Genomic DNA, 115,343 nt, shown 5'->3' with positions numbered 1-115,343 from the left:
TCCCCCACGGCGTCGGCCAGCTCGGCGGTGGCGAGCATGCCGATCTTGGTGGCATCGGGGACGATGTCGTCCAGCAGCGTGTCCAGCTGGAGGCGTACGAAGTCGACGGGCACGACGTGCACGCCCGTCACGCCGCACGTCGACTGGGCGGTCAGAGCCGTGATCACGCTCATCCCGTAGGCGCCGAGCGCGCTCATGGCCTTCAGGTCGGCCTGGATACCGGCACCTCCACTGGGGTCGGAGCCGGCGATCGTCAGGGCGGCGATGGTCGTCGAGCGGGGCCGTGAGTGACTCATCGTCCGTCTCCCCCGTCCCAGGCGGCTCGCAGAGCGGCGGCGGCGCGCCTCGGGTCCTCGGCCGTGCAGATGGCCGAGACGACAGCGGCTCCGTCCAGACCTCCCGCGCGCAGGGCCGGCAGATCGGCGACTGTGACGCCGCCGATGGCCACAGCAGGCAGATCGGTCAGGGCGGACATGCGCACGACGCCGTTGATGCCCAGGCTCTTTGGGGCGTCGGCCTTGGTGGCGGTGTCGCGCACGACGCCGATTCCGACGTAGTCGCAGGCCCCTTGCTCCTGGGCGGCGCACATCTCGCTGCGGGTCGCGGTCGACAGCCCGAGGTAGGCCTCATCCCCGATGAGGCGGCGTGCGACGCCGGCGGGCAGATCCAGCTGGCCGAGGTGGACACCCGCTATCCGCGCCCCCAGGTCGCGCGCCGCCAGGAAGACGTCGACGCGGTCGTTGACGATGACGGGGACCTGGCCGCCCACAGCCTCGGCCACCTCCAGCACCTGGGTCAGGAAGGGGCCGCCGTCGGCGTCCTTGGCGCGCAGCTGGACACAGGTGACTCCCCCGTCAACGGCCGCCTCAACGGTCCGAACGACGTCTCGCCCGCGCGAGCGGCACTGGTCCTCATCGGTGACGAGGTAGAGCGACAGGTCCGGTGCGGCCCTCATGCCGACTCCTCGTCAGTGGCGCCGGTGGTCCTGACGATGACGGACCCCAGGTCCTTCGTCTCCAGGGCGTACAGGGCGTCGAGGAAGGCGGGCTGGAAGGAGCCGGGGCCGGCCGATCGGGCCGCGGCTCGCTCGGCCGCCGCGCTGTAGACGGCGTGCGCGGCCACGACGGCGCTCAGGCTGTCCAGTCCCTCCTTCCGGCCCGCCCCGAGGAAGGCCGCGGTCACTGCCCCCAGGGCGCAGCCGCCTCCGGTCATCCGGGTCAGCAACGCGGATCCGCCCCGGACCCGGACGACGCGCTCACCGTCGGTGACCAGGTCAACGGGACCGGAGACCGCCACGACGCAGCCGTGGCGACGGGCCAGGTCGCAGGCCGGTGCGAGCGCCGCGTCGACGTCGTCGGTGGCCTCGACGCCCCGCCCTCCGCTGCCGGCGCCCACCAGGGCGATGATCTCCGAGGCGTTGCCCCGGACGGCGCTCGGCCCCTGGACGACCAGCTCATGAGCCAGGGCAGTGCGGTGTGCCAGCGTTCCGATGGCTACCGGGTCGAGGACCCACGGCGTACGAGCGTCGTTCGCCGCTGCGACGGCCTCGCGGGCGGCGGCGCGCTGCTCGGGCTGGGGCGTGCCGAGGTTGATGAGCAGCGCGGAGGCGATCTGGGCGAAAGGCCCCGCCTCCCCGGTGATGTCCACCATGGCCGGCACCGCGCCCAGGGCCAGGAGAACGTTGGCGGTGACGTTGGTGACCACCGAGTTGGTGATGCAGGAGACCAGTGGAGCATGGCGGCGCAGCGACTCAAGCGCCGCCGGGGTAGACGTGTCCCAGTGCATGTGACATCCCTTCGTCAGTACTAGCTGGACAGGTTCGACGGGTGTGTTCTCAGCCGTGTGGCACCCCGTGTCACGATTGGGACGATAGCACTGACGGCGTCGGCCCCGGAACCTTCACAGGTCCGGGGCCGACGCCGTCGAGATGAACGAGTCGCTGGCGCTTCCTAGTCAGGCGGTCCGATCAGTCCAGGTAGTCGCGCAGGACCTGGCTGCGCGAGGGGTGGCGCAGCTTGGACATGGTCTTGGACTCGATCTGGCGGATGCGCTCGCGGGTGACCCCGTAGACCTTGCCGATCTCGTCGAGGGTCTTGGGCTGGCCATCGGTCAGGCCGAAGCGCATGGAGACCACACCGGCCTCACGCTCCGAGAGGGTGTCCAGCACGGCGTGCAGCTGCTCCTGGAGGAGGGTGAAGCTCACCGCGTCGGCCGGCACCACGGCCTCGGAGTCCTCAATGAGGTCACCGAACTCGGAGTCCCCGTCCTCTCCCAGGGGCGTGTGCAGGGAGATCGGCTCGCGTCCGTACTTCTGGACCTCGACCACCTTCTCCGGGGTCATGTCCAGCTCGACGGCCAGCTCCTCCGGGGTGGGCTCGCGGCCCAGGTCCTGGAGCATCTGGCGCTGCACACGGGCGAGCTTGTTGATGACCTCGACCATGTGCACCGGGATGCGGATGGTGCGGGCCTGGTCCGCCATGGCGCGGGTGATGGCCTGGCGGATCCACCAGGTGGCGTAGGTGGAGAACTTGAAGCCCTTGGTGTAGTCGAACTTCTCCACCGCACGGATGAGGCCGAGGTTTCCCTCCTGGATGAGGTCCAGGAAGAGCATCCCGCGGCCCGTGTAGCGCTTGGCCAGGGAGACCACGAGTCGCAGGTTGGCCTCCAGCAGGTGGTTCTTGGCCCTCTGGCCGTCCTGGGCCACCCAGTGCAGCTCGCGGCGCAGCTTGGCCGGAAGGTCGTTGCCCTCCTCGGCCAGGCGGTGCTCGGCGTAGAGGCCGGCCTCAATGCGCTTGGCCAGCTCGACCTCCTGCTCGGCGTTCAGCAGCGCGACCTTACCGATCTGCTTGAGGTAGTCCTTGACCGGGTCCGCGGTGGCGCCGGCGGTGACGACCCGCTGGGCGGGCTCGTCGCCCTCGTCGGAGTCGGAGACGGTGAAGGAGCCGTCCTTGTCCTGGGACTTGCCGCGCTTGCCGGACTTCTTGGAGGCGGCCTTCTCCGCCTCCTCCCGGCGCATGCGCTCGAGCTCGCCGGTCAGTGCCGCGATGGAGGGCTGCATCTTGATGCCCTTGATGACCCAGCCGCGGAAGATGTAGCCGTTCTGGGCCAGGTAGTCGCGCGCCACCATCGGGGCGGAGTCGCCGATGACGAACCGGGGCACCGGGCCGTGGCCGTAGGGGGCCAGGGTGATGGGCTCCTCCAGGGTGCCGTGACCGGCGATCTCCAGGTTCTCCACGATCGTGCGCGAGCGCACGAAGAGCGTCGCCCCGGGGGCCAGCCGGACGCCCTTGAGCGATGCGGGGTTGTTGAAGGGGCTGCGCTTGGAGCCGTCGCCGTTCTCCTCCAGGCTCACATCCAGGTAGTAGTCGCGCAGCTCGGGGGCGGGGCCGTCATCATCCTGGACGGTCTGCGCCTCGGAGTCGTCGTCCTCCTGGTCCTCGTCCTCATCGGAGTCCTCGTCGTCGTCCTCGTCGGAGTCGTCGAAGTCCTCATCGTCGTAGTCGGAGTCGTCGGTGTCGTCGTCTCCTTCGTCGTCGAGGTCGAAGTCCTCATCGTCGAGCGTGGTCTCGTCGACGTCGTCAGTGAGCTCGGTGCGGGAGCGCGTCACTGTGGAAGAAGCCACGGAGTTCCTTTCGCGTGGGCGGGCGGACAGCCGGCGACGGGGTATGGGGACCCGACCCGGCACAGCAGACAACCCCAGAATTGTAGCGTTTATTCCCCAGCAACTTCGCACCGGTGACTTAGCATGACCTAACCTTTGCCGCGGTCGGCACCCGGCGGCGCTAAAACGGCTATCGACGCCCCTGGGGAGGCCGCGGCGGCCCTGCTGCGTCTACCCTGGCGGGCATGAGTGCGCTGCCTGCGGCCCTGGGCCGTGTCCGTCCCGCCGTCGAGCACCGCCTGGAGGAGGTCCTGAGCGGCTGTCACCGGCGCTGGGAGGACCTGGGGCAGGCCGCGCCGGAGCTGCTCGAGGCCGCCGCGAGCGTCCTGACCGGGGGCAAGCGCATGCGCGCCGTGCTGGGTGCGGTCGGCTACGCGCTCACCATCGCCCCGGAGCACCGGAGTGAGCGCCTCACCAGCGACGACGCCGTCCGCCTGGGAGCAGCGCTCGAGCTCTACCAGGCCAGCGCGCTGGTCCACGACGACCTCATGGACGGGGCCGACACCCGACGGGGCCTGCCTGCGGCGCACCGTGCCTTCTCCCGGGACCACGGCGCCCGTGGCTGGCTGGGGTGCTCACAGGCCTTCGGGGCCAACGGTGCCATCCTGCTGGGCGACCTCCTGCTGTCGCTGGCCGGAGAGGAGATGAGCGCCCTGGCGCAGGCGCGCGCCGCCTCTGAGGCCGGGCAGCAGGCGCTCCGGCACGCCCGGTCCGCCTTCGACGCCATGACCACCGAGGTGGCCCTGGGCCAGTTCCTCGACGTACGCAGCGAGAACCTGCCACTGCCCTGGGGGCAGGACCCGGTATCTGCGGCCAGACGCATGCACGACGACGCCCTGTCGGTCGTGCGCCACAAGTCGGCCCGGTACTCAGTTCGCCACCCATTGCTCATCGGAGCTCTCCTGGCCGGGGTGGAGCCGGCCGGCCCGACAGCTGAGCACCTGGCGGTCTTCGGTGAGGAGATCGGTATCGCCTTCCAGCTGCGCGACGACGAGCTGGGCGTCTTCGGCTCGCCGCAGGTCACCGGAAAGCCGGCGGGAGACGATCTGCGCGAGGGCAAGCGCACGGTGCTGCTGGCCCTGACCTGGAGCCGCTGCGACGACGTCGGCCGGGAGCTGCTCGGAAGCGTTCTGGCCAATGCCGGGGCCACGGCGGAGCAGATCACCGAGGCGGCGACGCTCATCGAGGACTGCGGCGCACGCGACGCCCACGAGGAGATCATCATCACCCACCGCGATGCCGGGCTCGAGGCGCTGGAGCGACTCCGGGACGAGGGCGTGGTGAGTACCGCATCACTGAAGGACCTGGCCGCCCTGGCAGACCTGCTGACGCACCGAAGCTCCTGACATGGCAGGCGAAACGGGCAGAACCCGCCGGATGGGCAGGACTACCCGTCAGCGGCGGCGAGCGGCTGTCGATGCGCCGCAGGCACCGTAGAATCGCGCTCGTGGTCACGGATCCCCTCATCGGTCGGCTGGTCGACTCTCGCTACGAGATCGTCGACCGCCTCGCGCGTGGTGGCATGGCCACCGTCTACCGCGCCCACGACCGTCGCCTGGACCGGACCGTGGCACTCAAGCTCATGCACGCCCACCTGGCCGACTCCCCCGACTTCGTCTCACGCTTCCGGCGCGAGGCCCGGGCAGCGGCCCGCCTGTCCAACCCGGGCGTAGTGGCCGTCTACGACCAGGGCAGTCTCGACGGGGTGGCCTACCTCGTCATGGAGTACGTGGAGGGCCCCACGCTGCGCGACCTCATCGCGGCGGGGCCGCTGTCGGTCAAGGAGGCCCTGGGGCTGGTGGCTCAGCTGCTGCGCCCGCTCGGAGCCGCCCACCGGGCCGGTCTGGTGCACCGCGACATCAAGCCGGAGAACGTCCTGCTGCCCTCGGACGGCTCGGTGGCCAAGGTGGCCGACTTCGGTCTGGCGCGGGCGGTCACGGAGGTCACGCAGACGACGACGGGCAACGTCCTGGGAACGGTCGCCTACCTGGCGCCCGAGCTCATCACGTCGGGGGACTCCACCTCTCGCGCCGACGTCTTCTCCGCCGGGGTGGTCCTCTACGAGCTCCTCACCGGAGAGCAGCCCTTCACCGCGGACTCCCCCATCCAGATCGCCTTCCGCAACGTCCACGAGGACGTGCCCCTGCCCTCCACGCTGGTCCCCGACATGCCGGCCGACGTCGACGAGCTCGTGGCGATCATGACGCGCCGCGAGCCGCAGGACCGTCCCACCGACGCCGATGAGGCGCTGGCGCTGCTGCGCAACGTCGTCGACGAGCTCACCGACTCGGAGCTGTCCGTGCGCCGCGGGGGCGGAACCGGGTCGATCCGGACCCAGGAGGTCATGACGGCCAATGCCCAGGCCGCCCGCTCCGCCATCGACAACGAGCCCCAGGACGACGAGGACGAGGACTCCGACGAGGACTCCTCCTCCCACGCCGGTATGCGTACCGTCTCCCTGCCCATCGGCTCCATCGGACCGGACACCAAGGGCAGGACCCGAGCGCTGTCGCGCAAGGCCCTGGCGGCCGACGCCCAGAAGACCACCGCCGTACCCACCCGGCGAAGAGGCCTTGGCGGCCTCAACCGTCGCACGGCCGTCATCGTCGGGCTGCTGGCCGTGGCCGGAACCGGGGCGGGCGCCACCTGGTACCTGACGGCGGGTCCGGGGCGGCGGGTCCCCGTCCCCGACATCATCGGCATGTCTCAGGACGAGGCGCAGCTCGCCCTGGAGAGGCAGGGGCTCAACTGGGGCACGCCGGCTCGGGCCTACTCGGACACGGTGCCGGCCGGCAAGGTCATCTCCTGCCAGCCGAAGGTCGGTCAGAGGGTGGGGCTGAGCCATGCCGTCACCGTCGTCATCTCCCGGGGCGTGGAGACCAAGACGGTTCCCGACGTCGTCGGAAAGACCAAGGACCAGGCCAGCTCCGCGATCAAGGCGGCGGGCCTGACCCTGGGGGACGTCACCGAGGAGTACTCCGCCAGCGTCGCCTCGGGCAAGGTGATCTCCTCCGATCCCAAGGCCGGCAAGGTCATCGAGCACACCTCGAGGATCTCGATCGTGGTCTCCAAGGGCAAGGAGCCGGCCACGATCCCCGACGTGACCGGCAAGAGCGAGGACGAGGCCAGGAAGACCCTGGAGGAGGCCGGGCTCAAGAAGGGCAAGGTCACCCAGGACTACTCCGACTCCGTGGCCAAGGGGCAGGTCATCTCCTCCTCCCCCATCGCCGGGGCCTCGGGCTACTACAAGGGCGACTCGGTGGACCTGACCGTCTCCAAGGGGCCGGAGAAGGTGACGGTCCCCGACGTGACCGGCAAGAGCGAGGACGAGGCCAGGAAGACCCTGGAGGGGATCGGGCTCAAGGTGGAGGTCAACAAGCGCCTGGGCGGCCCGTTCGGGACCGTGCGCTCCACCGACCCCGCTCCGGGCTCCAGCGTCAAGCCGGACTCCAAGGTCACCATCAACATCTTCTGACGGCGGTGGCTCTCAGCCCTTGAGCATCTCGGCGATCTCGAAGGCGACCTCGAGGGACTGCTGGTGGTTGAGGCGCGGGTCGACGAGGGTCTCGTAGTGCTCGGCCAGGCCGGCCTCGTCGATGTGCTCGCCCCCGCCGAGGACCTCGGTGACGTCGTCGCCGGTGAGCTCGACGTGGATGCCGCCCGGGACGGTGCCAAGAGCGCGGTGGACCTCGAAGAAGCCGCGGATCTCGTCGAGGATCGTCTCGAAGCGGCGGGTCTTGTAGCCGTTGTCCGAGGTGATGGTGTTGCCGTGCATGGGGTCGGTGATCCAGGTGACGGGGCGCCCGTCGGCGCGCACCGCCTCGACCAGCGGCGGTAGGGCCTGGCGGATGCGGCTCGCGCCCATGCGGGTGATGAGGGACAGGCGCCCGGGCACGCCGTCGGGGTTGAGGCGGTCCATGAGCCGGGTCACGTCGTCGGGGGACGTGGTGGGGCCGACCTTGACGCCCACGGGGTTGTGGACGCCGGCCAGGACGGCCACGTGGGCGCCGTCGGCCTCACGGGTGCGCTCCCCCACCCAGAGCATGTGGGCGGAGGTGTCGTAGAGGCGCCCGGAGCGGGAGTCCTCGCGGATCATGGCGTCCTCGTACTCCAGGAGCAGGGCCTCGTGGGCGGCGTAGAAGTCAACCTGGCGCAGGGCGTCGAAGTCGACGCCGGCGGCCTCCATGAAGCGCATGGCCCGGTCGATCTCGTCGGCGAAGGACTCGAAGCGCTTGTAGGCGGGGTTGGCGGTGAAGCCGCGGTTCCAGGAGTGGACCTCGCGCAGGTCCGCGTAACCGCCCATGGTGAAGGCGCGGATGAGGTTGAGGGTGGTGCCCGAGCGCAGGTAGGCGTCCAGCATGCGCCTGGGGTCGGGGACACGGGCCTCGGGGGTGAACTCGTGGCCGTTGACGGAGTCGCCGCGGAAGGCCGGCAGGGTGACCTCGCCACGGGTCTCGGTGTCCGAGCTGCGGGGCTTGGCGTACTGACCGGCCATGCGGCCGACCTTGACCACGGGCGTGGAGGCGCCGTAGGTCAGGACGGCGGCCATCTGCAGGATGGTCTGGACCTTGAGGCGGATGTTGTCAGCCGTGTTGTGGGTGAAGGACTCGGCGCAGTCCCCGCCCATGAGGACGAAGGCGTCCCCGGTGCTGGCCTGGGCGATGAGGTCGCGCAGGGAGTCGACCTCTCCGGCGAAGACGAGCGGGGGCCGGCGGCGCAGGTCCGTCACCACGTCGGCCAGCACGGCCTCGTCGGGGTAGGCCGGCTGCTGCAGTGCGGGCAGGTGGCGCCAAGCGGGGGCCTGGACGTCCGTGCGGGCGGCGGAGAGCTCGTTCATCACGCCCGTCAGCATAGGACAGCCGGGAGTATCGCCCGGAATCGGCGCCGCATCGCGGAACGAGGCGAAGCCCGGGGCTTGAGGGCGGATTGTGTCACTGCGGGAGACTTTTAAGGCTGCGGCAGCGCATGAGCGCAGTGGCCGTAAGGCTGCGACCTGCGCAAACGTGAAGGTTCGGAGAGCAAGGGGCGCCACAGCGTGGGTGAAAAGTCTCCAGCAGTGACATACGGGGCTGTCTGAGTGCCTTTGCGCTCTCAACACGTGTGGCCGGCGCCGTCAGGTGGACGGCACCGGCCACGGTGCGATGAGGGGTTCAGGCTCAGCCTGAGATCTCTCAGTGCTCGGGAGCGGCCTCGGCGGGCTCGACCTTCTGGCCGAGGTCGGCCATGAGGTCGGTGAACCACTGCTGGGTGATGTCGAAGGGCTTGGCGCCGGCGATGCGCGGGAAGGCGATCGCGGTGAGCTCGTCGTTGTTCTCCTCGTCCTGGCCGATGACACCGGACTCGCCGCGCAGGGCGCAGTCGACGGCCAGGTCGCACATCTTCTTGATGAGGGCCAGGTCCTCGGCGTTGGCGTGTGCGGCGCGCGAGTAGTAGCCGGACTTCTGGACCATGACCTTCTCAGCGCCGATGAGCTCGGCGAACTGCTTGGCGAACCACTGGCCGGGGTTGATGGTGTCGAGCTTGACGTGGCCGAAGGGGTCGCGCTGGACCTCCTGGCCGGCGGCCTCCATCTCGGCGATGATCTCGGGGACGCCGGCGCCCTCGGACAGGAAGATGTTGACGTTGCCCTGCTCGTCCATGATGGCCTTGAGGCGCTCGGCCTCGGCGGCGATGTCGAGCTTCATCTCGGGGACGAAGACGGCGTGGACGTCCCAGCGCTCCTTGGTCAGGCCCAGGGAGGGGGCCCACTGCTTGGTCTGAAGCAGGTCGTGGTAGCGGCGGGCGGTCTCGGCGGTGAGGTAACCGCAGTTGCGGCCCATGCACTCGTGGACGATGAGCATGCGGGGGTTGGAGCGGTGCTCGCCGATGACGTTGAAGGCGAAGCCGGCGCCCTCGTCGGCCGCGGTCCAGGCACCCAGGGACTGGCGGATCGGGACGACGTCGTTGTCGATGGTCTTGGGCAGGCCGACGACGGTGAGCTCGTAGTCGTTCTCGTGGAGGTAGGCGGCCAGGTCCGCAGCGGTGGTGTTGGTGTCGTCACCGCCGATGGTGTGCAGGACGTCGACGCCGTCCTTGCGCAGCTGCTCGGCGGCGAACTCCAGGGGGTTGACGCCCTCAGCGACCAGGCCGCGCTCGACGAGGTTCTTGGCGTTGGTGAGCTTGACGCGGGAGTTGCCGATCGGGGACCCGCCGAAGTCGCGCAGGATGCCGGCGTTCTTGCGGGCCTCGTCGTCGATGACGATGTAGTTGCCGGTGAGCAGGCCGTGGTAGCCGTACTGGTAGGCGATGATCTCGACCTCGGGAGCGACCTGCGTGTAGCGCTCGATGAGGTCGCCGACGGCGGCGGACAGACAGGGGGCGAAACCGCCAGCGGTGAGCAGGGCGACGCGACGAATCGACATCGGGAACCTTTCCTTGGGTACGAGGAGTGACGAGACCATCCTAACGGTACGACCCGGCCTCCCCGCCAGGCCCTTCGAACCCGCAGCCAGGTTCGGTCTCTGGGTCGGTGCCGCCTTCAGGAGCGGCAAGGATCCGCTCGTTGACCAGCCGAACAGCCAGGCCTGGGGCTACACGCATCAGGATGTCGAAATGATCCCAGACCAACGCTCCGTACAACCAGGAATGGGCGAGTGCAGAGCGGGCCAGACCGAGCCACTGCTCACGCATTGTGGATTTTGCGTCCACGTGGTCGGTGGCATCAAGGCATGCCGTTGCGAGTGTGGCGTAGCATTCTGCGGCATCCTGACGTTGTGCAATTCCTCTTGCCCAGGCGAGCTCGACACGCATCGCTTCGGCAGCTTCGTCCGATGATCCTTCGCGTACAAGTGCCTTAGTGAACGCGGATTGCACATAACTTCGGGAATTCGGATCATATATTGCCGCCACAGTTCTCAAGGCATCATCGGCCCGCCCTGCCTGGGCCAGCGCATCAGTAAGCGCTGCCAGCACCCGTGCACGCTTCTCGGAAGCTTTGATCCGCTCGGCCATGGCAAGGGCCTCATCAGTCAGGCCCACCCGAGCCAACGCCCCCGCCACCTCCTCCAGAGCAAGTTCGTGCAGCCAGGGATTCTCGATCCGCTCGGCCATGCTCAGCGCGTCCTCAGCAACCCGCCGAGCCCTTTCAGTCTGACCTGCCTGGGCCAGCGCCTCAGCAACCGCTGCCAGCACCCGTGCACGCTCCCCGGAAGCTTTGATCCGCTTGGCTAAGGCAAGGGCCTCATCAGTCAGGCCCACCCGAGCCAACACCCCCGCCACCTCCTCCAGAACAGGTTCGTGCTCCCAGGGATCCTCAAACCGCTCAGCCACGCTCACCGCGTCCTCAGCAACCCGCCGAGCCCTTTCAGTCTGACCTGCCTGGGCCAGCGCCTCAGCAACCGCTGCCAGCACCCGTGCACGCTCCCCGGAAGCTTTGATCCGCTTGGCTAAGGCAAGGGCCTCATCAGTCAGGCCCACCCGAGCCAACACCCCCGCCACCTCCTCCAGAACAGGTTCGTGCTCCCAGGGATCCTCAAACCGCTCAGTAACGCCCACCGCGTCCTCAGCAACCCGCCGCGCTCCCTCAGCCTCACCTGCCCGAGCCAACGCATCCGCCACTCTCGCCAAGGCCAAGGCACGTAACCCGAGATCTCCGATCCGCGAGGCCGTGACGAAGGCCTCATCGGTCAAGCCCACCCGAGCCAACACCCCCGTAACTCTCGCCAGAGCCAGCTCCTGATGCACAGGGTCCTCAAACCGCTCAGTAACGCCCACCGCATCCTCAGCAACCCGCCGAGCCCTTTCAGTCTGACCTGCCTGGGCCAGCACATCAGTAACCCTAGTAACCACTGCCAGCACCTGTTCAGGCTCCCAGGAAACTTCGATCCGCTCGGCTAAGGCGAGGGCCTCATCAGTCAGGCCCACCCGAGCCATCACCCCCGCCACCTCCTCCAGAACCAGATCGTGCTGCCAGGGATTCTCGATCCGCTCGGCCATGCCCACTGTGTTCTCGGCAACCCACCTCGCCCTCCCAGTCTCACCCACCCGAGCCAGCACACCCGCCAGCTCCGCCAGAGTCCGCGCACGCAACCCGAGATCTCCGATCCGCTCCGCCATATATTCAGCAAGAAGAAGAGGTGCGATCACATAAGCACTATCACTCAAATCGTCGATTTGCTTAAACAACAAGGAGCACACTGGAAGGAAGCATCCTTCCATTTTTGCGGAAACGAGAATCTCTTTGACCCAGCCCTCTAGATTGAAAACTTCATCAACATCGACCTGAGACTCCTTCCTCACGCAGCTAATGGACGCGAGCATATCCACCAATATACACAGAATTTCATCATGCAGATCTCGACAAGAAACCAAGGATTCAAGCACAGCACGAAAGAGCGGCGAGAATGCGTAGCCGCACCCAGATTCCATAGCCGCCTTCATTGTTTCACTAAGAGCGTTCATCCTGCCCTTCGGTTCATCAACAGATAACACCACATCTAATGCATCCTCAGGAGCAGCACTGAAATATGAGACGTAGAGCCTAGGCAATCCGGGAAAATAAATAGATGCCCGCGCGAGCGATTCTCTCAGCTCAGCAACATCAAGAAGGGGTGTCATCACACTCTCAGAAACTTCTCCACGATTTACATCCAATGTTTTGAAGTACTCCAGGTCAATCTTTCGCAGAACCCGAGATCTCCGCCCGAAACGGCGCCGCATCTCGTTGTAGCGACCAGGGTCAAGCACGACCTGAATGTCATGGTTTAGCATGAGATTGAAGCAAGCATTACTCAACATATAATTTGGCGTTGCTCTACCCCACCCCTCACCAGCCCGATCCACCACCCATTTCCGGACGATCTCACGGTACGGCTTTAATGCCTCCTCGCGGTTCTGTGCCCACCAATCCACACCTCCCGCTCCACTATCGTCTCCGAAAAGATCCGGAGCGATCTCACGTACCACAGCCCGCAAAACAGCATCATGTCCAAGAGCGTAAGACACGCCCCCTTGACCACCGAAGCCAACATTGACCCTCATGAGCATTCGACCGGGAGAACGATCCACACATGCTTTTATGTCTCTGCTCGACACATTGTCACGATAACGACACATAGAGACCAACTGACGCAGTTCATCTATGGTCAATGATCCGCCACATGCAGCCAGAAACGCCCCAATATCTGCAGCAAAATCAGACTTGAAGAACGTTTCAATATCCTTCTGATTGATCTTCTTTTGAGCGATAGGAGAAGGTTTAAGTGAGACAATCACCCTCGGAGTATTGCATACTATATCCTCTGGCAACCGAGGGTTCAGCCGAGACGCTGTCGTCACCTTCACACCTTCGGGGAGGTGTCGCGGCAGCAACGATAGAATGGACTTGGCTGCAGCATCATCCGGACGCTCGTAGTAGGAATCCTCGTCCACTCCATCAATGAGAAGAACCAGAGGTCGAGGGTTCTTATCTGATCGCCACGCCGTTGCTGCTTGGCGCAGAAGCTGACGGAACTCGGTGTCCTGGGATGCCGGATCGGACACGCGCTCGGTATACTCATCTCCCAAGATCTCTGATAACTGCGCCCCGGCAACAAAGGAAAAACTCCTCCAGTCGTTCCCGTCGCCACCGATGCGGCGAGCAAAGAAAGACACAACGCATGCGTCATCGGGAGGATTCAACGCGAAAGAGGACATGAGGGCGGTTTTACCGCTAACCATGCTCGCCTCCATGGTGTACCAAGTGTCCTGCGTCCCACGGACAAATGCTTCTAGCTCGGCTAACTCTCGCTCTCGATCCTCCAGGGGATCCGGAGCAAGGTCGCGGACAACTTCGATATGGTCAGCAACAACGGCACGCGTCTGCGAGGCTCCAGCAGGACGGTCGGCAAGTCGTTGAATCCCGGCACGGACCTGCTCGACACTCTCAAGAATGGAGACCAACATCTCCTTTTCAGTGAAGCAGGCAACAATGTGCTGGCACGCCACCTCAAGCACCCAGTCGAAGGATTGCCTCGCCGACTCATCCACCAGATTGCTGCGCAGGTCTGTGCCACCCAGGTCCAGAAGAGCCTGCCTCAGTTTTCTCCAGTCATATTCCGCGACAAGCCGTTTCTTCTCCGAGAGCCGGTCGATGAGGGACGCGACCAACCTCGCCGCCACATGCCAGTCGGCCTCGGAAATCCTCTGATGCTCTCGGAGCAACTGCGTTGCTGCGTCGTCGGCGATCTTTTCTGCGAATGCCGCCCGTTTTCCGCCGATCTCCAGCATTCCACGGAGCCTCGCCAACAGCCCGGCACCTTCACCAACCGCTGCGGCGAGCGTTCCCTGCCCGGAGGCTATGAGGAGCAGTTTTGCAATCGATGCCCCGACGGGAATGAAAGTGTCGCGATCCATGGCAGCCATGAGCGCTCCTCAACGTGTGGTGCGTGTTACAGGAGGATTCCGTAACTTTATCGCAGCACGCAGGCTCTCTGGAACTGACTGGTCAGTCTTTCTGCGGCCCTCGCCCGACCGGCCCGGCGGGCACCCGCCCTCTACTCGGTGCCGGGCTCGGCCTCGTCGTCGGAGGCCCTGTCCTTCTTCTTGTCCTTGCTGTCCTTGCCGCTCTTGTCCTCGGGCGGCTCTGGCACGGAGACCTCGGGGGCGGGGCGACCGCCGGGCGCGGCCACGGGCGCCGCCTGGGGCCGCGCCTGCGCCTGGGCGGCGAGCATCTCGGCGACGACCTCGTCGGCGGTCTTCTTCTCCGCGTCCATGGCCTTCTTGACGTCGGCGGCGTAGAGGTCCACGTACTCCTGGCCGGAGAGCGCCATGAGGGCGTACATGATCTCGTCGGTGATGGAGCGCAGCACGAAGCGGTCGTTCTCCAGGCCCTTGTAGCGGGAGAAGTCCAGCGGCTCACCGATGACGATGCCCACGCGGTGGCGGGTGGAGGGGATGGACTTGCCGATCGGCTGGGCCAGGTTGGAGCCGATCATGGCCACTGGGACCACGGGGGCGCCGGTGGCCAGGGCGATGCGGGCCACGCCGGTCTTGCCGCGGTAGAGGCGCCCGTCGGGGCTGCGGGTGCCCTCGGGGTAGATGCCGAACAGCTCGCCCGAGCGCAGGCGGTCGATGCCGGCCTGGAGCGCCGCCTGGGAGGCCTTGCCGCCGGAGCGGTCCACGGGGATGGTGCCCACGGTCCTCATGAAGTTCTTCACCGCCCAGCCCTTGACGCCCTTGCCGGTGAAGTAGTCGGCCTTGCCGATGAAGGCGACCTCGCGGTCCACCAGGAGCGGCAGGAAGAAGGAGTCGATGACCGCCAGGTGGTTGGAGGCCAGGATCGCCGCGCCCTCGGTGGGAATGTTCTCCTCACCGCGGATCCAGGGCTGATAGAGCATCTCCAGGGCCGGGCCGACTGTTGCCTTGATGGGTCCGTATCCCACGCGGGGCCTCCTGTGATCTGCTGGCTGGGCGGCCACCACGCGGTCCTGCACCATCGGAGACGGACGGCACCGGAGCCGGCGGTGCCGCTCGGGTATGGGGATGATTCTAGGGTGCTTCCCACCGTGCTCGCACCGACTTCCCGACAGGCGAAGACGATGCGTGTCACTGCCGTCCTCTAGCCTGCGACCGTGAGCACCGTCGGGACCCAGGTGTCCTTCGCCGACATGGGCACGCCCCTGGAGGGGGCGACCTTCGTCGTCGTGGACCTGGAGACCACCGGCGGGGCGCCGGGCGCCCGCGCACTCACCGAGATCGGGGCGGTCAAGGTGCGCGGCGGGCGGGTGCTGGCCGAGTTCTCCACCCTGGTCAACCCGGGGGTGGCGATCCCGGCCCAGATCACGATGCTCACGGGCATCACCAACGCGATGGTGGCCGGGGCGCCCGGCGTGCGCGCCTGCGTGGAGGCCTTCCTGTCCTGGGCGGACCTGGTGGCCGACGACGTCGTCCTGGTGGCGCACAACGCCCGCTTCGACGTCGGGCACCTGCGCGGTGCGGCATCGGCCCTCGGCCTGGAGTGGCCCGGACCCCGGATGCTGGACACGCTGGCGCTGGCCCGTAAGGCCTGGACCCGCAGCGAGGTGCCCAACCACAAGCTGGGAACACTGGCGGCCTTCGTGGGATCCGAGACCCGCCCCACGCACCGGGCCCTGGACGACGCACGCGCCACCGTGGACGTGCTGCACGCGGCCCTGGAGGTCATGGCGCCGCTGGGCGTCACGCACCTGGAGGACCTGGCCACGGCCTGCGACCCGGTACCGGCGCGACGGCGTGCCAAGAGCCGTCTCGCCGACGCCCTGCCCAGCGGCCCCGGCGTCTACCAGTTCCGCTCGGCGGCCGACCAGGTGCTCTACGTGGGCAGCGCCGCCGACCTCAGGCGCCGCGTGCGCTCCTACTTCACCGCGGCCGAGAAGCGCCGCAAGGTGGCGCAGATGCTGGACACGACGGTGAGCGTGCGCCACATCGCCACACCGACGCTCATTGAGGCCCGCGTGCGCGAGCTGCGGATGATCGCCGAGCTCGATCCGCCGGTCAACCGCCGCTCGCGGGCACCGCGCCGCCGGCCCTGGCTCCATCTGACGACGGGTCCGGGGCCGAATGCCGGGCCCCGGCTGGCGCTGACGACCGTGCTGCCCACTGCGGAGGTCGACCGCGCGGTCGGCCCCTTCGCCTCGCGCAGCCGGGGGCAGGAGGCCCTGCGTGCCGCCGAGTCGGTGCTGCGCCTGCGCCGCTGGGACGGCCATGACCTTCGCCGGGTCCGCCGCGACGACGCTCCGGCGCAGCCCACGGAGGCCCTGGCCTGCCTGTCGGGCGATGTCGATCTGGTGGCCGCTCCCCTGCTGGAGCGGATCGCCGCCCTGTCGAAGGCCGAGCGCTATGAGGAGGCCGGGACCTGGACGAGCCGTCTGCGCTGCCTGCTGCGCGGCGTGGCGCGCGCCGAGCAGGTGCGGCCCCTCCTGACCTGTCCGCACCTCATGGCGGCCCGGCGGCGCGAGGGCGGTGGCTGGGAGCTGGTGGTGGTGCGCTGGGGCATGCTGGCCGGCTCCATGACGACCGCCCCGGGGGCCGATCCGCGTCCCGCCGTCGAGCTGCTGCGCGCCGGCTCGCGGGTCGTCGAGGAGCCCGAGCGCGTCGGTGACCTGGCGAGCATCGAGGAGACGAGCCTGCTGGCCGACTGGATCCTTGACGCCGGCGCCCGCATCGTGGAGGTCGACGGCGACCCCTCGCTCCTGTCCTGGCCGACCGGCTCGGCCGCCCGCCACCGCAGGGTCCTCGCCTCCGAGGAGTGATCGCCCTCCTCCACCGCAGCGCCACCGACATTGGTGTCAGCCGGCTGGGGCGACGGTGCCGCGGCGGGCGGTGAGGGCCTTGGCCACGCCCTCCTGGAGGCTGAGCGGGTCCAGGGGACGGGGAACGACGACCTCGGCCTTGGCCCAGGCGGCCAGCCAGTCGTCCTGGGGACGTGCCGTCAGCAGGACGACGGCGGGGCGCTCGTCGAGCTCGGTGAACAGCTCGTGGGCCAGGCCCATGCCGCCGAGCTTCTTGGCCTCGGCGTCCAGGACGAGCGCGTCGAAGGGCGGCTGGTCCTTCTTCTCACGGTCCTTGATGGCCATGCGCACGCCCTCGGCGGTGGCCGCCTCGGTCCAGGTCACCAGCGGCAGCCCCTTGGCCGGTCGGCGCCCGACGCCGTCGATGACCTCCTGGCGCACGGTGGCGTCGTCGGAGAAGACGAGGAGCTCGAGGCGGGAGGAAGCAGCCTGGTCGGTCATGGCGGATCCTTCGTGGACGGGTACGGACGGCGGTGTTTCCGCGGTCAGTGTAATCACACAGAGGCTTACTATCCCTCTTCCAGCCCCCACGTCTAGCATGAACCGTGTTCAGGACTTCAGTCCTACGAGCCCTGCTGAGCCGGGACTGGAGCCACTCCACCCACTGAAAGGCAGTCCTTGATGGCCGTGTACACCCTTCCCGAGCTCCCCTACGACTACTCCGCCCTGGAGCCCCACATCTCCGGCAAGATCATGGAGCTCCACCACGACAAGCACCACGCCGCCTACGTCGCCGGCGCCAACGCCGCCCTGGAGGCCCTCGCCGCCGCCCGTGAGGCCGGCGACCTGGGTGCGATCAACCTGTGGGAGAAGAACCTCGCCTTCAACCTGGGCGGCCACACCAACCACTCCATCTTCTGGAAGAACCTCTCCCCCAACGGCGGCGGCCAGCCCGAGGGCGAGCTCGCCGAGGCCATCAAGGACTCCTTCGGCTCCTTCGAGAAGTTCCAGGCGCAGTTCACCGCCACCGCCCTGGGCATCCAGGGCTCGGGCTGGGCCGTGCTCGCCTACGACTCGATCTCCGGCAGGCTCGTCATCTTCCAGCTCTTCGACCAGCAGGCCAACGTGCCCGTGGGCACCATCCCGCTGTTCATGGTGGACATGTGGGAGCACGCCTTCTACCTCGACTACCTCAACGTCAAGGCCGACTATGTCAAGGCCGTCTGGAACATCGCCAACTGGCAGGACGTCTCCGAGCGCCTGGCCGACGCCGCCGCCAAGGCTCAGGGCCTCATCGTCCGCTGACCGTTCACCGGCGCCGTGCCGATAACCCCGGCGGCACACCGACACGGTTGTGGCCCGCACCCATCAAGAGGTGCGGGCCACAGCCCGTATTAGCAGATGACTGCACGGCTCGCGCTAGAGGACCTTCTCGATGTCCATGACATAGGCCGACGCCGGAGACCCCTGCTGCTGGCCCGACGCCTGGACCGGAGGTATGAGGACGACGACCCGGGATCCTTCCGGCACACCGATCAGTCCCGGAAGAGACTGCTTCGCCTGGGCCATGTTGAGTGACTCGGCGGCCTGCTGATCCCAGGTGCTGGTGGGCTGGGAGCCGTCCCAGAAGCTTCCGGCCACATTGATCATGATCGTTGAGCTCTCCGTGACGGCCGGCCCGTTGCCCCGGGCCAGCACGATGACCTCGGACTGCGTCGGCTGGGCGGCGTCGGCGCCGATGGAGAGCGTCGCCGGCTGGCCGAGCTCCCCGTTCACCGTCATGCCGCGCTGGCTGACGGCCTCCTCGCCCTCCGTCGTGGCCGTGGCCGAGGCGCCGGAGACCTTGCTGCTGGAGCCGTCGACGATCTCGACGACGAACACGAGCGTCCCGGCCGGGTTCTGCTGCCTCTGGGCCCCACCGGCCTGGGCGGCCTGAGCGTCCTGGGCCGCCTTGTTGCCGTAGGCGAGCTCCGGCGGGATCGACATGACCAACCGGTCGCCCACGTGGTGCCCGGCCAGACCGCACTTCCATCCCTGGATGACGCCGTCAAGGGGGAAGGCCACCGGGGCGCCGCCCTTGAAGGAGGTGTCGAAGGGGTCCGTACCGTCCCACTGCCAGCCCGTGTAGTTCGCCTTGACCACGCCGCCGACGTCGATCTCGGCTCCCGTCCCCTGCGTCAGCGTCTTGACGGTGAGGTTCTTGGGCGCCTGGGCGCCCTGCTTCCAGGACACGGTGGGTTGCGCACCGGCGTCGCCGCCAATGGTCGGCAGGGACTCGGAGTCGGAGTCGATCGTCAGGGTCGAGCAGTCCACGGGCGCCGTGGCCGCCGGAACTGGGGTCTCAGAGGCGGCTGCCTTGGAGGCCGACGAGGAGGACGACCCCGAGCAGCCGGCCAGCGCGAGGCAGGCGGCCGCGGCCAGGGCGGTCAGGCTGAGGGATGTGCGGCGCACATGAGCTCCTTGGCTTGAGGGAGGGTCTGCGCGGGAGGGATCAGTGGAAGGACTCGCCGCAGGCGCAGCTTCCGGCGGCGTTGGGGTTGTCGATGGTGAAGCCCTGCTTCTCGATGGTGTCGGCGAAGTCGATGGTGGCCCCCGACAGGTAGGGCACGCTCATGCGGTCGACGACGACCTCGACGCTGTCCATCTCTCCGCCCCCGGTGGGGAAAGCGCGCACGGCGTCGCCGTCCAGGAGACGCTCGTCGAAGTAGAGCTGGTAGACCAGACCGGAGCAGCCGCCGGGCTGGACGGCCACGCGCAGGCGCAGGTCGTCGCGGCCCTCCTGGGTCAGGAGGCTGGCGACCTTCGCGGCGGCGGTCTCGGTGAGGATGACCTCGTGCTCGGGGGTCTCGGTGTCGGCGGGGTTGGTCAGGGTGGTCTCTGCCGTGGTCATTTCCTGGTCATCTCCTGGTCATCTCGTGGTCATCTCGTGGTCATGGTGTGTCTGCGGCGCTCGGTACGACGCCGTCGAAGATCCTGCGGCGGCTCCGTTGGGAGGAGCCGGCTGGTTCCACCGGAGGCAACGCTCCAGCCAGAGGCCTTGTTCCTGGTGACAACCCTACGCGGTCCCCACCCGAGAGCCGGAGTGACGGGACTCACTGTGTCTGGTGGCCTCTCCGTCAGTCGGAGACGGGTCCGTCCACCCGAACGGGCGCCTAGTGCACGGCTCCCGTCTCAGGCCAGGGCCACCAGCTCCAGGTACTCCGGCCCCCACAGGTCCTCGTCGCCGTCGGGCAGCAGGAGCACCCGGTCCGGAGCCAGGGCCTCGACGGCGCCCTCGTCGTGGGTGACCAGGACGACCGCACCGGCGAAGGTTCCCAGAGCGCCGAGGATCTCCTCGCGGCTGGCCGGGTCGAGGTTGTTGGTGGGCTCGTCGAGCAGGAGGACGTTGGCGCTGGAGACCACGAGCATCGCCAGGGCGAGGCGGGTCTTCTCCCCGCCGGAGAGGACCCGGGCGGGCTTGTCGGCATCCGAGCCGGAGAAGAGGAAGGAGCCCAGGACGCTGCGAACCCGGGTGTCGTTCATGCCCGGTGCGGCGCGGCGCAGGTTCTCCACGACGGTCGCCTCGGTGTCGATGGTCTCGTGCTCCTGGGCGTAGTAGCCGATCTTGAGGCCGTGGCCGGGGATGACCTCGCCGGAGTCGGGCTCCTCCACACCGCCGAGCAGGCGCAGAAGCGTCGTCTTGCCGGCGCCGTTGAGCCCCAGGACCACGACCCGGCTGCCGCGGTCGATGGCCAGGTCCACGCCCGCGAAGACCTCCAGGGAGCCGTAGGCCTTGGACAGGCCGGCGGCCCGCAGCGGTGTCCTGCCGCAGGGGGCGGGGTCGGGGAAGCGCAGGTGGGCGACCTTCTCCACGGCGGCCTCATCCTCCAGGTCGGCCATGAGGCGTTCGGCGCGCTTGAGCATCTGCTGGGCGGCCACGGCCTTGGTGGCCTTGGCCCGCATCTTCTCCCCCTGGGCCCGCAGGGCGGTGGCCTTCTTCTCGGCGTTGGCCCGCTCACGACGACGCCGGTGCTCGTCGTCGGCGCGCTGCTTGAGGTAGGCGTCCCAGCCCAGGTGGTAGACGTCGAGGACCCCGCGACCGGCGTCGAGGTACATGACCTGGTTGACGGTGTCGCGCAGGAGCTCGACGTCGTGGCTGATGACGATGAAGCCGCCGGAGTAGCTGCGCAGGTGGTCGCGCAGCCACAGGATCGAGTCGTGGTCGAGGTGGTTGGTGGGCTCGTCGAGCAGGAGCGTGTCGGGCTGCTGGAACAGGACTCGGGAGAGCTCGACCCGGCGGCGCTGACCGCCCGAGAGCGTGCCGATGGGCTGATCGAGGACCCGGTCGGGCAGGCCCAGGGCGGCACTGATACGGGCCGCCTCCGAGGCGGCCGCGTAGCCGCCGGCCATGGTGAACTCGTGGTCCAGGCGGGTGTAGCGGTCCAGGGCCTTGGCCTGGGCCTCGCCCTCGGTGACGGCGATGCGCTCCTCGGCCTTGCGGATGCGGGCCAGGAGCGCGTCGATGCCGCGGGCCGACAGGATCCGGTCGCGGGCGATCTCGCTCAAGTCCCCGACCTTGGTGTCCTGAGGCAGGTAGCCCACCGAGCTCGTGCAGGTGATCGTGCCCTCGTGCTCAACGGCCTCCAGGCCGTGGCGCTCATCGGCGTCGTTGACGGCACGACCGGCCCCCTGCTCCACGGAGGCGGCGGCGAGCAGCTTGGTCATGGTCGTCTTGCCGGCGCCGTTGCGGCCCACGAGACCGATGCGCATCCCCTTGTCGACCCGGAAGCCGGCGTGAGCGACGAGCTGACGGGCACCGATACGCATGGTGAGGTCCTGGACGTTGATCACGCGCGCCATGGTACGGGTCCGTCGCTCCTGGCCGCCGCAACGGACCTATCAGTCCCACCACATCCACCAGCCGACCCCGCCGCCCGCCCACTCGGGGCGGGTGCGCACGATGTCGTCCGGGATGCACCGGGCGTCGAGCTCATAGCGCTGCCTGACCCGTTCCCACAGCGCGGAGCACTGGCAGGCCCGGCTGTGCTCGGCGAACACCTCATAGCCCTGCAGATCGGGGTCCGCCACCCACAGGGCCTCGACGCACAGGCGCTCGTCCTCGCGCTGGGGGCCGATCCCGTATCCGGAAAGGCGCACCCGTCCGTCGGCCCGGGCGCAGGCCGTCAGCATCGCCCTCAGGCTCGGGGAGAGGTTCTGGCGGTCGGCCAGTGCCGAGGTCGGCAGGCGTAGGAGCAGGTCAGCGGCCGTGGCGGCGTCCATCCCGCGGAACGGTACGTAGTCGTTGACCGGGGCGCCGACGGCGTCCGTGAGCAACGCCGCCTCGTCCGTCAGCAGGCGCTCGTGCGGCAGGAGGCGCGGGGTGTCGAGCCAGGGCTGGAGCAGGTGCCACAGGCCGATGCGCACCGTCCATCCCGGAGGGCCGTAAAGGCGCTCCGAGTCGGTCACGCCCGTCGCAGGTGAGGAGGGCGGCAGGGTCATTGTGGACGGGCGGACCGCAGTGGTCTGCGCGGTCAGTGGCGACAGGGATGAAGAGGATGACGGGGACGGCAGGGATGCTGTCACGGATGTCTGCGCGCTCATGTCGAGCTCCTTCGCTTGAGGCGGGTCGGGCTCCCAGCGTGTGAAAACCGCTGCGTCGACGCACACGCCGGCCCGGGTGCCTGTGCGCAAAAGGGGCGTCATCTGCACGAACACGGGTCTGTGGATCCCTGAGCATTGCGAGTTCACGGGCGTGGATTGTCTCGGAAGACGTTGGCCGCCAATGCGACGCACTCCTGATCTCGACCGACCGGGTCCGCCCGGAGCCGGCACTCCGCCAGACATCTGCACCAGCCGGACGGACTGTTCCCTTTCAGTTCCGGGCCGTGAGGCAGTAGCCTCTTCCCCAAGCACCTCCGCTGCGTCCGTGCGGCGCAGGAGGTGACAGATCCCCCACCACCGAGAGCGAGCCCACCGAGGACCCGGAGCGCACCGGCGTGCATCCACCGTCGTCGTCCACCTCGCTCAGTAGGAAAGGGCCCGAATGGCAACCACGACCTCAACCCCTGAGGCAATCCTCGACGCCGTCGGCGGCGCCGAGAACATCATCCATTTCACCCACTGCGCCACCCGACTGCGCTTCGAGCTCAAGGACGCCTCCGGCATCGACAAGGCGGCCGTTGAGGCCATCCCGGGCGTCATGGGCGCCGTCCCCCAGTCCGGGGACCGCTACCAGATCGTCATCGGTGGTGCCGTCCAGAGCGTGTACGACGAGATCAACAGCCTTCCGGCCATGAAGAGCCATGGCGGTTCATCCTCGGACTCGGAGCAGTCCGACGCCGACGTCAAGGCCGCCGCCCGTGCCAAGGCCCGCGGCAAGAATGCCTTGGTGGACGCCTTCTTCGAGTACCTCTCGGACTCCTTCCGTCCGCTGCTGCCGGTGCTGCTCGGCGCCTCGCTCATCATCGCCGGCCTTGCGGTGCTGGATTCGCTTGGCGTCATTAATGCCAGTGACCCGAACCTCACGGCCGCGGACAAGCCCGCCGCTCAGGTCTTCGCGGAAGCCATGTACAAGTCGGTGTTCCACTTCCTGCCCATCATGGTGGCCTACAACGCCGCCAAGAAGCTCAACATCGACCCCTGGGTCGGCGCTGCGGTCATGGCGGCGCTTATGACGCCTCAATACCTTGAACTCAACAAGGCAATGGGAGCAACCTGCACCCACAACGCCGCGTTGGACAAGGACCTGTGCGTCGCGCATATCGCGGGCGTTCCCATGCAGCTCAACGACTACAGCGGCCAGGTCTTCGTTCCCCTCATGATGGTGGCCATTCTGGCCCTGGTCTACAAGGGGCTGGCCAGGATCATTCCCGCCAACGTGCAGATGGTCTTCGTTCCCTTCTTCTCCTTCATCATCATGATGCCGGTGACGGCCTTCCTCATCGGTCCAGCAGGCATCTGGGTCGGTACAGGCCTGGGATCCGGACTGGCGTGGCTCAACACGAGCGCACCGATCGTCTTCGCGATCGTCATCCCACTGCTCTACCCGTTCCTGGTGCCGCTGGGTCTGCACTGGCCGCTCAACGCCATCATGCTGGCCAACATCAGCTCGCTGGGCTACGACTTCATCCAGGGCCCCATGGGCTCGTGGAACTTCGCCTGCTTCGGCGCCACCGCCGGTGTGCTGGTCCTGGCCATTCGCGACAAGGACAAGGTCATGCGTCAGACGGCCTCCGGTGCCCTGGCCGCCGGCCTGTTCGGTGGCATCTCCGAGCCGAGCCTCTACGGTATCCACCTGCGGTTCAAGCGCATCTACCCGCGTCTGCTGGCCGGCTGTCTCGTGGGCGGTCTCATCACCGGTATCGGTGGCGGTATCAAGGCCTCCACCTTCGTCTTCAGCTCACTGCTGAGCATCCCGGTCTTCACCCCTATGGCTCTGTACGTCATCGCCATCGCCGCGGCCTTCGCCACCTCCATGTCTCTGATCATCCTGACCGACTACCGCTCCAAGGAGGAGAAGGCCGAGGCCCTGGCGGCTGTCGCCGCCGCCGACGCCGCGACCTCCTCCGCGCCGGTCGAGGCTGATGAGGAGGCCGACGCCGCTGCCGCCACCGACGCCGTCGAGGAGGGCGACCGGACCGCCAAGGCCCCCACGCCCAAGCCGGCCCTGGTTCCCGGCGCGGTTACCGAGATCGCCTCCCCGCTCAAGGCCACGACCATGGACCTGGACAAGGTTCCCGACCCGGTGTTCTCCTCGGGCGCCGTCGGCCAGGGCGTGGGCCTGGAGCCCGAGGGCGACGTCATCGTCACCGCTCCGGCCGACGGCACCGTCGTCGTCGCCCCCTCCTCGGGGCACGCCTTCGGCATCACCCTGGACAACGGCGTGGAGATCCTCATCCACGTGGGTCTGGACACCGTCAACCTGGAGGGCAAGGGCTTCGACGTCAAGGTCTCCCAGGGTGACCGCGTCAGCGAGGGCCAGGAGCTCGTCCGCGTGGACCGCTCCGTCATCGAGCAGGCCGGCTACCCGCTGACCACGCCGGTCCTCATCACCAACACCGCCTCCTTCGCCTCCGTCGAGGTCGTCGGTGGCGACTCGGTGGAGCCCGGTGAGGCGCTCATCAAGGTCATTGCTCCCGAGGCCTGAGCCTCGGTACCGCTGACCTGAGCGGCCGCTGATACAGCGTCGGGGCCGGATCCGTACGGATCCGGCCCCGACGCGTTGCTTCCGGCGTTCACCGGCGGCTGTGGCTCACGGCAGCCGCAGCGCCCAGAAGGCCACGGCCGCCGCCGCGGCCACGTTGAGGGAGTCCACTCCCCCGGCCATCGGGATGCGCACCACCTCGTCGGCGGCCGCGATCGTCCGGTGCGACAGCCCGTCTCCCTCCGTGCCCAGGACGACTGCCACCCGAGAGCCCGCCTCCGTACAGGTCGACGAGCTCGCGAACTCGTCCAGCGCCACCGAGTGCTCGGACAGAGCCAGAGCCGCCACCGTGAAGCCCTGTGCGTGGAGCTCGTCCATGGCGGGCCAGTGCTCGATCCGGGTCCAGGGGACCTGGAAGACGGTGCCCATGGAGACGCGCACGCTGCGCCGGTAGAGCGGGTCGGCGCAGCGCGGGGTGACCAGGACGGCGTCGATCCCCAGGGCTGCGGCGCTGCGGAAGGCGGCGCCCACATTGGTGTGGTCCACCAGGTCCTCCAGGATCGCGACCCGTCTGGCGCCCGCTCCTCCACGCGCGGCCGACAACAGAGCGGGGACGGACGCGAGCTCCGGCCGGTTCATGGCGGCCAGTGCCCCGCGGTGCAGGTGAAAGCCCGTGATGGACTCCAGCACCTCCTCGGGGGCGATGAAGACCGGAACGTCCCCGCCGTCGTCACGTCCCCCGGTGCCGACCGCGGAGGCGATGACCGGGCGCATCTCGTCCAGATGGCGTGGGGCCATGAGGAAGGAGCGCGGGGCGTGCCCGGCGGCCACGGCCCGCGTGATGACCTTGCTGGACTCGGCCATGTACAGGCCTCGCCGCGTCTCCAGCCGGCGGCGGAGCGCCACGTCCGTCAGCCGGGTGTAGTCCGCCAGGTGCTCGTCGGTGCCACTACCGGCCGTGTGCGGAGCGTCAAGGTTATCGAGACGAATGATCACGAGCGCCTGCCCCGGGAGTCGCGGCCGACCTCTGCCAGCAGTGGGTTCGGCTGGACGGCGGGGGCGCCGGGCGAGGCCGGGCCCGAGAACTGGCTCTGGTAGAGGTCGTAGTAGGCGCCGCGGGCGGCGATGAGCTCATCGTGGCTGCCCTGCTCCACGATGTCCCCCTCCTCCATGACCAGGATGACGTCGGCGTCACGGATGGTGGACAGGCGGTGGGCGATGACGAAGCTCGTGCGGTTCCTGCGCAGCTCCACCATGGCCTGCTGGACCAGCAGCTCGGTGCGGGTGTCGACCGAGCTGGTCGCCTCGTCCAGCACGAGGATGTGGCGGTTGGCCAGGAAGGCCCGGGCGATGGTCAGGAGCTGCTTCTCCCCCGCTGAGACTCCCGTGCCGGAGTCATCGATCATCGTGTCGTATCCCTGGGGCAGGGCGTTGATGATGTGGTCGACACTGGCGGCCTCGGCAGCCTCCAGGACGTCGTCGTGGGTGGCGCCGAGTCTGCCGAAAGCGATGTTCTCCTCGATGGTGCCCTCGAAGAGCCAGGTCTCCTGGAGAACCATGCCGATCTGCTCGCGCAGCTCCTCGCGGGTCAGCTCGCTGATGTCCACGCCGTCGATCGAGATCGAGCCGGACTGCGGGTCATAGAAGCGCAGGAGAAGGTTGACCAGGGTCGTCTTGCCCGCACCGGTGGGCCCGACGATGGCGACGGTCTGTCCAGGCTCGACCACCAGGTTGAGGTCGGTGATGAGCTCTGTGTCCGGGGTGTATGAGAATCGCACGTGGTCGAAGACGACGCGCCCCTTCACCTCCTGGGGAAGGTGGGCCGTGCCCGTGTCAGCCTCCTCGGGGGCATCCATGAGATCGAAGAGCCGTTCGGCGCTGGCCGCACCGGATTGGAGCAGGTTCGCCATGGAGGCCAGCTGGGTGATCGGCTGGCTGAAGTTCTGGGAGTACTGGATGAAGGCCTGCACGTCCCCGAGCGTCATGGCGCCCGTGGTGATCCTCAGGCCACCGACGACGGCGATGACCACGAAGTTCAGGTTGGAGATGATCCGCATGACCGGTTGGATGGTCCCGGATATCCACTGCGCCTTGTAGGAGCCCTCGTAGAGCCGATCGTTCTGCTCGTTGAACAGCTTCTCGAAGGTGCTCTCCGAGTTGAACAGGGCCACGACCTCGTGCCCGGTGAAGGCCTCCTCGACAACTCCCGACACCTGACCCGTCGCGTCCCACTGCTCGGTGAAGTGCGGACGCGAGCGCCGGGAGATGAGAGCGGCCGCGACGATGGCCACCGGGATCGTCGCCAGTGCCACAAGAGACAGCTCACCGGAGACCGAGATCATCATGGCAGTCACGCCGATGATGGTGATGAGCGAGTTGAAGGACTGGGAAATGGTCTGCTGGAGGGTCTGGGACACATTGTCGACATCGTTGGTGACTCGCGAGAGGACGTCGCCTCGCGAGCCCTGGTCGATGTAGGACAGAGGGACGCGGGTGAGCTTGTCCTCCACCTCTGAGCGCAGACGCCGCGCAGTACGCTGTACCACTCCAGTCAGTAGGCGTCCCTGGATCCACAGCAGGAGAGCGGCGACGGTGTAGAGAGCGATGACCTGTGCCAGCACTGCGGCGAGGCGTCCGGTGTCCAGACCTGATCCGACTGTGACGTCCATGCTGCCCACCATCGACGCATAGGTGTCCATCCCTCGCTGGTGCAGCATGTCGACGAGCTCGTCCCCACCGGTTCCAGACGGCAGCCCCTCGCGTGCGAGCAGTGTTCCCAGGACGCCCTCGTAGATGATGTTCGTTGCGCGTCCCAGCACCCGGGGTGCCAGGACGTTGAGGATGACCGAGACGGTCGTCAGGACGATCACCAGGAGGATCCGTGGTCCTTCCGGGCGCAGCTCCCGTATCAGACGCATCCAGGCGCCTCTTGCGTCCTCGGCCCTGGTGGTCGGGACTCCCTGGTTGGGCCCGGGTCCCTGACTCATGCGGCCTCCTCGACACTGATCTGTGACAGGACGATCTCCTGGTAGGTGGGGCACTGGTCCATGAGCTCGTCGTGGGTGCCCGTTCCGACCACGCGCCCCTTGTCCAGGACGACGATCTGGTCGGCCTCACGGATGGATGCCACGCGCTGGGCGACGATCACAATGGTGGCCCCTCCCGTGGCCCGGGGCAGTCCCGCTCGGAGGCGGGCGTCAGTGGCATAGTCCAGTGCGGAGAAGGAGTCGTCGAAGACGTACACCCCGGCGGGGCGCAGGAGTGCCCGGGCAATGGCCAGGCGCTGGCGCTGGCCCCCGGAGAAGTTGACGCCCCCGGCATCCACGCCGTGGTCCAGGCCCTTGTCCAGGGACTGGATGAATCCCGCCGCCTGCGCGGCCTCCAGGGCCTTCCATATCTCAGCGTCGCTGGCGTCGGGCTTGCCGTGCTGGAGGGCGGAGCGGACGGTGCCGGAGAAGAGGTAGGCCTTCTGCGGGACAGTGGCAATGGCCCGCCTCAGCTCATGAGGGTCCAGGTCCCGCACGTCGACGCCGTCGACGCTCACGGAGCCGTGGCTGACGTCCAGGAGACGGGACAGCAGCTTGACCAGGGTGGACTTGCCCGATCCGGTGGAACCGATGAAGGCCGTCGTGGTCCCGGGCTCGATGTCCAGGCTGATGCCCCGCAGCGCGCAGCTGTCGGCGCCGGGATAGCGCAGGGCGACGTCGTCCAGGCGGATCCGTCGGCCTCGGCCTGGGCCACCACCGTCCTTGGCGGGGACGTCATCGGCGGAGGTGCTGGAGACGTACTGACGGTCGTCGCGCATGGCACCTGGAGCCGGCGGCAGGTGAGCCGGTTCGTCCGGCGCGGCGATGGAGGGCTCAAGCGCCATGACCTCCTGGAAGCGGCCGGCGGCCACCTGCGCCCGAGGCAGGATGCTGAGGAGCATCACCGCAATCATGACGGACATGAGGATCTGGGCGATGTAGTTGAGGTAGGCGCTCAGGTCACCGATCGACATGTCGCCGCTGTTGATCCTCATGCCTCCGAACCAGACCACCGCGACCGAGGCGAGATTCATGATGAGCTGGACGGCTGGGAACGTCAGGGCCATGAGCCGTCCGATGCTCCAGGAGGTGGCGGTGAGCCGGCTGTTGGCCTCCTCGAAGACGTCTCGCCTCTGCGCGCTTCGCACGAAGGCGCGGATGACGCGCATGCCCTGGATCTGCTCGCGCATGACGAGGTTGACACGGTCGATGCGGGACTGCTGCGTACGGAAGTGGGGCAGGAGCCGGCTCGTGATCAGGCCCAGCACGAGTGCGAGAAGCGGAACGAGCACCATGAGGAGCCCGGAGAGGGGGACATCCACGCGCAGCGCCATGATCGTTCCGCCCACGAGCATGATCGGGGCCATGAGCATCATGGACGACATCATGAAGACCACCGACTGGACCTGCTGGATGTCGTTGGTGGACCGGGTGATGAGCGAGGGCGCACCGAAGCGCGAGATCTCCTCGACGTTGAAGCGCTGGACGTGGGAGAAGATGTCCGAGCGCATGTGGCGTCCCAGTCCCATGGCGGATCTGGCCGCGAAGTAGGTTCCCGCGACCGCGACCACTCCCTGAAGCGCGGTCACGGCGAGCATCAGAGCCCCGAGACGCCAGATGACCTCCGTGTTCCCACTGACGACGCCTCTGTTGATGATGTCGGCGTTGAGGGTGGGCAGCCACAGGGTCGCAGCCGTCTCGAGAGTCTTCAGGAGCAGGACGGCGGTTATCAGCCAGACATAGGGCCGCAGATAACGACGCAGCGTGAGACGTAGCACGGCGGCGAGGGTACATCAGTCCGTAACGGACCGCAGGACTCTCGCCGCCGTCTCCACGCCCAGTGCTCAGGGTCGCGGGTGCCTGTATCAGGCCCCGTAGGGTCCCTGGGGCGCGCCGGGAGGCGTGCCGTAACCGGGCTGGGCCTGGATGCCGTAGCCGCCGCGCGGGGGCACGGTGCCGGGCTGGCCCAGCTGCTCCCCGGGAGCGGCTGCGCGGTTGCCGTGCGCGGCGTGGGCGCCCTCGGCGCTGTCCGTCGTCGGGACGGTCACGGCCGGCCCGCCATCAGAGTCATCGGCGGGCGCTTTCGGAGTGGCGTTCCCCTTGGGGGCGGGTTCCTCACTGGCCTCCTGGGCGGCCGACTCAACCTCGCCACGGGCCTGGGCGAGGGCCTCCTCGGGGGCCTGGAGGCTGGTGCTGGCCAGGTCCGAGGCGATGCCCAGGTCGAGCTCGCTGCCCGACAGGTCGACGCCGGGGCCGGAGTCGGAGTCGTCGTCGGAGCCGCCGGGGCCTCCACCGGGCCCGCCGTCCCTGCCACCGCCGAGGGCGCCGGCGATCCCGTCGAGGGCCGCGGTGAACTCGGTGGGCACGATCCACATCTTGGAGGAGGAGCCGTTGGCGATCTTGGGCAGGGTCTGGAGGTACTGGTAGGCCAGCAGCTTGGGATCGGCGTTACCGCGGTGGATGGCGTCGAAGACCTGAAGGATGGCGCGGGACTCGCCCTGGGCCTTGAGGATCACGGACTGCGCCTGGCCCTCGGCACGCAGGATCGCGGACTGCTTGTCACCCTCGGCCGTGAGGATCTGGGACTGCTTGACGCCCTCGGCCGTCAGAATCGCGGCGCGGCGGTCCCGCTCGGCGCGCATCTGCTGCTCCATCGAGCCCTGGATGGAGGCGGGCGGGTCGATGGACTTCAGCTCGACGCTGTTGACGCGGATGCCCCAACGGCCGGTGGCCTGGTCCAGGACGCCGCGCAACTGACCGTTGATCTGGTCACGGCTGGTCAGCGTCTGCTCCAGGTCCATCGAGCCGACGACGTTGCGCAGCGTGGTGACGGTCAGCTGCTCGATGGCCTGGAGGTAGTTGGAGATCTCGTAGGTCGCGCGCGTCGGGTCGGTGATCTGGTAGTAGACCACCGAGTCGATGCTCACGACGAGGTTGTCGGAGGTGATCACCGGCTGGGGCGGGAAGGAGACGACCTGCTCACGCAGGTCCATGACGTTGCGCACCCGGTCGACGAAGGGAACCAGGAAGTGCATCCCGGCGGTGTAGGCCGCCTGGAAGCGGCCCAGGCGCTCGACGATGATCGCGGTGCTCTGCTTGACGATCCGCACCGCCCGGAAGATGGCGACGATGACCAGTACTGCCAGGAGCAGCAAGATGATGGAGATGACGGGCACGAGTTTCCTCCTGCGGGGTTGAACGGGTGGTCAGGACGGCTGCGGGCCGGCCACGGGAACTAGGAGCGAGGGTACGGGTGAGGACGAGTGGGCGCGATGCCGACGACGCCGATGGACGCCGATACAGGCCAACACGGTGGGACACCGCCGGCCGGGTCGAGACCGCTGTGGCCCTGCCGGGAGGATCCCTGCGTCAGGACGCGGAGGCGTCGGCGGGCGCCGGGGCGACGACGGCCACGGCCCCGTCGATCTCAGTGACGGTGACCCGGGTGCCGGCCTCCAGACGGAGGCCGGCCCCTGGTGCGGCGCTGGCCAGCCGGGCGCTCCACTCCTCGCCACCCAGGCGGACCCGGCCGCCGCCGTCGTCCACCGCGGTGATGGTGGTGGCGGATCTGCCGATGAGGGCGTCGACATTGGTCTTCATCTGCGGGGTGGTGGCCGCCAGGCGCCGCTTGGCCCAAGGGCGCACGGCGAAGAGCAGCAGGGTGGAGATGCAGGCGAAGACCACCACCTGCGCCCACAGGGGCCCGCCGAGGAAGGCTGTCAGACCGCCCCCCAGTGCGCCACCGGCGATCATGAGGAAGGTGAGATCGGCCGTCACCGTCTCGACGACGACGAGGAGCAGTGCCCCTCCGATCCAGAACAGCCATTCCATGAGAACCTCCTGATGAACGCGGTTGGTGAGTTGTGGTCCGGTGCGGGTCGGTACGGCCACCTGAGCCGGAGCCGGTCAGCCCCGGGCCTCGGCGACGCGCCTGCCGTGACCGCCCGGCCTTCCCCTGGCGGTGTAGCGGCCGCGGTCGTGGGTGACCTCCAGCGGGATGTCGAAGGTCGTGCTGATCGTGTCCTCGGTGAGGACCTGCTCCAACGGGCCGGATCCCACGACCCTGCCCTCGCGCAGGGTGAGCGCGTGGGTGAAGCCCTCCGGAATCTCCTCCAGGTGGTGGGTCACCAGGACCATGGAGGGCGAGTCGGGCGAGGAGATGATCTCCGTGAGCGCCGCCAGAAGCTGCTCGCGACTGGCCAGGTCCAGGCCTGAGGCGGGCTCGTCGAGGAAGAGCATCTCCGGGTCCGGCATGAGGGCGCGGGCCAGCTCGACGCGCTTGCGCTCCCCGGATGACAGCGTCCCCCAGAGGCGGTCGACCAGGTGCCCGGCTCCCAGGGCGCCCAGCAGGGCGTGGGCACGCTCGACGTCGAAGTCGTCGTACTCCTCGCGCCAGCGCCCGATGCGCCCGTAGGAGGCCGACAGAACGACGCCGAGAACCTTCTCGCCCCCCTGGACGTTGGCGGCCAGGGCCGAGGACAGCAGACCGATGCGGGGGTGGAGCTCGGAGACGTCCACGCGCCCGAGCCGCTCGGAGAGGACGTCCACCGTCCCGGAGGAGGGGAAGAGCCGGGCCGAGGCGATCCTGGCGATGGTGGTCTTGCCCGCACCGTTGGGTCCCAGCAGCACCCAGTGCTGTCCCTCCTCCACGGTCCAGCTGACGTGGCTGAGGATCTGGTGGCTGCCGCGATGCAGCGAGACGTCGTCAAGGTGCAGGACACTGGTCATGAGCCGATCCTATCGTGCTACCGACATCACACCGGGCAGATGCGGGGCGCTCCCCGCCCTGGTCGAGCATCCCGGTCGAGGTCGTCTGGTCCTTCACTATGGTGGACCCCCATGGATCCCCTCAACCCGCCCGTCAGCATCGTGCTGGCACTGTGGGCACCGACGCCCTCCTCCCACGGCCTGTCGCTGGTCCAGGGACCCGACGGCGTCCATGACGTCATCGGCAGCGTCGTCAACGGCGTCACCGGAGCCTCGAACGGAGATGGTGATGCTCCCGAGCGCACCGGCCTGGAACGGTGGCTCGCCGGTGCCCGCCCACTCACCCGGGTGACGGCGGTCCTGCCCTCGCCCTCCGGCGCCACCGGCACCTGGGGCATCCTGCCCGACGTCGAGGAGGGCGTCGTCATCGAGGGCGGGCCAGGACGGGTTCTGCTGGTGCCCGAGGACTCCGGCACCTCCGTGACCTGGCGCGCCGCGCCGGTGAGCGGGCCACTGCCTCCGCTCGACGCGGCGCACGCCCGTAGACAGGTGCACGCCGCCACCGAGGAGGCCATCGACTCGCTCGTCGAGCTCGACCTGGCCCGCGAGCGCCCGGAGACGGCCGACGCCCTCAATGACCTGCTCACCGCCGTGGTGGACCCGCGCCTCATCCCTCCCTGGCTGCCGAGCCGCAACCGGGAGCTGTTGGAGCGCTCCTTGCGGCTGGCGGGAATCTGCGAGCTGGCCCTGGATGACGAAGGCGCGGCCACGACGGCCCTCCAGGCGCAGCGGCGCTCGAGCGTGCTGCGTCCGCTGCTGGCGGTGGCTCGCCACGGCGCCGCAGCCGCCACCGAGTGGTGGGCCCGGTAACTCGTCGTAACGAGCCGCACCACCCGCCGGCTTTCTGTGAGCCGGCCGGGGCCGGTTCTGAGCCGGCTCAGCGATCATCCCTGGGACAGCACCCAGTTGTAGACGTCCATGGTGCGCTGGGCGATGGCCTCCCAGGCGAAGTGCTCCTCGACGCGGCGTCGGGCGGCCTCACCCATGGCCTTGGCGGCCTCGGCGTCGGTGACCAGGGTGGTCAGGCGCTCGGCCAGGTCGGCCTCGAAGCGAGCCGGGTCGATGGGGGTGCCGGTACCGTCCTGGACCTGCTCGATGGGGACCAGGAGCCCGGTCTCGCCGTCAACGATGACGTCGGGGATGCCGCCGGTGGCCGAGCCGACGACCGGCAGGCCCACGGCCATCGCCTCGAGGTTGACGATACCCAGGGGCTCGTAGACCGAGGGGCACACGAAGACGTCGGAGGCGGCCAGCACGGCGATGAGCTCGGGGCGCGGCAGCATCTCCTCGATCCAGACCACGCCGGTGCGCTTCTCGCGCAGGCGGGCCACGAGGCCCTCGACCTCGGCCTTGATCTCGGGGGTGTCGGGAGCGCCGGCGCACAGGATGACCTGGACGTCGGCGGGCAGCTGCTCGCAGGCGCGCAGCAGGTGGGGCAGGCCCTTCTGGCGGGTGATGCGGCCGACGAACACGACGGTGGGGCGGTCGGGGTCGATACCGAGCCGCTTCAGGGTGGCGGCGGCCGCGGCGTCGGCCTCCTCACCCTGGGGGTGCTTCCAGGCCTGAAGGTCGATGCCGTTGTGGACGACCTTGACGCGCTCGGGGTCGATGGCCGGGTAGGAGCGCAGGATGTCCTCGCGCATGCCGTTGGAGACGGCGATGATGCCGGAGGCGGCCTCGTAGGCGGTCTTCTCCGCCCAGGAGGACAGGGCGTAGCCGCCGCCGAGCTGCTCGGCCTTCCAAGGACGCAGGGGCTCCAGGGAGTGGGCGCTGATGACGTGGGGGACGCCGTGGAGCAGGCCGGAGAGGTGTCCGGCGAGGTTGGCGTACCAGGTGTGGGAGTGGACGAGGTCGGTTCCCTCGGTGCCCTGGGCCATCTCCAGGTCGACGCCGAAGGTGCGCAGGGCGGCGTTGGCGCCGTCGAGCTCGGCGATCTCGGGGTAGCCGGTGACGCCGTCGTCGGCGCCCTCGGTGCCGGGCTCGCGGGGGCCGCCGAAGGCGTGGACGCGGACGTCGGCCAGGGGGCGCAGGACCTTGGCCAGCTCGTTGACGTGGACTCCGGCGCCGCCGTAGATGAAGGGCGGGTACTCCTTGGTCAGCAGGTCTACCCTCATGGGTGTGCCTCTCCTCTGTCTGCTGGATGGACTGACCGCGCCTTCCTCGGCGCAGGACGGGCGTCCGCGGTGGGGCGGGCGCCACATCCGACGGTATACGCACACGCCTTCGAGTGGGACCTTTCGACGCCGGTGGTTTCCACCGACTCACGTGTGCGGGCCCGTGGGCGGCCCGGAGGGAGGCGGATCTAGTTCGAAGGTCCGTGCCGAGTCATGACCGGTTCATAACTGCCTCAAATTGTGATCTGTTTGGCCCCATAAGTCTCTCAGGCAACGTAAGGTGGGCCACATGGCTCAACCTCGCGTTCTCGCAATCGTCCTCGCCGGTGGCGAGGGCAAGCGTCTCATGCCCCTGACCGTCGACCGCGCGAAGCCCGCCGTCCCCTTCGGTGGCATCTACCGGCTCATCGACTTCTCGCTGTCCAACATGATCAACTCCGGCTTCCTCAAGGTCGTGGTGCTCACCCAGTACAAGTCCCACTCGCTGGACCGCCACATCTCCAAGACGTGGCGCATGTCCGACATGCTGGGCAACTACATCGCCCCGGTGCCGGCTCAGCAGCGCGTGGGCAAGCACTGGTTCCTGGGGAGCGCCGACGCGATCTACCAGTCGCTCAACCTGCTCGACGACGAGCGGCCCGACTACGTGGTCATCACCGGTGCGGACAACATCTACCGCATGGACTTCTCCCAGATGCTGGACCACCACATCGCCTCCGGGCTGCCCTGCACCGTGGCGGGCATCCGCCAGCCCCGGTCCCTGGCCGACCAGTTCGGCGTCATCGAGACCGACCCGGCCGACCGCGGCAGGATCAAGGCCTTCGTCGAGAAGCCCAAGGAGACCCCCGGCCTGCCGGACTCCCCCGACGAGGTGCTGGCCTCGATGGGCAACTACATCATGAACGCCGACGCGCTCCTGGAGGCCGTCACGGTGGACGCCGCCGACGAGTCCTCCAAGCACGACATGGGCGGCAGCATCGTGCCCTGGTTCGTGAACCAGGGTGCGGCCGGCGTCTACGACTTCAAGGACAATGACGTTCCCGGTTCCTCCGAGCGCGATCGCGACTACTGGCGTGACGTGGGTACCGTGGACGCCTTCTTCGACGCCCACCAGGACCTCATCTCGGTCACCCCCGTGTTCAACCTGTACAACGACCGCTGGCCGTTGTTCGCCGGGTACCAGGCGGCGATGCCGCCGGCCAAGTTCGTCTACGGTCACCACGAGCGCCTGGGTCACGCGGTCGACTCGATCGTCTCGCCGGGCGTCATCGTCTCCGGCGGTGAGGTGATCTCCTCGGTCCTGTCCCCCGGCGTGCGCGTCAACTCCTGGTCCTCGGTGCGCGAGTCCGTCCTCATGGACGGTGCGGAGGTCGGGCGCAACACCGTGGTCAACCGCGCGATCCTGGACAAGTACGTCCGGGTCGAGGAGGGCGCCATGGTGGGTATCGACCCCGAGCACGACCGCGAGCGGGGCTTCACCGTGACCGAGTCCGGTATCACGGTGGTGGCCAAGGGCCAGCTCGTCACCCGCTGACCCGAGCGGCCCTGACCACTCACCTTTCATCTTCTCCGGCTGCTGCGCCGTCGTCCGGTTCGGCCGGGCGACGGCGCAGCCGCGCGCGGCGATTAGCATGACGCCATGAGTAGTACCTCCCCCGCCCTCACCGGTTCCGTCAGCGGTGTCCTGACCGACGGCCCCCTGGTCACCGAGGGCCCCGGCCTGCTGGTCATGGACGTGGACTCCACCCTCATCGAGCAGGAGGTCATCGAGCTCATCGCCGAGCGTGCCGGGACGCGCGAGCAGGTCGCCGAGGTCACGGCCCGGGCGATGCGCGGGGAGCTGGACTTCGCAGCCTCGCTGCGCGAGCGGGTGGCGACGCTGGCCGGGGTCCCCGAGAGCGTGTTCGCGGACGTGCTCGCCGAGGTTCGTCCCACGGCGGGGGCGGCCGGGCTGATCGAGGCGCTGCACGCGCGCGGTTGCCGGGTGGGGGTCGTCTCGGGCGGCTTCGAGGAGGTCGTGGTGCCCCTGGCCGAGCGACTGGGTATCGACCACGTGGCGGCCAACCGCCTGGAGGTCAGTGGCGGCGTGCTCACCGGCCGGGTGCTGGGGCGGATCGTGGACCGTCAGGAGAAGGTGCGCTGTCTGCGCCGCTGGGCCGAGCAGGACGGTGTGCCCATGGAGCGCACCATCGCCGTCGGGGACGGGGCCAACGACCTGGGGATGCTGGCGACCGCGGGGCTGGGAGTGGCGTTCTGCGCCAAGCCGGTGGTCGTCGAGCAGGCCGACGCCGCCATCCACGTGCGCGACCTGCGGGCCGTCCTGCAGCTGATCGGGGCCCGTTCAGAGGCTGAATAGGAGTCTGATCGGGCTCCTCCGAGGACTCAGTCGCGCTTGCGGGCGGTGAAGATCTCGCGGATGCGGGCGCTCCTGGGCTCCAGCTCCGCCCAGCTGCCGGGGACGTCGATGATGACGGCGGTGGCCGTGGGCACGCCGAAGGAGATCTGGGAGGCCAGGTCGTCGTCGGTGTCGTGGAGGATGTGGGCCAGCACGGAGATCGTGGGCTCGTGGCCGACGACGACCACCGTGCTCGCCTCGCCGCCCTCCTCGGCCAGGACCCGCAGGATGCCGTTGGGGCCCAGGTTGTAGATCTCCTCGCGCACCAGGGTGTCGGCGGGCTCGAGGCGGTCGCGCAGGGGGCGGGCGGTCTCGCGGGCGCGGGCGGCCGGGGAGACCAGGAGCAGGTCGGTGGTCTCCAGGCGCTTGCGCAGCTCCTTGGCCAGCAGACCGGCGAGAGCGGCGCCCTTGGAGGTCAGGGGACGTTCCAGGTCGGTGACGGCGTCGTGCGAGGCCTTGGAGTGGCGGACGAGCACGAGGCGGCGCATGGGATCCGTTGTCACGGCTCTACCCTACGGCACCGCGGCGGCCCCCGATACGGTTCTGACGCAGTTCCGGCGCGGTTCCCCTGCGCCGGTGTGCGCGATCAGCCGACGACGCCGGCCCCGCCGTCGACGTGGATGACCTGTCCGGTGGTGGCGGGCAGCCAGGAGGAGAGCAGGGCGACGGTGCTGCGGGCCACCGCGGTGGCGTCCTGGGTGTCCCAGCCCAGCGGGGCGGCGGCGCCCCAGCGCCCGCTGAGCACCTCGAAGTCGGGGATGGCACTGGCCGCGGTGGTGCTCAGGGGGCCCGAGGAGACGGCGTTGACCCGCACGCCACGCTGGCCCAGCTCGACGGCGAGGGCTCGCACGGAGGCCTCCAGGGCGGCCTTGAGGGGCCCCATCCAGCCGTAGCCGGGCCAAACGCGGGCACTGTCGAAGGTCAGGGTCACGACGCTGCTGCCCGGCCCCAGCAGCGGGCGGGCGGCGTCGACGAGCGCGGGCAGGGACGCCGCGGAGACGGTGAGGGCCCGCTCAAGCTCTCGCATCCGCTCCGCTCGCCCGGCAGTGTCGGCTCCCTCAAGTGGAAGGACGGTGCCCAGCAGGTCGACGTCGGCGCGGGCGATGGAGTGGACCAGGCCGTCCAGGCGGCTCACGCCCAGATCCCTCAGGGCGGGCGCGAGATCGGACAGGGAGTCGGCGTCGGCCACGTCCAGGGTCGTCACCGGATCGGGCAGGCCGAGGCCGCGGGCCACCGAGCCGGTGACCGCCAGGGTCCGGGGGTGGCCGGTCAGCAGGACGCGGGCGCCCTGCCGGACGGCCACCTCGGCGATGGCGCTGGCGATCGAGCTGGGCCGCAGGACACCGGTGACCAGTACCGTGCGCGAGGCCAGCAGACCGGCGGAAGCGTTCATGCTCTCATCGTCCCACGACTGTTACCGTCCCATGCCCATGCCGCCGTCGACGCCGAGGATCGCGCCGGTGACGTAGGAGGCCGCAGGAGAGGCCAGGAACAGGACGGGACCGGCGACGTCGGCGACGTCGGCGAAGCGCCCCAGGGGAATCTGCTCGAGGTAGGCGGTTCGGATGTGATCGGGCAGGGAGGCGGTCATCGCGGTTGTCACGAAGCCGGGAGCGACGGCATTGACGGTGATGCCTCGCGGCGCGAGCTCTCGGGCCAGGGAGCGGGTCAGCCCCTCCACCCCGCCCTTGGCGGCGCCGTAGGCGGACAGGCCCACGCCTCCGCGGGCGGCGATGGCCGAGGAGACCAGGACGATGCGGCCCCTGCGCGCCCGCATCATGGCGGGGGTGACGGCTCGCACGGTGTTGAAGGTGCCCGTCAGGTCCGCGGAGATGACCTCGTCCCACATCTGGGAGGAGGTACGGGCGGCCAGGGACTCCCGGTTGATGCCGGCCGAGGCCACGAGGACCTCGATGGGGCCGTGCGCCTCGGTGGCGGCGGACAGCACCTGGGCCAGGGCGTCGGGATCAGTGACGTCGGCGGCCAGGGCCAGGGCGCCGTCGGGGGCCTCACCGGAGCGGGAGATGCCCGCCACCCGGTCGCCCTGTGCGAGAAACGCCTTCACGACCGCCTCCCCGATCCCTCGGGAGGCTCCGGTCACGACGACGGAACGTGATATCGATGGCTCGGTCTCTTCGTTCATCAGCACAAGCACACAAGGTAACGCGCGAGAGCATTCATCATCAGTAATTCGTCACGTGCCGATCTCGATCCAACCGTGTTATTTACTTCACAGGCTATCTGTGCCGGGCCCTCTCCGGGGTCGCAGCGGCGGGCGGGTCGAGGTCCCTGCGCCTGCCGTGTGTCAGCATGTCAGGGTGACGATGAGCGAGACCTCCCCCCGCACCGGCGGCACCGATGCATCCGGCCGCTTCCCCACTCCCCTGCGCATCGGCCCGCTGGAGGTGGCCACCCCGGTCGAGCTCGCCCCCATGGCCGGGGTCACCAACGCCTCCTTCCGCAGGCTGTGCCGGGAGACGGCCGAGGCCGCTCTGCCCGAGTCCCTGGCCCCCGCCTCCCCCGGCCCGGTCACGACGCCGGGCGGCGGGCTGCTGGCCCCGGCGGGTCTGTACGTCACCGAGATGGTCACGACCCGGGCGCTGGTGGAGCGCAACGAGCGCACGCTGGCGATGGTGCGCACCGACCCCGCCGAGCGGGTGCGCTCCATCCAGCTCTACGGGGTCGACCCGACCACGGTGGGCGCCGCCGTGCGGATCCTGGTCGAGGAGGACCTGGCCGACCACATCGACCTCAACTTCGGCTGCCCGGTGCCCAAGGTGACTCGCAAGGGCGGTGGGGCGGCGCTGCCGTGGAAGCGGGACCTGCTGGCGGCCATCCTCACCGAGGCCGTGCGCGCCAGTGAGACGGCGACCCGCGTCACCGGGCGGGTGCGGGAGGTCCCCGTGACCATGAAGATGCGCCTGGGCATCGACGAGGAGCACGAGACCTTCCTCGACGCCGCCCGGGCCGCTGAGAACGCCGGGATCGCGGCCGTGGCTCTGCACGCCCGCAGCGCGCGCCAGCACTACTCGGGCAAGGCCCGGTGGGAGGAGATCTCCCGGCTCAAGGAGGCCACCGACCTTCCGGTGCTCGGCAACGGGGACATCTGGCTGGGCGACGACGCGGTGCGCATGATGGAGGCCACCGGCTGCGACGGCGTCGTCGTGGGCCGCGGGTGCCAGGGGCGGCCCTGGCTGTTCGCCGACATCGTGGCGGCCATGCACGGCTCCCGGGTGCGCACCCGCCCGGACCTGGACGCCGTCATCGGGGTGATCCGCCGCCACGGGCGCATGCTGGCCGAGGAGATGGGTGAGGATCGGGGTGTGCGCGACCTGCGCAAGCACGTGGGCTGGTACCTCAAGGGCTACCCGGTCGGTGGCGCCGCGCGCGCCGATCTCATGGGGATCAGGAGCCTGGAGGGGCTCGACGCCGGCCTGGAGCGGATGCGCTCGCGCCTGCCGGAGGTGGTCGACTACCCCGGTGACATCGTTGAGGGCCCCCGGGGTCGGGCGGGCAGCCCCAAGACCCCGCGTCTGCCCGACGGCTGGCTGGACTCCCCCGTCCTGGACGAGGCCCACCGCGAGATGCTCAGCCAGGCCGAGTCCGACGTCTCCGGCGGCTGAGCGAGTCTGGCCGCCGTCCTCCGGTCAGTCTCGTCAGTCAGTTATCCGTCAGTTAATCGTCCAAGACCGGGGTGACGCGGCACAGGGCCGCCGCGATCGCCGTCGTCGCCGGGATCGCCAGGACCAGGCCGATGGAGGAGATGAGGGTGCGCACGATCTCCTCGGCGATCTCGCCCGAGAGCATGGTGTCCAGCACCGCCCGGTCCATGAGGGCGGCGGCCAGGATGAGCGGGAGCGCCGTACCGGCGTAGGCGAAGGCCAGGGTGTAGACGGTCGAGGCGATGTGGTCCCGGCCGATCCTCATCCCACCGGTGAACAGACGCGTGCGCGACAGCAGCGGGTTGGCGGCGTGCAGCTCCCACACCGAGGAGGCCTGGGTGATGGTGACGTCGTTGAGGACACCGAGCCCGGCGATGACCATGCCGCAGGTCAGCAGCGTCTGCAGGTCGATGCGCGTACGGGAGGCCAGCAGGCGGGCGGTCTCGTCGACGTCGCCGGTCAGGTGGGCGGCGTCGGTCCCCCACAGGGCAAGCAACACGGTGAGCACGATGCCGGCCACCGTGCCCAGCAGGGCCGTCGTGGTGCGGATGGATATGCCGTGGGCGACGTAGACGGCCGCGAGCATCATCGCCATCGACCCGACCAGCGTCACGGCCAGCGGGTGGGATCCGGACAGGAGCGCCGGGATCATGAAGAAGGCGAGCACGCCGGTGGCCACCAGCAGGCCCAGGACGCTCAGGACGCCCTTGCGTCCGGCCACGGCGACGACGAGCACGAGGTAGACGATCGTTAGGGCGCCGACCGGGAGCTGGCGCTGGTAGTCGATGAAGGAGTAGGGGGAGCCGGACAGGATCGCCTGGGGAGAGTAGAGGACGACGAGGCGGTCCCCGGTGTGGGCGAGCTTGCGGGGCTCGCCCACCAGCTGGACCGGCATGACCAGGCCCTTGCCCTCGCCCTGGGTGATGCGGGCGCACACGTGCCCCTTGGCGAAGTCCTCCTGCTTGACGCCGTTGACCTCCGTCAGGGCGCTCACGGCGCTCTGGCAGCTCGACAGGTCCACGGAGGTGATGGTGGCCCGGCCCACCGAGCCGCCCTCGGCGGTGAAGGATCGTGAGCCGATGAGCGAGCTCTTGCCCGGCCACAGGATGAACAGCCCGATGACGGTGGCCAGCACCAGGGCTCCGACGATGACGCCGAGCACGATCCTCACCCGGCGAGCCTCGCCCGCATCCAGATCGAGGGGACCGGAGTGGAAGTGGCTGTGGCCACTGCGGCTGCCGTCGCTGCCGTGGCTACTGCGATGACCGATCTCCTCGGCCGGGGACTCAGGGAGGTCCTCGGCAGGGAGGGGCTCGTGGCTCGGGGAGGTCGAGTTGGCGCTCACCGTCCCATCATGCCCGCCCCGAGCCTCTGGCGTGGGCCAGGGACACGGGGCGGGATCCGGGCTCAGCAGCCGATGAGGCGCTCAGCCAGGTAGCGCTCCACGCCCTCGAGCGGGATGCGCTCCTGGGTCATCGTGTCGCGCTCGCGCACGGTGACCGCGCCGTCCTCGGGCGAGTCGAAGTCGTAGGTGAGGCAGAAGGGTGTGCCGACCTCGTCCTGGCGGCGGTAGCGGCGGCCCACCGCTCCGGCGTCGTCGTAGTCCACGTTCCAGGAGCGGCGCAGGCGGGCGGCCAGCTCCTTGGCCGGGCCGGTCAGCTCCTCCTTGCGGCTCAGCGGCAGGACGGCGGCCTTGACCGGGGCGATACGCGGGTCGAGCTTCAGCACGATGCGCTTGTCCACCCCGCCCTTGGTGTTGGGGGCCTCGTCCTCGGTGTAGGCCTCGACCAGGAAGGCCATGAGCGAGCGGGTCAGTCCCGCCGCCGGCTCGATGACATAGGGGGTCCAGCGCTCGGAGCGGGTCTGGTCGAAGTAGGACAGGTCCTTGCCGGAGTGCTCGGCGTGGGTGGACAGGTCGAAGTCGGTGCGGTTGGCGATGCCCTCGAGCTCGCCCCACTCCGATCCGGCGAAGCCGAAGCGGTACTCCAGGTCCACGGTGCGCTTGGAGTAGTGGGAGAGCTTCTCCTTCGGGTGCTCGTAGAGGCGCAGGTTGTCCTCGCTGATCCCCAGGTCCATGTACCAGGCCTTGCGGTAGTCGATCCAGTACTGGTGCCACTCCTCGTCCGTGCCCGGCTCGCAGAAGAACTCCATCTCCATCTGCTCGAACTCGCGGGTGCGGAAGATGAAGTTGCCCGGTGTGATCTCGTTGCGGAAGGACTTGCCCACCTGGCCGATGCCGAAGGGCGGCTTCTTGCGGGCCGCGCTCATGACGTTGGCGAAGTTGATGAAGATGCCCTGGGCGGTCTCGGGGCGCAGGTAGTGCAGCCCGGACTCGTCGTCGACCGGACCCAGGTAGGTCTTGAGCAGGCCGGAGAAGGCCTTGGGCTCGGTGAAGCGGCCGCGGGTGCCGCAGCTGGGGCAGGCGATCTGCTCCAGGCTCACCGAGTCGGGATCCTCGATGCCGTGCTTGGCGGCGTAGGCCTCCTGGAGCTCGTCCTCGCGCAGGCGCTTGTGGCAGGACTGACACTCGATGAGAGGGTCGGTGAAGGCATTGACGTGCCCGGAGGCGACCCACACCTCGCGCGGCAGGATGACCGAGGAGTCCAGCCCGACGACGTCGTCGCGCGAGCGGACCATGTACTGCCACCACTGGCGCTTGATGTTCTCCTTGAGCTCGACGCCCAACGGCCCGTAGTCCCAGGCCGAGCGGGTTCCGCCGTAGATCTCGCCGCATGGGAAGACGAACCCGCGACGCTTGGCGAGGTTGATGACGGCGTCAAGGCGTGAAGGGGTGGATGCCAACGGAGTGCTCCTTCAGGAGTGGTCGTGGTCCCGCCTGGTTGGTGGGGACGAGTGGGGACAGTCTAGGCGCAGGGCCGTCATGTGTCGGTGAGGGGCCCGTCGCACCGCAGGCCCGCGAGGACTCCGGGTGATGTCGTGCGGCAGGACCCGCAAACCAGCCCCCAGCAGCGCACATGGGCCCGCCGTGGTTTGACGCATCACGTCAGCAGTATGAGAATGATTCGCATGAGTGTTTCACGGACTCGTTCCCATCATCTCCGTCGCATCGTGGCGCTCGGAGCCACCCTGTTCCTGGCCGCCGGCATGAGCGCGTGCAGCGCTCTGAGAGGCGAGAGCTCGTCGGCCTCCTCCGCCCACACGATCGCCCCGGGCAAGACCCTGACGGTCTCGACGTCCTTCTACCCGATCGCCTACCTGGCCGAGGCGATCGGCGGCCCGCTGGTCAAGGTCTCCACCGTGACCCCGTCCAACGTCGAGCCGCACGACTTCGAGCTCTCCGGCAAGGAGACCGCCGAGCTGGGCAAGGCCGATCTCATCGCCTATGTCCCCGGCTTCCAGCCCTCGCTGGACAAGGCCGTCAAGGAGGTCGGCTCCGGACCCACGGTGGTGGACCTGAGCAAGCCGGCCAACCTCGTCCACCACGAGGGGGTTGAGGAGGAGCACGAGCACGGCGACGAGGCCGCCGGAGGCGACGCCTCGGCCGCCGCGAGCGAGGAGCCCAGCGAGGCGGCCCATGACGAGCACAGCGCTGACGGTGAGCACAGCCACGCCGAGGGCGAGGAGCACGGCAGCGACCTCGACCCGCACTTCTGGCTCGACCCGCAGCGCATGATCGCGGTGGCCGAGGCCATGGAGGCCTCCTTCGCCAAGATCGACCCGGCCAACGCCAACGACTACAAGGCGGGACTCGACAAGCTCAAGACGGCGCTGACCAACCTGGACTCGCAGTACAGCACGGGCCTGTCCACCTGTCAGCACACCACCTTCATCACCTCACACGCCGCCTTCGGCTACCTGGCCGACCGTTACAAGCTGACCCAGGCCTCCATCTCCGGCATCGACCCGGAGACCGAGCCCAGTCCCGCTGAGATGGCCAACATCAAGTCGGTGGTCCAGAACACGGGCGTCCAGACGATCTTCACCGAGGAACTGGTCTCCGACGCGCCCGCCAAGGCGATCGCCGATGAGACCGGGGCGGAGACCAGTGTCCTCAGCCCCCTGGAGTCCAAGCCCGAGCGGGGCGACTACACCGACGCCATGACCACCAACCTGGAGCGACTTAGGGCCGCCCTGACATGCCAGTAGAGTCGGGGCCGGGCGACCGCCTCAGACGGCCGCCCGGCTGACATCCAACCAGATCGGCACGATCACACCGGTATGACCTCATTACCCCCGTCACCATCACCGTCGCCTTCACCATCGACACCATCGTCTCCGACGGCGCCGTCCGGCTCACCCCGGGCGGCGTCGTCCGCGCTCGCCATCAGGGTGCGCGACCTCAGCGTCGTCCTGGGCGCATCCCTCATCCTGGACGACGTGAGCCTGGCGGTGGGCGGCGGCGAGTCCGTGGCGCTGCTGGGCGCCAACGGCTCGGGCAAGTCCACCCTGGTCAAGGCCGTCCTGGGACTGGTGCCGCCGGCCGGCGGCAGCATCGAGGTACTGGACACCCCCATCACGAGGCGCCGCAGAGTCCCCTGGGAGCGCATCGGCTACGTCCCCCAGCGGATCGGTGCGGGCTCCGGCGTGCCGGCCACGGCCCTGGAGGTGGTGCGCTCCGGGCTCCTGGGGCCACGCCACCCCTGGGCGGACCGGGGCCGAGGTGCTAAGAGGCGGGCGATGGCGGCGCTCGACGCCGTCGGCCTGGCCCACCGGGCCGGCGACCACGTCCAGGTCTTCTCCGGCGGCCAGGCCCAGCGGGTCCTCATCGCCCGGGCCCTGGTCCGCTCCCCCGAGCTGCTCATCCTCGATGAGCCCCTGGCGGGGATCGACCGCGCCAGCCGCGAGTCCCTGGCCACGACCCTCCAGGGGCTGCGCGCGCAGGGGCTGACCCTGGTGACGGTTCTGCATGAGATGGGTGAGCTCGCCGACGTCGTCCAGCGGGCGATCCTGCTTCAGGACGGCCGGCTCGTCGCCGACGGGCCGGCCGGAGAGGTCTCTCGCCTGCGCGACACGGTAACCGGCGGCCCCTCCGGTCGTCACCGGCACCACGGCGCCCGCAGCGACGACGGCGACTACGGTGACTCCGGCGACTACGGTGACTCCGGCGACCACAGCGACCACAGCGACCATCACCCGGATGCCGGCGGCCCTCCGGCGCACCACGCCCCCGTCCTCGACCACCGGCTGTCCGGGACGCGGCCCCGCAGCGGCAGGAGAACCCAGCCATGATCGAGTTCGTCTCCGACATGCTCGCCAGCCCTCTCACGCAGCGGGCCTTCATCGTCGCGGTGCTCGTGGGACTGGCCGCCCCGGTGGTGGGCACCTACCTGGTTCAGCGGGGCCTGGCGCTGCTGGGCGACGGGATCGGGCACATCGCCCTGACCGGTATCGCCCTGGGCTGGCTGGCCGGGGCCGCCGCCAACGTCACCCCCCATGACGCCTGGGCCGTGCCCGGGGCGATCGTCATCAGCGTGCTGGGCGCCGTGACGATCGAGGTCATCCGCGCCAACGGCCGCACCCGGGGCGACGTGGCCCTGGCGATCCTGTTCTACGGGGGGATCGCCGGCGGGGTCATCCTCATCCGTCTGGCCGGCGGCACGACGACGAACCTCAACTCCTACCTGTTCGGGTCGATCTCCACGGTCTCGGTCTCCGACGCCTGGTTCACCATCGCCCTGGCCACCCTGGTGCTCCTGGTGGGGCTGGGGCTGCGCGGACCGCTGTTCGCCCTGTGCAACGACGAGGAGTTCGCCCGCGCCTGCGGGCTGCCGACCAGTGCCCTCAACGTCCTGGTGGCGGTGGTGGCGGCCCTGACGGTCTCGGTGTCCATGCGGGTGGTGGGCGCCCTGCTGGTCTCGGCCGTCATGATCGTGCCGGTGGCCATCGCCCAGCTCGTCTCGCACTCGTTCTCGCGCACCATGTACCTGGCGATGGGACTGGGGGTGGTGGCCTGCGTGTCCGGGTTGACGATCACCTACCTGGTTGCGGCCTCCCCCGGCGCCATGATCGTGGTACTCCTGGTAGGGGGGTACGCCATCGTCGCCCTCCTGTCAGGACTGTGGCAGCTCGTCAGCCGCTCCCGACGGCACCGCATCACCTCAGGAGATAGATCATGAGCGCACGCAGCACGGCGCAGCGTCCCCGCGCCACTCGTCAGCGCGCCGCCGTCGCCGACATCCTGGCGCGCACCGATGAGTTCCGCTCCGCCCAGCAGATCCACGCGGCCCTGGAGGCCGAGGGCACCAAGGTGGGGCTGGCCACCGTCTACCGCAACCTGCAGACCCTGGCGGAGGGCGGTGCGGTGGACCAGGTGCGCAGCGCCGAGGGCGAGGTCCTCTACCGGGCCTGTGAGAGGCAGGAGCACCACCACCACATCGTGTGCCGCCGCTGCGGACACACCGTGGAGGTCGCCGGCGGCGAGCTCGAGGAGTGGATCCGCCGGGTCTCGGCCCAGCAGGGCTTCACCCAGATGGAGCACACCGCCGAGTTCTTCGGCCTGTGCGCCGCCTGCTCGGCCCAGGAGTCCTCACACGACGCGCCGCGGGGCTGACGGAGGCTGACGGCAGCCGGCTACTGCTCGCCATCGTCCGGGTCCTCGGTGTCCTCGGTGTCCTCGTCGTCCTGAGGTTCCCCGGCCTCGCCGGGCTCCTGAAGCACCTTGTCCACGGCCCCGCCGTAGCGGCGCTCACGCCCGGCGTAGACCTCGCAGGCCTTCCACAGCTCGGTGCGGTTGAAGTCGGGCCAGGCCAGGGGTGAGAAGTAGAGCTCGGCGTAGGAGGAGGACCACATGAGGAAGTTGGAGGTGCGCTGCTCGTCCCCGGTGCGGATGAACAGGTCCACGTCCCGCATGGTGGGCGAGTACAGGTAGCGCTGGATGGTCTTCTCGTTGATGGAGGAGGCCTTGAGTCGGCCGGCGGCGACGTCCTCGGCGATGGCGCGGGTGGCGTCGGCGATCTCGGCGCGCCCGCCGTAGTTGATGCACAGGTTGAGGACCAGCCCCGTGTTGTGAGCGGTGAGGCGTTCGGCCTCGCGCAGCTCACGCAGCACGGACTTCCACAGGCGCGGGGCGCGCCCGACCCAGCGCACTTTGACGTTCCAGGAGTGGAGGATGTCGCGCTGGGCGCGCAGCACCTTGCGGGCGAAACCCATGATGAAGCGGACCTCGCCGGGCGAGCGCCGCCAGTTCTCGGTGGAGAAGGCGTAGGCGCTCAGCTCGCTCACGCCGATCTCGACGGCTCCGGCGACGACGTCGAGCAGGTTGGCCTCCCCCACCCGGTGGCCCTCGGTGCGGGGCAGGCCGCGGGCGTTGGCCCAGCGCCCGTTGCCGTCCATGACGACGGCCACGTGCCGGGGCAGGGCGGCCGGCGGCAGCGCGGGCGGGGTCAGGCCCGGACGGTGCAGGGGCGGGGCCTCATCAATCGTCATGTCCCGCGTCGCGCCCGCGGCCGGGTCCTTCGTGGCGTCTGCCATGGTCATGCCCTTTCCACCAGTGCGAGGGAGCGCAGGCGCCGCTCCAGATACCAGGTCGTGTAGGCCGAGACGAGCCCGGAGGCCTGCGAACGCTCCCTCTGGCCGGAGGCGTCGGCCACGGCCCAGTCACCGGAGAGCAGGGCGCCCAGGAGCACCATCGTGGCCGGCTCAACCTCGACGGCGCCGGCCGAGCGGCACGACTCGCACACCGCGCCGCCGACCTGCACGTGGAAGGCCCGGTGCGGTCCGGGCGCGCCGCACAGGGCGCAGTCGTAGCACGACGGCGCCCAGCCCCCCAGGGCCAGGGCCCGCAGCAGGTAGGAGTCGAGGATGAGTCCGGGCGCGTGGCGCCGGTGCGCCATGGCGGCCAGGGCCCCGGCCAGCAGCAGGTACTGCTGGGGGCTGGCCTCCGTGCCCAGGTCGCCGTCGTCGGCGCTGAGGCGCTCGGCGGTCTCCACCATGGTCGAGGCGCAGGTGAACATGGCGTAGTCGGCGCAGATGGCGCGGCCGAAGGGGTCGATGATCTCGGCCTGGGTGACGACGTCGAGGTTGCGTCCGGCGTGGAGCTGGACGTCGATCATGGAGAAGGGCTCCAGGCGCGCCCCGAAGCGCGAGCTGGTGCGGCGCACGCCCTTGGCCACGGCGCGCACCTGCCCGTGGTGGCGGGTGAGGAGCACGATGATGCGGTCGGCCTCCCCCAGCTTGTAGGTGCGCAGGACGATCGCCTCGTCCCGGTAGAGCCTGCTCATCACGGACGCAGTCTCTCACGCCCTCTCAGCGCAGGGCGCGGTTGAGGGCGGAGATGACGGCCTTGAAGGAGGAGGTCGTGATGGAGGGGTCGATGCCCACGCCCCACAGGACCTGACCGTCGACCTCGCACTCCACGTAGCTGGCCGCCTGGGCGTCACGCCCCTCGCTCAGGGCGTGCTCGGCGTAGTCGAGGATCCGCACGCTCAGGCCCGTGCTCTCCAGGGCGGTGACGAAGGCGTCCAGGGGCCCGTTTCCGGTGGCGGTCAGGTGCTTCTCCTGGCCGCCGTCGACGAGGGTGATGGTGAGGGTGGAGTCCTCGTCGTCACCGGTGGAGGTCAGGGTGGCCCCGCGCAGCTCGAAGCGGCCCCAGCGGCTGAGCCCGGCCTCGGGGGCGGCGGCGGCCGGCAGGTACTCGTCGGCGAAGATGGACCACAGGCGGGCACCGTCGACCTCGCCGCCGTAGGTGTCGGTGTGGCGCTGGACGATGCGGGAGAACTCGATCTGCAGGCGGCGCGGCAGCTCGAGCTTGCGGGTGGTGCCCAGCAGGTAGGCCACCCCGCCCTTGCCGGACTGGGAGTTGACGCGCACGACGGCCTCGTAGGAGCGGCCCACATCGTGGGGGTCGATGGGCAGGTAGGGCATGGACCAGGGCACGGCGATCTCGGCGTCGGCCTCGGTCAGTCCCTCGGCCTTCTTGGCGTCGACCTGGGTGGCGCGCGCGGCGAAGCCCTTCTTGATGGCGTCCTGGTGGGAGCCGGAGAAGGAGGTGTAGACGAGCTCACCGACGTAGGGGGTGCGCGGGGGCACGTCCATGCCGGTGGCCCGCTCGACGATGCGGCGGACCTCGTCGATGTCGGACAGGTCGAGCATGGGGTCGACGCCCTGGCTGAAGAGGTTGAGGGCCAGGGTCACCAGGTCGACGTTGCCGGTGCGCTCGCCGTGGCCGAACAGGCAGCCCTCGACGCGCTGGGCGCCGGCCATGAGGCCGAGCTCGGCGGCGGCCACGCCCGAGCCGCGGTCGTTGTGGTTGTGCAGGGACAGGCACACGGCGTCGCGGTGGGGCAGGTGGCGGCTCATCCACTCGATCTGGTCGGCGTAGACGTTGGGGGTGGCGCGCTCGACGGTGGCGGGCAGGTTGAGGATGATCTCGCGGTCCCCCTCGGGCTCCCACACGTCCATGACGGCCCGGCAGACCTCGAGGCTGTACTCGAGCTCGGTGTCCACGAAGATCTCCGGGGAGTACTCGAAGCCGAAGACGGTGTCCTCGTCGAGCACCTTCTCGGCGCGGGCCATGATCTGGCGGGTGCCGTCGACGGCGAGCTCGCGGATCTGGTCGCGGTCCATGCGGAAGACGACGTTGCGGAACAGGGGCGACAGGGCGTTGTAGAGGTGGACGGTGGCGCGCGGGATGCCGACGCAGGCGTCCAGGGTGCGGTCGATGAGCTCGCCGCGCGACTGGGTGAGGACCGAGATGGTGACGTCCTCGGGGATCGCGCCGTCCTCGACCAGGGAGCGCACGAAGTCGTAGTCGGTCTGGGAGGCGGCCGGGAAGCCGATCTCGATCTCCTTGAAGCCCATGGACACCAGGAGGTCGAAGATGGCGCGCTTGGCCTGCGGTCCCATGGGCTCGATGAGGGACTGGTTGCCGTCGCGCAGGTCGGTGCTCAGCCAGCGGGGGGCGGTGGTGATATGCGCGTCCGGCCAGGTGCGGTCGGGCAGGTCGATGCTGACGACGTCGAGGAAGGGCCGGTACTTGGCGAAGGGCATGCCGGAGGGCTGCTGGGGGGCGGGGCGGGCGTGGCGCATCGGGGTTCTCCTGGGATCAGGTGCTTCGTGGTTCCGACGGCGGTCCCGGTGGAGGCCTGGAGAGCTCCGGAGATGCGGGAGACGCGGTCGGGAACGTGGCCGAGCAGGACGGGTCAGCCGCGGTCGGGGTGCCGGCCTGTCAGGCCCCGCCGCGGCGACTAAGCAGGAGGCTTACCCGCTGCCAGGCATCAGGCCGTGGAGTCGCTCGCACGGCGTAGACCCTACCCCGATGACGACCCGTCGTCAGGTAAGGCCGCCGGGCGGGACCGCTGGGTGAGACGACCGACGAGGCGGTCAGCCACCGAGCAGCCCCTCCGACTCGACGAATATCAACACCACTATGTAGTATTTCTGCTACATTCAGTCGCGCTTCTACTGAGGAGGGTTTGTGTGATGCCTCCAGTCATCATCACGGAGAACCTCGAGTTCTCCTACGGGGACGTCCCGGTCCTGCGCGGACTCGACCTGTCGGTCCAGGCCGGCGAGGTCGTCTGCCTGCTCGGTCCCAACGGCGTGGGCAAGACAACCCTCGTGGAGAACCTGCTGGGCTCCCTGACCCCGACGAGCGGCAGGGTGCGCGTGCTCGACACCGACCCGCGCCGGGCGGGCGCCGACTTCTGGGCCAGGGTCGGGCTGGTCCAGCAGAGCTGGACCGACCACGCCAAGTGGCGGGTGAGGGACCAGCTGGAGTGGATCCGTTCGGTCCAGCTGACAGCGGCGAGGCGGGTGAGCACTGTCGAGGAGGTGCTCGACGCCGTCGGGCTGGCCGGCAAGGCCGACTCGCGCCTGTCGCGCCTGTCCGGAGGACAGCGACGCACCATCGACTTCGCGGCCGCCCTCCTGGCCGCACCCGAACTCCTCGTGCTGGACGAGCCGACGACCGGCCTGGACCCGGCGTCGAAGGCGCGCTTGCACGATCTCATCCTGGCCCGGGTCGACGACGACGCCACCATCGTCATGACCACCCACGACCTGACCGAGGCCGAGCGCCTGGCCTCACGGGTGCTCATCATGAACGAGGGGCGGATCATCGCCGACGGCACGGTCACCGAGCTTCGTGAGCGCCTCGAGGGCGGCGCCGAGGTCACCTGGGTCCAGGACGGCGCCCATCACGTCCACACCACCCACTGCCCCGAGCGCTTCGTCAAGGAACTCGACCTCGACGCCGTCACCGGGTTGACCATCACCCGTCCCACCCTGGAGGAGACCTACCTCTCCCTTGTCAGCAAGGAGTCCCGAGCATGAGCACCCGCACCGTCCAGGCCGTTCTGCGCGCGGCCTCCCGTCAGGCAGGCTCGGACCTGCGAGCCGGTCTTGTCGGAACAAGCGGCGCGCTGTTGATCGCCGTCACCGGCATCATTGTGGTCGGTAGGCACACCCAGGCCACCGCCGAGGCCCACGCGACCTTCGGCCCGATGTTCATCGCCAGCAGCATCGGCACGATCAGCTGCTTCATCACCTTGCAGATCGCCGGCGAGGCCTACACCGACCGCATCGGCGGCGCTCTGCTGCGGGTGCGCGTCCTGCCCCACGGCCCCCTGACGTGGGCGATCGGCAAGACGATGTCGTCGATCACCCAGACCGTCGTCTTCCAGGGAACCATTCTCCTGGGCGGGGCCCTCTTCGTTGAGGCCCTTCCCCTGAGCGCCTCACAGGTGCTGGCCTGCCTGCCGCTCATCGTGCTGTCCGCCGTCGCGACGGCTCCGCTGGGCTTCCTCCTGGGCGCCTTCGTGCGCGGCGTCTACACCTTCATGATCACCTACCTGCCCGTCTTCGCCCTGATCGGGACGAGCGGCTTCTTCATGCCCATGGACCGGCTCCCCCAGTGGGTTCAGGCGGTTCAGCTGGCACTGCCCACATACTGGTCGGGACACCTGACCCGGTGGGCGCTGGTGGACGACCCCTCGTGGGAGGTGGGCGGCATCTTCTCCCCGGTGCTCGCCGTCGGGGTCCTGGTGGCCTGGACGGTCATCGGCTTCGCGGGGGCGTCGTTCGTCGTACGGCGCAGCTTCCGCAAGGAGACGATCGGTAGCCTGGCCCGCATGCAGTCCACCATCCGTTCCCAGACCGGCCTGTGACCATGTCCGACGACGTCGTCCACAACCGGATCGCGGTGCTGCGCACCGATCGGCGGGTGAGCCGCCGTGAGCTCGCCGAGGCGCTCGGCGTCCACTACCAGACTGTGGGCTACCTCGAGCGCGGCGAGTACGCACCCTCGTTGCACCTGGCCCTGCGCATCGCGGGCTACTTCGAGGTGCCCGTGGAGTCGGTCTTCTCCCTCGAGGAGTTCCCCCGCCTCAGGTGACGCACCAACCCGAAGCAGACGCCGCACACGTCGAACCTGCTTCACAGATCGAGATGCAGCGCGAGAGCCTCATTCACTCGCTTCATCAGACTGCCGGGCAACCAACCGACAACCTCCCCGATTCTCTCCACAGCAATGGAACGGACCTGTTCCGCCTGAGCCTTCGAGTCCCGAGGCAGGCCGGTTGCTTCAGAGGGAAGGAAGACCTGAAAGGGAAGGACTCGAGCGGTTGAGCTCGTCAACGGGACGACGGTCACAACACCACGGCCGAGACGCGCGGCTGCCGCATTAGCGTGGTCGTTACTGACGATAAGCGCAGGGCGTCGCTTGTTCGCCTCACTTCCGACGACAGGTTCGAGATCAACGATGCGGATCTCACCGCGCAGCACGGGAGTCTCCGTCGAGCCCGTCGGCAACAGTCCCGTCCCACAGGGCTGCATCCTCGGAATCAGACCAGGCCCCCCATGCCTCGGCGTAGGCATCCTGGAGGCCGGCCTTGCCGAGCAGCTGGATCGCGTTCTGAACACCAGCCGAACGCGATGTCAGGCCGTCGCGCTTGACGCACTCGTCCAGCAGGGCCAGATCCGCTTCCGACAGACTCACGCTGAGTTTCATACCGTCATGCTACTTCGGTAGCACACATGGTAGCAACGGAGCGAAGCTGACAAGCCATCGCGGGCACTGGAGAAGACATCCAACGCCGACGGGGACATCCTGCACCTACGGGGACAGAAAAACCGTCCCCGTAGGTGCAGGATGTCCCCGTACGTGTGATGGCGGCTGCCGAGCGGGTCGGGCAGGTCCGGGCAGGCGCCGCCCGGCCTACAAAAGGCCCTCGGCCAGGTCGAGCGGCGTGCCGAAGCGGTGGTTGGTGATGGCCACCGCCTGCTCACGCAGGAAGGGCAGCAGCTCGGAGTGCGGGCAGGCCGTCACGGCCCCCGTGTACAGGGCGATGTCGGGACTCCCTCCGGTCACCCGGCTGGCGTGACTCCAACGGGCGGCCGGGGCCTCCTCACGTGGGCCGATGACGCGCACGCGCGCGCCCAGCCCGCCGGAGGCGGCCAGCTCGGCCAGGCGGATGTCCCAGGCGTCCTGGTCCTCAGCCGTCACCTGGACGCCTGCGGCCAGCAGCGCGTTGTGCAGTGGCTGGGGCAGGCGGTCGGCCACCGACAGGCTGATGAAGCCGCCGGCTCGCACACCGGCCGCCATGACACGCACGACGTCGGCCAGGGCGGTTCCCCGTCCGGCGCGCACGACGACGTCGACGGGGCGGTAGCGCAGGATGTTGCGCTCGCAGGCCAGGCCCGTCACATCGCGGTTCGCGCCGTAGCCGGTCCTCCAGGCGGAGGCGTCGGCCACCAGGGCGCGGCGCAGCTCGGCCAGGTCCTCGCTATCCAGCTGGCCGCTCACGGCGTCGCAGAGGCTGGCCACGCGCGGGTCCAGGGCGGCGGTTCCCTGCTCCCCCAGGTCACCGGCCTCCCCCTCGCCCTGGCCGCGAGCGGGCTCGACCTCGCCCAGCCCCAGCAGGTAGGAGGGGCCACCGGCCTTGGTCGTCGAACCGATGGCCGAGCGCTTCCAGCCGCCGAAGGGCTGGCGGCGCACGATGGCCCCGGTGATGCCGCGGTTGACGTAGAGGTTTCCGGCCTGGACGCCCTCGAGCCAGATGGCCAGCTCGGTGGCGTCCAGGGTCTGGAGCCCGGAGGTGAGCCCGTAGTCGACGGCGTTGACCGCCTCGATCGCCTCCTCAAGCGTGTCCACGCGCATGACACCGATGACGGGTGCGAAGTACTCGGTGAGGTGGAACTCGCTGCCGGGCACGACCCCGGCCCGGATGCCGGGTGTCCACAGCCCGTCACCCAGGTAGCGGGGTTTGAGGATCCAGTGCTCGCCGGATCCCAGGGTGGTCAGGCCGCGCACGGCCTTCTCGTCGTCGGGCACGACGACGGGCCCCATCTGGGAGTCCAGGGACAGCGGCAGGCGCACCCGCAGGGAGGCGGTGGCGTCCACGAGCTGGCGGGCGATGCGCTCGGAGGTGCCGGCCGAGGCGACCAGGACCAGCAGGGAGGAGGCCGAGCACTTCTGGCCGGCGTGGGCGAAGGCCGAGTAGACGGCGTCGCGCACGGCGATGTCAGGGTCGGCCGAGGGGGTGACGATGATGGCGTTCTTGCCGCTGGTCTCCCCCAACAGGTGCATGTCCGGCCTCCAGGAGCGGAAGAGGCGGGCGGTGTCGTAGGAGCCGGTGAGGACCACCCGATCGACGTCCTTGTGGGTCACCAGGTGACGTGAGACGTCGCCGTCCTCCAGCGGGGCGAGCACCACGAGGTCGTCGGGGATCCCGGCGTCGTGGAAGGCGCGCACGAGCTCGGCCGCGCAGCGCCGGGCGGGCGGGGCGGGCTTGAGGATGACGGCGCTGCCGGACGCCAGGGCCGCGGCCACGCCCCCGGTGGGGATGGCCAGCGGGAAGTTCCAGGGCGAGGCGACCACGGTGACGTCCACCGGGGCGAAACGCGCCCCGACCATGTAGTCGTCATCGTGCAGGAGCAGGGAGGACTCGGCGTAGTGGTGGCAGAAGTCAATGGCCTCACTGACCTCCGGGTCGGACTGGTCGATGGTCTTGCCGGCCTCGGAGCCGGCGACCTCGATGAGCTCGGCGCGCCGGGCGGCCAGCACGTCCCCGACCCGGTGCAGGGCGGCGGCCCGCTCGGCCGGTTCCATGGATTGCCAGACCTCGGCGGCCTCGGCGGTGGCGGCCACGAGGGCGTCGACCTCTCCGTTCGTGGCCAGGCGGGCGGCCCCTGCCTCCACCTCGGCCATGCCCCGCGTGGAGTCCGGGATGGCGGCGGCGATGTCACGGGCCCACTGGCGATTGGCGGCCAGGGCCGGGTCGGAGTCGGGCTCGGAGACGAATGGACGCCTGGCGCGCTCCTCCAGGGTCCCGGTCTCCTCGGGGATACCGGCCTCCCGCTCGGCCAGGCGGTCCTGGGTGCGGTTGGGGGTCGGCACGGGGGCGTCCGGGTCGAGGTCGGCCAGAGCGGCCAGGAAGCGGTCGCGCTCGCGGTTGAAGACCGCCTCGTCGTCGGCCAGGTCGAAGACGTCGGACATGAAGTTCTCGGGCGCCGCGTTCTCCTCCAGGCGGCGCACCAGGTAGGAGATGGCGACGTCGAACTCGCCGGGGTCGACAACGGGCACGTAGAGCAGCAGGTGCCCGGTCTCGCGGCGCACGACCTCCTGGATGTCTGTGGCCATCCCCGAGAGCATCTCGAACTCGACATCATCCTCGACGCCTCGTGCGGCGCGCAGCTCGTAGGCGAAGGCGATGTCGAACAGGTTCTGGCCGGCCACGCCCAGGCGGATCGCGCGGGTGCGCTCGGGGGTCATCGCCCAGGAGAGCATGCGCTTGTAGTTGGTATCGGTGGCCTGCTTGGTGGGCCAGGTGGTCAGCTCCCAGCCGTGGATCTCGGCGTCGACCTTCTCCATGGACAGGTTGGCGCCCTTGACGATGCGGACCTTGATGCGTGAGCCGCCCGCGTCCACGCGCCGGGAGGCCCACTGCTGGAGGCGCTGCATGGCGCCCAGGGAGTCGGGCAGGTAGGCCTGCAGGACGATGCCGGCCTCGTAGCCGCGCATGTCCTCCTGGTCCAGGATCGCGGTGAAGACGGCGATGGTCAGGTCCAGGTCCTTGTAGTCCTCCATGTCCAGGTTGAGGAAGGTGCCGTGGTCGCGGGCCAGCCGGTAGAGGGGCAGGAGGGCCTGGACGCCGTGGGCGACGACCTCCTCGAAGCCCCAGGGGTTGTGCGGTCCGGTGACGGCGGAGACCTTGACCGAGACGTAGTCGACGTCGTCGCGGGTCACGAGGCGGGAGACCTCGGCCAGGCGACGGGCGGCCTCCTTCTCCCCCAGGACGGCCTCACCCAGGAGGTTGACGTTGAGGCGGTTGCCGCCCTTGCGCAGGCGGGCCAGGGCCGGGCCGAGCCCCTTGTCGGTGGCGTCGACGACGAGGTCGCCGACGATCTCCCGGAAGACCCGCCTGGCGACGGCGGTGACGGTGCGTGGGGCGAGGCGGGAGGCGGCCGAGCCCAGGCCCATGGCCCCGGCCAGGGCGGGCGGCAGGAAGTCGGTGCGGCCAGTGGACAGGCGCTTGAGGGCGTCGCTGGCGACGTCGAGGTCCGTGGGGCGCACGACGTCGTCGACGAAGCGTGTGGTGAAGGTCAGGCCCTCGGGGTCGGCGAGGATCCGGGACAGGAGCTTGGCCGAGCGGGGCGTGGACTCGGAGGCCGACTCGTCAGCCCACCGGCGCGCTCGGGCGACGGCCCGCTCCCCCAGCTCCCACAGGTCGTCGGGGCAGCGGCGGCTCGTGGCGCCGGCGTCGGTGCGTTGGGGCGGGCTGGGAACGGCGGTGTTCGTCATGCGTGGGCCTCCGGGCTCGGGTCGGCATCAGACACTCATAGTGTGCGGTACAACACCCCCAGTGCGCGACCGATCCGGTGAACAGGTCGCCGGCGTTTCGCAAGACACCTAAGTCCTATGTCAGTCCTGACCTTGTCCTATACCGCTTCCTGTACCGCGGCCGCTTCTGGTCCCGGTGCCTGATCGAGTCGGGAAGGCGAGGCCCTAGAAGCCGAGTCGGGCCAGGGCCTTGGGGTCGGACTGCCAGTCCTTGGCGGTGCGCACGTGCAGGTCGAGGTAGACCTTGCGACCCAGCAGCTCCTCGATGCCCTTGCGGGCGTTGACGCCCACCTCCTTGAGTCGCCGGCCTCCCCTGCCGATGATGATGGCCTTCTGGGAGTCCCGCTCGACGACGAGACTCACGCGCACCTGCAGGCGGCCTCCCACCCCCTTGATGCGGCCGACCTCGCGCTCGTCGTCGGGGTCGGCGATCTCGTCGACGACGACGGCCAGGGAGTGGGGCAGCTCGTCGCGCACGCCCTCCAGGGCGGCCTCACGCACGAGCTCGGCGATCATGACCTGCTGGGGCTCGTCGGTGATCTCGCCGGTGGGGTACAGCGGCGGGGACAGCGGCATGTGCTTCAGCAGGACCTCCTCCAGGACGTCGATCTGCTCGTCGCGCTTGGCCGAGACCGGGACGATGTCGGCCCAGTCCCCCAGCTCACCCACGGCCAGGAGCTGGGCGGCCAGGGCCTCGCGGGTAACGGTGTCGGCCTTGGTGACCACGGCGACCACGGGGGTGCGCAGCTCGGCGAGGTCGCGGGTGATGAAGCGGTCGCCCGGGCCGATCTTCTCGTTGGCGGGGATGCAGAAGACGACGACGTCGACGTCGGTGAGGGTCTCGCGCACGAGGTCGTTGAGGCGCTTGCCCAGCAGGGTGCGGGGGCGGTGGAGGCCGGGGGTGTCGACCAGGACGATCTGGGCCTTGTCCTTGTGGATGACGCCGCGCACGTTGTGGCGGGTGGTCTGGGGGCGACCGGAGGTGATGGCGATCTTGGTGCCGACCATGGCGTTGGTGAGGGTGGACTTGCCTGCGTTGGGGCGGCCCACGATGCAGGCGAAGCCGGCACGGAAGTCCTCGGGGAAGTCGGGGACGACGATCTCGACCCGGGCGGAGTCCTCGTCGTCCTCGTCGTCCTCGTCGAGGATCGGGAAGCCGTCGGCGTCCAGCCGGGCCGCGGCGTCGGAACCGTCGGGCTCATCATCGACCGCAGCCTCCTCGGTCTCGTCCTCGTCGTCGACCTCCTCCTCATCGGGATCGGTCAACGGGTTGGGGCCGTCCATGAGCTCGGCGTCGGTGGGGAAGCGGAAGCCGGCCGGGGCCGGCCCGGGAGCGGGCATCTCAAGGGGATCTGAGGAGCTGTCGGTGCTGTCAGTCATCGGTGTCCTTGTCTGGGGCGGGTGTGCGGGAGGCGAGGATGGTGGCGACCTGGCGGCGGCGTCCGGCGGTCTCCTCGGCCTGGAGGTGGACGCCCTGGATGTCGCCGGCGGCGCCGGGCAGGGGGACGCGGCCGATGGCCTTGGTGAGCAGGCCGCCGGCGGTGTCGACGTCGTCGTCGTCGATCTCGAGGTCGAACAGCTCGCCGAGCTCGTCCAGGGCGAGTCGGGCGGGGACCCGGTAGGTGCCGGGGGCGACCTCGACAACCTCGGGCAGCTCGGGGTCGTGCTCGTCGGTGAGCTCGCCGACGACTTCCTCCAGGAGGTCCTCCATGGTGACGAGGCCGGCGGTGCCGCCGTACTCGTCGACGGCCAGGGCCATGTGGAAGCGGCCGGTCTGCATCTCGCGCAGGAGGTCGTCGGCGGGCTTCATCTCGGGGACGTACTCAGCGTCGCGCACGAAGCCGGCCACGGCGAGCCCCTCGTGCTCGGGGTGGGCGGCCAGGCGCCGCAGGACGTCCTTGAGGTAGAGGATGCCGCGCACGTCGTCGGCGTCCTCCCCGATGACGGGCACGCGCGAGTAGCCGGAGCGGATGAACAGGCGCATGGCGGCGGAGGCGGGCTTGTGGGCGTCGATGGTGACCATGTCGGTGCGCGGGACCATGACCTCGCGCACGAGGGTCTGGCCGAGCTCGACCACCGAGCGCATCATCTCGCGGTCCTCGTCCTCGATGGTGTCGGTCTCGCCGATCTCGTCGATCATCTCGCGCAGGTCCTCGTTGACGGCCTCGCGGGTCTCGGCGTCGGTGGGGGCGGCCTCGGCGCGGCGGGTGCGTGACAGGAGGCGGCGCTGCGGGGCGCCCAGGACGTCGACCCAGGTGAGCAGGCGGCCCAGGGTCAGGAGGGTGGCGGCGGGGTTGCGCCGCCCGTAGCTGCGCGGGGAGAAGCCGACGACGACGCCCAGCAGGATGATGTTGGCCAGCAGCGCCAGGGCCAGGACCTGCCACCAGGCGCGCACGAGCCCGGAGGCGGCCAGGGTGATGAGGACGGCGGCGAGCATGTCGACGGCGACGCGGGCGACGCTGAGGGAGGCCAGGACCCGGGTGCGGTGCTCGGCGAGGCGGCGCACGCGGACGGCGCCGCGGCGGCCCTCCTCGATGAGGTCATCGGCGGCGGCGCGGGTGAAGCGCAGCAGGGCGGACTCGCCGGCGGACAGCAGGGCGCCCAGGGCCAGGACGATCACCGCGCAGGCGATGAGCGCGGCGGTGGGGATACCAGTCACGCGGTCCTCACTTGCCGCGCTCGGCGAGGAAGGTCAGCAGGAGGCGGCGCTGGAGGTCGAACATCTCCTTCTTCTCCTCGGGCTCGGCGTGGTCGTAGCCCAGGAGGTGGAGGATGCCGTGGACGGTGAGCAGGAGCATCTCCTCGACGGCCGAGTGGCCGGCGGCCAGGGCCTGCTTGGCGGCGACCTGCGGGCACAGGACGATGTCGCCGAGGGTTCCGGCGGGGGTGGGCGAGTCGGCCGAGCCGGGGCGCAGCTCGTCCATGGGGAAGCTCATGACGTCGGTGGGGCCGGGCAGGTCGAGCCAGCGCACGTGGAGCTCCTCCATGGGCTCGGGGTCGATGAACATGATGTTGAGCTCGGCAGCGGGGCTGACGTGCATGGCAGTCAGGACGTGGTCGGCGAGGTCCGCGAACTCGGCGGCGTCGATGACGGTGGTGGTCTCATTGATGACCTCAGTGGTCATGCGGGTTCCTCTCTGCAAACAAATGATTTATTAAATCACTTCACTTCAGCAGAAAACAAACGACCACCATTGAATGACTGAGAATTTCTTTCAATCCACACTTGCGTACCACGAATCACATCCCCAACGAACCTACGAGATTCGTCGACACGTTCTTCACTAATAGGACGAAAAGAAAACTCTCGCATATCCCAGTCGCCAGCATGGGCAATCTTATTACGGCGCTCATATATCAAATCAAGCTGCATGCGCACACTATTATATTTAGATCGAGCAAGCAGTGCTATGTCGTGCCAAACTGTATCGCCTTGACGACTACCATCAAACCCGAATATATTCAGTATCATTCTATCAATTTTGTCCGGCTTAAGTAAAGTCATCTTATCGACCTCTTGCCTAATCTTTAAGTCAATTCGTTCAGAGCCACGCTCATCCTGAAGGACATCAAATTTAACACCTAGGAAATCAGCAAGACGTCGAAGGTCGCCAATTTCCCCGTAGTTCACCACACGAGTGGAAGCATCATAGGCAAGTTCACCGAAATATGAATCCACACTAGCCACGCAGAATAAGTACGAAGCTCTCAAGCATGCAGATTTTGCATCATCACTCAAGTTAACCAGTAAAGCAGTCTTCTTGAGTTCATCAGCCTGTTCAAGAAGCGCATAGGCGACGGTCGTTGCCACTTCACCTAACGACACAGTAATCACCCATTCAACTTGATGACGCGACTCGCGAATTCCTCAAAGATTCTCGATAGGCTACGAATCTGCTTTTTAGACGCATCTAGTACCACGCCAGCTTGCCTTAACTGCTTATCCGTCAGCTCATAGACAGGCACTCTATATTCCTGAGACTTCGGCAACAAGCTGTTGAACTCTTGAATCCTAGCTAAGACTAGAGAACTAGGCACTCCTGCACGCTTATACTCATCTTCATCGAATAGCATTCCAGCATCCCGGAGACTTGGCACAAAGTTTTCAGAAACTGCTTTCGATACACGCTCAATCCACGCAGCAAATGACCCAGAAGGGGTCCCATACAAGTTATCTTCGGTTGGAGACTTGTATAGCCGATAGCGTTGAATTACCACTCCCGCCAACTTAAGTTTAGGCTCAGGGAACGGGTAAGACGCGCTGCGCAAGATTTCATTCTTACTTGCTCTCTTTGCCCACCTTATCCACCGAGGTAGAATTTGAGCAAGCGACCTCAAAGCCATCACAGAGAAATAGTCTGGCGCTGTTGGAACTATAAGTAAATCACTAATGCATACAAGATTCTGATTAAGAGCGCCTAAACTTGGATTCATGTCAACTATGACATAATCCGCATCAATCGCATCGGCAGTTGTGCGCAGGAGATAATTGGCCGCCCCCGGAACATTCTTAAAAGAAAGAAGACTTGAACTGAGCTCCGAGGCCACACTCAAAGTGACATCATACTCTCCGAGCCTAAGACTTCCAGGAAGAAGAAATAACCCCGAGCAGCCATCGACGGGAATACACTCAACCGGCTCCATAAGTCTTGGCTCAGATTCAAAAGCCGGGCGAAGCGCCTCATAAAGAGATTTATCTTCGATGCCCGCCCATTCGCTCTCAACACGATCCTGAACTTCGGCATACTCTCTTTCCTGGGTATCCGAAACCTCAGCAAATTCACCGTCGGACCAGATAGGGTTCAAGCCTTGAACCACACCAGTGAGATTACATTGGGGATCGGCGTCCACCATAATAACCCGTTTCCCAGATTTAGCTAACCTCCAAGCCAAGTTAAATACTGTGGTGGTTTTACTAACCCCACCTTTATGGTTGAACATTGAGATGATTGTAGTCATCGCCCTCTCCGGTCTCGTTAGATATCAGTTCACGCAATAGATCACACCATCCGCGCGGAACTTCTTAGTTCGTAACTATAGCACAATCCACGTCATGCAAACAGATGATTCGACGTTTTCGTGAGGTATGAATGCTTCGCGCCTCCCAGTCTCAATGATCATGCGGGTTCCTCTCCGAGTGGGGCCGGGCGGGGCGGTTGCTGCTCCCCCGACGGTACTGGCTGTCCCGGCCGTTGCGGTTACCGGAACCGGCGGGTCGGGCGGCGGCCGCCTGCGCGGCGGTCTCGGCGTCGTGGCGGGCGTAGGCCTCGATGATGCGGCCCACGAGGCGGTGCCGGACGACGTCGGCAGAGCCCAGCTCGCAGAAGCTGATGCCCTCGACGCCGGCGAGGATCCTGCGTACGACGATGAGGCCGGACTCGCGTCCGCCGGGCAGGTCGACCTGGGAGATGTCCCCGGTGACGACCATGCGCGAGCCGAAACCGAGGCGGGTGAGGAACATCTTCATCTGCTCGGGGCTGGTGTTCTGGGCCTCGTCGAGGATGACGAAGGCGTCGTTGAGGGTGCGTCCGCGCATGTAGGCCAGGGGCGCGACCTCGATGGTGCCGGCGGCCATGAGGCGGGGCAGGGCCTCGGGCTCGAGCATGTCGTGGAGGGCGTCGTAGAGGGGACGCAGGTAAGGGTCGATCTTGTCGGTGAGGCTGCCGGGCAGGAAGCCGAGGTTCTCGCCGGCCTCGACGGCGGGGCGGGTGAGGATGATGCGCGAGACGCGCTTGCGGGCCAGGGCGTCGACGGCCTTGGCCATGGCCAGGTAGGTCTTGCCGGTGCCGGCGGGCCCGATGCCGAAGGTGATGGTGGATTCCTCGATGGCGTCGGTGTAGGCCTTCTGGCCCAGCGACTTGGGCCGGATGGTGCGGCCGTGGGAGGTGAGGATGTCGTCGGTGAGGACCTCGGTGGGGCGGGCGGCGGTCTCCAGCAGGCCGATGGCTCGCTCGACGGCGTCGGCGGTCAGGGGCGTGCCGGTGCGCGCCACGTCGATGAGCTCGGACAGGAGGACGACGACGGTGTCGACGCGGGCGGCGGGGCCGGAGACGGTGACGGCGGTGCCGCGCACGTGGATATCGACGTCGGTGAAGCCCTTCTCGATGGCGCGCAGCACCTCGTCCCGGGCACCCAAGAGGGTTACGGGGGCGACGTCCTCCGGCAGGGTGAGAGTGCGGACCACCTCGGCGCCGGGGGCAGTGGAGGTGGGCTGGGCGGGGCCGTCGGCAGGCCGGATGGGTGGCGGTGCGGCGGAGGTGGAGCCCTGGCCTACAGGAGGCTCAGCGGGCACGGAGGCGGAAGCGTCTGTCATCGTGCTCCGATGGTACTGCGCAACGTGCATGAGAGCGATCAGACCAACAAGAACACGCGTCGATGTAGTTGCTGTAGTCTATAGCAGCAATACCCCACACCCCACTTAACAATTGAATCGCATATCACGAAAGCCGGAAACGAATGAACGAGCAGACTCAAACAAACAAAAGTCGCATCAGAAACACAATAGAGACTTACGCAGTAGAAGCGATCGTAGCGACAGTATTTTTAACTACATCAACAACAACCCTCTGCTACCTACTGGGAATTGAATTCAGAATCAACAATGAATACAATTACGACTTCAGGGCACTTGTCTTTTCTGTCGGCATCGCTATAACACCATTTATCGCCACGCTTTATTTAAGAAAAAGAAGACTGCCGCTATTTCTTGCGATTACAATCTGGGTGCTTTTCGGGTTAATTGCATATACACTCCTCAGTGCCGTATGGGGTTCAGGCAGCTAGCCTGATCGACTATTTTCAGGATGACATCGTTTAACAGCAGATCCGTTAGACCAAGTCAAGACAACCTTGACCACCATTGGTGGAATAGGAGGAGTCGGCTATCTTGTCATTAAGTACCGAGAGCAGTCTGGTGCGGAAAAGGACCGAGCGCACCTAGAAGAAACTGAAGCCGACAAAAACTTGCTGACGCAGTTCAACAATTGGGCTCCGAATCACCTCAGGTTCGCATCGCAGGTGTCTACGCGTTGGCCGACGTCGCCGATACCTACGGAAGCGAAAAGTACGGGGTTGATTATAACAAACGCGTTGTCGAAATCCTATGCGGCTACCTTCGAACCAATCGCTCCATACCTACACGATTAGACCACGCCATAGAATCAACGATTTGGAATGCAATATCAAACCGCACAGAGAGAGTACCTAGAAAAGGCACAAGCCAATGGAGTTATCTTGATTTAGATCTTCACCGAACTACGCTAGTGGAAGATATTAGCCTAAACCTAGCTCGCATTAGTTCAATCAATCTTCAAGAGACAACTCTGGTTTCAACCTGCAGTTTTACGGGTCTCTCCATTGAAGAAAAAGCCGGCTTTAAAGAAGCAACATTCTTCAAGGCCGCCAACTTTTATAACGCATACTTTGGGAGAGCGGAGTTCGATAACGCTCACTTCAAAAGTACGGTCAACTTTTCGAATTCAGAATTCAAAAATATTTCAGCACTGGAACATCGATTTAAGTTCATTCACTTCGAAAAAGACGTCGCTTTTTGTGGAACAAAGTTTTATGGCGACACAAAATTCACGGGCTCCATATTCGAAAAACAAGTTAGCTTCAGCTGTCCATTATGCTCTCCAGGAGAATGCAAGTCTTCCAGCTACCAACATACAGGGGCACACTTTGTTGGAGCAGCAGACTTCTCTGGCGTGACGTTTAAGGAGGGGGTTAACTTTCGCGGATCTTTATTTAACGTGAACCTTAAAGATGAAGACAAAATTTCTTTCCCTCAAGACCTTGAATTGAATAAAGAAGGACTTCCCGAAGGGGCGAAATGGGTGGAATTTAACGAAGATGGAAATCCTTTATTGTTAAATCAGTAATATAAACTATTTCACCTACGGCGTTCTCAGCATGACGAGGTAACGTCTCCTGACGGCTTCCCGCAGGACGAAGACGGATGAGAGGACAGTGACGAGCACACTCAGTTTGTCGATGGGGACGACCTTGCTGACATTGCCGAGCTGGAGGGCCCGGTAGTAGCAGAGTCAGGAGGCGCACGTCGCAGCCCCGGACGCCAGAACGAAGCCGAGCTCCCCACACGGCACACTGCGAACCTCGTGGAGCTTCCCGGTGACGGCAACCATCACCCAGGCCATCACCAGCACCACCCCGGTACGAATCGCAGTACCAAGGTTCACCCCGCTATCCAGCGACGCAGGTGTTGCCGAAGATCGCGGAGAACGCAGTGAAGAAGGCTGAGCCGTAAGCAAATTAAGTAGACGGTAGACAACAGGATGTTGTCTACCGTCCGGCCTGGGTATGTCGACCAGCGAGGTATTGGTTCGATCGCATGAAGGCAGCGGTATACCCACCCAGGCACGGTTCTGCAGAGATCAGTCAGCGTGTTGAGTCACCAAGTCATCAAGTCGGATCACTAAGTTGAGTCTGTAAGTCGGCTCCACAAGGCACCAAGTCGAAGCACTAAGTTACTAAGTCAGGGCACCAAGACGAGGCACTAAGACACTAAGTGGAGGCACCAAGTACCAAGGTCCCAGCGACCGGTTCTTCCTCACTCCGGCATCGAGGCTCTTGGTTGCAAGGACTCAGAGAACCACCATCGCGAGAGTCCCACCGATGAGCAGGGCTAGCCCAACAAGGTAGCGCTTACCGACAACCTCTCGCAGGACAAGGGCGGAGAAGAGGACGGTCACGAGCACGCTCAGCTTGTCGATGGGGACGACCACGCTGGCGGGGCCGTCCTGGAGAGCCCGGTAGTAGCAGAGCCACGAGGCGCACGTCGCAGCCCCGGAGGCCAGGACGAAGCCGAGCTCCCCGCGCGGCACACTGCGGACCTCGTGGAGCTTCCCGGTGATGGCAACCATCAGCCAGGCCATCACTAGAACCACCCCGGTACGGATCGCGGTGCCGAGGTTCGACTCCACCCCAGTGATACCGGCCTTGCCGAGGATCGCGGTGAGCGCCGCGAAGAAGGCTGAACCGAGCGCGTAGAGCAGCCAGCCCCCGCCGTCGCGAACCGCACGGGGCAGGCCGCGCAGGTCATCGGCGTCGAGCATCAGCAGCGTCCCCACCGTAATGAGCACGACCCCGAGCGCCCCGATAAGGCTCACCCTCTCCCCCAGGAAGATGAGGGCGAGCAGCACCGTCAGCACGGTGCTCAGCTTGTCGATCGGGACGACCTTGCTGACGTTGCCGAGCTGGAGCGCCTTGAAGTAGCACAACCAGGAGGCTCCGGTCGCCAACCCTGAGAGCACCAGCAGTCCGGTGCTACGAGCGTCCAGGTGCGTGAGATCAGCCTGCGATCCGACGATGAACACCATGCCCCAGGCACCGGCCAGCACCACGAAGGTGCGCAGCGCCGTGGCCACGGTCGAGTCCGTGGTGCGGATCCCCTCCTTGGCCAGGACAGCGGTGATGCCGGCAAAAAGTGCTGAGCCGCAGGCGAAGACGATCCACATGAGGCAACCCTAACCCCACCCGGAACCAGGTAGCGGGCACGAGGACCCACAGTCCTCGTGCCCGCCGTTACTGTCCAATCCCTGATCAGCGGGTCCTACGCGGCACGGTGGAGGCCGCGACTCCCAGGATCACCAGGCCGAAGCAGACCAGGTAGGCCAGGTATCGGAAGAAATCGTCGGACGGCTCGCTGGCCGTGGTCAGCTCGGTGACGGCGTCGACCGCCCAGCTCATGGGCAGGGCGTCGCCGATCACCTCCAGGGCGCGCGGTAGCTGGTCGCGACTGACCAGGAGCCCGCACAGGAAGAGCTGAGGCGCGATGACCACGGGCATGAACTGGACGGCCTGGAACTCGGTGCGCGCGAAGGCCGACACCAGCAGCCCCAGGGACACCCCGACGAAGGCGTCGACCAGGGCGGTGAGCACCACCCACCCCCAGGCGGCGGAGATGTCCACGTCCAGCCCCCACGCGGCCACGGCGCACAGGATGAGTGACTGGATGACGGCCGTCAGCGCGAAGGCGGTGGCGTAGCCGAACAGGAGGTCGGCCCGGTGGATCGGTGTGGTCCACAGCCGCTCCAGAGTGCCGCCGACGCGCTCGCGCAGCATGGCGACACTGGTGACCAGGAACATGACGACCATCGGCAGGATGGCCATCATGGAGACGGCGATGCGGTTGAACAACAGATCCGCGCCGGGGTAGTCGCGGTAGACGAAGTACAGCAGAGTCAGCAGCGCCGCGGGCACGATCGCGATGAGGCCGACCGTGCGCCGATCGGCGCGCAGCTGGGTGAGGATGCGGCGGGTGGTGGCCAGGTAGGTGCGCAGGTGCATCAGTGCTGCCCTCCCTTCTGCGCAGGAGCGGCCTCGGAGTCGGCGATGACGGCCAGGAAGGCGGCGTCCACGGTCTCCGCCCCGGTGCTGGCCAGGAGGTCGCCGACGGTGGTGGTGGTGGCCAGGATGCGGCCCTGGCGCATGAGGAGAACCTGGTCGCAGCGGAAGGCCTCATCCATGACGTGGCTGGAGACCAAGAGGGTGGCACCGCGCTCAGCCAGGGCATGGAAGGTGGACCACAGCTCCTCGCGGGTGACGGGGTCCAGGCCGACGGTCGGCTCGTCCATGACGAGCAGGTCGGGGTCAGCCACGAGCGCGCAGGCCAGGCTCACCCGCCCGGCCTCCCCTCCGGAGTAGGTGGCCACGGGCCGGTCGGCCAGGGCGCTCAGCCCGACGACGTCGAGAACCTCGTCCAGGTCGCGGGCCCGACTGCCGGCCAGGGAGGCGAAGTAGCGCAAGTTCTGGCGGGCGGTCAGGTCGGTGTAGACGGCCTGGTCCTGGGTGACGTAGCCGACCCGGCCGCGCACGGCGGAGGCGCCGGGGACGTGCCCGAGGACCTTTACCTGTCCGCGGTAGTGCTGGACGCCGACGAGCGTGCGCATGAAGGTGGTCTTGCCACAGCCCGAGGGGCCGAGCAGGCCGGTGATGGTACCGGGCTCCAAATTCAGGTCCAGGCCGTGGAGGATCTCCTTGCCTCCGCGGGTCACGCGCAGGTCCGTCGTGGTGACGGCCGGCGACGCGGGCCTCGCGGGAGTGCTGGTCTTCCGGGCTGAGTCGTGCGATTGGCTGCCGGCCCCCGACTCTCGGGGCGCGTCTCCTTCATCGCCTTTCATCATATGATGAATATAGGTCTATGACAGGCCTTCTGTCCAGGGGACTGTGCAGGCGCGACTGGATCAGCCTGCGCGGGCGGGCCCACCGGGGGCGCCGTAGGAGCAGGAAGGAGCGTGAAACTGTCCAAACGGGACGACTTTGACGGAGCGCTCGGCCAAGGCGGTTCACATCTGCGCTGGTCAGAGCGTTTTAAAGTTAATCAGCACTGGAAAAGCGGCTTCAAAGTCGTCCCATGTGGACAAAATTCGACCCGGAAGCCGCGGTGGGAACGGACCTCAGGCGGGATCGGCGACGTCTGGCAGGTCGTCGAAGGCGTAGCGCTGGATGGTGGGGCCGACGAGTGCGGCAACGGCCTCAGCATCGAGTCCGGCGATGTGGTCCATCCGGGCAACCCACCGGGTCATGCCCAGCCCGATGACCTGACTGGCAATGAGCTGGGCGCGCAGCTCGGGGCGGTCGGAGCAGAAGCGTGTGACGATGGGCTGAAGGATGCCGGCGGCGATGAAGTCTCGAAAAGGGGTGATGTTGCCGCCCTGACCGAGCACGGCGTGGATGAGGGCGGTGAAGCGGTCGGCGCCGGCCTCATCCCACAGGGTGATGAAGGAGCGCACGATCCCCTCCCCCAACTTCTCCGGCTCCAGCTCGGTGATGGCGGCGGCCCGGCCCATCAGGTCGGCCTGAACGCCGGCGAACGGCTCGATGATGGCCTTGGCGAAGAGCATGGCCCGATCCGGGAAGTAGTGGTGGACCAATGCAGGGTCGACCCCGGCGTCGCGCGCGATACCGCGCAGGGAGGTCTGGTAGCCGTCGCGGGCGAAGGCGGCGCGGGCCGCCGCCAGGATGGCCTCACGCGTGTCCGGACTCCCCGCCGGCCGCCGCCCCCGCGGGCTCATCGCTCACTCGTCTCGCTCATGAACAGAGCATGCCCGCGATCCGCCCCGTTGGGAAGCGACACCACAGCAGAACGTGCTAGAATTTTGTTCAACAAAACGTGTCGTAGAAGGTTACGCGGATGTTGGACAGGATCACCGTTCACCCTCGCATCACCCGCCGTCACCCCGACATCCAGGTCGAGGACGTCGAGTCGGCCTGGCGCAGCGCCATCGCAGTCCGCCGAAGGAACTATGACCCACCTGAATACTACGCAGCAGCCGGAGCCGACTCTCATGGACGACTACTCGAGATGGTTGGAGTGGAGCTCGATGACAGCAGCCTATTGATATTTCATGCCATGCGACTCACCCACAAGATGGCTCAGGAGCTAAAGATTGGAAAGGAGGAAATATGAGCACCTACAGAACGAAGAGCGGAGCCACACTCACTGACGAGGAGATTGAGAGCCTCGCTCAGGCAGCAGAACGAGGGAACTACCCCGGAACTCCAGGAGAGTTCATCATTTCTCCAGGAAGGCCTCGAATCTCAGACGAGGAACTTGTCACCATCGCATTCAAAGTCCCACGCTCTCACCGAGACGCTCTAGACCGTAAGGCTGAGGCTCGAGGCGAGACTCGCAGCGAGTTCATGCGTGAGACACTCGAGAAGGCGCTAGCTTGAAGCACATAGTGTCCACACAGCGGATGTGAGCAGCACTGAGAGGTTACGAACTGAGTAACAACTGCAGGACTCCAAGACTGCCCGACAGTCACCTCGACTGAGGAGCTGGTCATGTCTGCCGCATGGACACCAACAGCAACCATAGACTCCCCAGAATGAGTTCCAATCAGTCCCATGCCTCAGACTCCCAGTGGCGTAGCTCTGCGAAATAGGAACTGTCGGGAGGGTTCATCTCCATCGCCTCGCTCATCTCGGCGAACCGCTCGTCGCAACGAGCCTGGGCAAGCAGCTCACGAACAACCGCGTCCACACTGATGCCACGTTCATCTGCCAGTCTGCACAGTTCTTCCTTCACATGGGCATCCACCGGAATCGTCACCATCGTCACTGCCTTACTCCCACAGGCCGCTGCTGTGGGCGAGGACCGCCAGGGCCACCGGGCCGGCGGACGCAGTACGCATGACGTGGGGACCGAGCCGCACCGTCGTCGCTCCGGCAGCCTCCAGAGCCGCGGTCTCCTCGGGACTGATACCGCCCTCGGGCCCCACGACGACGGCCATCACCAGCGGAGCAGCCCCCGACGCGGGCAGGCGCACCGCCTCCATCGCGGTGCTGATGGGCGTGCGCGCCTCCTCGTGCAGGACCAGCACCACTCCCCCTGCCCGAACCGTCCATCTCACCCAGTCAATCAGCGCCCGGGTGTCCCGGACCGCCTCGACCTCGGGCACGCGGGCCCGTCGGGCCTGCTTGGCGGCCTGGAGGGCGGTGGCCTGCCAGCGCTGACGTCCCTTGGCCTGCTTGGCCCCCTGCCACACGGACACGCAGCGCTCAGCCTGCCAGGGCAGAACCAGCTCCGCCCCGACCTCGGTAGCGGTCTCGACGGCCTGCTCGTCGCGGCCACCCTTGGCCAGGGCCTGGATAAGGGTGAGCCTCAGCGGCGGTGCCGGCTCCTCGATGCGCTCCAGGACGCGCACGGCCAGGCGGTCCTTGGCCCCGCCGACGCCGGCGCCGGTCACCTCGCACACCAGGCGCAGGCCGGTCCCGTCAACGAGGTCCACGCGCTCCTGGCTCCGCAGGCGCCTGACGGTCACGGCGTGACGGGCCTCGGGCCCGGTGAGCATGAGGATGGTGCCGGGTGCGGCCGACGCGGCGGCGTCGGCGGGCTCGATGGTCTCGGGCGTGAACAGGAAGACGGGTGCGGTCACGCCCCCAGCCTACGGGCGGTGTCGAACCGGCGGCCGCAGGCGGTGCTAGCGTCAGCAGATATGACCGAGCCCTCAGCCGCCTCCGCCTCCCCGCAGTCCTCGCCCGCCCCGACACCGGCCTATGCCGCCGCCCTCACCGTGGAGGACTTCCGCCGTAACCTGGCGGCCATCCGTGCCCGGATCGCCGCCGCCGCCGAGCGCGCGGGACGTGACGCCGCCGAGATCCGTCTGCTGCCGGTCTCCAAGACGGTCCCCGAGGAGCGCCTGCGCACCGCCTTCGCCGCGGGCATCACCCAGATGGGCGAGAACAAGGTCCAGGAGGCCCAGCGCAAGAGCGAGAACCTCGCGGACCTGGGCATCTCCTGGTCCGTCATCGGTCATCTGCAGACCAACAAGGCCAAGAACGTGGCCGCCTTCGCCGACGAGTTCCAGGCCCTGGACTCTCTGCGCCTGGCCGAGGCCCTCGATCGGCGCCTGCAGGCGGCCGGGCGGTCCCTGGACGTCTACGTGCAGGTCAACTCCTCGGGCGAGCCCAGCAAGTTCGGGTTGGAGCCGGTCGACGTCGCCGCCTTCCTCGCCGCACTTCCGGCCTACTCCTCGCTGCGGGTGCGCGGGCTCATGACCCTGGCGGCCCACACCGACGACGCGGAGCGGGTGCGCGAGTGCTTCCGCGTCATGCGCCACCTGCGCGACGCCGGACTCCAGGCCGGCACCGTCGGCGACGGCCTGCTGTCGATGGGGATGAGCGGGGACTTCGAGGCCGCGATCGAGGGCGGCTCCACCTGCGTGCGGGTGGGCCAGGCGATCTTCGGGGCCCGGGCCACCCCGAACTCCCACTACTGGCCCGAGTCCCCTGCGGCCCGGTAGCCCTCAGCGCCCGGAGAAGCGCTCCTTGAGCTTGCCCATGACGCTGGAGTCGCGCACGGGCTCGACGTCGTCCTCCCCGCGCAGGCGGGCCAGCTCGGTCAGCAGCTCGCGCTGGCGCTCGTCCAGGCGCGTGGGGGTCTCCACCACGATGGACACGTGCAGGTCCCCGCGGCCCTTGCGGCGCAGCCGCCCCACGCCCAGGCCGTCGAGCACGACCTCGTCGCCGGGCTGGCTGCCGGCCTTGACGGTGACGTTCTGCTCACCGTCGAGGGTCTGCAGCGGGAAGACGGCGCCCAGAGCTGCCGCGGTCATGGGGACGCGCAGCTCGGTGTAGAGGTCGTCGCCGTCGCGCTCGAGGAACTCGTGCGGCTTCTCGTGGATCTCCAGGTAGAGGTCGCCGTTGGGGCCGCCGGCCGGGCCGGCCTCGCCGCGCCCGGACATGCGGATGCGGGTGCCGGTGGACACCCCGGCGGGGATGGAGACCTCCAGGTCCTGGCGCACGCGGGTGCGCCCCTCGCCGGAGCAGTCCTTGCAGGGGGTGACGATGACGGTGCCGTAGCCCTGGCAGCCCGGGCACGGCGAGGAGGTCATCACCTGTCCCAGCAGGGTGCGGGTCATGCGCTGGACGTTGCCGACGCCGTTGCACTGGGAGCAGGTGACCGGCTCGGTGCCCGGGGCGCAGCACGAGCCCTCGCAGGCGGTGCAGGTGACGTAGGTGTCGATGGGAACGGAGCGGGTGGCCCCGAAGGCCACGTCGGAGAGCTCCACGTCCACGGCCACGAGGGAGTCCTGACCACGCCTGGCCCGGGAGGCCGGTCCGCGGCTGGCCGCTCCCCCGCCGAAGAAGGACTGGAAGATACCGCCCAGGTCACCGAAGTCGGCACCGGCGAAGCCGCCGCCGAATCCTGCGCCCCCGCGCACCGCGTCCTCCCCGCCCAGGTCGTACATCTGGCGCTTGTCGGGGTCGGAGAGGACCTCGTAGGCGGTGGAGACCTCCTTGAACTCCTCCTCGTGGCCGGGGCCGGCGACGTCGGGGTGCAGCTGGCGGGCCTTCTTGCGGTAGGCCCTCTTGATCTCCTCGGAGGTGGCGTCACGGCTGACGCCCAGGACCTCGTAGTAGTTGCTCACTGCGTTCTTCCTTTACAGCTACGACTCATGCGGTGGTTGTCTGAAGATGTCTACTCACGTGCTTGACCGAATCGCTCTGGGGCGGGCCCGGGCCTGCCGGGTCTCACGTCTCCGGCGGGGAGAGGAACCTGGACAGGTAGCGGGCCACGGCCCGCACGGCGGTCATGGTGGCCGGGTAGTCCATGCGGGTGGGGCCGATGACCCCGAGGTGGGCGACGGCCTCGCCGGTTCCCGGCCCGTAGGTGGTGGTGACGACGGAGGCCTCGGCCAGGGCGTCGTCGTTGTTCTCCGAGCCGATGCTCACGCGCATCCGGTTCTCGCCGGTCGGGGCGTCATCGGAGGTGAACAGGCGCAGCAGCACCACCTGCTCCTCGACGGCGTCCAGGAGGGGCCCCAGGGAGGAGAAGTCCGGGGTGGCGCGAGCCAGGTTGGCGGTTCCGGCGACGACGAGCCTCTCCTCGGCGTCGGGGCGCAGCGCGGCGATGAGCTCGTCGGACACGGCCTCGAGCAGGAACCGCTCCTCGGCGGGCGCCTGATCGGCCAGGGAGGCCAGGATCGGGGCGACGTCGGCGGCGCGGCGGCCCACGAGGGCGCTGTTGAGACGGGTGCGCAGCCGCTCCAGGACGAGGGGGTCGACAACGTCGGCGATGTCGAAGCCGTTGTCGTGACGCGCCCCTGAGCCGCCCCTGGACCTCAGGGTCACGGTGCGCTGGTCGACCCGGCCGGTGTCGGTGATGATGACCAGCAGGACGCGCTCGGGCCCCAGGGCCACGAGCTCGAGGTGCTGGAGGGCGGCGTACCTGAGGCTGGGGTACTCCACGACGGCGAGCTGGCCGGTCAGCTGGGCCAGCGCCCGCACCGTGCGGGCCACGACCTGCTCCAGGTCGACCGCCCCGGACAGGAGCGCGGTGATGGCGGCGCGCTCGGGAGCGGACAGGGGCTTGATGCGGGCGACCTCGTCGACGAAGAGCCGGTAGCCCTTCTGGGTGGGGACGCGTCCGGCGGAGGTGTGCGGCTGGTGGATGTAGCCCTCATCCTCCAGAGCCGCCATGTCGTTGCGGATGGTCGCCGGGGACACGCCCAGGCGGTAGCGCTCCACGAGGGCCTTGGAGCCCACGGGCTCGCGCGTGCGCACGTAGTCGGTGACGATGGCGGACAGGACCTTGAGACGTCGGTCGTTGGCCATGGGTCCTCCTCCCGTCACTGCCTGGACACGATCGATGTGGTGCCGGTGCGTGTCGGCAAGCGATTAGCACTCACCCCACGCGAGTGCCATCCTACGCCGTGGCCCGGCGGGTCCAACGTCTCCGGGCCGTGAGTTTCCCCTACCGTGCCGAGGGTGAACACGCCCACCCCGTACCGCTCCCCCGTCCCCGGCTCGACCGCCGCCCGCCGCGCCGCCCTGAGGGCCCGTGCCGAGGCCGAGCAGAAGCAGCAGGCGCAGCGCGCTCCGGCCGGTGCGCGCTCCGACGGCGGCGCTGCCCGGAGGCCGTCGGCGGGCGACCGCTACGGCGGGGACGTCCTGTCGGTTAACCCTCACCGGACGGGGCCCGGCGCCGTGCGCCCGGAGTCGGTGCATGTGCCGGTCTCAGCGGGCCTGGTGGTCGAGGACCGACAGACCGGTTTCGTCGGTGCCGCGGTGGCGGTGGAGAAGTCCGGTGGCCAGCACGTCGTGGTCCTGGAGGACCGTCACGGAACGCGCCGCGGCTTCGCCCTGGGGCCCGGCTTCTGGATCGAGGGCCGTCCAGTCATCCTGGATCCGCCCGTGGCGCGCAAGCGCAAGCCCTCGGGGCCGGTGAGCGCGGCCGGGCGCCGGCTGACGGCCTCGGGCTCCTACGCCGTCGAGGGCGAGCGGGCCAAGGTGGCGCGCGCCTCACGCATCTGGGTGGAGGGCAAGCACGACGCCGAGCTGGTGGAGAAGGTCTGGGGCGATGACCTGCGCCATGAGGGCGTCGTGGTCCTCATGCTCGACGGCGTCGATAACCTCAAGGAGGTCATGGCCGAGTTCGGTCCGGCGCCTGAGCGGCGGGCGGGGGTCCTCGTGGACCACCTGGTGGCCGGCTCCAAGGAGTCTCGGATCGCGCAGCGGGTGGCCGAGATGCCCGGCGGGGAGAACGTGCTGGTCCTGGGGCACCCGTACGTGGACGTGTGGCAGGCGGTCAAACCGTCCCGGGTGGGGCTGAAGCGCTGGCCGGACATCCCGCGGGGCACCGACATCAAGCACGGGACCCTGGAGGCCCTGGGCTGGCCGCACGCCACCCAGGCCGACGTCGCCCGGGGCTGGCAGCGCATCCTGGCGACGGTGCGCTCCTACAAGGACCTTGAGCCGAGCCTGCTGGGCCGCATGGAGGAGCTCATCGACTTCGTGACCGCTCCCGGCACGCACTGAGCCGGCCAGCCGGCTCAGCCCTTGTTCTCGGAGCTCTCGGACTGGTCGGCCAGGGCCAGGCGACGCGACTGGGACAGCAGACGGGCGTCGAGCCCCAGGAGCACCACGGTCAGCACCCCGCCCAGGACCTTCCACAGAGTGCCCGGGGCGATGAAGAGCAGGACCATGGCGGCGATGACCGGGACCAGGTGCTTCATGGTGCGGCCCACGTAGCCGCCGAAGCTGGGCATCTCGACGCCATCGGACTCGGCCACGGACTTGACCATGAAGTTCGGCCCGTTGCCGATGTAGGTGATGGCGCCGCACAGGACGGCGCCCAGCGAGATGGACACGAGGTAGATCTCGGGGACCCCGGCCACGGTGGCCCCACCGGGGTGGGTGACCTGCCCGGCCATCTCGAAGAAGGTGGCGTAGGTGGGGGCGTTGTCCAGGACGGAGGAGAGTCCGCCGGTGAAGACGAAGAAGGTGACCTCGTTGAGGGGCAGTGATCCAGCGACCTCGTCGAGGTAGTGCAGGGCCGGGATCATGGTGAGGAAGATGCCGACGAACAGGATCGCGACCTCGGCGATGGGGCCCCAGGTGAACTGGTTGTCCTTGAAGCGGACCTCCCGGCTGCCCAGGAAGTAGGAGCCGGCCGCGGCCGAGAGCATGATGATCTCGCGCACGGGGACCCAGTCTCCCAGGACGGCCTGCCCATGCTCGATAGCCTCGACGTCGATGGAGGGGGCGAAGGCGACGGCGGCGATGATGACGGCGAAGAAGATGAAGTTGAGTGAGCCCTTCAGGCCGAGGGGCTCGATCTCGGTGTCGTCGTCGTGCACGGACTTGGCGGGCTCCTGGGAGTAGTAGTAGGAGTCCAGGGCGTAGTAGCTCACCAGCAGCATGATGTTGACGAAGAGGTACTCGCGCAGGAGGTTGAAGGTCCAGGTGAAGGGCACGCCGCGCAGGAAGCCCAGGAACAGGGGCGGGTCGCCCAGCGGGGTGAGCAGGCCGCCGCAGTTGGCCACGATGAAGATCGTGTAGAGCACCGTGTGCACACGGTAGCGGCGCTCCTTGTTGGTGGCCAGCAGGGGCCGGATGAGGAGCATGGCGGCGCCGGTGGTGCCGACGAAGGAGGCGATGACTCCGCCGATCGCCAGGAAGATCGTGTTGTTGCGGGGAGTGGCGCGGATGTCGCCCTTGAGGAAGATCCCGCCGGAGACGACGAACAGGGACAGCAGAAGGCAGATGAACTGGAGGTACTCGACCACGGAGGCGAAGACGACCTGCCAGCCACCGGCGACCCACATCCAGGCGGCCACGGGCACGCCCAGGCTCACGGAGACGAGCAGCTGGCTGGAGTGCTTCTCCCACCAGTGCGCCGTGGCCGGGATCAGCGGCAGGACGGCGATACAGGCGAGCATGCCCGCGAAGGGCAGGACGGACCACCACTCAAGATGCACGGCGACTTCCTTACAGAATCGGGGCTGATAACGTCACCATACCGCCCCATGCGGCCGTTCCCCCGATGAGGCGTTGTGGTCTCTGGTGCTGAGACCTGCTGCCGGAGCCGACGACGTAGCCGGGTGCAGCAGGGCCTCCTCCCGCTCAGATCCACCCGGCCAGCACGTTTTTTGCCTGTTCAGCCAGGGTGGCGATGGCGCCGGCGGAGTCGTTTCCCCAGGGGATGTAGTGGAAGGTGCCGCCTCCGGCAGTGGTGAAGGTCTCGCGGTTGAGCTGGTCGATCTCCTCAAGGGTCTCCAGGCAGTCGGAGAAGAAGCCGGGGCAGATGACGTCAAGACGCGGACAGCCGGCACGCCCCAGCTCGCCGACCGTGTCGATGGTGGCGGGCCCGATCCAGGCGGCGGGCCCGAAGACGGACTGGAAGGTGAGCCGGGCGAGCCCGTCGGGCAGGTCGAGCCTGCGTGAGAGGAGCTCGACGGTGCGCTCGCACTCGGCTCGGTAGGGGTCTCCGGCGTCGTGCATGGCCTGGGGGATGGAGTGGAAGGACAGCAGGAGACGCTCGCCGGCGGCCGGGTCGAGGCGCCCGTGGGCCTGCCAGTGCCGCTCCAGGGCGGTGGCGAGGGCCTCGATGTAGGCAGGGGCCGCCTCGAAGGAGCGGATGGTGCGCAGCTCGGGCTGGTTGCGGGAGCCCAGGATGAAGCGGGCGGCCTCGTCGACGACGGTGCCCGCCGAGGAGGCGGCGTACTGCGGGTAGAGCGAGATGAGGGCGATCCGGCGGCAGCCGGCCTCCATGAGCTCGCCCATGACGTGCCGCAGGGACGGCCGGCCGTAGCGCATGGCGATGCGGACCTGGACCGCCTCGCCCAGCTCACGCTGAAGAAGCTCGCACTGGCGCTCGCTGTAGTGCATGAGCGGGGAGCCGGAACGGCTGGTCTCCTGACCGGGGCGCCAAACGGTGGCGTACTTGGCGGCCGATGCGCGCGGACGCACCCGCAGGATGATGCCTTCCAGGACGGGGCGCCACAGGAGGGGGTGCATCTCGATGACACGCCGGTCGGAGAGGAACTCCCGCAGGAAGGAGCGGACCGCCTTGGGGGTCGGTTCGGCCGGGGTGCCGAGGTTGGCCAGAATGAGGGCGGGGCGCTCCTCCGCTTCACGCGGGTCGGGGGTGGCTGGGCTCGGGGGCACGGAAGTCCTTGTGGCGGGCAGGATGGTTCTCGGGGATGACGTCGGTCCTCACTCTAGCCGAGCCGGAGAGCGCTTCGGCCCACGATGAGTCTGCGCCCCGCAGGCCGAGGCGTGCGGGGCGCAGAGCAGGACGGCGGCGAGATCAGCGGACGACGTCGTAGCCCTGGATGCGCACGTAGGAGTAACCGGTCATGAGCACCGCCAGCGGGATCGTCACAAGCCAGCCGACCAGCGTGATCGTACCGAGGATGTAGAGGCCGACACCGGTCAGCGCGAAGGGGAGGAGCTCACCGACGTGGCTGGACAGGGTCCTCCAGGATGCTTTCATGCCCTCGATGCCGTCCACACCCCTGTCCACGGTGAAGTAGACGGAGTAGTAGAGAAGGAAGGTCACGATGATGCCGGAGACAATACACAGAAGTATACCGACCAACGTGGCGAGCGTACTTAGAAGGATCGCCAAAACACCCGCCCCCATGTTCGGGAACGTGAAGAGGTCACTCCACTCCAGAGGTCGCCCAGTAGCCACCTTGAGCGACATGTTGGCGATCACGATGGGAGCGAACAGTCCCACAACAAAGGAGATGACGTTACCGAAAGGAATTCCCGTACTGACACCATACTCCTGGTTATTGAGGGTGATGTGGGCATCGAATCCAGCTCTTGAGAGGATGGTCCACAGCCCGATCCCAACAATGAGAATAAGTGCGTTCTCCTTGAACTTGGACCAGGCCCAGGACAGGCCATCACCAACACTCATCGGCACGCCACCCATAACCCCTCCGGAATATGGGGGTACACCTCCTCCGGCACCCATGGCGGCCTGGGGACCGTACCCCGGGGCCGCGCCGGGCTGGGGACCGTATCCCGGGGCCGCGCCGGGCTGGGGACCGTATCCCGGGGCCGCGCCGAACTGAGGGCCGTAACCCGGGGCGGCGCCGGGCTGGGAGCCGTAACCGGGTTGCTGGTTACTGCCGGGCTGTGCTCCATATCCGGCTCCGTACCCGGGTGGCGGACCGTAGCCGGGAGCATCTCCCCCCTGAGGGCCATAGCCGGGTTGTGCCCCGTAGCCCGGAGCACCCTGAGGGTTGTCACCGGATTGGGAACCGTCACCTGAATAACCTGGGTACTGTGAATCAGTCATCCGGCTAAAATGCCACAGATCCCTGAGATCGTCCTGGAAATATCGCTACGCGAGCGGGGAGGACAGCCACCGACCCAGCACCTACTCCTCGAGCGCCGCGACGCAGGCCGATAGCGCCTCCTGCACCATTCGCAGCTGGGCCTCACTCAGCGGAGCGACCATGATTCGCTCGATCTCCAACGTCACCTTCGACGCCTCCTTGAGTAGGCTCCGCCCCTCAGGGGTGAGCCGCAGCGGCAGGGCGCGTCCGCTGGGCGCCTGCTCCACGCGCTGAGCCAGTCCTCGATCCATGAGGGAGCGCAGGAGCGTGCTCATGGTCTGGCGAGTCACGAAGGCCTCCCTGGCGAGGTCGGAGGTCGAGGCCCCCGGCGCGCGACTGAGCAGTTCGAGACAGAGGTACTGCGGGGCACTCAGACCCAGGGGGCGAAGTGCCTCATCCATGCGCGTTCGAAGCGCAGCCTGAACGTGCTTGAGCTGGTAGCCGAGGAGCTCCCTGGGGTCGTCTTGACTCATGACAGCATTCTGACATACTCTCGATATGTCAGAAACCTGACATACATTATCTGAGAGGAGATCACCATGACCGTCACCGGTCCCGACTTCATCGCCCTGCAGGTGCGAGACCTCGAGCGTTCCGCGGAGTTCTACGAGAGCAGGCTGGGGCTGCGACGTGCCCCTGCGGCGCCTCCTGGTGCCGTCCTGTTCACGACGACGCCGATCCCCTTCGCAGTACGCGAGCCCCTGCCCGGCACCGATCTCTCCGCGACTCCTCGCCCCGGCCTCGGGGTGGCGCTCTGGCTGCACTGCGACGCGGTCCAGGAGCTGCATGACTCCCTGAGCTCCGCGGGCATCACGATCCTGAGCGCCCCGAGTCCCGGCCCCTTCGGACTGACCTTCACCTTCGCCGACCCCGACGGCTACGCCATCACCGTCCACGAGAAGGCGTCGTAACGACGTCACCCAGCACGAGAAGCACGAGGAAAGGTGCGCATCACGATGAAGTACTGGCTCGGCGTTGCCTCGAAGGATCATGTGGCTCGAGGAGTGGCTGAGGGGTTCTGCCAGCTGTGCCACGGCAAGAAGGCACCGCTGCAGCGCATGCAGCGAGGCGACTACATCCTTTACTACTCGCCGAAGCAGGAGTTCGCCTCCAAGCAACCATGCCAGGCGATTACCGCCTGCGGAGTGGTCGTGGGTGACGAGGTCTACCAGCACGAGATGTTTCCGGGCTTCATCCCGTACCGACGCGACATCGAGTGGCAGACGCCGGTGCGAGAGGTACCGCTCGACGTGCTGCGCACCCTTCCCGGATGGCACGAGGTGGCGCCGAAGCTTCGCTTTGGCCACGTGGAGCTGCCACCTGAGCTGTTCCAGGCGATTCGGGAGTACATGCGGCCGGGCGGCGAGTAGCAGGCGCGCCACCCATCATGAGCCGGCCACCCAGGATCACTGGGTCAGGGCTCGGGTGACGGTGTCGGCCATGAGGCGGCCGCGCAGGGTGAGAACCGCCCGCCCCCTCATGGCCGCGCCTGCGTCGAGGAGCCCGTCGGCCACGAGGCCTGCCACGGCGGGCACCAGGTGCGACGGCATGGCTCCGGCGCCGTCGGCCGAGCCCGCTGACGGGTCTGCGAGGCCGGCCAGCTCGATGCCCTCGCGCAGGCGGATGCCCAGCATGATCCGCTCCAGCTCGCGGGAGTCGGCGTCGATGACCTCGTGCCCGGCCACGGGCAGGTGTCCGGTGGTGATCTGTCCGGCCCAGGCCACCGGGTGCTTGGTGTTCCACAGGCGCACGTCGCCCAGGTGGGAATGGGCACCGGGCCCGGCGCCCCACCAGTCCCAGTCGAGCCAGTAGGCCTGGTTGTGGCGGCACTCGGAGCCCGGACGGGCCCAGTTGGAGATCTCGTACCACTCGTAGCCGGCCTGCCCCAGGGCGGCGTCGACCATCTCGTACTTGGTGGCCTCGTCGTCGTCCTCGGGCATCGGCAGCTCGCCGCGACTGACCTGGCCCCACATCCTGGTGCCCTCCTCAATGACCAGGGCGTAGGCGCTCACGTGATCCGGGCCGATCCGCGTCACCGCGTCCAGGGATCGCTGCCAGTCCTCCAGTGACTCCCCCGGGGCGCCATAGATGAGGTCCAGCGAGGTGCTCAGCCCGGCCCGCCGCGCCCACTCGACGACGTGAGGCACCCGAGCGGGCTCGTGGGTGCGCTCCAGGACCTTCAACACGTGGGGCACGGCCGACTGCATCCCGAAGGAGACCCGGGTGAAACCGCCCTGAGCCAGGGCCACCAGGTCCGCCTCGTCCACGGAGTCCGGGTTGGCCTCGGTGGTCACCTCAACGTCCGGCGCAAGACCGAAGCACTCGCGCACGAGGTCCAGCATGCCCACCAGGTCCGAGGCGGGCAGCATCGTCGGTGTTCCTCCGCCCACGAAGACGGTCTGCACCTGGCGCACCGGCAGGCCCGCGGCATCCATGGCGCGGCGGGCGGCGCGCAGCTCGCCGGCGAGCGTGCCCACAAAGTCCTCGGCGGAGGCTCCCTGCCCCATGGACAGGTTCGTGTAGGTGTTGAAGTCGCAGTAGCCGCAGCGCACCCGGCAGTAGGGCACGTGCAGGTACACCGAGAACGGGCGCGTGCTCTGATCCGGCGCGGGTGCGGCCACCCGCGCCGGCAGCTCCCCCCGTCCCGGCAGGGGCTCGCCCACCGGCTGGGCCGGGCTCATGCGGCACCGCCGTAAGCGCCGGCCTGCTTCTCGCCCTGCCGGGCACCGGCCGCAACGGCGCGCTCGGCTCCGCCGGACTCGCCTGTGCGGGCCGCGACCTGGGAGCACACGGTCATGAGCACCAGGACGCCCACCACCATGGTGAACGGGGCTACCCAGCCACCGCTGCGCTCATGAACCCAACCCATGATGACGGGGCCGACGGCGGCCACGCAGTAGCCGGTCGTCTGGATGAGGGCGGTTGTCTGGCGGGTCTCGTCGACCGACTCCGAGCGGCGGATGACCAGGGTGAACAGGGCGGCGAAGAAGGCGCCCTGCGCGATGCCCGAGAGCATGCAGGGCACCAGCCAGTAGCCGGGCGCAACGACCAGGCAGACCGGCAGCGTCAGCCAGCAGGCGCAGATGACGCCGAGCACGCGGCCGGCCGACCACCCCAGCGCCTCGAACATGACCGGAACCAGCAGGGGCCCCACGATCCCCAGCAGGGAGAACACGGAGGCGGCCACGCCCGCTCCGGCCTCGGTCATGGCGAGCTCGTCGGCCAGAGCAGTGGGCAGCCAGCCCGAGACCGCGTAGTAGGAGAAGGTGGAGCCCGCGAAGGCCACGGCCATCACCCAGGTCAGAGGGCGCCTCCAGACGGCGGCACCGGTCGACGACGTCGGCCGGGCCAGGGAGTGCTCCGTCACCCAGGAGGTCATGCCCGACCGCTCCCGCAGGCTCTGCCGGGGAGCCCGGCCGCCGGGAGGGAAGACCCAGATCCACATGGCGCCGGCCAGCAGCACCGGGATCGCGGTCCAGGCTGCGGCTGAGCCCTGCCAGCCGATGACGAGTGCCAGCGGCACGGCCAGGGCCGTGGCCGCGGTGACGATGACGTTGCAGGTGGAGGAGTACAGGCCAGTCATCAGGGCGGTGCGGTGCCAGAAGTCGCGGCCGATGACCATGGGGGCCACGAGGTTGCCCACCGTGAGCCCGGCCCCGATGATGACGGTTCCGGCGAAGGCCGCCCAGGTGGTCCCGGCCGAGCGCAGCAGCGCCCCGATGAGTGCCAGTGCCAAGGTGAGCAGGCCCGCGGTGTTGACGCCGATGCGGCGCACCACGAGCGAGGCCAGCGGGGTGAGCAGTCCGAAGCACAGGATCGGCACGGAGGTCAGGGCGCCGCGAGCCACCTCCCCCATGCCCAGGTCCTGCCCCAGGCGCGTCAGCAGCGGCGGGATGACCCCCACCGGGGCCCGCAGCACCGCGCAGAAGCCCAGAAAGCCGACGACGATAATCATGAGCCAGGCGCGGCGGGGCAGCCCGGCGGCAGTGCTCACGACCGGTCCGCCGAATGGAGCAGGCCGTCACCACGGCCCTCGCGCAGGCGCCAGGGCCGGGTCTCCAGGTGGTCCCAGGCCTGCCCCTCGGCCTCGAGGCGCTCCAGCATGGAGGCACCCCGCTCGGGGATCCACGCCACCTCGGTGCGCACCGCGGTCAGGTCGCGGATCGTGCGCCCGGCGTCCAGTCCCCGCTGCTCGAACCGGGTCATGACCCGCCCCTCGTAACGGGGCGACCAGCCGCCGCGCACGCCGGCCGGGGACCCCGGGTCCAGACCGTTGCCCAGGCTTCCCTCCTCGGCGGTCTCAGCCTCCAGGTCGGGGCGGGCTGCGGCATCGTCGTGCCGGAAGTAGGGCAGGGTCGCGTCGGGCCGCAGTCCCGTGGGCAGGGCCGCCACGTCCTCGACGACGTCGCGCATCTGCCAGGCGTAGTCCGCCCAGTCGGTGGCCAGGCGCCACACGCCGCTGGGGCGCAGGACCCGTGCCACCGAGTCGGCGAAGGCGGTGGTCACCAGGCGGCGCTTGCGGTGACGGGGCTTGCGCCAGGGATCGGGGAAGAACACCCACACCTCGCTGGCGCAGGCCACCGGCAGCGCCGTGGCCAGCAGCTGGGAGGCATCCGCCGGGACGACGCGCACATTGTGCAGACCCTGCCGGTGGATCGAAGTCACCAGCCGGGCGATCGCCGTCTCCCAGACCTCCACCGCCAGGTAGTCCGCCCCCGGGTGGGCGGCCGCGTGGGCCAGCAGCGCCTCACCGCTGCCCGAGCCGACCTCGACGATGAGCGGCCGTACCTGGCCCACGTGCCCGAAGAGCCGGTCCGGCTCCAGCCGGAAGCCCGGGGAGACGGTGCGCACGGCGTCGGCCCGCGGGACGCTGACCACGTAACGGGGACCGAGCTCGGCCAGGGCCTCGGCCTGGACGGGGCGCAGCCTGCCGCCGGCGCGCGAGAAGGAACGCACGCGCGAGTGGATGGCGTGGGAGCGGAGCGGATGCTGCTGAGCCATGCGGAGCCTTGAATCCTTCTACTTGCTTCTGCTTCTGTGATCTCTCGATGCCGTCTGCTCGGTGCCCGACGGCGCCCTCAGCCGACCTGCTCGTGGGCGGCGGCACGCACGTACTTCTTGGTGAAGGGCGCGATGACGCAGTTGCCGAAGATCTCGGAGTTGAGCAGCGCCTGAGCGTCGCGCGGGTCGTGGTGGGCGAACCAGCGCCGGCAGGTGACCCGGTGCCCCGGGGAGGCGACCACGCGCACCTCGTCTCCGGCCTGCACCACTCCCTCGGCGAGGACCGCGAGGTAGACGCCCACCCGGCTGCGCGAGGAGAAGACCTCCACCCAGTCGGCCCGGCCCACGCCGCGGGCGAAGGTGGCGCACGGGTTGCGCACACCGGTCACCCTGACCCGCAGGCCCCCTGCTGCCGGGTCTCCGATGGACAGGATCGCGCCGATCTCGACGTCGTCGATATCGCCCTCGATCAGGAGGTTCTCCCCCAGTCGGCCCGGCTCGATGCCGCCGAGGACCTGCGACCAGTGGCGCTGCTCGGCGGCGCTCATGGCGTAGAGGGCCTTGTCGGCCCCGCCGTGGTGGGCACGGTCCCCGTGCTCGTCGGTGACGATTCCGGTGCGGGTGACCTCGACCGGGCCGTCGACGGCGCCCTTGTGGATCGCCGAGACGCCCGCCGGGCCGGCGTCGGGCCGCAGCTGCTTGACGGTGCACACGGCGCTGACGGTTCCCACCGGGTCGCCGTCGTGGAACGGTGAGGGCTCGTCACGGTGGCGGCCGTCGGCGCCGGCATGAGGCTCATCCAGGACCCGGGCCAGCTCACGGGTGAGAGCCAGGCCGGCGCCGTCGTCGCTCAACGCGGCCTCGACCGTGCCCACCGTGCTCGGCGTGCTCTTCCTCGTCATGTCAGCCATGTCCGCACCCATCCTTCCGTGGTCCCGCGGTGCTGTCCTCGCCTTGAGTCGTCCTGTGCTCGTATCCGGCCCGTACCTGCCCGCTGCTTATCGGTCCTGCTTTCGCTACTTGCCCGGCTTGGCGCCGGTGGGCGTGTCCGCGCCGAGGGCGGCGATGAAGGCCTCCTGGGGGACCTCGACGCGGCCGATGGCCTTCATGCGCTTCTTGCCCTCCTTCTGCTTCTCCAGCAGCTTGCGCTTACGGGTGATGTCACCGCCGTAGCACTTGGCGAGCATGTCCTTGCGCAGGGCCCGGATGGTCTCGCGGGCGATGACCCGGGTGCCGATGGCCGCCTGCACGGGTACCTCGAACTGCTGGCGCGGGATGAGGTCCTTGAGGCGCTTGGTCATCATGACGCCGTAGGAGTAGGCCGAGTCGCGGTGGACGATGGCGCTGAAGGCGTCCACCTTGTCCCCGTTGAGCAGGATGTCGACCTTGACCAGGTTGGCGTCCTGGGAGCCGTCCATCTCGTAGTCCAGGGAGGCGTAGCCGCGGGTGCGCGACTTCAGGGCGTCGAAGAAGTCGAAGACGATCTCCGCCAGCGGCAGCACGTAGTGCATCTCCACACGGGACTCCGAGAGGTAGTCCATGCCCTGCATGGTGCCGCGGCGCGACTGGCACAGCTCCATGACCGTGCCCACGAACTCGCTCGGGGTCAGGATCGTGGCCCGCACGACCGGCTCGGAGACGGCAGCGACCTTGCCCTCGGGGAACTCACTGGGGTTGGTGACCGTGTGCGTGGTGCGGTCCTCCATGGTCACCTCGTAGACCACCGAGGGCGCCGTGGAGATGATGTCCAGGTTGAACTCGCGCTCCAGGCGCTCGCGGATGATCTCCAGGTGCAGCAGGCCCAGGTAGCCGCAGCGGAAGCCGAAGCCCAGGGCCACCGAGGTCTCCGGCTCGTAGGTCAGGGCGGCGTCGTTGAGCTTGAGCTTGTCCAGGGCGTCGCGCAGAGCCGGGAAGTCCGAGCCGTCCACCGGGAACAGGCCGGAGAAGACCATGGGCTTGGGGTCCTGGTAGCCCGACAGCGGCTCGGCGGCCGGCGCCACTGCGGAGGTGACCGTGTCACCGACCTTGGACTGGCGCACGTCCTTGACGCCGGTGATGAGGTAGCCGACCTCGCCGGCTCCCAGGCCGGCCGACGGGGTGGGCTCGGGGCTGATGACGCCGATCTCCAGCAGGTCGTGGACGGCCTCGGTGGAGAGCATCTCGATGCGCTCGCGGGGCTTGAGGGCGCCGTCGACGACGCGCACGTAGGTGACCACGCCGCGGTAGGTGTCGTAGACGGAGTCGAAGATCATGGCGCGGGCCGGAGCGTCGGGATCGCCGTGCGGGGCCGGGACGGTCTCGACGATCCGGTCGAGGAGCTCGGGCACGCCCTGGCCGGTCTTGCCGGAGACCTTGAGGACGTCGTCGACGTCGCAGCCGATGAGGGAGGCGATCTCCTCGGCATGCTTCTCCGGCTCGGCGGCGGGCAGGTCGATCTTGTTGAGGACCGGGATGATGGTCAGGTCGCCCTCGATGGCCATGTAGAGGTTGGCCAGGGTCTGGGCCTGGATGCCCTGGGCGGCGTCGACCAGGAGGACCGCGCCCTCGCAGGCGGCCAGGGAGCGGTTGACCTCGTAGGAGAAGTCGACGTGCCCGGGGGTGTCGATCATGTTGAGGGCGTAGGCGCGCGTGACGCCATCGCCGTCCTCGATGGCCCAGGGCATGCGTACGGCCTGGGACTTGATGGTGATGCCGCGCTCACGCTCGATGTCCATGCGGTCCAGGTACTGGGCGCGCATGTCTCGGGGCTGGACGACGCCGGTGGCCTGGAGCATGCGGTCGGCCAGGGTGGACTTGCCGTGGTCGATGTGCGCGATGATGCAGAAGTTGCGCAGCCGCGCCTGCTCGGTGGCGGCGGGCTGGACGCTGGTCATCTGCTCTGGTGTGGGGATCGGTGACACGGAGATCGGTTCCTGGCTCTTCCTCAGTATCCGGCATGGGTCTGGCCCAAGTGTCCCACGACGTCGGCCCGCCGCCCCAGCCCGCCGGGCCCGCCCGCAGTGTGAGGTGCGGCCGCACACCGAGCTCCCGTGGGCGTAGGCGACTCCACAACCGGACACCGATCGGCTTAGGCTAGCCTTCCTCGCATGCTGGAACGGATCCACAGCCTGCCCTATCCCTGGGTCTTCCTGTTCTTCTGGTGCCTGGCCATGATGCGCTCGCACACCATGTACTGGATCGGTCGGGGCATCACCGCCGGCACCGCGCGCAGCCGGTGGGCCTCGCTGATCGACTCCCCCATGTACGCCCGCGCCCAGTCGTGGTCGGCCCGCTGGGGCGTGCTGGCCGTGCCGATGTCCTTCCTGACCGTCGGACTGCAGAGCTTCATCCAGATCTCCACGGGCGTGGCCCGCATGCCGCTGCGCCGCTACGTGGCGGCCACGGCCGTCGGCGCGGTCGCCTGGGCGGCCGTCTACACGACCATCGGCATGGCGATCCTGACGGCATGGCTCACCGGCCCGGTCGGTCGTATCGTCATCGTCCTGGTGATCGCGGCCCTGGTGCTCGCCGCTGTGATTCGGCGCCGTCGAGCCACCGTACGCGATGATCAGGACTAGTACGGCTGGACCGGAGCGGTAAGGCGAGCGCTCGTCGGCTCATGCACCAGCCTGGCCCGTGGTGGCGCTTGACCTGGGCGCTTGACCCGGCCGGGGGCGATGGCTCACCGTGAAGATCATGACACCGGAGAGACTGGCCCTGGTCGAGGCCCTGTTGGTCCGGGGCAGAGAGCATGACAGCTCTGAGCCCGAGCATGACCGCCGCTACCGCAACGTGGACCAGGCCACGGCCGAGCTCATGCACCTGCTGATCAGGTCATTGCGACCGAGCTCGGTGCTGGAGATCGGCACCTCGAACGGCTGCTCGACGATCTGGCTCGCCGACGGCCTCGATGATCGGGCACGCATGGTGTCGGTTGAGAGCGACCAGCGGCGCCACGGTGAGGCCATCGATAACCTGGCGGCGGCGCGTCTTGACGATCGCGTCGACCTCGTCCTCGGCGACGCGAGGCAGGTCCTGGAGAAGACCCGGTCACAGTCGGTCGACTTCGTGTTCCTGGATGCCGACAGACGCGCCTACGCCGACTACTGGCCGGATCTGCTGCGCATCCTGCGCCCAGGCGGTCTTCTGGCAGTGGACAACTGCATATCGCACGCCGCCGAGGTGGCAGAGTTCATCTCCCTCGTTCGAGAGACACCCGGGACCGAGACCGTCCTCGTTCCGGTCGGAGCAGGTCTTCTTCTGGCAACCAGTGGTCCATGAACCTGCGCCGCCCATGCGGATCATACGGACACGCGTCTCATCCCTTGCCGCCGATTTGGCCACGTCACGACCTCGTTCTACCCTCGGTGCCATGACAGCGTTCCGCGACCGGCAGTGGTGGTGGCTCCCCTCGAGGCGAGCCGCCATCCTGACGCGCTAGGACGTACCGGCTCGCTCACCGCGGGCCCGCCCGACGCATGAGTGAGAGGCCCGCCTGACCCACGATCTCAGGAAAGAGGCCCCATGCCACCCACAGAGGAAGACACCGCACTCCCGGCAGCACCGCCTGCGGCCTCGCCGACCGTCCTGACGCGCCCGGTGCGCTACCACGCCGACGGCGGCGCCCTCCTGGAGCACCTGACCCGAGCCGGCCTGCTGCGCGCCACCGGGAACCCGGCCGGCGAGAGCACGGCGGCACGCCCCGTGGACTGCGTCCTGCTGGAGAGCGCCGACATCACGACCAAGGCCTCACGCACCACGGTCGCCGTCCTGGAGGCATCGGCCAGGCTGACCTGCTGGGGCGGGACCGTCACCGCCGAGGCCCTGGACGCCGTCGACGGCGAGGGCCCCGGGGCCGACGGCCTCGCCGCCCTGGCCCGCCTGGAGGAACACCTGGGCGAGCACGTCGTCGACCACTCCCCCGGACGGCTCACCCTCAACCTGCCCACCAGCGCCGACGACGACCCTTCCATCGAGGAGCGCCAGCGCCTCACCGCCCTGTCCACGATCGAGCCGCTGCGGGTCCTGGCCCGGGTCGAGGTCGACCACCCCCACCTGCCGCTGGAGGCGGGAGCCTTCGCCTTCGACTACCTGTCCACCTTCGAGTCCCTGCCCGAGGTCGCCCAGGGCGCCAACACCTGCCCGGACTACCTCTTCTACGACGCGCGCATCATCCTCGTCGTCGACCACCCCACGCAGGAGGCCACCCTGGTGGGGGCCTCGGTCGACGCCGCCGACCTGGAGCGGCGCATGAACGCACTGGCCGCCGCCATCGACGCAGCATCCGATGAGGCTGCGACCGCGCCTGCGGCCGCAGCGAGTGCCCCGGTCCTGCACGCGGTCCCCACCACCTCCGACGCCGACTTCGAGGCGGTCGTGGAGGAGATGCGCGGTTACATCGCCGATGGCGACGTCTACCAGGTGGTGCCCTCGCGCGGCTTCACCATCGCCTGCCCGGACACGCTGGCCGCCTACCACGTGCTGCGCCACGCCAACCCCAGCCCCTACATGTTCTACGTGGCCGCCCCGGACTTCGAGCTGTTCGGCGCATCCCCGGAGTCGGCGCTGCTGCACTCGGCGCGCACCGGCCGGGTCGCCATCCGCCCGATCGCCGGGACCCGGCCGCGCGGCCTGCACCCAGACGGCTCGGTGGACCACGAGCGCGACACCCGCCTGGAGCTGGAGCTGCGCACCGACGCCAAGGAGGTCGCCGAGCACGTCATGCTCGTGGACCTGGCCCGCAACGACGTCGCCCGGGTCAGCCGCCCGGGAACCCGCAGCGTCCAGGACCTCCTGCGCGTGGATCGCTACAGCCGGGTCATGCACCTGGTCTCCGAGGTCTCCGGCGACCTGGCCGACGACCTGGACGCCCTGGACGCCTTCCGGGCATCCATGACGATGGGCACCCTCACCGGCGCCCCCAAACTGCGAGCCGCCGAGCTCATCCGCCAGGCCGAGGGCGTACGCCGAGGCTCCTACGGCGGCTCGGTGGGTTACATCCGAGGCGACGGCGAGCTGGACACCTGCATCGTCATCCGCTCGGGCTTCGTGACAGAGGGAACCGCCCTGGTCCAGGCCGGCGCCGGGGTGGTGGCGGCCTCCTCCCCGGCAGCAGAGGCCGCCGAGACCGTCCACAAGGCCCGCGCCGTCCTGGAGGCGGTCGCCGCCGCCCAGGGCGCCACGCTCGTCATCGACACGTCCGGTAAGGAGGCCTGAGCCATGACCATCTCCAGCATCCAGAGCGCCGAGAAGGACACCACGAGCACTGTCCCTGCCCGCGTGGTCCTGCTGGACAACCGCGACTCCTTCGTCTACAACCTCGTCGACCAGTTCGCCACGCTAGGCTCCCGGATCGAGGTCTACCGCAACAACGTGCCGGCCTCCCGGGTACTCACCGCGCTGACGCCCACCGGAGCCGAGCGCGAGGCCGGGCGCCGCCCGGTCCTGTGCCTGTCCCCCGGCCCGGGCTACCCGGCGACGTCGGGCTGCCTCATGGAACTCACCACCACCGCGCTGGAGCAGGCGATCCCCACGCTGGGCATCTGCCTGGGCTTCCAGGCCCTCGTCGAGGCCTGCGGCGGACGAGTCACCCCGGTCGGCCCGGTCCACGGCCGCTCCGACCGCGTGGAGGTCACCGAGGCGGGTCGCCAGGACCCGGCCTTCACGGTGCTCGACGGCGGAGCGCTCGACGTGGCGCGCTACCACTCACTGGGCACGCGCACGCTGCCCACGGCGCTCATCACCCTGGCCCGCACCGCGCCGGTCGAAGGGGTCGACGGCGTCGTCATGGCGGCCCGGCACCGGTCGCTTCCCGCGATCGGGCTGCAGTTCCACCCCGAGTCCATCCTCACCCCGCAGGGGCCGGCCCTGCTCAAGGCCATCACCGCCGACCTGGCCCGAACCCCCTGAGCCACGCCACTGCCGCGTCATCCCCCAGATCCCGACGACTGCGGCACCGCTCGGGCAGAATCATCCCCGGGCACCCCACGCCTCAACCACCCGCGAAGGAGCCACAAACCGATGAGTGAGACCAACAGCGCCACCCCCACCGTTGGGGACGGCACCCACGTTGCCACGGCGCAGGAGGCCCACGAGCTGCTGCGCGAAGTCGTTCAGGGCCGGCGCCTGACCCGCGAGCAGGCATCCACGGTCTTCGCCGCCCTGGGTGCCGGGGACCTGTCCGAGGCGGAGACGGCGGCGCTGCTGGCGGCGCTGCACGCCCGCGGCGAGGAGCCCCAGGAGGTCGCCGGAGCCGCGAGCGCCTTCCGTCAGGCGGCCCGGACCTTCCCGTCGGTGACCTTCCCGCTGGTGGACGTCGTGGGCACCGGGGGCGACGGCGTGGGCACCATCAACATCTCCACCGGCGCGGGCCTGGTGGCCGCCTCGATGGGGATCGCGGTGGCCAAGCACGGTAACCGGGCCGTCTCCTCCAAGACGGGGGCGGCCGACGTCATCGCCGAGCTGGGGCTGCCCCTGGACGTGGAGCCGGCCATGGCGGTCGAGCTGCTGGCCCGGGACCATTTCACCTTCCTGTTCGCCCAGGCCTACCACCCGGCCATGCGGCACGTGGCTCCGGTGCGCCGGGCTCTGGCGACGCCCACGATCTTCAATGTCCTGGGGCCGCTGGTGAACCCGGCCCACCTGACCTTCCAGCTCATGGGCGTGTGGGACCCGAATATGCTGGACATGATCGCCGAGGCGATGGTTCAGCTGGGACGCAAGCGGGCGCTGGTCGTGCACGGCTCGGGCCTGGACGAGATCGCCGTCCACGGACCGACCCTCGTGCGCGAGGCGACTCCCCGCGGGGTCAAGGCCTATGAGGTCACTCCCGAGGAGCTGGGGGTGGCGACCCACGAGCTGGCCGACCTGCTGGGCGGGGAGCCGGCCGACAACGCCCGCCTGCTGCGCGAGGCCGTCTCCGGTGAGGGCAGGCCCGCCCACCGTGACGCCATCGCCGTCAACGCCGGTGCCCTGCTGTATCTGGCCGGCCCGGCCGACAATCTTGCCGACGGCACCGCCATGGCGCTGGAGCAGATCCGCTCCGGCGGCGTGGCCCGTCACCTGAAGTCCATGACCAAGGCCGATGATCTGGCCGATGATCTGGCCGGTGAGACGACCGGTGAGACGACCGCCGAGCGGGCCTGAGGAGAGACCATGACCACCCCCGACACCGCCCCCAGTCCCTTAGCGGATCCCGCAGCTCCCGGCACCCCGGGCCCCGAGCGCGCGCACCGCGAGCCGGTCGAGGCACGGCTCATCGCCACGGGCACGGTCCTGGACTCGATCGTCCAGGCGCGCCGTGAGCGCATCGACGAGCTGCGCGCCCGCTTCGGGCACCTGAGCGCTGAGGAGCTGGAGCGCTCGCAGCGCTCCTTCGCCGCCGCCCTGCGCACCCGCAGCGGCCGGGCCCCCAGCCCGCAGCCGGCCCTCATCATGGAGTGCAAGGCGGCCTCGCCCTCGCGCGGCACCATCCGCTCCGACTACGACCCGGCCTCGCTGGCCGCGCAGTACGCGCCCCACGCCGCTGCGGTCTCGGTACTCACCGAGCCCGACCGCTTCAACGGCTCCTTCGACGACCTGGCGGCCGTGCGCGAGGTGGTGGACGTACCCGTCCTGTGCAAGGACTTCATCGTCGATGAGGTCCAGGTGCTGGCGGCGCGGAGCCTGGGGGCGGACGCGGTCCTGCTCATGCTCTCGGTGGTGCCCGACGACGTCTACCGCGAGCTGGCCGACCTGGCCCACCACCTGGGCATGGAGGTGCTCACGGAGGTCTCCACCCCCGAGGAGATGCACCGGGCGGCGACGCTGGGCGCCGAGGTCATCGGCATCAACAACCGGGACCTGCGCACTCTGGACACGGACCTGGCTCGCACCGAGGAACTGGCCCCACTGGCCCCGGCCGGGGTGGTCCTCGTCGGTGAGTCGGGGGTCGGCGCGCCCGACGACGTGCGGCGACTGTCGGGCCTGGTGGACGCCCTCCTGGTGGGCTCGTCCCTGTCCGGGGCCGAGGATCCTGCCGGGGCCGCCCGGGACCTGGCCACCGCGGTCCCGCTGCCCCAGCCGGCCGAGGGACGGGCGCAGAGCGCGCGGAGTGAGGAGGCGTCGCCGTCGGGCCAGGACGTGGGCGAGCGGGCGGGGCACCACCCGCGCCTGCCCGCCTTCTTCGGCCCCTACGGCGGGCAGTTCGTGCCCGAGCTGCTCATCCCGGCCCTGGACCAGCTCGAGGACGCCTTCATCGACGCCCAGGCGGACCCCGCCTTCGCCGCCGAGCTGGACACGCTCATGACCCGCTACCTGGGACGGCCCACGGCGGTCACCGAGCTGCGCAACCTGCCCCTGGAGGGCAACGCCCGCATCCTGCTCAAGCGCGAGGACCTGGTCCACGGCGGCGCCCACAAGGGCAACCAGGTCCTGGGCCAGGCGCTGCTGGCCAGGCGGATGGGCAAGCAGCGCATCATCGCCGAGACCGGTGCCGGCCAGCACGGGACGGCCACGGCCATGGTCTGCGCCCTGCTGGGACTTGACTGCACCATCTACATGGGGGCCACCGACGTCGTGCGCCAGGCCCCTAACGTCGAGCGCATGGAGCTCATGGGCGCCACGGTGGTACCGGTGAACAGTGGCGCCGGGACGCTCAAGGACGCCGTCAACGAGGCGCTGCGCGACTGGACGGCCTCCTTCGCCGACACCCACTACCTGCTGGGCACGGCCGCCGGCCCCCACCCCTTCCCCACGATCGTGCGCGAGTACCACCGGGTCATCTCCCGGGAGGCCCGTGCCCAGGTCCTGGGCCTGACGGGGCGCCTGCCGGACTCGGTCATCGCCTGCGTGGGCGGGGGCTCCAACGCGATCGGCATGTTCGCCGAGTTCATCGACGATCCCGACGTCGAGCTCATCGGTGTGGAGCCCGCAGGCGAGGGACTGGACACGCCCCGCAACGGCGCCCCCATCAACAAGGGCCTGGTGGGGATCCTCCACGGGGCGCGCAGCTACCTCATGCGCACCTCCGAGGGACAGGTCGAGGAGTCCTTCTCCGTGTCGGCGGGCCTGGACTATCCCGGTGTGGGGCCCGAGCACGCGTGGCTGTCGGACACGGGCCGGGCCCGCTACGTGGGCATCAGCGACGACGAGGCGATCGAGGCCTTCCGGCTGCTGTCGCGCCACGAGGGGATCATTCCGGCAGTGGAGTCCGCTCACGCCCTGGCCCAGGCCCTGGCCATGGCCCGTGCGGTCCCCGACGGCGACGAGCCCCCGATCCTGCTGGTGTGCCTGTCCGGTCGTGGGGACAAGGACCTCGACCAGGTGCGGGCGCGGCTGGGCGGGTCCTTCTCCACCGACGGCGCCGTGGCCCGGGCCTCGCGCATGGTCGAGCAGATGGGTAAGCGCACCGAGTACGCCGGCCTGAGTACCGCCATGAGCACCGGCCCGGACGAGGAGTTCTGAGATGAGCCGCTATCCCGCGATGTTCGCCGCCCTCAGGGAGCGCGGCGAGGGCGCCTTCGTCCCCTTCGTCATGGTCGGCGACCCGGACCCGGCCACCAGCGAGGCCGTCATCGAGGCCCTCATCGCCGGCGGGGCCGATGCCCTCGAGCTGGGCGTGCCCTTCACCGACCCGGTCGCCGACGGGCCCACGATCCAGAGGGCCCACGTGCGGGCCCTGGCCGCGGGGGCGGGCTTCGGTGACTGCCTGGAGGTGGTTGAGCGGGTGCGCCGACGCCACCCGCAGCTGCCCATCGGCATGCTCATCTACGGCAACGTGCCCTTCGCGATGGGTCTGGAGCGCTTCTACGCGCAGTGCGCCCAGGCCGGCATCGACTCGGTGCTGCTGCCCGACGTCCCGATTCGCGAGTCGGCCGCCTTCAGCCGGGCTGCCGAGGCCGCCGGTGTCGACGCCGTTTACATCGCGCCGCCGTCGGCCGCCGCCGAGACCCTGGACGCGGTGGCGGCCGCCTCACGCGGTTATGTCTACGCCGTCTCCCGGGTGGGTGTGACGGGTACCGAGAGGGCCTCGTCCACCGTGGGGCTCGCCGAGTCGGTGGAGCGCCTGCGTGCCGACGCCGCCGCCCCCGTCATGCTGGGCTTCGGCATCTCGACGCCCGAGCAGGTCGCCGAGGCGATCGCCGCCGGGGCCGACGGCGCGATCAGCGGCTCGGCCACGGTCAAGATCGTCGAGCGCTACGCCCCCGAGATCGTGGCCGCCACCTCCGTTGAGAACAGTGGTCAGGGTGGTGAGGAGCGCCGCCACTACGCACTCGGAGCGCTGCGCAGCGAGCTCGTCGCCTTCACCGCCGCCATGAAGGAGGCCACGCGCCAGCGCTGAACCGGTATCGGTCCGCTGCGTGACGACAGGAGGCCACAACCTCTTTACGAGTGACGTGCACCACGCTATATTGACCGGGTAGTCATTTCCGTCCTGACTACTCCGGAAAAGAGGTTGCTCATGCATTTACGACACCCAGCTCCATCCTGGCGACGCCTTGCCGGCGTCGCCGCCGTCCTTCCTCTGCTCGTCGCCGGCCTCCTGGCATCGCCGGCACAGGCCGCCCCCGCCTCCGACAGCATCATCGCCTCCGGGATCTACAACTCGAACGGCGCCGGATGCCAGGGCTCGGGCACCAGCACCGACTGCCTCAGCTGGGGCCTGCGCATTCCGTCCACCATCACACCGAAGAAGGATCTCACCGTCACCATCGAGGCCGACTCCGTTCCCGGTCAGTGGGTATGGAACTGCCTCGCGAGCGATCGGGTCGCCGGTACGGCGTCGTTCTACGACGCCCCGATCGCGGGTGAGAACAAGAAGCTGAGCGAGTCCGATCTCAGATACTTCGCGCACCTCTATTACGGAATGTACGGAGACAGTGCCGGACAGGTCGACGCCATCACGTGCACCCCGGAGCACCTGAGCATCACCTACACGATCGATTACCTGGTGCGCTCCGAGGGCTCATACCTCGACCTGAGCCTGGGGACGACCACGGTGACTCCGGGATCCGCCGAACACACCTACTCCTTCTCACCAACCGTCACGACCTCCGCAGACAACACCCCTCAGAAGATCACGGCAACCGTGCAGAAGCCTGCCGAGAACGCAGCACCCAACTGAAGCACTGAGACCACAGAGACGTAGGTCGGGTACACGAAGACATTCGTGTACCCGACCTACGTCTGGACCATTCTTAGTCGATGAAGACGTCTCACGTGAATGGGTACCTCAACCATTCAATGATGTCCTGCCCGGCGATATATTAATGAGGCAATTGGTTCCCATCCCGATCACCTCGGAGAAAGGCGTGCTCATGCGCACCCCACCTTCTCAACCCACTCGGCCCTGGCGGCGCCTTCTGGGCGTGGCCATGGCGCTTCCCCTGCTCGTCGCCGGCGCCGTCGCCGCTCCAGCGAGCGCAGCCCCCTCCCCCGCGGCCGATAGCGGCTCCATCACCGTCGAAGGGCGATACAACACCGCGGGTACCGGTTGTCACGGCTCCGACAACGCCGATGGCTGCCTGAGCTGGGGAGTCCGCGTCCCCTCCGCCATCGCCCCGAACAGCTCCACCACCGTCACCATCGAGGCGGACTCCGCACCGGGTCAGTGGACCTGGTCCTGCCCCTCACCGGACGGGGACAGGGTCGCCGGAACAAGCACCTTCTACATCAACAAGGGTCAGGGCGAGCCCGCAACCAAGCTGGCCGACTCCGGCCTGGGGTTCTTCGACCACCTGTACTACAACCAGCATGGGGACAGCGCCGGCTCGGTCAAGGCCGTCAGCTGCACCCCCGAGCACCTGAGCCTGACCTACGAGGTCAACTTCAACGCCGCCTGGGACCAGAGCTCCTACCTCGACCTGGACCTCGGGACGACGACAGTGGCACCCGGAGCGGACGCGCGCAGCTACAGCATCAGTCCCACGATCACGACCTCCACGGGCAGCCTGGTTCTCACCCCCACGGCCACGGCGCACAAGCCGGCCGCCAGTGCCACCCACGCCACCGTCACCACTGAGGCGGTCAAGGTCGACGGCGCCGCCAGGGACGCCGGGCGCTTCACCATGAGGGCGAGGAACGACTCCACCACGCCCCTGTCCGACTTCACCGTCTCCACGGGACGCTCCAGGGGACAGGCCCAGGTGACCTCCCTGACCTGCGACCTGACCGCCTTCGGCGGCGAGGTCGTCTCCGCCCAGGGGCCGGCCGAGAGTCTCAAGGTCTCCAGCGACAAGGCGAAGGTGCCCGAAGGCAAGGAGGTCACCTGCCAGGTGGACCTGACCGGCGTCGTCGGGCGCAATACGGTGAAGGCGGAGCTCGCTGCCGGCGGCCAGACCTTCTCCAGCGACTACGTCGATGACCGCCCGGTGGGCAAGGTAGCCGTTCAGGGCTCCCAGGGCAGCATTTAGGCCGCCCCGACCGGCACCTACGAGGTCGAGGTCGGCTACACCGTCACCTTCACCAACACCACCGACGCCGACGGGCGCACCTCCAACATCGCCCTGCGGCCTCAGGTGCCCGCCGGCGTGACGCTGAAGAGCGTGTGGGGCAGCGGCGGCCCCTGGTGGATCACCCTGGATGACTACGCCATCCAGCCGGACGGCTCCGTGTCACTGCCGACGGAAGACACTCTGCCTGCCGGGTCGTCAACCACCATGACGTTCTGGAACACCTACACGGTCAACGCCGACACGATCACCGAGGAGGGGTGGAAGGCGCTGAGCACCTGCGACCCCAAGGACCCCTCCAAGGGCCTGACCACCGCGGTCGACGTCGCCGACAGCGGAGCCGGCATCGAGGCCGGAACCTACTCGACCTGCACCATCGTGACGCGCGCCAAGAACTAGGACGCTCGGGCGCACCGTCCAGCTTCCAGCGGCACCCTGCTGCATGACCGGCGGTCCCTCCCCAGCACCGGGGAGGGACCGCCGAGCCGTCTACGTCGCGGCACGTGGGCCCGGCGGTAGGGTGGCGCCCATGGCCAGCATTCTCAACCGGATCCTCACCCTGCTCGGACGCGCCGCCTCCGACGCCGTCAGCGACGCACTCACCCAGAAACCCTCAGCCTCGCAGGGGACGTCGGAGAGCGCGGCGACCGGATCCGCTGACCCCGTCCGCACCGGGACATCGAAGCCGTCGCCATCTCCTGCGTCAGCCTCTCCTGGGTCGCGTCCCGACTCCCAGCGAGCCGGCTCTGCCGCAACGGCACCAGCAGCAGGATCATCATCACCCCAGGACGTCGGCGTCTACGACGTCGCCGTCCTGGGGCTGCCCGCCTTCAGCTACTCCCCCGACCCCGACGGCGACGCCGACCCCGGAGAGGTGGTGTGGACCTGGGTCCCCTTCGAGGAGGACCCGGCCCAGGGTAAGGACCGGCCGGTGCTGGTCCTGGCGCGCCACGAGACCCGCCTCGTCGTGGCGCAGATGACCAGCAAGGACCATGACCGCGACGCCGCCCAGGAGGCGCGCTGGGGCCGTTTCTGGCACGACGTCGGCACCGGCGGCTGGGACCGTCAGGGTCGCCCCAGCGAGGTGCGCCTTGACCGGCTGCTCCTGGTGGAGCCCGCCGCGGTGCGCCGCGAGGGGGCCACGATGAGCCGGGAGGTCTTCGACGGCGTCGTCGTCGCCCTGCGCCGCCACCACGCCTGAGCACCCGGACCGCCCGGATCCGGGGGGCGATGCACCTCACGCCCGACCACCGGTTCGCTCCTGGGGACGCGGCGATCCCGAATGATACAGTCGCCTACTGGACCTCTGGCCTGGCCGGCTGCGGGGTCCGGCGACCGGGTCCAGCCAGGTGCCCCACCACCTCATGTCAGCCCGTGGCGCGAACCCTCTCTCCGGCCATCGACCAATCAGACGCGAGAAAGTTTCACCGTGGCGAACATCAAGTCCCAGATCAAGCGCATCAAGACCAACGAGAAGGCCCGCCTGCGCAACAAGTCCGTCAAGTCCGAGCTCAAGACCTACGTGCGCCGCGTGCGCGAGGCCGTTGAGGCCGGTGACAAGGACGCCGCGCTCGAGCACCTCAAGGCCGCCTCCCGCAAGCTGGACAAGGCCGTCTCCAAGGGCGTCATCCACAAGAACCAGGCCGCCAACCGCAAGTCCAAGCTCGCCAAGCGCGTCGCCTCCATCTGAGGTCACCGCAGCAGTGAGAATCCGAAGGGCGCCTCCCACCGGGGAGGCGCCCTCCCCCTTTTTGCTGAGCCGTTTCCCAGCCCCCCACCCCCTTCTCAGAATCACCCCGCAATCACCCATCACGCCCATCAGACCGCTTCAAGGAGAGCCCATTGCGCATCGGATTCGACCGCGACAAGTACCTGCGGATGCAGTCCAGCCACATCGCGGAGCGCCGCGCCCAGTTCGGCGGCAAGCTCTATCTGGAGTTCGGCGGAAAGCTCATTGACGACATGCACGCCTCGCGTGTGCTGCCCGGCTTCACCCCGGACAACAAGATCGTCATGCTCGCCGAGCTGGCCGACGAGGTCGAAATCGTCATGGCCGTCAACGCCAAGCACCTCGCCCGCAACAAGGTCCGCGCGGACCTGGGCATCTCCTACGAGGACGACCTGCTGCGCCACATCGACGCCTTCCGCAGCTACGGGCTCTACGTGGGCAGCGTCGTCGTGACCCAGTGGACCGAGGACAACCGCCAGGCCCACGACTTCAAGCGCAAGCTGGAGGCGCTGGACATCACGGTCTACCGCCACTTCCCCATCCCCGGCTACCCCGGCGACGTCGCCCGCATCGTCTCCGAGGAGGGCTACGGGCGCAACGAGTACATCGAGACCCGCCGGGACCTGGTGGTCGTCACCGCCCCCGGCCCGGGCAGCGGCAAGATGGCGACCTGCCTGTCCCAGATCTACCACGACCACCAGCGGGGCATCTCCTCGGGCTACGCGAAGTTCGAGACCTTCCCGATCTGGAACCTGCCCCTGGACCATCCGGTCAACATCGCCTACGAGGCCGCCACCGCCGACCTCGACGACGTCAACATGATCGACCCCTTCCACCTGGCCGCCCACGGCGTCCAGACCGTCAACTACAACCGCGATGTCGAGGTCTTCCCGGTCCTGACCCGCCTGTTCGAGGAGATCCTGGGATCCTCGCCCTACGCCTCCCCCACGGACATGGGTGTCAACATGGCCGGTAACTGCATCTGCGACGACGAGGCCTGCCGGCAGGCCGCCAACCAGGAGATCATCCGCCGCTACTACCGGGCCCTGGTGACCGAGAAGCGCGACGCCATCGCCCCCATCCAGTCCCAGCGGATCGCGCTGCTCATGGCCAAGGTGGGGGTCAGCAAGGAGGACCGCCCCGTCGTGCCGCCCACGCTGGAGGTGGCCGCGGCCACCGGCGAGCCGGCCTCGGCGATCGAGCTGCCCGACGGACGCATCGTGACGGGCAAGACCTCGGCCCTGCTGGGGTGCTCCTCGGCGATGCTGCTCAACGCCCTCAAGGTCCTGGCCGGGATCGACGACGGCATCGACCTGCTGGCCCCGGCCTCGATCGAGCCCATCCAGAGGCTCAAGACCCAGGGGCTGGGCAGCCGCAATCCTCGGCTGCACACCGACGAGGTACTCATCGCCCTGGCCGTGTCCGCCAACGGGGACGACAACGCCCGCAAGGCCCTCGACCAGCTCGAGACGCTGCGGGGCTGCGACGTGCACACCTCGACGATCCTGGGTTCGGTGGACGAGGGCATCTTCCGCGCCCTGGGTGTCCAGGTCACCAACGAGCCGGTCTACGCCACCAAGTCCCTGTACAAGAAGCGCTGAGTCAGCGCCGCCGGGAGGCGCCGGCGGCGCGGGCGCGGCAGATCGTCAGGACCGCCCGCTCGACGGCGTAGACGGGGTCGCGGCTGGCACCCTTGGCCTCGGCGTCGGCGCGGGCGACCGCCAGGATCGAGGTGGCCAGGGCGTCGTCGGACCAGCCCTGGAGCTCGCGTCGGGCCCGGTCCACCTGCCAGGGGGCCATGCCCAGCTCGGCGGGACTCATGCGCCGGCCTCCAGCGGCCGCGACCCGGGCGAGCTGGCGCACCTTCATGGCCAGGGCGGCGACGATGGCCACCGGGTCGGTGCCGGTGGCCACGGCGTGACGCAGGGCGGTGATGGCGGCCGGGGTGTTGCCGGCCGCGGCGGCGTCGGCCACGGTGAAGCCGGTCGCCTCGATGCGCCCGGCGTAGTAGGTGCGCACGTGGTCGACACTGATGGTGCCCTGGGTGTCGGCAAGGAGCTGGTCGACGGCGGAGCACAGCTCGCGCACGTCGCTGCCCAGGGCGTCGACGAGTGCGCCGACGGCATCGGAGGCGATGCTCCGCCCGGCGCGGCGCACGTCGGCCACGACGAGGGAGGACTTGTCCTTGGCGCTCTTGATGGCGTCGCACTGGATGGTCGGGTAGGGCGAGGCCTTGATGGCGTCGAGCAGGCGCTTGCCCCGCTGACCGCCGTTGTGGCGAAGGATGACGCTGACCTCGGGGTCGGCGGCCCCCACGTAGGCGATGAGGTCTGCCAGGAGGGCGTCGGTCATCTGCTCCAGGGCGGGGACGTAGACGAGCCGGGGCTCGCCGAACAGCGAGGGGGACACGAGGGTGTCGAGCTGGTGGGGCTCGTAGGTGGCGGCCTCGAGGCGCGTGATCTCGGTGGTCGCGTCCTTCGCCCTGGCCTGCGCCAGGAGGCTTGAGACCGCGCGGTCGGCGAGGATCTCCTCGCCGGCGCGGATGAGGACGATCGGCGCCAGCCGGGCCTGGTCCCACCGGAGTCCTGACGATGCGCTGCGCTGGCCCCGGGGGCGGGAGGTTCTGGTCGCTGCCATGGGGCAAGCCTGCCACGAGCAGGCCGCACGAACCGCCTCAGCGTCCCCGACAGGGCGCGGCGCGTACGGGGAGCCACCAGGAGCAGAAGCCCGATCTCGCAGGCTCCCAGCGCGAGCGCTCCGGGGATCCCCGGCAGCCAGGGCACCGCGGCGCCGGGCAGGTGGGAGAAGAACCGGGAGACCCGCACCATCCAGGAGCAGGCCGCGAGCGCCGGCCAGGCGACAACAGTGGCGGCCGCGGGCCAAGCCGGGTGGACCAGCGCGGCCAGGAGCCCACTGATCGTGGCGATGACGGCTGCCGGCTCGGTGAGCAGGTTGGCGGGAACCGACCAGGCGCCCACCGAGGGCTGGAGGAGGACGAGAACCGGCCCGCAGGCGGCCTGGGCCACCAGCGGCAGGGCCACGGCGGCGGCCAGCCAGCGGGGCAGGCGGCGTGAGAGGTGGGTCGCAACGGGTTTGGCTCCGACGACGATGCCGGCGGTGGCCACCACTGACAGGGCGAAGCCGTAGTCCCGGGACTGCCAGGGGTCGACGAGCAGCAGGACGATGGCCCCGGCGCACAGCGCGGGCACGGAGGCGGCGCGCCGTCCGGCGACGACGCCCAGGAGCATGACGGCCCCCATGGTGGCCGCGCGCAGCACGGAGCCGGAGGGCCGCACCAGCACCACCAGCAGGGTGAGCAGGACCGTTCCGAGCAGTGCCCGCCACCGCCGGGGAAGGGCCCCGAGGGCGGCCAGGCTCAGGCCCAGGACGATGGCCACGTGCTGCCCGGAGACGGCGGTCAGGTGGGTCATGGACACGGTGCGCATGTCCTCGCGCACCTGGGCCGGCAGGGCGTGGTCGTCGCCCAGGGCGACACCGGGCACGAGGGTTCGGGCGCCCGGTGGCCAGGGGCCCTGCGCATCCTCCGTCTCTCCCGTGCTCTGCGCTCCTCCGGCGTCCTGTGCTCCGACGGCCTGGGCCAGACCGGAACGGATACTGGTGACGGCTCCGAGCACACCGGAGGGCGGGTCGAGGATCGTCAGGCCCGCGCGCTTGGGGATGATGGCGGCCTCGGCCCGCCCCGGATCGGTGGGTCTCAGGCGCGTGCGGACCTGGATGCGGGTACCCATGTGCAGACTCAGCCACTGCTTGTCCGCCAGGACGGTGGCGCTCAGGGATGAGGCCCGCCCGTCCACCTGCTCGACGTCGAGGGCAGTGATGACCAGGGTGGACCGACCGGTGGCCGAGACCCGTGGCTCCTGGGAGACGGTACCGATCAGGGTGACCGGGCGTCCGGAGGCCACTGCCACGGTCAGGGGGTCGCGCTGGCGCGCCCACAAATGGGCGGCGCTGATGGTGAGCACTGTCGCGGCGCACAGGGCGCACACGAGCAGGCTGGCGCTGACGGTGCCGATGGCGCCGGGGTCCTGCGCGGGGGCTCCGGGGCACGGGTCTGCCCGGTGACGCGGCGGCCGGAAGCGCAGCACGGGCACGATCAGCGCCGCGCCCAGGACGATGCATCCGGCGGCCAGGAGGAGGACCGGTCTCCACGGCGCCGCCCCATCGTGTCCGACGGCCCACCAGGCACCGCCCCAGCAGGCGATCACCGGGGCGAGCAGTCGCAGGTCGAGGGCCTCGGGAGCCTTGGAGAAGGTGGCGTGCACGCCGCGCACTCGGCGTTGGTGCTGCTCCTGCTCCTGGCGCAGGCGCTCGTAGAGGGCGGGGTCGTCCCACGGGGCCCGGGAGTCGACGACAGCAGGATCGGCACTCATACGGTGGCCTGTTCCCGCAGGGCCTCCAGCTTGGCCTGACCGATGCCGGGGACGTCGGTGAGCGCGTCGACGCTGGCGAAGGGGCCGTGGGAGTCGCGGTACTCCACGATCCGCTGGGCCAGGGCCGGGCCGATTCCGGGCAGCTTCTCCAGCTCGGAGGCCGAGGCCGTGTTGATGTTCACCGTTCCTGCGCCGCTGCCACCACCGGGCCCTCCTGTGGCCGATCCCGTTCGCGCACCGGCGGGTCCCGCGGATTGCGGTGCGGGTTCGGGCAGGACCTCGCCGTTGCGCGGCACCCGGATCTGCTCGCCGTCGCTCAGCACTCGGGCGAGGTTGAGCTGCTCGGTGTCCGCGTCCGAGGAGGCTCCTCCGGCGGCGTTGATGGCGTCGGCGACGCGGCTGCCCGCCTCCAGGGCGACAACGCCCGGCCTGGTGACCGCCCCAGTGACATGGACGACGACCTTGCCGGCTCCGGCGGCCGGTCCGCTCGCAGCAGGCGCGCCTGGCCCCTTGGCCGCTCCTGAGGGCGGTCCCGTGGCAGGCGCAGTGGCCGGTCCTGTGGCCGGGGTCCTTATCGACGCGGAGGCTCCGGCTGCTGCTGCGCGATCCGCTTCACCTCCTGCGTCGGTGGAGGACAGGACGGCTCTCAGCGCCAGGACGGCGGCCAGAATGAGAAGAACGCAGCCGGCGACGACGGCGGCTCTCGGCGCGATCGCCAGGCGGCGCGGCCTGTGGATCGGTTCCTCGGGATCGGCTGAGCAGGCCAGACGCACGAGGTCGTCCAGGGACCGGTTCCCGCTGCTCCTTCTAACGCCCATGTCCTTGACGGTAGGTGCTGGGCGTGCGGGCCGTGCAGTCGACCCGCACGCCCTGTGGAGAGCGCTTGCACCCGGCCACCTGTGGCATCCGGCTTACGCCGTCGGAACGGGCTCAGTGGGCCCGTAGGTCGGGGGCGACGGCGATACCGAGGGCACCGGGACCCACGTGGGTGCGCGTCGCCTCGTCGACCGGGAGGGTGAGGACCTCGGTGACGATGGCTCCGGCCTCCTCCATGGCCTCGCGCAGGCCGGCCTCGAGCCGCGCCAGCATGTCGGCGTCGTCGCCCTGGATGGCCAGGCGCACCGGGTCGGCGGGACGCCTGGGGCCGGACAGGGCGGTCCCGCCGGCGGCGCGAACGGCCTGGGCGATGAGGTGGCGCCTGGCACGGGCCGCGCCGCGCACGGTCTCCAGCGCCCGGATGCCATCACGGGTCAGGGCCAGGACCGGGCGGATCCCGAGGACGCCGTCCAGGCGGGCGGTGGTGCGGTCGATCCGCCCCGAGCGGGCCAGGCGGCCCAGGTCGTCGACGACGAAGAGCTGGCAGGAGCGGGCGGTGCTGGCCTGAGCCAGAGCCGCACCGCGGCGGGCGTCGTGGGCGCGGGCAGCGGCCAGCACCGAGAGCCCCAGGGCTCCCGAGCTGGTACCGGAGTCCACGACGCGCAGCCACTGCGGCCGGCGACGCTGCGCCCTCCCCGCACCGTCGGTCCCGGCGCCCCCGGAGTACCCGGAGTACCCGGAGTACCCGGAGTACTCAGCGTCCAGCTGGGCTGCGGCGAGCCGAGCGTTGTCCATGGTCCCGGACAGTGCCGAGGAGATGTGGATGGCCAGGACCTCCCCGGCTCGGCCGGCTGCGCGCCGGTAGGCGTCCACGAGCTCCTGGACGCTGGGCCGCGACGTGGTCCCGGGGGCGCCGTCCTCGCCGGGGACGGCGTGAAGGGGGACCACCTCGATCGCACGGTCGCGCACCAGGGTCTCCGTCAGACAGGCGGCGGAGTCGGTGACGACGGCGAGCGACATGCCACCTACCTTATCGGCAAGCCGCGCGATCACCGGCCAGGCGCCGTCCGTGGCGGCAACACCCAGGGCCTGCGGCTACCGGCCTCCCGCCCCCGGGAGTCCTGCGCTGCGAGAGGCCAGGAGGTCGTCGTAGAGGTTGACGAGCCGCTCGGTCATCGTCTCGGAGTCGAACTGCCTGGCCACCTCCAGGGCGCCGTCGGACAGCTCGGAGAGCCGGGCGTCGTCGGACAGCAGCGAGGCGAAGACCCGGGCGAAGTCCTTCCCCTCGATCCCGTCGGTGAGGATCGCGTTGTGCTCGGTGAGGCACTCGGTCATCCGCTCGTCGCAGTAGACGATCGGCAGCCCGGAGGCGGCGGCCTCCAGGAACACCATGGGCTGGTTGTCGAAGTGGTAGGAGGCCAGGGAGAAGACGTCGGCCTGCTTGAGCAGGACGGCGACCTCCTCCGGCGAGCACTTACCGGTCAGGACCACCCGGTCGGCGACCCCGAGCTCCTCGGCGCGCCGGCCCAGCTCCTCCTGGGAGGGTCCGGGCCCCACCAGCACCAGCTTGACCGGCATGTCGGCCAGGTGGGGCATGGCCTCGATGAGCGTCATCTGCCGCTTCTCGGGGCTGAGGCGGGCCACGCAGATGATGATCTTCTCGCCGGGGGCCTTGGGAATCGGCGAGTCAGCGGCGCGGGCCCGCCGGTAGCGGCTGGAGTCCAGCCCGTTGGGCAGCACCATGCAGGGGGCGGTCAGCCCGCCGTCGTCGATGAGGATCTGAGCCAGGTGCTGGGAGGGAGACAGGCAGGCGTCGCACTTGTTGGCGAAGGCCGCCGTCAGCCGCCACCCCTGGCGGGACAGGGCCGTCTTCATGTCGCGCTTGTTGAGGTGCTTGATGGAGTCGCGGTGGACCCTGGGCAGGACCGGCAGCGACTTGAGCGCCACGGGGAAGGCGACGGACAGGGCCAGCAGGCCGGAGACCACGGCCAGCGGGTAGTCGTCGATGAGCTCGGTGTAGAGGGTGTGGATGGTGGTGACGTGAGGGATGTTCTGGCGCTTGGCCACCCAGTGGGCCAGGACCCCCAGGCTGAACTGGGTCTGGCTGTGGACGATGTCGAAGTCGTAGGCGTCGAAGCGTCTGGCCAGGCCGGGATAGATGGTGGCGACCTCGCGGCTGTCGAAGACGTAGTAGCGCGAGGAGGGCAGGCGGATGACGTGGCCGTCGGTCTCCTCATAGCCCTCGGCCTTGGGCGCGACCACGTAGACCTCGTGGCCCATGCGCTCCAGCGCGGCCCGGAAGGTGGCGGTGGAGGTGGCCACGCCGTGGACGGAGGGGAGGTAGTCGTCGATGAAGAAGGCGATCCGCATGACGCTCACCCGATCCCGCAACCTGAGGGCCGCAGCCGCTGGCCCCGCAGGGACGGCACGTTCGGGTACGACGACGCAGGGGGCAACATGGGGGCGCGCAAACCTCACGGCACAGGGGACGAGTGGAGGATCGGGGCCGGACACGCGGTCTCGGATCTCTCGGTCCTAGAGGCTACCCTGTCGACCGGGTCTGCGCCGCCCACAAGACCGGAAACGGCATCAAGACCACATTTCTCTCCGTTTGTCCTGGATACCGGGTATTCGCGTCTGTGAGGCCCCTGTGGGCGATCTCGGGGACGTGGCTTTCCAGAGGCTTGATCCGCTCACGCGTTCAGACGCGTCAGGATCCTGGAACGCCTGGGTCAGCGCGTTGGCAGGTTCGGCGTTTACGATGACGCCATGACCGACTCCGCTGAGATCGCACGCCTCAAGGCCGAGGCCGCTCAGGCCGCCGCCGACGCCGCCGCGGCCAAGGCCGCCGCCGCTCAAGCAGCCCTCGATGCCGCCATCGCCTCCAGTCCCGCCTCCGCAGAGGCGGCCCCTGCCGTGGAGGCGACAGAAGCCGACGCAGGCGCTCCGCCCCAGACGCCCACGGAAGCGGTCGACGCCGCCGCACCCGCTGGTCCCACAGAGCCCGCGGCTCCCGCCGCGGCGCCAGTGGCGGAGGGGACCCCGGCGGAGACCGCCCCTCAGGCTGAGGCGGCCGCTCCGGTGGAGGAGGTCGGTCAGGTCACGGAGACCACTGAGGAGACCGGCTACACCGCCCAGGTCCGCTCCGGCTACAGCTTCTCCTCCCCCACCCTCCCCGTGGGCACCTACCTCGACACGCTCTCCGACGGCGAGCCCGCACCGGTCAAGGGTCTGTCGGTCGGCATTCCCCTGGGGCTGCTCAACCGGCACGCGCTGGTGGCCGGCGCGACCGGCACGGGCAAGACCCGCACGCTCCAGCTCCTGGCCGAGGGCCTGTCCAGCGCGGGCGTCCCGGTCTTCCTGGCCGACGTCAAGGGCGACCTGACCGGACTGGCCGAGCCCGGCGCCTCCAATGACAAGATCACCGCTCGGGTCGCCTCCACCGGTCAGGACTGGAAGGGCCAGTCCTTCCCCATCGAGCTGTTCAACCTCGGAGGGGGAGACTCCAGCGGCATCAGCGGCACCCCGATCCGCACCACCGTCACCGAGTTCGGGCCGATCCTGCTCTCGCGGGTCCTGGGCCTCAACGACACGCAGGCCTCCGCCCTCCAGCTCGTCTTCCACTGGGCCGATGCTCAGGGGTTGGCACTGCTGGACCTGAAGGACCTTCGCGCCGTCGTCGACTACCTGACGAACACCGATGCCGGCAAGGAGGAGCTCAAGACCATCGGCGGGGTCTCGGCCGCCACGGCCGGAGTCATCCTGCGTGAGATCGCGGCGCTGGAGGCCGCCGGCGGTGAGGCCTTCTTCGGCGAGCCGGCGCTCGACGTGCGCGACCTCATGCGCCTGTCCCCCGACGGGCGGGGCGTCATCTCCGCCCTTGAGCTGGCCGACATCCAGTCCCAGGGCACGCTGTTCTCCACCTTCCTCATGTGGCTGCTCGCCGAGCTCTTCGAGACCCTGCCGGAGGTCGGCGACCCGGACAAGCCCACCATGGTGTTCTTCTTCGATGAGGCCCACCTACTGTTCTCCGGCGCCTCGAAGGCCTTCCTGGAGGCCGTGGTGCGCACCGTGCGGCTCATCCGCTCCAAGGGCGTGGGCATCGTCTTCATCACCCAGTCCCCCACGGACGTGCCCGACGAGGTCCTGGCCCAGCTGGGCAGCCGCGTCCAGCACGCGCTGCGCGCCCACACCCCGGCCGACGCCGCCAACCTCAAGAAGGCGGTCTCCACCTTCCCGGTCAGCCCCGTCGACCTCAGTCGGGTGCTCACGTCGCTCGGGACCGGCCAGGCCGTCGTGAGCGTCCTGGACGAGAAGGGCCGCCCGGCCCCGGTCGCCCCGGTGGTCATCAACGTGCCCGCCGCCGTCATGGGCCCGGCCCAGGACGGTACCGTCAACCAGGTGCTGGCCTCCTCGGCGCTCAAGCCCAAGTACGCCACGGGGGTGGACAACGAGTCCGCCTACGAGCTGCTGGCCCAGCGGGTCCAGGCCGACGCCGAGGCCGCTGAGACCGCCCGCGCCGCCGAGCAGGCCGCCAAGGAGCAGGCCAAGGCCGAGGCCGCCGCCCAGAAGGCCCTGGAGAAGGAGGCCGCCCGCGAGGCGGCCCAGCGCCAGAAGGAGGCCGAGCGTCTGGAGCGCGAAGCCGTCAAGGAGGCTCAGCGCCGCCAGCGGGAGACGGAGAAGGCCGCCGAGCGCCGGAAACGCGAGGTTGAGAAGACCATCGGCTCGGTGGGCCGCCAGATCACCCGCGAGATCACGCGCTCCATCTTCGGCACCCTGAGGCGCCGCTGAGACCCTGTCGCCATGTCGCGTGTGCGTTGCCTTGACCGACACCTCTCGTCAACCTAAAGTTGACACATGAGGGTTGGGCGGTCGGCACTGAAGCACGGGGTCTCCCGTACGGATGTGGAACATGCCTGGACCAACGCCTTAAAACTGGTCGAGTACGAGTACGAAGGAGAGGAACGGCTTCTGGTCATCGGGCCAGCAGTTGACGCCACCTTGCTCGAGCTGGTCGCGGTTCCTACCGCAGAGCCAACCCGGATCATTCATGCCGACCGCCTGCGACCGAAGTTCTACGACTATCCGAGGTGATGACGTTGTCCTCCATGCTGACGCACACTCACAACACGACCGGCCTTGAGACTCTCGATCCAAGCAGCACGCCCGCTCGGGACGCCGCGCACTTCCGGGCGATCATTGCCGCGAGTCAGCGGGTGCATGATGCCGAGGTCGAGCTGCATGCCGCGGTCGCTCGAGCTCGGGAGGCCGGCGACTCCTGGACTGTGATCGGAGCCGCTCTCGGCGTGACCCGGCAGGCTGCGCAGAAGCGATTCGGGCACTCGGCCTGAACATCATCGAAACGTCTTCAGGCAACAGCACGAGGAGTTGCACCAATCATCTCGGTTCGTGCAGCCCCTCGTGCAATTCCTCCGCTACTCCAGCGCGGCTGCAAGCGACGCCGTCGGAGCGCCTTCCCCGGTCACTCGGGGACGATGCTCACCAGCTTGGGGGCCCGGACGAAGGAAACGGCAAAGGCTACTGCGCGACGGCACTGTACCTCTGACGAGCAGCCTCTCCACTAGTTCCGATCGCCTCACCGACCTCACGCCAGGACAGCTGCTGCTCACGGGCCGCATGCACCGCTTCAGCAAGCTCACGCTCAGCCGTGTCACGGCGCCACGCCGCAAGCTTGACAGCCATGATCGGTGGCAGCGGGGCATCCTGGTCGCCGGGCTTCGGATCGTAGTTCTCGAAAGCATCAGCAAACTCATCTGCACGAGCCGTGATGTCTGCGATGGAGCGTCGAGTCATCGTGATTCACCTCAGATACTTGGATCGGGCCGGGCGCATGGCGTGTGCGATAGCAATGACACCTTGCCACTCGATGACGCCTACCTCAACGAGAATGCCGGTCTCGTCAGCACCTATGAACATCGTCATCGAATCGTCCTGCACAAAGTGACGAACGGGGAAGCGCAGTGCGTGGAGCATAGCCTCATCCGACACACCGTGCCGATATGCACTGTCGAGGATGATGGGGTCCTGCTCCACGTCGCAAGGTTACTTGCTGTTCACCTGTCCGCCAACCAAATGACTCAGCACGAGGGACTGTACCCGCCTTCTCGGCCGGTACAGCCCCTGTGTGATGCTCCGACGTTCCAACGCGCTGCGGACGACGCCGTCGGAGCGCCTTCCCCGGTCACTCGGGGACGATGCTCACCAGCTTGGGCGCCCGGACGATCACCTTGCGCACGCCGCGCCCGTCCAGGGTGCGGCTGACGCCGGGGGCGGCCAGTGCCAGCTTCTCCAGCTCGGCCTCGGAGATGTCGGGGTCGACCTCGAGGCGGTCACGGACCTTGCCCTTGACCTGGACGACGCAGGTGACCTTGTCCGCGGCCAGCAGGGACTCGTCGGTCACGACCGGGAAGTCCTCGTGGGCCAGCGAGTGCTCGTGGCCCAGGCGCTTCCAGATCTCCTCGGCGATGTGCGGGGCCACGGGCGCCGTCATGAGGACGAGGGCCTCGACGGCCTCGCGCGGGACCGCGCTGAGCCCGGTGAGGTGGTTGTTGAGGACGATGAGCTTGGCGATGGCCGTGTTCAGGCGCATGCCCTCGTAGTCCTCGCGCACGCCCACGATCGTCTTGGCCACCAGCCGGCGGGTCTCCTCGTCGGCAGGATCATCAACGACGGTCAGCTCACCGGTGGTCTCGTCGACGACGTTGCGCCACAGGCGCTGCAGGAAGCGCTGGCTGCCGGCCACGGCACGGGTGTCCCACGGGCGGTCGGCGTCGAGCGGCCCCATGCTCATCTCGTAGACGCGGAAGGTGTCGGCGCCGTAAGCGGAGTACATGTCGTCGGGGGTGACGATGTTCTTCAGGGACTTGCCCATCTTGCCGTACTCGCGGTTGACCGCCTCGCCCTGCCACAGGTAGGTGGTGGTGCCGTCCTCGGCGGTGACCTCCTCGACCTCGTCGGCGGGCACGTACTGGCCGCGGGAGTCGGTGTAGGCGTAGGCCTGGACGTAGCCCTGGTTGAACAGGCGGTGGTAGGGCTCGGAGGAGGAGACGTAACCGAGGTCGAACAGGACCTTGTGCCAGAAGCGGGAGTAGAGCAGGTGCAGGACGGCGTGCTCGACGCCGCCGACGTACAGGTCGGTGCCGCCGGAGGTGTTGCCGGCCTCGGGCCGCGGCCCCATCCAGTAGGCCTCGTTGGCCGGGTCGACGAGCGCGGTCTCGTCGGTGGGGTCGATGTAGCGCATCTCGTACCAGCACGAACCGGCCCACTGCGGCATCGTGTTGGTCTCGCGGTAGTAGGTCCTGGGGCCATCGCCCAGGTCGAGCTCGACCTCGACCCACTCGGTGGCCTTGCCCAGCGGCGGCTCCGGGGAGGAATCGGCGTCGTCGGGGTCGTAGGAGCGCGGCGAGTAGTCGGTGACCTCGGGCAGCTCGACCGGCAGCATCGACTCGGGCAGGGCGTGGACGCCGCCGTCCTCGTCCCACACGATCGGGAAGGGCTCGCCCCAGTAGCGCTGGCGGGAGAAGAGCCAGTCGCGCAGGCGGTAGGTGACCGCGCCGCGGCCGGAGCCCTTGGCCTCCAGCCAGGCGATCATGGTGGCCTTGGCCTCGTCCTTGCTCATGCCGTTGATGTCCAGGTCACCCAGGGCGGAGTTCACGACGACGCCGTCGCCGGTGTAGGCCTGGGTGGACAGGTCGACGCCGTGGGGGTCATCGGCCGGGCCGATGGTCTGGATCATGTCGACGTCGTACTTGGTGGCGAAGGCGTAGTCGCGCTCATCGTGGGCGGGCACGGCCATGACGGCGCCGGTCCCGTAGCCCATGAGGACGTAGTCGGCCACGAAGATCGGCACCTGCACGCCGTTGACGGGGTTGATGCCGAAGAACCCGGTGAAGACACCGGTCTTGACCCGGCCCTCGTCGGTGCGGTCGGCGTCCGACGTCGCCGCCGCCTGCGCGCGGTAGGCGGCTACGGCCTCTGCGGGGGTCGCGTAGCCGCCGGTCCAGGCCTCCTTGGTGCCCTCGGGCCAGGCGGCCGGGACGGTCAGGGCCGCGGCGTCGGCGGCGATCTGGGCCTCGGTGCGCACCGAGCCGGAGGCGTCAATGCCACCCAGAATGGGGTGCTCGGGGGCCACGACCATGAAGGTGGCGCCGAAGAGCGTGTCGGGGCGGGTGGTGTAGACGCTCAGCGCCGCGTCCTGGTCGGCCCCGGGCACGGCGAAAGTCACCTCGGAGCCCTCGGAGCGGCCGATCCAGTTGCGCTGCATGAGCTTGACCTTCTCGGGCCAGTCCACGGTGTCCAGGTCCTCGGCGAGGCGGTCCCCGTAGGCGGTGATGCGCATCATCCACTGGCGCAGGTTGCGCTTGAAGACGGGGTAGTTGCCGCGCTCGGAGCGACCCTCGGCGGTGACCTCCTCGTTGGCCAGCACCGTGCCCAGTCCGGGGCACCAGTTGACGGGCGCGTTGGAGACGTAGGCCAGGCGGAAGGAGTCGATGACCTCGGCCTGCTCGGAGGCGCTCAGGCTGTCCCAGTCGCGGCCGCCGGGAACGGCGACCTGCCCGGAGGCCAGCTTCTCGCGCAGCTCGGAGACCGGCCGGGCCGCGCCCTTGCCGCGGCCGTCGCGGCGCGGGGCCTCGGGATCGAACCAGGAGTTGAAGACCTGCAGGAAGATCCACTGGGTCCAGCGCACGTAGTCAACGTCGATGGTGGCCAGGGAGCGGCGCGGGTCGTGGGACAGACCCAGGCGGCGCAGCTGACGGCGCATGTTGGCGATATTGGCCTCGGTGGAGATGCGCGGGTGCTGGCCGGTGGTGACGGCGTACTGCTCGGCGGGCAGGCCGAAGGCGTCGTAGCCCATCGTGTACAGGACGTTCTTGCCGGTCATGCGGGTGAAGCGGGCGACGACGTCGGTGGCGATGTACCCCAGCGGGTGGCCCACGTGCAGGCCCTTGCCGGAGGGGTAGGGGAACATGTCCAGCAGGAAGTACTTCTCCTTGTCCGCCCCGGGGCCGGCCAGGGCGCCGACGGGGTTGTCGGCGTTGAAGGTGCCCTCGGCCTCCCAGCGGTCCTGCCATGCGGTCTCGATGGAGTCCGCCAGGGCCGCCGTGTAGCGGTAGGGGGTGTCGGACTCGCCCGGTGCGGTTCTCTCTGACATCGCGGCAGCGCTCTTTTCCTACTCGTGCTTCCTGGTGCTGGGGCACAGCCTATCGCTCGGCGGGAGCACGGCCCGACGGCGACCGTCCCGCGGGCGGGCGAGACCGGTCACGTCAGCCGAGCGCGGCGCTGTCCATCCTCGCTGGGACGAACTCGCCCCAGCCATCCTCGACGAGGCCTGCTCGCAGACGCTCCATAGCGGCGTCGAGCTCTGGGCCCTCGGGGTGGCGGGCAGAGGTGAAGTACAGGTCCTCCTCGGAGCGGATCGGCAGCACATGAAGGTGCAGGTGGTCGACCCCGTAGCCCGCCACGACGAGCCCGGCCCGAGGCGCATCGAAGACGCGCACCTGCGCGGCCCCGATGCGCTTGGCGACCACGGACAGGTGCGCCACCACGTCGTCGGGCGCGTCAATGTAGGAGTCGACCTCGACGCGCGGAACCACCAGGACGTGCCCGTCGGTGTGCGGCTCGATGGTGGCGAAGGCGACGCAGACCTCGTCAGCCCACACGAAGCGGCCGGGGATCTCGCCATTGATGATCTTGGTGAAAATCGTGCTCATGGCCCTATTGTCCCCCAGCCTCACACGGATCCGTGCAGGTCCCGGTGCCTGTCAGGCCAGCAGCCACAGGGAGCCGTCGGGGATGATGGCCTCAGGGGCCACCTCGGGCAGTGCACCGCGTGAGGCCTCCGGCTCCAGCAGGGCGATGACGGTGGCTCGCCGTCGCTTGCCGCCCTCCACGGCCGGGGCCACGGTTCCCCGGTCGCGGATGCGTACCCGGCTGTCCAGCCCGATGCCGGCCCGTCTGAGGCGACGCAGCGTCTCGGTGTCGTCCTGGATTCGCCCGACAACGCCGTCGGCGCCCACCGGACGGGTCTCCAGGCGCACCAGGTCAGGAATGATGAGCCGGCCGTCCGCTGTGGGGATCGGGTCCCCGTGCGGGTCACGGGTGGGGTGTCCCAGGACCGCATCGAGCCGCTCCAGCAGCCGCTCGGAGACGGCGTGCTCGAGCTCCT

At 68.8% G+C, this 115,343-nt stretch carries 100 protein-coding genes, 3 pseudogenes and 1 riboswitch (2 of these 104 running past the window's edge); of the genes and pseudogenes, 38 read left to right on the top strand and 65 right to left on the bottom strand.

The genetic code is table 11. From position 1 onward, the window contains the following. From thiD to HCR68_RS02670, 4 genes are all read right to left on the bottom strand, one after another. Window positions 1-296, bottom strand: partial view of a bifunctional hydroxymethylpyrimidine kinase/phosphomethylpyrimidine kinase gene (thiD, locus tag HCR68_RS02685; protein WP_167145927.1) — the 5' end (the start) only. The gene continues 541 nt to the left of window position 1, outside the view; only the first 296 of its 837 coding nucleotides appear in the window; it begins with the start codon at window positions 294-296; its stop codon lies beyond the left edge, outside the window. After that, window positions 293-955 carry a thiamine phosphate synthase gene (thiE, locus tag HCR68_RS02680; RefSeq protein ID WP_167145925.1) on the bottom strand — a complete coding sequence of 221 codons (663 nt, stop codon included), beginning with the start codon at window positions 953-955 and terminating at the stop codon, window positions 293-295. Before thiE ends, thiD begins: the two co-directional genes overlap by 4 nt. Then, window positions 952-1,785, bottom strand: a complete 834-nt coding sequence (thiM, locus tag HCR68_RS02675; RefSeq protein ID WP_167145923.1) for a hydroxyethylthiazole kinase — start codon at window positions 1,783-1,785, stop codon at window positions 952-954. The genes thiE and thiM overlap by 4 nt, the downstream gene beginning before the upstream one ends. Then, window positions 1,775-1,863: riboswitch (TPP riboswitch) on the bottom strand. (Overlaps the previous gene by 11 nt.) 103 nt (window positions 1,864-1,966) lie before the next feature. Continuing rightward, entirely contained in the window at window positions 1,967-3,622 is a 1,656-nt protein-coding gene (locus tag HCR68_RS02670) for an RNA polymerase sigma factor (protein WP_167145921.1), read from the bottom strand. Window positions 3,623-3,846: 224 nt separating this feature from the next. On the opposite strand from HCR68_RS02670, the gene HCR68_RS02665 reads away from it, so the two are divergent. After that, a complete protein-coding gene (locus tag HCR68_RS02665) occupies window positions 3,847-5,007 on the top strand; it encodes a polyprenyl synthetase family protein (protein ID WP_167145919.1) in 1,161 nt (386 codons plus the stop codon). A 101-nt stretch (window positions 5,008-5,108) separates the two neighbouring features. Then, entirely contained in the window at window positions 5,109-7,136 is a 2,028-nt protein-coding gene (gene pknB / locus HCR68_RS02660; protein WP_167145917.1) for a Stk1 family PASTA domain-containing Ser/Thr kinase, read from the top strand. 12 nt (window positions 7,137-7,148) lie between these two features. On the opposite strand, the gene HCR68_RS02655 is transcribed toward pknB, so the two are convergent. The 4 genes from HCR68_RS02655 to HCR68_RS02640 form a co-directional block, all read right to left on the bottom strand. Beyond that, window positions 7,149-8,498 (bottom strand): 3-deoxy-7-phosphoheptulonate synthase class II, encoded by a 1,350-nt coding sequence (locus HCR68_RS02655; protein WP_243858896.1) that lies wholly within the window; start codon window positions 8,496-8,498, stop codon window positions 7,149-7,151. A gap of 334 nt (window positions 8,499-8,832) precedes the next feature. Beyond that, the gene (locus HCR68_RS02650; protein WP_167145913.1) at window positions 8,833-10,062 is read right to left on the bottom strand and encodes a pyrophosphate--fructose-6-phosphate 1-phosphotransferase; all 1,230 of its coding nucleotides are present in this window, start codon (window positions 10,060-10,062) and stop codon (window positions 8,833-8,835) included. A 40-nt stretch (window positions 10,063-10,102) separates the two neighbouring features. After that, entirely contained in the window at window positions 10,103-14,041 is a 3,939-nt protein-coding gene (locus HCR68_RS02645) for a hypothetical protein (protein ID WP_167145911.1), read from the bottom strand. 131 nt (window positions 14,042-14,172) lie between these two features. Continuing rightward, a complete protein-coding gene (locus HCR68_RS02640; protein WP_167145909.1) occupies window positions 14,173-15,060 on the bottom strand; it encodes a lysophospholipid acyltransferase family protein in 888 nt (295 codons plus the stop codon). 189 nt (window positions 15,061-15,249) lie between these two features. Between HCR68_RS02640 and HCR68_RS02635 the strand changes: the two genes are divergently transcribed. Further along, the gene (locus HCR68_RS02635) at window positions 15,250-16,908 is read left to right on the top strand and encodes a DEDD exonuclease domain-containing protein (protein WP_279586957.1); all 1,659 of its coding nucleotides are present in this window, start codon (window positions 15,250-15,252) and stop codon (window positions 16,906-16,908) included. Between the two features lie 36 nt (window positions 16,909-16,944). On the opposite strand, the gene HCR68_RS02630 is transcribed toward HCR68_RS02635, so the two are convergent. Next, window positions 16,945-17,388, bottom strand: a complete 444-nt coding sequence (locus HCR68_RS02630; RefSeq protein ID WP_167145907.1) for a hypothetical protein — start codon at window positions 17,386-17,388, stop codon at window positions 16,945-16,947. 180 nt (window positions 17,389-17,568) lie between these two features. Between HCR68_RS02630 and HCR68_RS02625 the strand changes: the two genes are divergently transcribed. Then, on the top strand, window positions 17,569-18,192 hold the full coding sequence (locus HCR68_RS02625; RefSeq protein WP_167145906.1) for a superoxide dismutase: 624 nt from the start codon (window positions 17,569-17,571) through the stop codon (window positions 18,190-18,192). A gap of 114 nt (window positions 18,193-18,306) precedes the next feature. Here HCR68_RS02625 and HCR68_RS02620 read toward each other — a convergent pair whose 3' ends face one another. From HCR68_RS02620 to HCR68_RS02605, 4 genes are all read right to left on the bottom strand, one after another. After that, window positions 18,307-19,338: an FKBP-type peptidyl-prolyl cis-trans isomerase gene (locus HCR68_RS02620; RefSeq protein WP_167145904.1), complete on the bottom strand. Its 1,032-nt coding sequence runs from the start codon at window positions 19,336-19,338 to the stop codon at window positions 18,307-18,309. Between the two features lie 40 nt (window positions 19,339-19,378). Beyond that, window positions 19,379-19,777 (bottom strand): iron-sulfur cluster assembly accessory protein, encoded by a 399-nt coding sequence (locus HCR68_RS02615; protein WP_167145902.1) that lies wholly within the window; start codon window positions 19,775-19,777, stop codon window positions 19,379-19,381. A 281-nt stretch (window positions 19,778-20,058) separates the two neighbouring features. Then, on the bottom strand, window positions 20,059-21,717 hold the full coding sequence (locus tag HCR68_RS02610) for an ABC-F family ATP-binding cassette domain-containing protein (RefSeq protein ID WP_208320478.1): 1,659 nt from the start codon (window positions 21,715-21,717) through the stop codon (window positions 20,059-20,061). A gap of 48 nt (window positions 21,718-21,765) precedes the next feature. Beyond that, complete coding sequence (locus HCR68_RS02605) at window positions 21,766-22,467, bottom strand: hypothetical protein (RefSeq protein ID WP_167145898.1); 702 nt, start codon at window positions 22,465-22,467, stop codon at window positions 21,766-21,768. A 442-nt stretch (window positions 22,468-22,909) separates the two neighbouring features. Here HCR68_RS02605 and HCR68_RS02600 point away from each other — a divergent pair, with 442 nt between their 5' ends. Continuing rightward, the gene (locus HCR68_RS02600; RefSeq protein WP_167145896.1) at window positions 22,910-25,012 is read left to right on the top strand and encodes a glucose PTS transporter subunit IIA; all 2,103 of its coding nucleotides are present in this window, start codon (window positions 22,910-22,912) and stop codon (window positions 25,010-25,012) included. 105 nt (window positions 25,013-25,117) lie between these two features. Here HCR68_RS02600 and HCR68_RS02595 read toward each other — a convergent pair whose 3' ends face one another. The 6 genes from HCR68_RS02595 to HCR68_RS02570 all read right to left on the bottom strand — a co-directional run bounded on the left by HCR68_RS02595 (window position 25,118) and on the right by HCR68_RS02570 (window position 32,763). After that, complete coding sequence (locus tag HCR68_RS02595; protein WP_243858894.1) at window positions 25,118-26,002, bottom strand: RNA methyltransferase; 885 nt, start codon at window positions 26,000-26,002, stop codon at window positions 25,118-25,120. After that, window positions 26,002-27,996 carry an ABC transporter ATP-binding protein gene (locus HCR68_RS02590; protein WP_167145894.1) on the bottom strand — a complete coding sequence of 665 codons (1,995 nt, stop codon included), beginning with the start codon at window positions 27,994-27,996 and terminating at the stop codon, window positions 26,002-26,004. Before HCR68_RS02590 ends, HCR68_RS02595 begins: the two co-directional genes overlap by 1 nt. Beyond that, window positions 27,993-29,813, bottom strand: a complete 1,821-nt coding sequence (locus tag HCR68_RS02585; protein WP_167145892.1) for an ABC transporter ATP-binding protein — start codon at window positions 29,811-29,813, stop codon at window positions 27,993-27,995. Before HCR68_RS02585 ends, HCR68_RS02590 begins: the two co-directional genes overlap by 4 nt. A gap of 87 nt (window positions 29,814-29,900) precedes the next feature. Continuing rightward, window positions 29,901-31,211, bottom strand: a complete 1,311-nt coding sequence (locus HCR68_RS02580) for an SPFH domain-containing protein (protein WP_167145890.1) — start codon at window positions 31,209-31,211, stop codon at window positions 29,901-29,903. A 193-nt stretch (window positions 31,212-31,404) separates the two neighbouring features. Next, window positions 31,405-31,866 (bottom strand): NfeD family protein, encoded by a 462-nt coding sequence (locus HCR68_RS02575; RefSeq protein WP_167145888.1) that lies wholly within the window; start codon window positions 31,864-31,866, stop codon window positions 31,405-31,407. Window positions 31,867-31,941: 75 nt separating this feature from the next. Continuing rightward, window positions 31,942-32,763 carry an ABC transporter ATP-binding protein gene (locus tag HCR68_RS02570; protein WP_167145886.1) on the bottom strand — a complete coding sequence of 274 codons (822 nt, stop codon included), beginning with the start codon at window positions 32,761-32,763 and terminating at the stop codon, window positions 31,942-31,944. 111 nt (window positions 32,764-32,874) lie between these two features. On the opposite strand from HCR68_RS02570, the gene HCR68_RS02565 reads away from it, so the two are divergent. After that, complete coding sequence (locus tag HCR68_RS02565; protein ID WP_167145884.1) at window positions 32,875-33,612, top strand: hypothetical protein; 738 nt, start codon at window positions 32,875-32,877, stop codon at window positions 33,610-33,612. 74 nt (window positions 33,613-33,686) lie between these two features. On the opposite strand, the gene glgA is transcribed toward HCR68_RS02565, so the two are convergent. Further along, window positions 33,687-34,916 (bottom strand): glycogen synthase, encoded by a 1,230-nt coding sequence (gene glgA, locus HCR68_RS02560; protein ID WP_167145882.1) that lies wholly within the window; start codon window positions 34,914-34,916, stop codon window positions 33,687-33,689. 289 nt (window positions 34,917-35,205) lie between these two features. Between glgA and glgC the strand changes: the two genes are divergently transcribed. Together glgC and serB are read left to right on the top strand one after the other, a co-directional pair. After that, window positions 35,206-36,450 (top strand): glucose-1-phosphate adenylyltransferase, encoded by a 1,245-nt coding sequence (glgC, locus tag HCR68_RS02555; protein ID WP_167145879.1) that lies wholly within the window; start codon window positions 35,206-35,208, stop codon window positions 36,448-36,450. Between the two features lie 105 nt (window positions 36,451-36,555). Next, window positions 36,556-37,272, top strand: coding sequence for a phosphoserine phosphatase SerB (gene serB, locus HCR68_RS02550; protein WP_167145878.1), 717 nt, complete (start codon window positions 36,556-36,558; stop codon window positions 37,270-37,272). A 26-nt stretch (window positions 37,273-37,298) separates the two neighbouring features. Here serB and HCR68_RS02545 read toward each other — a convergent pair whose 3' ends face one another. The 3 genes from HCR68_RS02545 to HCR68_RS02535 form a co-directional block, all read right to left on the bottom strand. Further along, window positions 37,299-37,799, bottom strand: a complete 501-nt coding sequence (locus tag HCR68_RS02545; protein WP_167146012.1) for a histidine phosphatase family protein — start codon at window positions 37,797-37,799, stop codon at window positions 37,299-37,301. 98 nt (window positions 37,800-37,897) lie between these two features. After that, window positions 37,898-38,704 carry an SDR family oxidoreductase gene (locus HCR68_RS02540; protein ID WP_167145876.1) on the bottom strand — a complete coding sequence of 269 codons (807 nt, stop codon included), beginning with the start codon at window positions 38,702-38,704 and terminating at the stop codon, window positions 37,898-37,900. A 21-nt stretch (window positions 38,705-38,725) separates the two neighbouring features. Continuing rightward, window positions 38,726-39,454, bottom strand: a complete 729-nt coding sequence (locus tag HCR68_RS02535; RefSeq protein WP_208320477.1) for an SDR family oxidoreductase — start codon at window positions 39,452-39,454, stop codon at window positions 38,726-38,728. 181 nt (window positions 39,455-39,635) lie between these two features. Between HCR68_RS02535 and dusB the strand changes: the two genes are divergently transcribed. After that, window positions 39,636-40,934 carry a tRNA dihydrouridine synthase DusB gene (gene dusB, locus HCR68_RS02530; RefSeq protein WP_167145872.1) on the top strand — a complete coding sequence of 433 codons (1,299 nt, stop codon included), beginning with the start codon at window positions 39,636-39,638 and terminating at the stop codon, window positions 40,932-40,934. Window positions 40,935-40,986: 52 nt separating this feature from the next. Here the strand turns inward: dusB and HCR68_RS02525 are convergent, their stop codons facing one another. Together HCR68_RS02525 and HCR68_RS02520 are read right to left on the bottom strand one after the other, a co-directional pair. Then, on the bottom strand, window positions 40,987-42,318 hold the full coding sequence (locus HCR68_RS02525; protein WP_167145870.1) for a YibE/F family protein: 1,332 nt from the start codon (window positions 42,316-42,318) through the stop codon (window positions 40,987-40,989). 62 nt (window positions 42,319-42,380) lie between these two features. Beyond that, the gene (locus HCR68_RS02520; RefSeq protein ID WP_167145869.1) at window positions 42,381-43,775 is read right to left on the bottom strand and encodes a glycine--tRNA ligase; all 1,395 of its coding nucleotides are present in this window, start codon (window positions 43,773-43,775) and stop codon (window positions 42,381-42,383) included. A gap of 225 nt (window positions 43,776-44,000) precedes the next feature. Between HCR68_RS02520 and HCR68_RS02515 the strand changes: the two genes are divergently transcribed. From HCR68_RS02515 to HCR68_RS02500, 4 genes are all read left to right on the top strand, one after another. Then, complete coding sequence (locus HCR68_RS02515) at window positions 44,001-45,080, top strand: metal ABC transporter substrate-binding protein (RefSeq protein ID WP_167145867.1); 1,080 nt, start codon at window positions 44,001-44,003, stop codon at window positions 45,078-45,080. 72 nt (window positions 45,081-45,152) lie between these two features. Next, complete coding sequence (locus HCR68_RS02510) at window positions 45,153-46,163, top strand: metal ABC transporter ATP-binding protein (RefSeq protein WP_167145865.1); 1,011 nt, start codon at window positions 45,153-45,155, stop codon at window positions 46,161-46,163. Next, window positions 46,160-47,050, top strand: a complete 891-nt coding sequence (locus tag HCR68_RS02505; protein WP_167145863.1) for a metal ABC transporter permease — start codon at window positions 46,160-46,162, stop codon at window positions 47,048-47,050. The genes HCR68_RS02510 and HCR68_RS02505 overlap by 4 nt, the downstream gene beginning before the upstream one ends. Beyond that, a complete protein-coding gene (locus HCR68_RS02500; RefSeq protein ID WP_167145861.1) occupies window positions 47,047-47,484 on the top strand; it encodes a Fur family transcriptional regulator in 438 nt (145 codons plus the stop codon). The genes HCR68_RS02505 and HCR68_RS02500 overlap by 4 nt, the downstream gene beginning before the upstream one ends. Before the next feature lie 20 nt (window positions 47,485-47,504). Here the strand turns inward: HCR68_RS02500 and uppS are convergent, their stop codons facing one another. From uppS to leuA, 3 genes are read right to left on the bottom strand one after another with little or no spacing between them, the layout of a single operon-like run. After that, entirely contained in the window at window positions 47,505-48,404 is a 900-nt protein-coding gene (gene uppS / locus HCR68_RS02495; RefSeq protein ID WP_208320484.1) for a polyprenyl diphosphate synthase, read from the bottom strand. A gap of 2 nt (window positions 48,405-48,406) precedes the next feature. Then, on the bottom strand, window positions 48,407-49,156 hold the full coding sequence (gene recO, locus HCR68_RS02490; RefSeq protein ID WP_126413279.1) for a DNA repair protein RecO: 750 nt from the start codon (window positions 49,154-49,156) through the stop codon (window positions 48,407-48,409). 22 nt (window positions 49,157-49,178) lie between these two features. Further along, window positions 49,179-50,960 carry a 2-isopropylmalate synthase gene (gene leuA, locus HCR68_RS02485; protein WP_167145859.1) on the bottom strand — a complete coding sequence of 594 codons (1,782 nt, stop codon included), beginning with the start codon at window positions 50,958-50,960 and terminating at the stop codon, window positions 49,179-49,181. A 393-nt stretch (window positions 50,961-51,353) separates the two neighbouring features. Between leuA and HCR68_RS02480 the strand changes: the two genes are divergently transcribed. From HCR68_RS02480 to HCR68_RS02470, 3 genes are read left to right on the top strand one after another with little or no spacing between them, the layout of a single operon-like run. Then, window positions 51,354-52,205: an ABC transporter ATP-binding protein gene (locus tag HCR68_RS02480; protein ID WP_167145857.1), complete on the top strand. Its 852-nt coding sequence runs from the start codon at window positions 51,354-51,356 to the stop codon at window positions 52,203-52,205. Then, window positions 52,202-53,038 (top strand): ABC transporter permease, encoded by an 837-nt coding sequence (locus HCR68_RS02475; protein WP_167145855.1) that lies wholly within the window; start codon window positions 52,202-52,204, stop codon window positions 53,036-53,038. Before HCR68_RS02480 ends, HCR68_RS02475 begins: the two co-directional genes overlap by 4 nt. A 2-nt stretch (window positions 53,039-53,040) precedes the next feature. Beyond that, a complete protein-coding gene (locus HCR68_RS02470) occupies window positions 53,041-53,265 on the top strand; it encodes a helix-turn-helix transcriptional regulator (protein WP_167145853.1) in 225 nt (74 codons plus the stop codon). 41 nt (window positions 53,266-53,306) lie between these two features. Here HCR68_RS02470 and HCR68_RS02465 read toward each other — a convergent pair whose 3' ends face one another. The 9 genes from HCR68_RS02465 to HCR68_RS02425 all read right to left on the bottom strand — a co-directional run bounded on the left by HCR68_RS02465 (window position 53,307) and on the right by HCR68_RS02425 (window position 64,024). Next, complete coding sequence (locus HCR68_RS02465; protein WP_279586956.1) at window positions 53,307-53,654, bottom strand: type II toxin-antitoxin system PemK/MazF family toxin; 348 nt, start codon at window positions 53,652-53,654, stop codon at window positions 53,307-53,309. Then, window positions 53,641-53,880, bottom strand: coding sequence for an antitoxin (locus tag HCR68_RS02460; protein ID WP_167145849.1), 240 nt, complete (start codon window positions 53,878-53,880; stop codon window positions 53,641-53,643). The genes HCR68_RS02465 and HCR68_RS02460 overlap by 14 nt, the downstream gene beginning before the upstream one ends. 207 nt (window positions 53,881-54,087) lie before the next feature. Beyond that, on the bottom strand, window positions 54,088-57,672 hold the full coding sequence (locus HCR68_RS02455) for a proline dehydrogenase family protein (protein WP_167145847.1): 3,585 nt from the start codon (window positions 57,670-57,672) through the stop codon (window positions 54,088-54,090). Window positions 57,673-57,876: 204 nt separating this feature from the next. Further along, window positions 57,877-59,091, bottom strand: coding sequence for a GTPase Era (gene era, locus HCR68_RS02450; protein WP_243858884.1), 1,215 nt, complete (start codon window positions 59,089-59,091; stop codon window positions 57,877-57,879). Beyond that, entirely contained in the window at window positions 59,084-60,370 is a 1,287-nt protein-coding gene (locus tag HCR68_RS02445) for a hemolysin family protein (RefSeq protein WP_167145845.1), read from the bottom strand. Before HCR68_RS02445 ends, era begins: the two co-directional genes overlap by 8 nt. A 7-nt stretch (window positions 60,371-60,377) precedes the next feature. Next, window positions 60,378-60,836: an rRNA maturation RNase YbeY gene (ybeY, locus tag HCR68_RS02440; protein WP_009233916.1), complete on the bottom strand. Its 459-nt coding sequence runs from the start codon at window positions 60,834-60,836 to the stop codon at window positions 60,378-60,380. 35 nt (window positions 60,837-60,871) lie between these two features. After that, window positions 60,872-61,522, bottom strand: a complete 651-nt coding sequence (locus HCR68_RS02435; RefSeq protein ID WP_167145843.1) for a hypothetical protein — start codon at window positions 61,520-61,522, stop codon at window positions 60,872-60,874. 20 nt (window positions 61,523-61,542) lie between these two features. Next, window positions 61,543-62,670 (bottom strand): AAA family ATPase, encoded by a 1,128-nt coding sequence (locus tag HCR68_RS02430; RefSeq protein WP_167145841.1) that lies wholly within the window; start codon window positions 62,668-62,670, stop codon window positions 61,543-61,545. Between the two features lie 151 nt (window positions 62,671-62,821). After that, the gene (locus HCR68_RS02425; protein ID WP_208320476.1) at window positions 62,822-64,024 is read right to left on the bottom strand and encodes a PhoH family protein; all 1,203 of its coding nucleotides are present in this window, start codon (window positions 64,022-64,024) and stop codon (window positions 62,822-62,824) included. 143 nt (window positions 64,025-64,167) lie between these two features. Between HCR68_RS02425 and HCR68_RS02420 the strand changes: the two genes are divergently transcribed. Further along, window positions 64,168-64,494 (top strand): hypothetical protein, encoded by a 327-nt coding sequence (locus tag HCR68_RS02420; RefSeq protein ID WP_167145839.1) that lies wholly within the window; start codon window positions 64,168-64,170, stop codon window positions 64,492-64,494. Between the two features lie 245 nt (window positions 64,495-64,739). After that, window positions 64,740-65,591 (top strand): pentapeptide repeat-containing protein, encoded by an 852-nt coding sequence (locus tag HCR68_RS02415; RefSeq protein WP_167145837.1) that lies wholly within the window; start codon window positions 64,740-64,742, stop codon window positions 65,589-65,591. A 15-nt stretch (window positions 65,592-65,606) separates the two neighbouring features. On the opposite strand, the pseudogene HCR68_RS14125 reads toward HCR68_RS02415, so the two are convergent. The 5 genes and pseudogenes from HCR68_RS14125 to HCR68_RS02390 form a co-directional block, all read right to left on the bottom strand. Then, a pseudogene (locus HCR68_RS14125) lies at window positions 65,607-65,982 on the bottom strand (EamA family transporter); the annotation flags it as partial. Window positions 65,983-66,314: 332 nt separating this feature from the next. After that, window positions 66,315-67,187, bottom strand: coding sequence for an EamA family transporter (locus HCR68_RS02405; RefSeq protein WP_167145835.1), 873 nt, complete (start codon window positions 67,185-67,187; stop codon window positions 66,315-66,317). A gap of 85 nt (window positions 67,188-67,272) precedes the next feature. Next, complete coding sequence (locus HCR68_RS02400; RefSeq protein ID WP_167145833.1) at window positions 67,273-68,019, bottom strand: ABC transporter permease; 747 nt, start codon at window positions 68,017-68,019, stop codon at window positions 67,273-67,275. Then, a complete protein-coding gene (locus tag HCR68_RS02395; RefSeq protein ID WP_243858883.1) occupies window positions 68,019-68,855 on the bottom strand; it encodes an ABC transporter ATP-binding protein in 837 nt (278 codons plus the stop codon). Before HCR68_RS02395 ends, HCR68_RS02400 begins: the two co-directional genes overlap by 1 nt. Before the next feature lie 273 nt (window positions 68,856-69,128). Further along, a complete protein-coding gene (locus HCR68_RS02390) occupies window positions 69,129-69,746 on the bottom strand; it encodes a TetR family transcriptional regulator (RefSeq protein WP_167145829.1) in 618 nt (205 codons plus the stop codon). 119 nt (window positions 69,747-69,865) lie between these two features. On the opposite strand from HCR68_RS02390, the gene HCR68_RS02385 reads away from it, so the two are divergent. Together HCR68_RS02385 and HCR68_RS02380 are read left to right on the top strand one after the other, a co-directional pair. Beyond that, entirely contained in the window at window positions 69,866-70,141 is a 276-nt protein-coding gene (locus tag HCR68_RS02385; RefSeq protein WP_167145827.1) for a hypothetical protein, read from the top strand. After that, a complete protein-coding gene (locus tag HCR68_RS02380) occupies window positions 70,138-70,407 on the top strand; it encodes a CopG family transcriptional regulator (RefSeq protein ID WP_167145825.1) in 270 nt (89 codons plus the stop codon). Before HCR68_RS02385 ends, HCR68_RS02380 begins: the two co-directional genes overlap by 4 nt. 166 nt (window positions 70,408-70,573) lie before the next feature. Here the strand turns inward: HCR68_RS02380 and HCR68_RS02375 are convergent, their stop codons facing one another. Further along, window positions 70,574-70,789: a hypothetical protein gene (locus tag HCR68_RS02375; RefSeq protein WP_167145823.1), complete on the bottom strand. Its 216-nt coding sequence runs from the start codon at window positions 70,787-70,789 to the stop codon at window positions 70,574-70,576. A 10-nt stretch (window positions 70,790-70,799) separates the two neighbouring features. Continuing rightward, window positions 70,800-71,612 (bottom strand): 16S rRNA (uracil(1498)-N(3))-methyltransferase, encoded by an 813-nt coding sequence (locus HCR68_RS02370; protein ID WP_167145821.1) that lies wholly within the window; start codon window positions 71,610-71,612, stop codon window positions 70,800-70,802. Between the two features lie 60 nt (window positions 71,613-71,672). Between HCR68_RS02370 and HCR68_RS02365 the strand changes: the two genes are divergently transcribed. After that, window positions 71,673-72,479 (top strand): YggS family pyridoxal phosphate-dependent enzyme, encoded by an 807-nt coding sequence (locus HCR68_RS02365; RefSeq protein ID WP_167145819.1) that lies wholly within the window; start codon window positions 71,673-71,675, stop codon window positions 72,477-72,479. A 3-nt stretch (window positions 72,480-72,482) separates the two neighbouring features. Here the strand turns inward: HCR68_RS02365 and dnaJ are convergent, their stop codons facing one another. Together dnaJ and hrcA are read right to left on the bottom strand one after the other, a co-directional pair. Further along, a complete protein-coding gene (gene dnaJ, locus HCR68_RS02360; RefSeq protein ID WP_167145817.1) occupies window positions 72,483-73,607 on the bottom strand; it encodes a molecular chaperone DnaJ in 1,125 nt (374 codons plus the stop codon). A 103-nt stretch (window positions 73,608-73,710) separates the two neighbouring features. Further along, window positions 73,711-74,793, bottom strand: a complete 1,083-nt coding sequence (gene hrcA / locus HCR68_RS02355) for a heat-inducible transcriptional repressor HrcA (protein ID WP_167145816.1) — start codon at window positions 74,791-74,793, stop codon at window positions 73,711-73,713. Between the two features lie 144 nt (window positions 74,794-74,937). On the opposite strand from hrcA, the gene HCR68_RS02350 reads away from it, so the two are divergent. Beyond that, complete coding sequence (locus HCR68_RS02350; protein WP_167145814.1) at window positions 74,938-75,996, top strand: DUF3097 domain-containing protein; 1,059 nt, start codon at window positions 74,938-74,940, stop codon at window positions 75,994-75,996. A 14-nt stretch (window positions 75,997-76,010) separates the two neighbouring features. Here the strand turns inward: HCR68_RS02350 and HCR68_RS02345 are convergent, their stop codons facing one another. The 4 genes from HCR68_RS02345 to HCR68_RS02330 all read right to left on the bottom strand — a co-directional run bounded on the left by HCR68_RS02345 (window position 76,011) and on the right by HCR68_RS02330 (window position 80,284). Continuing rightward, window positions 76,011-77,438: a sodium:proton antiporter gene (locus tag HCR68_RS02345; RefSeq protein ID WP_167145812.1), complete on the bottom strand. Its 1,428-nt coding sequence runs from the start codon at window positions 77,436-77,438 to the stop codon at window positions 76,011-76,013. Between the two features lie 145 nt (window positions 77,439-77,583). Further along, window positions 77,584-78,627 (bottom strand): ferrochelatase, encoded by a 1,044-nt coding sequence (gene hemH / locus HCR68_RS02340; RefSeq protein WP_167145810.1) that lies wholly within the window; start codon window positions 78,625-78,627, stop codon window positions 77,584-77,586. A gap of 142 nt (window positions 78,628-78,769) precedes the next feature. Continuing rightward, window positions 78,770-79,402 carry a hypothetical protein gene (locus HCR68_RS02335; protein WP_167146005.1) on the bottom strand — a complete coding sequence of 211 codons (633 nt, stop codon included), beginning with the start codon at window positions 79,400-79,402 and terminating at the stop codon, window positions 78,770-78,772. Between the two features lie 450 nt (window positions 79,403-79,852). Then, on the bottom strand, window positions 79,853-80,284 hold the full coding sequence (locus HCR68_RS02330) for a MarR family transcriptional regulator (RefSeq protein WP_167145808.1): 432 nt from the start codon (window positions 80,282-80,284) through the stop codon (window positions 79,853-79,855). Window positions 80,285-80,350: 66 nt separating this feature from the next. Between HCR68_RS02330 and HCR68_RS02325 the strand changes: the two genes are divergently transcribed. Next, complete coding sequence (locus HCR68_RS02325) at window positions 80,351-80,722, top strand: VOC family protein (protein ID WP_167145807.1); 372 nt, start codon at window positions 80,351-80,353, stop codon at window positions 80,720-80,722. Window positions 80,723-80,755: 33 nt separating this feature from the next. After that, entirely contained in the window at window positions 80,756-81,181 is a 426-nt protein-coding gene (locus HCR68_RS02320) for an EVE domain-containing protein (protein ID WP_243858882.1), read from the top strand. Window positions 81,182-81,217: 36 nt separating this feature from the next. On the opposite strand, the gene hemW is transcribed toward HCR68_RS02320, so the two are convergent. From hemW to lepA, 5 genes are all read right to left on the bottom strand, one after another. Beyond that, window positions 81,218-82,492 carry a radical SAM family heme chaperone HemW gene (gene hemW / locus HCR68_RS02315; protein WP_167145806.1) on the bottom strand — a complete coding sequence of 425 codons (1,275 nt, stop codon included), beginning with the start codon at window positions 82,490-82,492 and terminating at the stop codon, window positions 81,218-81,220. Next, window positions 82,489-83,805, bottom strand: coding sequence for an MFS transporter (locus tag HCR68_RS02310; protein ID WP_167145805.1), 1,317 nt, complete (start codon window positions 83,803-83,805; stop codon window positions 82,489-82,491). The genes hemW and HCR68_RS02310 overlap by 4 nt, the downstream gene beginning before the upstream one ends. Next, window positions 83,802-84,812, bottom strand: a complete 1,011-nt coding sequence (trmB, locus tag HCR68_RS02305; RefSeq protein ID WP_167145804.1) for a tRNA (guanosine(46)-N7)-methyltransferase TrmB — start codon at window positions 84,810-84,812, stop codon at window positions 83,802-83,804. Before trmB ends, HCR68_RS02310 begins: the two co-directional genes overlap by 4 nt. Before the next feature lie 77 nt (window positions 84,813-84,889). Next, window positions 84,890-85,723, bottom strand: coding sequence for an MOSC domain-containing protein (locus HCR68_RS02300; protein WP_167145802.1), 834 nt, complete (start codon window positions 85,721-85,723; stop codon window positions 84,890-84,892). 105 nt (window positions 85,724-85,828) lie between these two features. Continuing rightward, window positions 85,829-87,712, bottom strand: coding sequence for a translation elongation factor 4 (lepA, locus tag HCR68_RS02295; RefSeq protein WP_167145800.1), 1,884 nt, complete (start codon window positions 87,710-87,712; stop codon window positions 85,829-85,831). Between the two features lie 186 nt (window positions 87,713-87,898). On the opposite strand from lepA, the gene HCR68_RS02290 reads away from it, so the two are divergent. The 12 genes and pseudogenes from HCR68_RS02290 to HCR68_RS02235 all read left to right on the top strand — a co-directional run bounded on the left by HCR68_RS02290 (window position 87,899) and on the right by HCR68_RS02235 (window position 101,551). Next, window positions 87,899-88,369: a VTT domain-containing protein gene (locus tag HCR68_RS02290; RefSeq protein WP_167145799.1), complete on the top strand. Its 471-nt coding sequence runs from the start codon at window positions 87,899-87,901 to the stop codon at window positions 88,367-88,369. Window positions 88,370-88,487: 118 nt separating this feature from the next. After that, entirely contained in the window at window positions 88,488-89,072 is a 585-nt protein-coding gene (locus HCR68_RS02285; protein WP_167145797.1) for an O-methyltransferase, read from the top strand. Window positions 89,073-89,315: 243 nt separating this feature from the next. Next, window positions 89,316-91,007 (top strand): anthranilate synthase component 1, encoded by a 1,692-nt coding sequence (locus tag HCR68_RS02280; RefSeq protein ID WP_167145795.1) that lies wholly within the window; start codon window positions 89,316-89,318, stop codon window positions 91,005-91,007. Window positions 91,008-91,010: 3 nt separating this feature from the next. Further along, a complete protein-coding gene (locus tag HCR68_RS02275) occupies window positions 91,011-91,700 on the top strand; it encodes a gamma-glutamyl-gamma-aminobutyrate hydrolase family protein (RefSeq protein ID WP_167145793.1) in 690 nt (229 codons plus the stop codon). Between the two features lie 111 nt (window positions 91,701-91,811). Next, entirely contained in the window at window positions 91,812-92,936 is a 1,125-nt protein-coding gene (gene trpD / locus HCR68_RS02270; protein ID WP_167145791.1) for an anthranilate phosphoribosyltransferase, read from the top strand. 9 nt (window positions 92,937-92,945) lie between these two features. Beyond that, window positions 92,946-95,234: a tryptophan synthase subunit beta gene (gene trpB / locus HCR68_RS02265; RefSeq protein ID WP_167145789.1), complete on the top strand. Its 2,289-nt coding sequence runs from the start codon at window positions 92,946-92,948 to the stop codon at window positions 95,232-95,234. 1 nt (window position 95,235) lies between these two features. Then, complete coding sequence (gene trpA / locus HCR68_RS02260; protein ID WP_167145787.1) at window positions 95,236-96,111, top strand: tryptophan synthase subunit alpha; 876 nt, start codon at window positions 95,236-95,238, stop codon at window positions 96,109-96,111. Window positions 96,112-96,231: 120 nt separating this feature from the next. Next, window positions 96,232-96,894, top strand: coding sequence for a hypothetical protein (locus HCR68_RS02255; protein ID WP_167145785.1), 663 nt, complete (start codon window positions 96,232-96,234; stop codon window positions 96,892-96,894). A gap of 193 nt (window positions 96,895-97,087) precedes the next feature. After that, window positions 97,088-98,620 (top strand): annotated as a pseudogene (locus tag HCR68_RS02250) (hypothetical protein). Between the two features lie 130 nt (window positions 98,621-98,750). Then, the gene (locus HCR68_RS02245) at window positions 98,751-99,422 is read left to right on the top strand and encodes a type II toxin-antitoxin system PemK/MazF family toxin (RefSeq protein WP_167145783.1); all 672 of its coding nucleotides are present in this window, start codon (window positions 98,751-98,753) and stop codon (window positions 99,420-99,422) included. 228 nt (window positions 99,423-99,650) lie between these two features. Beyond that, complete coding sequence (rpsT, locus tag HCR68_RS02240) at window positions 99,651-99,911, top strand: 30S ribosomal protein S20 (RefSeq protein WP_003780210.1); 261 nt, start codon at window positions 99,651-99,653, stop codon at window positions 99,909-99,911. Between the two features lie 152 nt (window positions 99,912-100,063). After that, window positions 100,064-101,551: a DUF1846 domain-containing protein gene (locus HCR68_RS02235; RefSeq protein WP_167145781.1), complete on the top strand. Its 1,488-nt coding sequence runs from the start codon at window positions 100,064-100,066 to the stop codon at window positions 101,549-101,551. 1 nt (window position 101,552) lies between these two features. On the opposite strand, the gene holA is transcribed toward HCR68_RS02235, so the two are convergent. The 5 genes and pseudogenes from holA to HCR68_RS02210 all read right to left on the bottom strand — a co-directional run bounded on the left by holA (window position 101,553) and on the right by HCR68_RS02210 (window position 107,536). Next, the gene (gene holA / locus HCR68_RS02230) at window positions 101,553-102,587 is read right to left on the bottom strand and encodes a DNA polymerase III subunit delta (protein ID WP_347878291.1); all 1,035 of its coding nucleotides are present in this window, start codon (window positions 102,585-102,587) and stop codon (window positions 101,553-101,555) included. A 77-nt stretch (window positions 102,588-102,664) separates the two neighbouring features. Next, a pseudogene (locus HCR68_RS02225) lies at window positions 102,665-104,341 on the bottom strand (ComEC/Rec2 family competence protein); the annotation flags it as partial. Next, window positions 104,338-105,159, bottom strand: coding sequence for a ComEA family DNA-binding protein (locus tag HCR68_RS02220; RefSeq protein ID WP_243858881.1), 822 nt, complete (start codon window positions 105,157-105,159; stop codon window positions 104,338-104,340). The gene HCR68_RS02220 and the pseudogene HCR68_RS02225, both read right to left, overlap by 4 nt. A gap of 112 nt (window positions 105,160-105,271) precedes the next feature. Beyond that, entirely contained in the window at window positions 105,272-106,177 is a 906-nt protein-coding gene (locus HCR68_RS02215; protein WP_167145776.1) for a DegV family protein, read from the bottom strand. Between the two features lie 75 nt (window positions 106,178-106,252). Further along, a complete protein-coding gene (locus HCR68_RS02210) occupies window positions 106,253-107,536 on the bottom strand; it encodes a glycosyltransferase (RefSeq protein WP_167145774.1) in 1,284 nt (427 codons plus the stop codon). A 390-nt stretch (window positions 107,537-107,926) separates the two neighbouring features. Between HCR68_RS02210 and HCR68_RS02205 the strand changes: the two genes are divergently transcribed. Together HCR68_RS02205 and HCR68_RS02200 are read left to right on the top strand one after the other, a co-directional pair. Further along, entirely contained in the window at window positions 107,927-109,948 is a 2,022-nt protein-coding gene (locus HCR68_RS02205; RefSeq protein ID WP_167145772.1) for a helicase HerA-like domain-containing protein, read from the top strand. A gap of 66 nt (window positions 109,949-110,014) precedes the next feature. After that, on the top strand, window positions 110,015-110,251 hold the full coding sequence (locus tag HCR68_RS02200) for a BrnT family toxin (RefSeq protein WP_167145770.1): 237 nt from the start codon (window positions 110,015-110,017) through the stop codon (window positions 110,249-110,251). A 444-nt stretch (window positions 110,252-110,695) separates the two neighbouring features. Here HCR68_RS02200 and HCR68_RS02195 read toward each other — a convergent pair whose 3' ends face one another. From HCR68_RS02195 to HCR68_RS02175, 5 genes are all read right to left on the bottom strand, one after another. Beyond that, the gene (locus HCR68_RS02195) at window positions 110,696-110,971 is read right to left on the bottom strand and encodes a hypothetical protein (protein WP_126413236.1); all 276 of its coding nucleotides are present in this window, start codon (window positions 110,969-110,971) and stop codon (window positions 110,696-110,698) included. A gap of 6 nt (window positions 110,972-110,977) precedes the next feature. Further along, complete coding sequence (locus HCR68_RS02190) at window positions 110,978-111,211, bottom strand: hypothetical protein (protein WP_167145768.1); 234 nt, start codon at window positions 111,209-111,211, stop codon at window positions 110,978-110,980. Between the two features lie 148 nt (window positions 111,212-111,359). Beyond that, window positions 111,360-114,329 (bottom strand): class I tRNA ligase family protein, encoded by a 2,970-nt coding sequence (locus tag HCR68_RS02185; protein ID WP_167145766.1) that lies wholly within the window; start codon window positions 114,327-114,329, stop codon window positions 111,360-111,362. A 112-nt stretch (window positions 114,330-114,441) separates the two neighbouring features. Continuing rightward, window positions 114,442-114,888 (bottom strand): HIT family protein, encoded by a 447-nt coding sequence (locus HCR68_RS02180; RefSeq protein WP_167145764.1) that lies wholly within the window; start codon window positions 114,886-114,888, stop codon window positions 114,442-114,444. 51 nt (window positions 114,889-114,939) lie between these two features. Further along, on the bottom strand, window positions 114,940-115,343 hold the 3' portion of the coding sequence (locus HCR68_RS02175; RefSeq protein WP_208320481.1) for a metal-dependent transcriptional regulator. The gene runs 307 nt beyond the window's last position; only the last 404 of its 711 coding nucleotides appear in the window; the start codon falls outside the window, past its right edge — the gene reads right to left on this strand; the stop codon is at window positions 114,940-114,942.

The sequence above is a fragment of the Actinomyces sp. ZJ308 genome, assembly GCF_011752065.1.
Taxonomy (GTDB): domain Bacteria; phylum Actinomycetota; class Actinomycetes; order Actinomycetales; family Actinomycetaceae; genus Actinomyces.
This window is presented reverse-complemented; position numbering and strand designations above follow the sequence as displayed.

Coding starts and splice junctions, on each gene's coding strand:
- HCR68_RS02325 (WP_167145807.1), top strand. CDS start 80,351: ATGACCGTCACCGGTCCCGACTTCATCGCCCTGCAGGTGCGAGACCTC.
- HCR68_RS02535 (WP_208320477.1), bottom strand. CDS start 39,454: ATGAACGAAGAGACCGAGCCATCGATATCACGTTCCGTCGTCGTGACC.
- thiE (WP_167145925.1), bottom strand. CDS start 955: ATGAGGGCCGCACCGGACCTGTCGCTCTACCTCGTCACCGATGAGGAC.
- HCR68_RS02390 (WP_167145829.1), bottom strand. CDS start 69,746: ATGAGCCCGCGGGGGCGGCGGCCGGCGGGGAGTCCGGACACGCGTGAG.
- thiM (WP_167145923.1), bottom strand. CDS start 1,785: ATGCACTGGGACACGTCTACCCCGGCGGCGCTTGAGTCGCTGCGCCGC.
- HCR68_RS02290 (WP_167145799.1), top strand. CDS start 87,899: ATGCTGGAACGGATCCACAGCCTGCCCTATCCCTGGGTCTTCCTGTTC.
- HCR68_RS02600 (WP_167145896.1), top strand. CDS start 22,910: ATGGCAACCACGACCTCAACCCCTGAGGCAATCCTCGACGCCGTCGGC.
- HCR68_RS02590 (WP_167145894.1), bottom strand. CDS start 27,996: ATGAGTCAGGGACCCGGGCCCAACCAGGGAGTCCCGACCACCAGGGCC.
- HCR68_RS02460 (WP_167145849.1), bottom strand. CDS start 53,880: ATGAAACTCAGCGTGAGTCTGTCGGAAGCGGATCTGGCCCTGCTGGAC.
- HCR68_RS02565 (WP_167145884.1), top strand. CDS start 32,875: ATGGATCCCCTCAACCCGCCCGTCAGCATCGTGCTGGCACTGTGGGCA.
- HCR68_RS02425 (WP_208320476.1), bottom strand. CDS start 64,024: ATGACAGACGCTTCCGCCTCCGTGCCCGCTGAGCCTCCTGTAGGCCAG.
- HCR68_RS02285 (WP_167145797.1), top strand. CDS start 88,488: ATGACACCGGAGAGACTGGCCCTGGTCGAGGCCCTGTTGGTCCGGGGC.
- HCR68_RS02245 (WP_167145783.1), top strand. CDS start 98,751: ATGGCCAGCATTCTCAACCGGATCCTCACCCTGCTCGGACGCGCCGCC.
- HCR68_RS02400 (WP_167145833.1), bottom strand. CDS start 68,019: ATGCACCTGCGCACCTACCTGGCCACCACCCGCCGCATCCTCACCCAG.
- HCR68_RS02480 (WP_167145857.1), top strand. CDS start 51,354: ATGCCTCCAGTCATCATCACGGAGAACCTCGAGTTCTCCTACGGGGAC.
- trmB (WP_167145804.1), bottom strand. CDS start 84,812: ATGGCTCAGCAGCATCCGCTCCGCTCCCACGCCATCCACTCGCGCGTG.
- HCR68_RS02385 (WP_167145827.1), top strand. CDS start 69,866: ATGTTGGACAGGATCACCGTTCACCCTCGCATCACCCGCCGTCACCCC.
- HCR68_RS02180 (WP_167145764.1), bottom strand. CDS start 114,888: ATGAGCACGATTTTCACCAAGATCATCAATGGCGAGATCCCCGGCCGC.
- ybeY (WP_009233916.1), bottom strand. CDS start 60,836: ATGACCACTGAGGTCATCAATGAGACCACCACCGTCATCGACGCCGCC.
- HCR68_RS02545 (WP_167146012.1), bottom strand. CDS start 37,799: ATGCGCCGCCTCGTGCTCGTCCGCCACTCCAAGGCCTCGCACGACGCC.
- HCR68_RS02255 (WP_167145785.1), top strand. CDS start 96,232: ATGCATTTACGACACCCAGCTCCATCCTGGCGACGCCTTGCCGGCGTC.
- HCR68_RS02570 (WP_167145886.1), bottom strand. CDS start 32,763: ATGACCAGTGTCCTGCACCTTGACGACGTCTCGCTGCATCGCGGCAGC.
- HCR68_RS02280 (WP_167145795.1), top strand. CDS start 89,316: ATGCCACCCACAGAGGAAGACACCGCACTCCCGGCAGCACCGCCTGCG.
- HCR68_RS02515 (WP_167145867.1), top strand. CDS start 44,001: ATGAGTGTTTCACGGACTCGTTCCCATCATCTCCGTCGCATCGTGGCG.
- HCR68_RS02395 (WP_243858883.1), bottom strand. CDS start 68,855: ATGATGAAAGGCGATGAAGGAGACGCGCCCCGAGAGTCGGGGGCCGGC.
- trpA (WP_167145787.1), top strand. CDS start 95,236: ATGAGCCGCTATCCCGCGATGTTCGCCGCCCTCAGGGAGCGCGGCGAG.
- glgC (WP_167145879.1), top strand. CDS start 35,206: ATGGCTCAACCTCGCGTTCTCGCAATCGTCCTCGCCGGTGGCGAGGGC.
- HCR68_RS02615 (WP_167145902.1), bottom strand. CDS start 19,777: ATGACCACGGCAGAGACCACCCTGACCAACCCCGCCGACACCGAGACC.
- HCR68_RS02380 (WP_167145825.1), top strand. CDS start 70,138: ATGAGCACCTACAGAACGAAGAGCGGAGCCACACTCACTGACGAGGAG.
- HCR68_RS02195 (WP_126413236.1), bottom strand. CDS start 110,971: ATGACTCGACGCTCCATCGCAGACATCACGGCTCGTGCAGATGAGTTT.
- trpB (WP_167145789.1), top strand. CDS start 92,946: ATGACCACCCCCGACACCGCCCCCAGTCCCTTAGCGGATCCCGCAGCT.
- HCR68_RS02185 (WP_167145766.1), bottom strand. CDS start 114,329: ATGTCAGAGAGAACCGCACCGGGCGAGTCCGACACCCCCTACCGCTAC.
- hemW (WP_167145806.1), bottom strand. CDS start 82,492: ATGAGCCCGGCCCAGCCGGTGGGCGAGCCCCTGCCGGGACGGGGGGAG.
- HCR68_RS02650 (WP_167145913.1), bottom strand. CDS start 10,062: ATGTCGATTCGTCGCGTCGCCCTGCTCACCGCTGGCGGTTTCGCCCCC.
- HCR68_RS02575 (WP_167145888.1), bottom strand. CDS start 31,866: ATGGAATGGCTGTTCTGGATCGGAGGGGCACTGCTCCTCGTCGTCGTC.
- HCR68_RS02505 (WP_167145863.1), top strand. CDS start 46,160: ATGATCGAGTTCGTCTCCGACATGCTCGCCAGCCCTCTCACGCAGCGG.
- HCR68_RS02375 (WP_167145823.1), bottom strand. CDS start 70,789: ATGGTGACGATTCCGGTGGATGCCCATGTGAAGGAAGAACTGTGCAGA.
- hrcA (WP_167145816.1), bottom strand. CDS start 74,793: ATGGCCAACGACCGACGTCTCAAGGTCCTGTCCGCCATCGTCACCGAC.
- HCR68_RS02335 (WP_167146005.1), bottom strand. CDS start 79,402: ATGGGTGGCGTGCCGATGAGTGTTGGTGATGGCCTGTCCTGGGCCTGG.
- glgA (WP_167145882.1), bottom strand. CDS start 34,916: ATGAGGGTAGACCTGCTGACCAAGGAGTACCCGCCCTTCATCTACGGC.
- HCR68_RS02365 (WP_167145819.1), top strand. CDS start 71,673: ATGACCGAGCCCTCAGCCGCCTCCGCCTCCCCGCAGTCCTCGCCCGCC.
- HCR68_RS02300 (WP_167145802.1), bottom strand. CDS start 85,723: ATGGCTGACATGACGAGGAAGAGCACGCCGAGCACGGTGGGCACGGTC.
- HCR68_RS02330 (WP_167145808.1), bottom strand. CDS start 80,284: ATGAGTCAAGACGACCCCAGGGAGCTCCTCGGCTACCAGCTCAAGCAC.
- HCR68_RS02215 (WP_167145776.1), bottom strand. CDS start 106,177: ATGTCGCTCGCCGTCGTCACCGACTCCGCCGCCTGTCTGACGGAGACC.
- HCR68_RS02220 (WP_243858881.1), bottom strand. CDS start 105,159: ATGGGCGTTAGAAGGAGCAGCGGGAACCGGTCCCTGGACGACCTCGTG.
- HCR68_RS02405 (WP_167145835.1), bottom strand. CDS start 67,187: ATGTGGATCGTCTTCGCCTGCGGCTCAGCACTTTTTGCCGGCATCACC.
- HCR68_RS02500 (WP_167145861.1), top strand. CDS start 47,047: ATGAGCGCACGCAGCACGGCGCAGCGTCCCCGCGCCACTCGTCAGCGC.
- dusB (WP_167145872.1), top strand. CDS start 39,636: ATGAGCGAGACCTCCCCCCGCACCGGCGGCACCGATGCATCCGGCCGC.
- HCR68_RS02420 (WP_167145839.1), top strand. CDS start 64,168: ATGAACGAGCAGACTCAAACAAACAAAAGTCGCATCAGAAACACAATA.
- HCR68_RS02510 (WP_167145865.1), top strand. CDS start 45,153: ATGACCTCATTACCCCCGTCACCATCACCGTCGCCTTCACCATCGACA.
- HCR68_RS02455 (WP_167145847.1), bottom strand. CDS start 57,672: ATGACGAACACCGCCGTTCCCAGCCCGCCCCAACGCACCGACGCCGGC.
- HCR68_RS02655 (WP_243858896.1), bottom strand. CDS start 8,498: ATGAACGAGCTCTCCGCCGCCCGCACGGACGTCCAGGCCCCCGCTTGG.
- HCR68_RS02540 (WP_167145876.1), bottom strand. CDS start 38,704: ATGAACGCTTCCGCCGGTCTGCTGGCCTCGCGCACGGTACTGGTCACC.
- trpD (WP_167145791.1), top strand. CDS start 91,812: ATGAGTGAGACCAACAGCGCCACCCCCACCGTTGGGGACGGCACCCAC.
- HCR68_RS02625 (WP_167145906.1), top strand. CDS start 17,569: ATGGCCGTGTACACCCTTCCCGAGCTCCCCTACGACTACTCCGCCCTG.
- HCR68_RS02665 (WP_167145919.1), top strand. CDS start 3,847: ATGAGTGCGCTGCCTGCGGCCCTGGGCCGTGTCCGTCCCGCCGTCGAG.
- HCR68_RS02475 (WP_167145855.1), top strand. CDS start 52,202: ATGAGCACCCGCACCGTCCAGGCCGTTCTGCGCGCGGCCTCCCGTCAG.
- leuA (WP_167145859.1), bottom strand. CDS start 50,960: ATGCGCCACGCCCGCCCCGCCCCCCAGCAGCCCTCCGGCATGCCCTTC.
- HCR68_RS02630 (WP_167145907.1), bottom strand. CDS start 17,388: ATGACCGACCAGGCTGCTTCCTCCCGCCTCGAGCTCCTCGTCTTCTCC.
- HCR68_RS02430 (WP_167145841.1), bottom strand. CDS start 62,670: ATGACTACAATCATCTCAATGTTCAACCATAAAGGTGGGGTTAGTAAA.
- uppS (WP_208320484.1), bottom strand. CDS start 48,404: ATGGCAGACGCCACGAAGGACCCGGCCGCGGGCGCGACGCGGGACATG.
- HCR68_RS02605 (WP_167145898.1), bottom strand. CDS start 22,467: ATGAGCGCGCAGACATCCGTGACAGCATCCCTGCCGTCCCCGTCATCC.
- HCR68_RS02200 (WP_167145770.1), top strand. CDS start 110,015: ATGAGGGTTGGGCGGTCGGCACTGAAGCACGGGGTCTCCCGTACGGAT.
- HCR68_RS02205 (WP_167145772.1), top strand. CDS start 107,927: ATGACCGACTCCGCTGAGATCGCACGCCTCAAGGCCGAGGCCGCTCAG.
- serB (WP_167145878.1), top strand. CDS start 36,556: ATGAGTAGTACCTCCCCCGCCCTCACCGGTTCCGTCAGCGGTGTCCTG.
- era (WP_243858884.1), bottom strand. CDS start 59,091: ATGACTGACAGCACCGACAGCTCCTCAGATCCCCTTGAGATGCCCGCT.
- HCR68_RS02645 (WP_167145911.1), bottom strand. CDS start 14,041: ATGGCTGCCATGGATCGCGACACTTTCATTCCCGTCGGGGCATCGATT.
- HCR68_RS02470 (WP_167145853.1), top strand. CDS start 53,041: ATGTCCGACGACGTCGTCCACAACCGGATCGCGGTGCTGCGCACCGAT.
- holA (WP_347878291.1), bottom strand. CDS start 102,587: ATGGCAGCGACCAGAACCTCCCGCCCCCGGGGCCAGCGCAGCGCATCG.
- HCR68_RS02275 (WP_167145793.1), top strand. CDS start 91,011: ATGACCATCTCCAGCATCCAGAGCGCCGAGAAGGACACCACGAGCACT.